The organism is Rhizobium sp. R339 (genome assembly GCF_002211395.1).
GTDB lineage: Bacteria > Pseudomonadota > Alphaproteobacteria > Rhizobiales > Rhizobiaceae > Rhizobium.
On sequence record NZ_LOKV01000027.1, the window covers coordinates 227,681 to 342,742 of the forward strand.

General features: G+C 60.2%; 105 protein-coding genes and 8 pseudogenes (1 of these 113 running past the window's edge). 73 read left to right on the forward strand and 40 right to left on the reverse strand.

All coding sequences use genetic code 11. From position 1 onward, the window contains the following. The 5 genes from ATY76_RS29850 to ATY76_RS29875 all read left to right on the forward strand — a co-directional run. Positions 1–1,045 carry the 3' portion of an FAD-binding oxidoreductase gene (locus ATY76_RS29850; protein WP_088678235.1) on the forward strand. Its footprint begins 278 nt before the window's first position, so 1,045 of the gene's 1,323 nt are visible here — the last part of the coding sequence; its start codon lies beyond the left edge, outside the window; the stop codon is at positions 1,043–1,045. Continuing rightward, on the forward strand, positions 1,042–1,788 hold the full coding sequence (locus ATY76_RS29855) for an SDR family oxidoreductase (RefSeq protein ID WP_088678236.1): 747 nt from the start codon (positions 1,042–1,044) through the stop codon (positions 1,786–1,788). The genes ATY76_RS29850 and ATY76_RS29855 overlap by 4 nt, the downstream gene beginning before the upstream one ends. A gap of 134 nt (positions 1,789–1,922) precedes the next feature. Further along, a complete protein-coding gene (locus ATY76_RS29860; RefSeq protein WP_245310157.1) occupies positions 1,923–3,416 on the forward strand; it encodes a hypothetical protein in 1,494 nt (497 codons plus the stop codon). Then, entirely contained in the window at positions 3,413–5,080 is a 1,668-nt protein-coding gene (locus tag ATY76_RS29865; protein ID WP_245310159.1) for a hypothetical protein, read from the forward strand. The genes ATY76_RS29860 and ATY76_RS29865 overlap by 4 nt, the downstream gene beginning before the upstream one ends. 330 nt (positions 5,081–5,410) lie before the next feature. Further along, positions 5,411–5,965, forward strand: a complete 555-nt coding sequence (locus tag ATY76_RS29875) for a DUF1003 domain-containing protein (RefSeq protein ID WP_088678239.1) — start codon at positions 5,411–5,413, stop codon at positions 5,963–5,965. A 12-nt stretch (positions 5,966–5,977) separates the two neighbouring features. Here ATY76_RS29875 and ATY76_RS29880 read toward each other — a convergent pair whose 3' ends face one another. Beyond that, complete coding sequence (locus ATY76_RS29880) at positions 5,978–7,006, reverse strand: Gfo/Idh/MocA family oxidoreductase (RefSeq protein ID WP_088678240.1); 1,029 nt, start codon at positions 7,004–7,006, stop codon at positions 5,978–5,980. Then, positions 7,003–7,989 carry a zinc-binding dehydrogenase gene (locus ATY76_RS29885; RefSeq protein WP_088678241.1) on the reverse strand — a complete coding sequence of 329 codons (987 nt, stop codon included), beginning with the start codon at positions 7,987–7,989 and terminating at the stop codon, positions 7,003–7,005. Before ATY76_RS29885 ends, ATY76_RS29880 begins: the two co-directional genes overlap by 4 nt. 3 nt (positions 7,990–7,992) lie before the next feature. Between ATY76_RS29885 and ATY76_RS33430 the strand changes: the two genes are divergently transcribed. Genes ATY76_RS33430 through ATY76_RS29930 form a run of 10 tightly spaced genes read left to right on the forward strand, consistent with a single transcriptional unit; the run spans position 7,993 to position 18,491 of the window. Further along, a complete protein-coding gene (locus ATY76_RS33430; RefSeq protein ID WP_141105060.1) occupies positions 7,993–8,172 on the forward strand; it encodes a hypothetical protein in 180 nt (59 codons plus the stop codon). Next, positions 8,169–9,272, forward strand: a complete 1,104-nt coding sequence (locus tag ATY76_RS29890) for an NAD-dependent epimerase/dehydratase family protein (protein ID WP_088678242.1) — start codon at positions 8,169–8,171, stop codon at positions 9,270–9,272. The genes ATY76_RS33430 and ATY76_RS29890 overlap by 4 nt, the downstream gene beginning before the upstream one ends. Beyond that, positions 9,269–11,311 carry an NAD-dependent epimerase/dehydratase family protein gene (locus tag ATY76_RS29895; protein WP_088678243.1) on the forward strand — a complete coding sequence of 681 codons (2,043 nt, stop codon included), beginning with the start codon at positions 9,269–9,271 and terminating at the stop codon, positions 11,309–11,311. Before ATY76_RS29890 ends, ATY76_RS29895 begins: the two co-directional genes overlap by 4 nt. Then, positions 11,308–12,420, forward strand: a complete 1,113-nt coding sequence (locus ATY76_RS29900; RefSeq protein ID WP_088678244.1) for a glycosyltransferase family 4 protein — start codon at positions 11,308–11,310, stop codon at positions 12,418–12,420. The genes ATY76_RS29895 and ATY76_RS29900 overlap by 4 nt, the downstream gene beginning before the upstream one ends. 2 nt (positions 12,421–12,422) lie before the next feature. Next, the gene (locus ATY76_RS29905) at positions 12,423–13,553 is read left to right on the forward strand and encodes a glycosyltransferase (protein ID WP_088678245.1); all 1,131 of its coding nucleotides are present in this window, start codon (positions 12,423–12,425) and stop codon (positions 13,551–13,553) included. After that, positions 13,550–14,641 (forward strand): glycosyltransferase, encoded by a 1,092-nt coding sequence (locus ATY76_RS29910; protein ID WP_088678246.1) that lies wholly within the window; start codon positions 13,550–13,552, stop codon positions 14,639–14,641. Before ATY76_RS29905 ends, ATY76_RS29910 begins: the two co-directional genes overlap by 4 nt. Beyond that, positions 14,638–15,738, forward strand: coding sequence for a glycosyltransferase (locus tag ATY76_RS29915; protein WP_088678247.1), 1,101 nt, complete (start codon positions 14,638–14,640; stop codon positions 15,736–15,738). Before ATY76_RS29910 ends, ATY76_RS29915 begins: the two co-directional genes overlap by 4 nt. A 12-nt stretch (positions 15,739–15,750) precedes the next feature. Continuing rightward, a complete protein-coding gene (locus ATY76_RS29920; RefSeq protein ID WP_088678248.1) occupies positions 15,751–16,797 on the forward strand; it encodes a UDP-glucuronic acid decarboxylase family protein in 1,047 nt (348 codons plus the stop codon). A 19-nt stretch (positions 16,798–16,816) separates the two neighbouring features. Beyond that, positions 16,817–17,551 (forward strand): TIGR04290 family methyltransferase, encoded by a 735-nt coding sequence (locus ATY76_RS29925; protein WP_088678249.1) that lies wholly within the window; start codon positions 16,817–16,819, stop codon positions 17,549–17,551. A gap of 25 nt (positions 17,552–17,576) precedes the next feature. Beyond that, entirely contained in the window at positions 17,577–18,491 is a 915-nt protein-coding gene (locus ATY76_RS29930) for a cytochrome c (protein ID WP_088678250.1), read from the forward strand. On the opposite strand, the gene ATY76_RS29935 is transcribed toward ATY76_RS29930, so the two are convergent. Genes ATY76_RS29935 through ATY76_RS29965 form a run of 7 tightly spaced genes read right to left on the reverse strand, consistent with a single transcriptional unit; the run spans position 18,492 to position 26,419 of the window. After that, the gene (locus ATY76_RS29935) at positions 18,492–18,914 is read right to left on the reverse strand and encodes a c-type cytochrome (protein WP_088678251.1); all 423 of its coding nucleotides are present in this window, start codon (positions 18,912–18,914) and stop codon (positions 18,492–18,494) included. Continuing rightward, positions 18,889–19,749 (reverse strand): cytochrome c oxidase assembly protein, encoded by an 861-nt coding sequence (locus ATY76_RS29940; protein ID WP_088678252.1) that lies wholly within the window; start codon positions 19,747–19,749, stop codon positions 18,889–18,891. The genes ATY76_RS29935 and ATY76_RS29940 overlap by 26 nt, the downstream gene beginning before the upstream one ends. A gap of 32 nt (positions 19,750–19,781) precedes the next feature. Next, entirely contained in the window at positions 19,782–20,384 is a 603-nt protein-coding gene (locus ATY76_RS29945) for a cytochrome c oxidase subunit 3 (protein WP_088678253.1), read from the reverse strand. Beyond that, positions 20,381–22,294, reverse strand: a complete 1,914-nt coding sequence (gene ctaD / locus ATY76_RS29950; RefSeq protein WP_088678254.1) for a cytochrome c oxidase subunit I — start codon at positions 22,292–22,294, stop codon at positions 20,381–20,383. The genes ATY76_RS29945 and ctaD overlap by 4 nt, the downstream gene beginning before the upstream one ends. Further along, complete coding sequence (coxB, locus tag ATY76_RS29955) at positions 22,291–23,289, reverse strand: cytochrome c oxidase subunit II (protein WP_088678255.1); 999 nt, start codon at positions 23,287–23,289, stop codon at positions 22,291–22,293. Before coxB ends, ctaD begins: the two co-directional genes overlap by 4 nt. After that, positions 23,286–24,002: a c-type cytochrome gene (locus ATY76_RS34345; RefSeq protein WP_245310161.1), complete on the reverse strand. Its 717-nt coding sequence runs from the start codon at positions 24,000–24,002 to the stop codon at positions 23,286–23,288. The genes coxB and ATY76_RS34345 overlap by 4 nt, the downstream gene beginning before the upstream one ends. 14 nt (positions 24,003–24,016) lie before the next feature. After that, the gene (locus ATY76_RS29965) at positions 24,017–26,419 is read right to left on the reverse strand and encodes an FdhF/YdeP family oxidoreductase (protein WP_088678256.1); all 2,403 of its coding nucleotides are present in this window, start codon (positions 26,417–26,419) and stop codon (positions 24,017–24,019) included. A gap of 460 nt (positions 26,420–26,879) precedes the next feature. Here ATY76_RS29965 and ATY76_RS29970 point away from each other — a divergent pair, with 460 nt between their 5' ends. From ATY76_RS29970 to istB, 6 genes and pseudogenes are all read left to right on the forward strand, one after another. Then, complete coding sequence (locus ATY76_RS29970) at positions 26,880–27,974, forward strand: GSU2403 family nucleotidyltransferase fold protein (protein WP_088678353.1); 1,095 nt, start codon at positions 26,880–26,882, stop codon at positions 27,972–27,974. A 325-nt stretch (positions 27,975–28,299) separates the two neighbouring features. Then, positions 28,300–28,680, forward strand: coding sequence for a Rid family hydrolase (locus tag ATY76_RS29975; RefSeq protein ID WP_088678257.1), 381 nt, complete (start codon positions 28,300–28,302; stop codon positions 28,678–28,680). Between the two features lie 232 nt (positions 28,681–28,912). Then, on the forward strand, positions 28,913–29,446 hold the full coding sequence (locus ATY76_RS29980) for a plasmid pRiA4b ORF-3 family protein (protein ID WP_088678258.1): 534 nt from the start codon (positions 28,913–28,915) through the stop codon (positions 29,444–29,446). A gap of 264 nt (positions 29,447–29,710) precedes the next feature. Continuing rightward, the gene (locus ATY76_RS29985) at positions 29,711–30,037 is read left to right on the forward strand and encodes a hypothetical protein (protein ID WP_088678259.1); all 327 of its coding nucleotides are present in this window, start codon (positions 29,711–29,713) and stop codon (positions 30,035–30,037) included. Between the two features lie 222 nt (positions 30,038–30,259). After that, a pseudogene (gene istA, locus ATY76_RS29990) lies at positions 30,260–31,721 on the forward strand (IS21 family transposase); the annotation flags it as partial. 5 nt (positions 31,722–31,726) lie between these two features. Beyond that, positions 31,727–32,461: an IS21-like element helper ATPase IstB gene (istB, locus tag ATY76_RS29995; protein WP_088678260.1), complete on the forward strand. Its 735-nt coding sequence runs from the start codon at positions 31,727–31,729 to the stop codon at positions 32,459–32,461. A 617-nt stretch (positions 32,462–33,078) separates the two neighbouring features. Here istB and ATY76_RS30005 read toward each other — a convergent pair. The 4 genes from ATY76_RS30005 to ATY76_RS30020 all read right to left on the reverse strand — a co-directional run bounded on the left by ATY76_RS30005 (position 33,079) and on the right by ATY76_RS30020 (position 35,535). Further along, entirely contained in the window at positions 33,079–33,462 is a 384-nt protein-coding gene (locus ATY76_RS30005) for a VOC family protein (protein WP_088678261.1), read from the reverse strand. A 310-nt stretch (positions 33,463–33,772) separates the two neighbouring features. Further along, positions 33,773–34,081: a YciI family protein gene (locus tag ATY76_RS30010; protein ID WP_088678262.1), complete on the reverse strand. Its 309-nt coding sequence runs from the start codon at positions 34,079–34,081 to the stop codon at positions 33,773–33,775. A gap of 29 nt (positions 34,082–34,110) precedes the next feature. After that, positions 34,111–34,710 carry an NAD(P)H-dependent oxidoreductase gene (locus tag ATY76_RS30015; protein ID WP_088678354.1) on the reverse strand — a complete coding sequence of 200 codons (600 nt, stop codon included), beginning with the start codon at positions 34,708–34,710 and terminating at the stop codon, positions 34,111–34,113. 135 nt (positions 34,711–34,845) lie between these two features. Next, a complete protein-coding gene (locus tag ATY76_RS30020) occupies positions 34,846–35,535 on the reverse strand; it encodes an alpha/beta hydrolase (RefSeq protein WP_245310163.1) in 690 nt (229 codons plus the stop codon). Between the two features lie 238 nt (positions 35,536–35,773). Between ATY76_RS30020 and ATY76_RS30025 the strand changes: the two genes are divergently transcribed. After that, positions 35,774–36,748, forward strand: coding sequence for a LysR substrate-binding domain-containing protein (locus ATY76_RS30025; RefSeq protein ID WP_245310184.1), 975 nt, complete (start codon positions 35,774–35,776; stop codon positions 36,746–36,748). 145 nt (positions 36,749–36,893) lie between these two features. Here ATY76_RS30025 and ATY76_RS30030 read toward each other — a convergent pair whose 3' ends face one another. Further along, positions 36,894–37,763, reverse strand: coding sequence for a LysR substrate-binding domain-containing protein (locus ATY76_RS30030; protein ID WP_088678264.1), 870 nt, complete (start codon positions 37,761–37,763; stop codon positions 36,894–36,896). A 139-nt stretch (positions 37,764–37,902) separates the two neighbouring features. Between ATY76_RS30030 and ATY76_RS30035 the strand changes: the two genes are divergently transcribed. The 13 genes from ATY76_RS30035 to ATY76_RS30095 all read left to right on the forward strand — a co-directional run bounded on the left by ATY76_RS30035 (position 37,903) and on the right by ATY76_RS30095 (position 50,665). Continuing rightward, on the forward strand, positions 37,903–38,664 hold the full coding sequence (locus ATY76_RS30035) for a glucose 1-dehydrogenase (protein ID WP_088678265.1): 762 nt from the start codon (positions 37,903–37,905) through the stop codon (positions 38,662–38,664). Between the two features lie 24 nt (positions 38,665–38,688). Then, the gene (locus tag ATY76_RS30040; protein ID WP_077989609.1) at positions 38,689–39,528 is read left to right on the forward strand and encodes a transketolase; all 840 of its coding nucleotides are present in this window, start codon (positions 38,689–38,691) and stop codon (positions 39,526–39,528) included. Continuing rightward, positions 39,525–40,562 (forward strand): transketolase family protein, encoded by a 1,038-nt coding sequence (locus tag ATY76_RS30045; RefSeq protein WP_088678266.1) that lies wholly within the window; start codon positions 39,525–39,527, stop codon positions 40,560–40,562. Before ATY76_RS30040 ends, ATY76_RS30045 begins: the two co-directional genes overlap by 4 nt. 59 nt (positions 40,563–40,621) lie before the next feature. Further along, positions 40,622–41,629, forward strand: a complete 1,008-nt coding sequence (locus ATY76_RS30050) for a TRAP transporter substrate-binding protein (protein ID WP_088678356.1) — start codon at positions 40,622–40,624, stop codon at positions 41,627–41,629. A 27-nt stretch (positions 41,630–41,656) separates the two neighbouring features. Next, positions 41,657–42,187, forward strand: a complete 531-nt coding sequence (locus ATY76_RS30055; protein ID WP_088678267.1) for a TRAP transporter small permease subunit — start codon at positions 41,657–41,659, stop codon at positions 42,185–42,187. Next, the gene (locus ATY76_RS30060) at positions 42,184–43,443 is read left to right on the forward strand and encodes a TRAP transporter large permease subunit (protein ID WP_088678268.1); all 1,260 of its coding nucleotides are present in this window, start codon (positions 42,184–42,186) and stop codon (positions 43,441–43,443) included. Before ATY76_RS30055 ends, ATY76_RS30060 begins: the two co-directional genes overlap by 4 nt. A 10-nt stretch (positions 43,444–43,453) precedes the next feature. Next, entirely contained in the window at positions 43,454–44,956 is a 1,503-nt protein-coding gene (locus tag ATY76_RS30065) for a sugar ABC transporter ATP-binding protein (protein ID WP_088678269.1), read from the forward strand. Continuing rightward, positions 44,953–45,963 carry an ABC transporter permease gene (locus ATY76_RS30070; RefSeq protein ID WP_088678270.1) on the forward strand — a complete coding sequence of 337 codons (1,011 nt, stop codon included), beginning with the start codon at positions 44,953–44,955 and terminating at the stop codon, positions 45,961–45,963. Before ATY76_RS30065 ends, ATY76_RS30070 begins: the two co-directional genes overlap by 4 nt. 40 nt (positions 45,964–46,003) lie before the next feature. Further along, entirely contained in the window at positions 46,004–46,981 is a 978-nt protein-coding gene (locus ATY76_RS30075) for a substrate-binding domain-containing protein (protein ID WP_088678271.1), read from the forward strand. A 63-nt stretch (positions 46,982–47,044) separates the two neighbouring features. Further along, positions 47,045–47,938, forward strand: coding sequence for an amidohydrolase (locus ATY76_RS30080; protein ID WP_088678272.1), 894 nt, complete (start codon positions 47,045–47,047; stop codon positions 47,936–47,938). Positions 47,939–48,428: 490 nt separating this feature from the next. After that, positions 48,429–49,265 (forward strand): alpha/beta hydrolase, encoded by an 837-nt coding sequence (locus ATY76_RS30085; RefSeq protein WP_348627533.1) that lies wholly within the window; start codon positions 48,429–48,431, stop codon positions 49,263–49,265. Between the two features lie 99 nt (positions 49,266–49,364). Further along, positions 49,365–49,823: a Rid family hydrolase gene (locus ATY76_RS30090; protein WP_088678274.1), complete on the forward strand. Its 459-nt coding sequence runs from the start codon at positions 49,365–49,367 to the stop codon at positions 49,821–49,823. Between the two features lie 62 nt (positions 49,824–49,885). Then, the gene (locus ATY76_RS30095; RefSeq protein WP_088678275.1) at positions 49,886–50,665 is read left to right on the forward strand and encodes a gamma-glutamylcyclotransferase; all 780 of its coding nucleotides are present in this window, start codon (positions 49,886–49,888) and stop codon (positions 50,663–50,665) included. Here the strand turns inward: ATY76_RS30095 and ATY76_RS30100 are convergent. Next, a complete protein-coding gene (locus ATY76_RS30100) occupies positions 50,652–51,551 on the reverse strand; it encodes a LysR family transcriptional regulator (protein ID WP_088678276.1) in 900 nt (299 codons plus the stop codon). The two genes, ATY76_RS30095 and ATY76_RS30100, sit on opposite strands and share 14 nt — an antisense overlap. A 117-nt stretch (positions 51,552–51,668) precedes the next feature. On the opposite strand from ATY76_RS30100, the gene ATY76_RS30105 reads away from it, so the two are divergent. The 7 genes and pseudogenes from ATY76_RS30105 to ATY76_RS34350 all read left to right on the forward strand — a co-directional run. Next, on the forward strand, positions 51,669–52,604 hold the full coding sequence (locus ATY76_RS30105) for a VOC family protein (RefSeq protein ID WP_088678277.1): 936 nt from the start codon (positions 51,669–51,671) through the stop codon (positions 52,602–52,604). A 273-nt stretch (positions 52,605–52,877) separates the two neighbouring features. Next, positions 52,878–53,567, forward strand: coding sequence for a hydrolase (locus tag ATY76_RS30110; protein ID WP_088678278.1), 690 nt, complete (start codon positions 52,878–52,880; stop codon positions 53,565–53,567). Between the two features lie 58 nt (positions 53,568–53,625). Further along, positions 53,626–53,913 (forward strand): XapX domain-containing protein, encoded by a 288-nt coding sequence (locus ATY76_RS30115; protein WP_088678279.1) that lies wholly within the window; start codon positions 53,626–53,628, stop codon positions 53,911–53,913. Then, a complete protein-coding gene (locus ATY76_RS30120; RefSeq protein ID WP_088678280.1) occupies positions 53,913–55,895 on the forward strand; it encodes an amidohydrolase in 1,983 nt (660 codons plus the stop codon). Before ATY76_RS30115 ends, ATY76_RS30120 begins: the two co-directional genes overlap by 1 nt. Positions 55,896–56,099: 204 nt before the next feature. Further along, positions 56,100–56,537 carry a DoxX family protein gene (locus ATY76_RS30125; RefSeq protein WP_088678281.1) on the forward strand — a complete coding sequence of 146 codons (438 nt, stop codon included), beginning with the start codon at positions 56,100–56,102 and terminating at the stop codon, positions 56,535–56,537. Further along, the gene (locus tag ATY76_RS30130) at positions 56,534–58,132 is read left to right on the forward strand and encodes an MFS transporter (RefSeq protein WP_088678282.1); all 1,599 of its coding nucleotides are present in this window, start codon (positions 56,534–56,536) and stop codon (positions 58,130–58,132) included. Before ATY76_RS30125 ends, ATY76_RS30130 begins: the two co-directional genes overlap by 4 nt. A 522-nt stretch (positions 58,133–58,654) precedes the next feature. Then, positions 58,655–58,852: pseudogene (locus tag ATY76_RS34350) on the forward strand (Fic family protein); the annotation flags it as partial. 174 nt (positions 58,853–59,026) lie between these two features. Here the strand turns inward: ATY76_RS34350 and ATY76_RS34355 are convergent. The 5 genes and pseudogenes from ATY76_RS34355 to ATY76_RS30160 form a co-directional block, all read right to left on the reverse strand. Further along, positions 59,027–59,230: a hypothetical protein gene (locus ATY76_RS34355; RefSeq protein ID WP_088678357.1), complete on the reverse strand. Its 204-nt coding sequence runs from the start codon at positions 59,228–59,230 to the stop codon at positions 59,027–59,029. Between the two features lie 526 nt (positions 59,231–59,756). Beyond that, positions 59,757–61,411 (reverse strand): annotated as a pseudogene (locus ATY76_RS30145) (IS66 family transposase). A gap of 45 nt (positions 61,412–61,456) precedes the next feature. Then, complete coding sequence (gene tnpB / locus ATY76_RS30150; RefSeq protein ID WP_044459718.1) at positions 61,457–61,804, reverse strand: IS66 family insertion sequence element accessory protein TnpB; 348 nt, start codon at positions 61,802–61,804, stop codon at positions 61,457–61,459. Continuing rightward, positions 61,801–62,208: a transposase gene (locus ATY76_RS30155; RefSeq protein ID WP_088678283.1), complete on the reverse strand. Its 408-nt coding sequence runs from the start codon at positions 62,206–62,208 to the stop codon at positions 61,801–61,803. The genes tnpB (ATY76_RS30150) and ATY76_RS30155 overlap by 4 nt, the downstream gene beginning before the upstream one ends. 134 nt (positions 62,209–62,342) lie before the next feature. After that, entirely contained in the window at positions 62,343–62,699 is a 357-nt protein-coding gene (locus ATY76_RS30160) for a response regulator (protein ID WP_088678284.1), read from the reverse strand. 145 nt (positions 62,700–62,844) lie between these two features. Between ATY76_RS30160 and ATY76_RS30165 the strand changes: the two genes are divergently transcribed. After that, complete coding sequence (locus ATY76_RS30165; RefSeq protein WP_088678285.1) at positions 62,845–63,111, forward strand: hypothetical protein; 267 nt, start codon at positions 62,845–62,847, stop codon at positions 63,109–63,111. Positions 63,112–63,505: 394 nt separating this feature from the next. Here the strand turns inward: ATY76_RS30165 and ATY76_RS30170 are convergent, their stop codons facing one another. The 5 genes from ATY76_RS30170 to ATY76_RS30200 all read right to left on the reverse strand — a co-directional run bounded on the left by ATY76_RS30170 (position 63,506) and on the right by ATY76_RS30200 (position 67,182). Further along, positions 63,506–63,949, reverse strand: a complete 444-nt coding sequence (locus ATY76_RS30170; RefSeq protein WP_245310165.1) for a hypothetical protein — start codon at positions 63,947–63,949, stop codon at positions 63,506–63,508. A 234-nt stretch (positions 63,950–64,183) separates the two neighbouring features. Next, entirely contained in the window at positions 64,184–64,426 is a 243-nt protein-coding gene (locus ATY76_RS30180; RefSeq protein ID WP_088678288.1) for a DUF982 domain-containing protein, read from the reverse strand. 180 nt (positions 64,427–64,606) lie between these two features. Next, the gene (locus tag ATY76_RS30185) at positions 64,607–64,885 is read right to left on the reverse strand and encodes a hypothetical protein (protein ID WP_088678289.1); all 279 of its coding nucleotides are present in this window, start codon (positions 64,883–64,885) and stop codon (positions 64,607–64,609) included. Between the two features lie 791 nt (positions 64,886–65,676). Beyond that, positions 65,677–66,264, reverse strand: a complete 588-nt coding sequence (locus tag ATY76_RS30195) for a dihydrofolate reductase family protein (RefSeq protein WP_088678291.1) — start codon at positions 66,262–66,264, stop codon at positions 65,677–65,679. A 36-nt stretch (positions 66,265–66,300) separates the two neighbouring features. After that, entirely contained in the window at positions 66,301–67,182 is an 882-nt protein-coding gene (locus tag ATY76_RS30200) for an NmrA family NAD(P)-binding protein (RefSeq protein WP_088678292.1), read from the reverse strand. A 123-nt stretch (positions 67,183–67,305) separates the two neighbouring features. Here ATY76_RS30200 and ATY76_RS30205 point away from each other — a divergent pair, with 123 nt between their 5' ends. Next, positions 67,306–67,728: a helix-turn-helix domain-containing protein gene (locus ATY76_RS30205; RefSeq protein WP_088678358.1), complete on the forward strand. Its 423-nt coding sequence runs from the start codon at positions 67,306–67,308 to the stop codon at positions 67,726–67,728. Further along, a complete protein-coding gene (locus tag ATY76_RS33885) occupies positions 67,725–67,898 on the forward strand; it encodes a hypothetical protein (RefSeq protein WP_190233764.1) in 174 nt (57 codons plus the stop codon). Before ATY76_RS30205 ends, ATY76_RS33885 begins: the two co-directional genes overlap by 4 nt. Before the next feature lie 565 nt (positions 67,899–68,463). Here the strand turns inward: ATY76_RS33885 and ATY76_RS30215 are convergent. Further along, positions 68,464–69,414: a LysR family transcriptional regulator gene (locus tag ATY76_RS30215; RefSeq protein WP_088678293.1), complete on the reverse strand. Its 951-nt coding sequence runs from the start codon at positions 69,412–69,414 to the stop codon at positions 68,464–68,466. Between the two features lie 95 nt (positions 69,415–69,509). Here ATY76_RS30215 and ATY76_RS30220 point away from each other — a divergent pair, with 95 nt between their 5' ends. The 16 genes and pseudogenes from ATY76_RS30220 (at position 69,510) to ATY76_RS30300 (ending at position 86,269) form a co-directional block, all read left to right on the forward strand. After that, complete coding sequence (locus tag ATY76_RS30220; protein WP_088678294.1) at positions 69,510–70,382, forward strand: dioxygenase; 873 nt, start codon at positions 69,510–69,512, stop codon at positions 70,380–70,382. Then, positions 70,379–71,437, forward strand: coding sequence for a maleylacetate reductase (locus tag ATY76_RS30225; protein WP_088678295.1), 1,059 nt, complete (start codon positions 70,379–70,381; stop codon positions 71,435–71,437). Before ATY76_RS30220 ends, ATY76_RS30225 begins: the two co-directional genes overlap by 4 nt. Before the next feature lie 54 nt (positions 71,438–71,491). Then, on the forward strand, positions 71,492–72,772 hold the full coding sequence (locus ATY76_RS30230) for an ABC transporter substrate-binding protein (RefSeq protein WP_088678296.1): 1,281 nt from the start codon (positions 71,492–71,494) through the stop codon (positions 72,770–72,772). Between the two features lie 64 nt (positions 72,773–72,836). Then, positions 72,837–73,556: an ABC transporter ATP-binding protein gene (locus ATY76_RS30235; protein ID WP_088678359.1), complete on the forward strand. Its 720-nt coding sequence runs from the start codon at positions 72,837–72,839 to the stop codon at positions 73,554–73,556. After that, complete coding sequence (locus tag ATY76_RS30240; protein ID WP_088678297.1) at positions 73,556–74,275, forward strand: ABC transporter ATP-binding protein; 720 nt, start codon at positions 73,556–73,558, stop codon at positions 74,273–74,275. Before ATY76_RS30235 ends, ATY76_RS30240 begins: the two co-directional genes overlap by 1 nt. Beyond that, positions 74,262–75,125, forward strand: coding sequence for a branched-chain amino acid ABC transporter permease (locus ATY76_RS30245; protein WP_088678298.1), 864 nt, complete (start codon positions 74,262–74,264; stop codon positions 75,123–75,125). The genes ATY76_RS30240 and ATY76_RS30245 overlap by 14 nt, the downstream gene beginning before the upstream one ends. 9 nt (positions 75,126–75,134) lie before the next feature. After that, complete coding sequence (locus ATY76_RS30250) at positions 75,135–76,220, forward strand: branched-chain amino acid ABC transporter permease (protein WP_088678299.1); 1,086 nt, start codon at positions 75,135–75,137, stop codon at positions 76,218–76,220. Continuing rightward, positions 76,213–77,967: an FAD-dependent monooxygenase gene (locus ATY76_RS30255; protein ID WP_088678300.1), complete on the forward strand. Its 1,755-nt coding sequence runs from the start codon at positions 76,213–76,215 to the stop codon at positions 77,965–77,967. The genes ATY76_RS30250 and ATY76_RS30255 overlap by 8 nt, the downstream gene beginning before the upstream one ends. 7 nt (positions 77,968–77,974) lie before the next feature. Continuing rightward, on the forward strand, positions 77,975–78,868 hold the full coding sequence (locus ATY76_RS30260; protein WP_088678301.1) for an intradiol ring-cleavage dioxygenase: 894 nt from the start codon (positions 77,975–77,977) through the stop codon (positions 78,866–78,868). Between the two features lie 968 nt (positions 78,869–79,836). Then, positions 79,837–80,112 carry a DUF982 domain-containing protein gene (locus ATY76_RS30265; RefSeq protein ID WP_088678302.1) on the forward strand — a complete coding sequence of 92 codons (276 nt, stop codon included), beginning with the start codon at positions 79,837–79,839 and terminating at the stop codon, positions 80,110–80,112. 372 nt (positions 80,113–80,484) lie between these two features. Beyond that, positions 80,485–82,377, forward strand: a complete 1,893-nt coding sequence (gene htpG / locus ATY76_RS30270) for a molecular chaperone HtpG (protein WP_088678303.1) — start codon at positions 80,485–80,487, stop codon at positions 82,375–82,377. A 396-nt stretch (positions 82,378–82,773) separates the two neighbouring features. After that, a pseudogene (gene tnpB / locus ATY76_RS34360) lies at positions 82,774–82,929 on the forward strand (IS66 family insertion sequence element accessory protein TnpB); the annotation flags it as partial. A 308-nt stretch (positions 82,930–83,237) separates the two neighbouring features. Then, positions 83,238–83,712 (forward strand): annotated as a pseudogene (locus ATY76_RS30280) (fatty acid desaturase); the annotation flags it as partial. Between the two features lie 61 nt (positions 83,713–83,773). Continuing rightward, on the forward strand, positions 83,774–84,061 hold the full coding sequence (locus ATY76_RS30285; RefSeq protein ID WP_190233773.1) for a hypothetical protein: 288 nt from the start codon (positions 83,774–83,776) through the stop codon (positions 84,059–84,061). 570 nt (positions 84,062–84,631) lie between these two features. After that, the gene (locus ATY76_RS30290) at positions 84,632–84,892 is read left to right on the forward strand and encodes a DUF982 domain-containing protein (RefSeq protein ID WP_088678360.1); all 261 of its coding nucleotides are present in this window, start codon (positions 84,632–84,634) and stop codon (positions 84,890–84,892) included. 471 nt (positions 84,893–85,363) lie between these two features. Next, positions 85,364–86,269: an NAD(P)/FAD-dependent oxidoreductase gene (locus tag ATY76_RS30300; RefSeq protein WP_088678306.1), complete on the forward strand. Its 906-nt coding sequence runs from the start codon at positions 85,364–85,366 to the stop codon at positions 86,267–86,269. A 693-nt stretch (positions 86,270–86,962) separates the two neighbouring features. On the opposite strand, the gene ATY76_RS30310 is transcribed toward ATY76_RS30300, so the two are convergent. Then, on the reverse strand, positions 86,963–87,721 hold the full coding sequence (locus ATY76_RS30310; protein ID WP_088678308.1) for a Crp/Fnr family transcriptional regulator: 759 nt from the start codon (positions 87,719–87,721) through the stop codon (positions 86,963–86,965). 1,209 nt (positions 87,722–88,930) lie between these two features. On the opposite strand from ATY76_RS30310, the gene ATY76_RS30320 reads away from it, so the two are divergent. Both ATY76_RS30320 and arr read left to right on the forward strand, forming a co-directional pair. After that, positions 88,931–89,140, forward strand: a complete 210-nt coding sequence (locus ATY76_RS30320; RefSeq protein WP_088678361.1) for a cold-shock protein — start codon at positions 88,931–88,933, stop codon at positions 89,138–89,140. A 548-nt stretch (positions 89,141–89,688) separates the two neighbouring features. Further along, positions 89,689–90,108: an NAD(+)--rifampin ADP-ribosyltransferase gene (arr, locus tag ATY76_RS30325; protein WP_088678310.1), complete on the forward strand. Its 420-nt coding sequence runs from the start codon at positions 89,689–89,691 to the stop codon at positions 90,106–90,108. Between the two features lie 113 nt (positions 90,109–90,221). On the opposite strand, the gene ATY76_RS30330 is transcribed toward arr, so the two are convergent. From ATY76_RS30330 to ATY76_RS33450, 4 genes are all read right to left on the reverse strand, one after another. Next, a complete protein-coding gene (locus tag ATY76_RS30330; protein ID WP_088678362.1) occupies positions 90,222–91,448 on the reverse strand; it encodes a PAS domain-containing sensor histidine kinase in 1,227 nt (408 codons plus the stop codon). Position 91,449: 1 nt separating this feature from the next. Then, on the reverse strand, positions 91,450–92,238 hold the full coding sequence (locus ATY76_RS30335; protein ID WP_088678311.1) for an alpha/beta hydrolase: 789 nt from the start codon (positions 92,236–92,238) through the stop codon (positions 91,450–91,452). Between the two features lie 110 nt (positions 92,239–92,348). Further along, the gene (locus ATY76_RS30340; RefSeq protein ID WP_348627534.1) at positions 92,349–93,551 is read right to left on the reverse strand and encodes a PAS domain-containing protein; all 1,203 of its coding nucleotides are present in this window, start codon (positions 93,549–93,551) and stop codon (positions 92,349–92,351) included. Next, positions 93,443–93,841 carry a DMT family transporter gene (locus ATY76_RS33450; protein ID WP_348627535.1) on the reverse strand — a complete coding sequence of 133 codons (399 nt, stop codon included), beginning with the start codon at positions 93,839–93,841 and terminating at the stop codon, positions 93,443–93,445. Before ATY76_RS33450 ends, ATY76_RS30340 begins: the two co-directional genes overlap by 109 nt. On the opposite strand from ATY76_RS33450, the pseudogene ATY76_RS34520 reads away from it, so the two are divergent. Beyond that, positions 93,794–93,897 (forward strand): annotated as a pseudogene (locus ATY76_RS34520) (ABC transporter permease); the annotation flags it as partial. The gene ATY76_RS33450 and the pseudogene ATY76_RS34520 overlap by 48 nt on opposite strands. 218 nt (positions 93,898–94,115) lie before the next feature. Here ATY76_RS34520 and ATY76_RS30345 read toward each other — a convergent pair. From ATY76_RS30345 to cphA, 4 genes are all read right to left on the reverse strand, one after another. Further along, positions 94,116–95,384: a DUF892 family protein gene (locus ATY76_RS30345; protein WP_088678312.1), complete on the reverse strand. Its 1,269-nt coding sequence runs from the start codon at positions 95,382–95,384 to the stop codon at positions 94,116–94,118. Between the two features lie 465 nt (positions 95,385–95,849). Beyond that, complete coding sequence (locus tag ATY76_RS30350) at positions 95,850–96,680, reverse strand: cyanophycinase (RefSeq protein ID WP_088678313.1); 831 nt, start codon at positions 96,678–96,680, stop codon at positions 95,850–95,852. Continuing rightward, positions 96,673–97,542: an isoaspartyl peptidase/L-asparaginase family protein gene (locus ATY76_RS30355; protein WP_088678314.1), complete on the reverse strand. Its 870-nt coding sequence runs from the start codon at positions 97,540–97,542 to the stop codon at positions 96,673–96,675. Before ATY76_RS30355 ends, ATY76_RS30350 begins: the two co-directional genes overlap by 8 nt. Then, positions 97,542–100,325, reverse strand: coding sequence for a cyanophycin synthetase (gene cphA, locus ATY76_RS30360; RefSeq protein WP_245310168.1), 2,784 nt, complete (start codon positions 100,323–100,325; stop codon positions 97,542–97,544). The genes ATY76_RS30355 and cphA overlap by 1 nt, the downstream gene beginning before the upstream one ends. A gap of 453 nt (positions 100,326–100,778) precedes the next feature. Here cphA and ATY76_RS30365 point away from each other — a divergent pair, with 453 nt between their 5' ends. From ATY76_RS30365 to ATY76_RS30370, 3 genes are read left to right on the forward strand one after another with little or no spacing between them, the layout of a single operon-like run. Then, entirely contained in the window at positions 100,779–102,122 is a 1,344-nt protein-coding gene (locus ATY76_RS30365) for an NAD(P)/FAD-dependent oxidoreductase (RefSeq protein ID WP_088678315.1), read from the forward strand. A 28-nt stretch (positions 102,123–102,150) separates the two neighbouring features. Further along, entirely contained in the window at positions 102,151–102,306 is a 156-nt protein-coding gene (locus tag ATY76_RS33890; protein WP_190233765.1) for a hypothetical protein, read from the forward strand. Then, on the forward strand, positions 102,303–102,644 hold the full coding sequence (locus ATY76_RS30370) for a hypothetical protein (protein WP_088678316.1): 342 nt from the start codon (positions 102,303–102,305) through the stop codon (positions 102,642–102,644). The genes ATY76_RS33890 and ATY76_RS30370 overlap by 4 nt, the downstream gene beginning before the upstream one ends. A gap of 160 nt (positions 102,645–102,804) precedes the next feature. Here the strand turns inward: ATY76_RS30370 and ATY76_RS30375 are convergent, their stop codons facing one another. From ATY76_RS30375 to ATY76_RS34370, 3 genes and pseudogenes are all read right to left on the reverse strand, one after another. Beyond that, on the reverse strand, positions 102,805–103,047 hold the full coding sequence (locus ATY76_RS30375; protein ID WP_088678317.1) for a hypothetical protein: 243 nt from the start codon (positions 103,045–103,047) through the stop codon (positions 102,805–102,807). 244 nt (positions 103,048–103,291) lie between these two features. Continuing rightward, positions 103,292–103,486, reverse strand: a complete 195-nt coding sequence (locus tag ATY76_RS30380) for a hypothetical protein (protein ID WP_088678318.1) — start codon at positions 103,484–103,486, stop codon at positions 103,292–103,294. A 357-nt stretch (positions 103,487–103,843) separates the two neighbouring features. Beyond that, positions 103,844–104,321 (reverse strand): annotated as a pseudogene (locus tag ATY76_RS34370) (LysR substrate-binding domain-containing protein); the annotation flags it as partial. A 1,041-nt stretch (positions 104,322–105,362) separates the two neighbouring features. On the opposite strand from ATY76_RS34370, the gene ATY76_RS34375 reads away from it, so the two are divergent. The 3 genes from ATY76_RS34375 (at position 105,363) to ATY76_RS30405 (ending at position 109,007) form a co-directional block, all read left to right on the forward strand. Further along, complete coding sequence (locus ATY76_RS34375) at positions 105,363–105,563, forward strand: hypothetical protein (protein ID WP_088678319.1); 201 nt, start codon at positions 105,363–105,365, stop codon at positions 105,561–105,563. Between the two features lie 128 nt (positions 105,564–105,691). Beyond that, on the forward strand, positions 105,692–106,438 hold the full coding sequence (locus ATY76_RS30395; RefSeq protein WP_245310170.1) for a Crp/Fnr family transcriptional regulator: 747 nt from the start codon (positions 105,692–105,694) through the stop codon (positions 106,436–106,438). Between the two features lie 679 nt (positions 106,439–107,117). Continuing rightward, entirely contained in the window at positions 107,118–109,007 is a 1,890-nt protein-coding gene (locus ATY76_RS30405) for an APC family permease (RefSeq protein ID WP_245310172.1), read from the forward strand. A gap of 353 nt (positions 109,008–109,360) precedes the next feature. Here the strand turns inward: ATY76_RS30405 and ATY76_RS30410 are convergent, their stop codons facing one another. Further along, the gene (locus ATY76_RS30410; protein WP_088678321.1) at positions 109,361–109,951 is read right to left on the reverse strand and encodes an SOS response-associated peptidase; all 591 of its coding nucleotides are present in this window, start codon (positions 109,949–109,951) and stop codon (positions 109,361–109,363) included. Between the two features lie 265 nt (positions 109,952–110,216). Between ATY76_RS30410 and ATY76_RS30415 the strand changes: the two are divergent. Further along, positions 110,217–110,689, forward strand: a pseudogene (locus ATY76_RS30415) (SOS response-associated peptidase family protein). Here ATY76_RS30415 and dinB read toward each other — a convergent pair. Continuing rightward, complete coding sequence (gene dinB, locus ATY76_RS30420; RefSeq protein ID WP_088678322.1) at positions 110,686–111,774, reverse strand: DNA polymerase IV; 1,089 nt, start codon at positions 111,772–111,774, stop codon at positions 110,686–110,688. The pseudogene ATY76_RS30415 and the gene dinB overlap by 4 nt on opposite strands. A gap of 172 nt (positions 111,775–111,946) precedes the next feature. Between dinB and ATY76_RS30425 the strand changes: the two genes are divergently transcribed. Both ATY76_RS30425 and ligD read left to right on the forward strand, forming a co-directional pair. After that, positions 111,947–112,255 (forward strand): hypothetical protein, encoded by a 309-nt coding sequence (locus ATY76_RS30425; protein WP_088678323.1) that lies wholly within the window; start codon positions 111,947–111,949, stop codon positions 112,253–112,255. A 49-nt stretch (positions 112,256–112,304) separates the two neighbouring features. After that, positions 112,305–114,938 (forward strand): DNA ligase D, encoded by a 2,634-nt coding sequence (ligD, locus tag ATY76_RS30430; protein WP_088678324.1) that lies wholly within the window; start codon positions 112,305–112,307, stop codon positions 114,936–114,938. Positions 114,939–115,062 lie beyond the last annotated feature (124 nt).

A 115,062-nucleotide genomic window follows, 5' to 3' on the forward strand; every position in this document is an offset into this window, starting at 1 on the left:
GCCGGTGGTCCCCGGCACGAAGTTCGTCACGATCGGCGGCATGGTCGCATCGGACGTTCACGGCAAGAACCATCATCGCGACGGCGGTTTCGGCGATCACGTCAGCGAACTCAAATTGGTGGGCGCCGGCGGCGAGATCCTCACCTGCAGCCGCACGCAGAATGCGGAGCTTTTTGAAGCGACGGTCGGCGGGATGGGTCTCACAGGAATCATCGCCGAGGTCAGCTTTCCTATGCGGCCGATCGAAACGGGCTGGATCGCGCAGAAGACGACAGTCGCGGAGAATCTCGGCAAAGCATTGGAGGCGCTGCGGCAATCGGAGGACGCCACCTATTCGGTCGCCTGGATCGATTGCCTGTCGAAAGGCGCTTCCCTCGGACGTTCATTGATTTTTGCCGGCGAGCACGCGACGCCGGATCAGGTCGCCGCGATGCCAAAGGCAGATCTCTTCCCTTCGCCGAACAACGCGTCGCTTTCCCTGCCGTTCGACATGCCGGCTTGGCTATTGAACAAGGCGAGCGTGACCGCCTTCAACGAGCTCTATTTCCGGTCAGGTATCCGCAAGGCGGCCAAGCCCTCGTTGGTCCATTGGGATGAATACTTCTTTCCTCTCGACCGCATCCTTCAATGGAACAGACTTTACGGCAAACGAGGCTTTCTCCAGCATCAATGCATGGTACCGGACGCCGAGGCGCTGCCGGTTCTCACCAGCATCCTCGACCGTTTCGCGCATTCGGGCAAAGGTTCATTTCTTGCCGTTCTTAAAAAGCTGCGAGGCAGTGCAGGCCTGCTCTCCTTTGCCGCTCCGGGCTATACACTCGCACTCGACCTCCCGGCCACGCAAGAGGTGTTGCGGCTGCTCGGCGAAATCGACGAGCTGGTTGTCAAGGTAGGGGGACGCCTCTATCTGGCCAAGGATGCGCGCCAGTCCCGCCATACATTCGAAGCCGGGTACCCCAGGCTTGATGCGTTCAAAGAGCTGCGGAGAGCAACTGAAGCCGATCGTCGTTTCAATTCCCGCTTGGCAAAAAGGCTCGGCATATGAAGGGCTTCGGCAAGACACTGCTCATGGTCGGCGCGACCTCGGATATTGGCCGGGCGACGGCAATTGCCTATGCCGAGGCAGGTTGGGCCATACATTTGGCGGGGCGGACGCTGGCAGCCGTTCAACGTGAAGCCGACGACATCGCTGCACGGACTGGAGCAGCTGTCACGGTTCACGAACTCGATATCCTCCAAACAGCTCGCTTCAACGCCTTCCTCAACGCTGTGTCGCCCTTGCCCGACACGGTGGTCTGCGTCGTCGGCGAACTCGGTGAGCAGTCTCGGGCTGAACAGGAGCTCGAATATGCCGCCATGGTCATGCGCACGAATTTCGAGGGTCCGGCTTTGCTTCTTGGTCTTCTGGCTGAGCGCTTCGCGGCGCGCGGATCGGGCACGATCGTGGGAACGAGCTCTGTCGCCGGCGATCGCGGACGCGCGTCGAACTATGTCTATGGCGCCGCCAAAGCCGGCCTGACCGCCTTTCTGTCCGGGCTGAGGAACAGGATGTCCCGGTCCGGCGTGCGCGTCGTGACCGTGAAGCCCGGCTTTGTTCGCACGCGGATGACCGACGGGATGAAGCTCCCTCCGTTTCTCACCGCGGAACCTCAGGAAGTGGCGCGAAAGATCTTTGCTGTTGCCGAGGGCAGCAGCAGTGACGTCGTCTACGTCAGAGGGATCTGGCGTCCGCTCATGACGGTCATCCGGTCAATCCCAGAGTCCATCTTCAAGAGGTTGCGGCTGTGACGGAACACTCAAATCGGGCGGCCTACGCAGCCACCGGAACTGGAGCTGGTGCCCATAGGCCACCTAGAACCTGGGCACGGCGACTGCTCTCTGCAGACGTCGCAATCATCGTCATCGCCTTGCTCTGTGCAGCTATGCTCGCACTGCCGGGAAGAACCATCAACGCCGCCTTCATCAATGACGTGCTGATCTTCATCGATGGTGCGCATCGCATCGACTTTGGTCAGGTGCCGAACCACGATTTCCACACGGCGCTCGGGCCCCTCGTCTTTTACATTCCAGCTGCGGGATACTTTCTGTCAGGGAATTTCGGGGCTGCCATCCCACTGGGGATGGCTATCGTGCTCGTCGCTTTCACCCCTGTGATGGTCCGTATCCTGGGGTCGCGCTTGAGCCCTCCATTGGCTGCAGCACTCGGCATATTCCTGGTTCTCATTCTCGCGGCTCCGATCAATCTCGGCAGTTCCATCTGGTATCCTTCCTTTGCGATGTTCTATAACCGCATCGGTTGGGTCGCTCTGGGACTGTTGCTGGTGATGTACCTGGCGCCGCAGTCCCCGAACAGGCGCAACGATATCGCCGATGCTCTCGCAACCGCCTTCCTTCTGCTTGTCTCGTTTTACACCAAGGCGACCTACGGGCTTGCCGGGACCGGCCTGCTCTTGATCATTCTCCCGGATCGGCAGCAACGCCGCTGGGTCGTGACAGCCCTGCTGCTGACAGGGCTGGCAATGGTCGCTATCGAATTCTTCTGGCGCGGAACTGTCCAGCACATTGAGGATCTGCGGGCGGCGGCGCGCGTCAGCGGCGGTCATGATATGGGCAGCATCCTGAAGAATCTGCGCGAGAACCTGTCCGATCTCACCGTATTCGCAGCCGTCGCTTCGCTCGCCATCTGGCAAAGCCGCAGCCCGCGAGATCTCATCTTTTGTGGGTTTTGCTTAGGCGCCGGTGTGGCGCTCATCAATCAGAACGCCCACAGCTGGGGCATCATCACGCTCTATTGCGGGGCAACGGTGCTGGCGCAGAAGGCGGCCTGGTTTCGACCGGGCGGCACGGCGCCGGCGGGACGTTTGGCTCGTCCTGCGGGCGCCCTGCCGCTGCTCGTCGTCTTGTTCCTGTTGCCCCCGATCGTGCACCACAGCGCGGCCCTGGCCCTTCATACGACGCTCGCGGCCGAGAAAGCGGGGCAGTCTCTCGGGCTGCCGCAATTCGACGATGTCCGGGAGGTCGATCCGCCGGGCGGCGAGCCCGATTTCATCAGGCGCTACCTCGACAACATTGTCAGCGGCGGCGCGCTTCTTCAGTCTTTGCCGATTCCAGCCGAACGGATTTTCGTCCTCGATTTCGCAAACCCGTTCTCTGCCGGACTCGGCGTTCCCCCGCCCACCGGCGACACAGCGTGGCTCCACTGGAACCGCAATATCAATGAAAAGGCCTACATCCCGCCGGAGGTGCTCTTTGCCGACGTCAAGATCGTCATGGTGCCCAAAACCGGCATCAACAGCCTGCCGCTGCAGGAACTGTATGGCCCGTTCCTTTCGGCCAATTTCGATGTGATGCGGAAGACACCCGAATGGACGATCTATCAATGGCGCAAGGCCAAGGCGCAAAGTGAGGCACGGTGACGCAAGCATCGACGTCGATGCCGGAGAAAGATACATTGCGACCGGCCGTTCAGTTGAACTGGTGGCGTGCCACTGTCTGCAGCATTGGATTGCTCCTTGCCGGCCTGCTCTCTCTGCCCGGCGGGACGGCCACGACAAAATACGTCAACGACCTTTTCGTTTTCCTGGATGGCGCACATCGCATCGCGGCCGGGCAGTTGCCGAATGTCGACTTCCACACATCTCTCGGGCCACTCACCTTCTATATCCCGGCTCTCGGCTACGCCCTGTCCGGTAGCATGGGCGCCGCAATGCCAGTGGGGATGTCGCTGCTCATCCTCTTCCTTTCGCTCGTTGCAGCAGAAGTGGTCGGCAGCCGGATGCATTGGGCGTTCGGGCTGCCGCTGGCAACCTTTCTGCTTCTGGTGGTCGCGGCGCCTGCCAACCCAGGGGAGCGGATCGGAGAGCTCAGCTTTGCCATGTTCTACAACCGGATCGGGTGGGCATCTCTCGGCCTGCTTTTGGTTATGTACCTGCGCCGCTTGCCGGGCGCCTCCAGCGGCAAATCGGCCGACGCCGCATGCGCCAGCTTCCTCGTTCTGGTGATGCTTTATACGAAGGTCACCTATGGTGTGGTGGGCCTTGCTTTCCTGGTGTTCATGCTTTTCGACCGTCGCCAGATCGGCTGGGTCACGCTCGCGTTTGGGCTCGTCGCTGCCAGCATCCTGGTGATCGAATTGGTCTGGGGTGGCGGGGTCAAGTACCTCCTCGACATTAGTCTTGCGGGGAAGAATAGCGGCGGCCTCCCGACGATGACGGCTCTCGGTCACGTGGTGCGAACTAATCTCGCCGACCTTCTTGCTTACCTGGCTGTCGCCATCATCCTTTTCATCCTGACGCCAAGCTATCGGCATCTGCTCTTCGTTGGCTTCAGCATCGCCACCGGAATCCTCCTGATCGAGCAGAACTTCCAATTCTTTGGGATCCTGACGCTCGGCGCAAGCGCCGCCGTGTTGTCGGAGAGTCTCTTTCGGACAGAGCTTCGCTGCCGGTATGCAAGAGCCCGCATCGCCCTGCCGCTGCTGTCAGCGTTCCTGCTAATACCGGCCGCGGTCACCAATGCAGTGTCGCTCGCCATTCATGCCTATTATACGGCCGGCGAACGAGGCGAAGCCATTCGGCTGCCCGCCTTTTCCGAGATTCGGCTGGTGCAGATGTGGAGCGCCGGCCAATACGAATATTTTCGGGACTACAACCGCACACTTGCCGACGCATCCGCAGCCCTTTCCCAATTGAATGCCGGGTCTGAGCGCGTCGCCGTCCTAGACTTCGTAAATCCGTTTTCCGCCGGCCTGGATCGCACGCCGCCGGCCGGCGACAGCGTCTGGTACCATTGGGGAAGGACGCTCGGGCCTGACTATCATCCAGCCGCAGAAGAGATGTTCGCCGACGTGGACCTGATTCTCGACCCGAAGTGGCCGATCGAGATCTGGACGGGAAACGGCATGCGGGACATTTATGCGCATTATATCGCCCGCCACTATGACCTGGTGCGGGAGACGGCCGATTGGCGCATCTACCGCAAGAACGCTTCTCGAACTGAAGCAGATCGTCTTCCACGTTCGGAGATGACGAGCGACCGACCAAAACCTGAATTTCGGCTTCATCGAGTGAGCGGCGGTTAAGGCTTCAATTGAAAAGGCACTACAGAGCGCGTCGGTTCGCCCATGATCCCTCGACGTTCATCTGCGCAAAGCACCGGACGGCTGCCACGGGTCAGAGATGCAAAGGCTCTAAAGGCGAAAAGCTCGTCGGCAGCCAGGTGCCGCCAACCGATCTTTGGCCGCAACTCCGTCGCGCGGAACCCGTTAAGGCGGCCAAAGTTCGGTGACGGTTCAAGCCAATCGCACCAGGGTTTTCCGAATTTAAACCGGAACTGACCTCCGCGCTTGATCAAGACATAACGCTCACCCGCTTCAAGCATCAGGGCGGCTGGGAAGTTGCTCTGATGATGCATGGTCTCGGAGATGCGAAACGAACGCGGTACCAGCCCGACCACCCAGGCCGCCGAAGGCCTCACGCCAGCGTTAGCGAAGAACATCGACGCGATCATGCAGCGCCGCCGCGAGAACAAGCGAGCAGCGTCCCGGCAAGAGCGTGCTGCTGAATTGATCAGCCGCTTCGCGGGATCGATGCTTTTCGTTTACATTCACCTTGTTTTCTACAGCGTCTGGATTGCCATAAATCTCGCCTGGATCCCAGCGATCGTGCCTTGGGATCCGTCATTGGTTATCCTGGCGATGGAGGCATCAGTCGAAGCTATTTTCCTTTCGACGTTTGTCCTGATCAACCAAAACCGAATGGCAGCCGAGAACGACATCCGTGCAGATCTCGATCTCCAGGTGAGCTTGTTGAATGAACATGAAACAACCCGTCTGATCTCTATGGTCGAGGCAATCGCAAGAAAGCTCGAGGTTGCGACCGAAGCGGATGCCGAAGTTGATGAGTTGAAAAGGGACGTCGCGCCAGTTGCAGTGCTTGATCGAATTAAGGCGACCAGCAAGGAATAGGCTGCTGCCGCACTAACGTTTACCCACACAATAGATGCCGTCGATCGCCGCCGCGACTGCGACGAATTCTTCGCAGGCGGCATCGAAGCGCTGGCCTTGCGCGAGCTTTCTTGCCCAGTCCACAGCGGCCCGCCCACCCCATTCATCCGGCGGCAGGGCCAGGGCCTGACGGGATGTACCAGACAGCCTTGTGGCAGTGAAATCGTAGAAAGACCCGTCGACATTTCTGAACGAGGCACCTCCCTCGGTTCCGTAGAAATCGGCGCCGATCACGGCGTCGCAGCCGGCCTGAAGCCGCCAGGAACATGTCAAGCGAATGACTTCACCACCGGAAAGCGTGAGCGTCGCGGCGGCGAAATCCTCGACCTGAGTGCCACTTGCAAGTCTGTCGCCACCCGCCCTTAGCTCGCTGGTGACGGCGACGACGGACGGAAAGCCGAGAGACCATAGAGCCAAATCGATAAGATGGACTCCGAGATCGATGAGGCAGCCACCGCCGGACTGGTTCTTGTCGTAGAACCAGGGTTTGTCGGGGCCGTAGGCATTATGGAAGGTCAGATCCGCCGCGAATACCTTGCCAAGAGCATTGGAGTGGATGAGGTCTCGGATCTGCTGCATGCCGCGCGTATGGCGATAAGAAAGGTCGACGCCAAGCAATCTGTCAGCCGCTCTTGCAGCGTCGACAACGGCCTGCACTTCGGATTCCGACCGGCCAAGCGGCTTTTGGCAGAAGACCGCGAGACCGGCCTGGAGCGCGCGGATCGACTGCTCGGCGTGGCTTGCGCTTGGCGTCGCGATGACGATGCCGTCAAGCCCGTCGCCGAGCAGATCGTCCAGATCGGTTGCAATCCTCGCGTCAGGAGCAAGCGCCTTGGCCTCCGCCGCCATCTCCGGCGAGGGATCGGCGACGGCGGCGGCTTGCGCCAGGCCGCTGTCGAGGATTGCCTTCATCCGGTGCCGGCCGATCCATCCGACGCCGAGAAAGCCCAGCCTCAACGGTTTGACGGCATTGGCCGCCGGCATCGAAATCAACTCGTTCATGAATACTGGACCAGCGCTTTGAGAAAGCCATCGGGGCGGTCGCGCGTCGCATCGAGCGCTTCGTCCAGTCTTTCCAGAGGATAGCGATGCGTGTAGAGGGGCCCGGGATCGATCCGTCCCTGACGCACCGCTTCGATGGCGTCGCGAATGCCCTTGATATAGATGGCAGGATCGCGCTCATGGGCGTTGATGACATCGAGGCCGCGCCAGTTCCAAAGCTGCATGTTGACTTGCCGCGGGCCGTCCTGGTGATAACCTGCAATAATCAGCCTTCCCCGTTCCTTCACGAGCTCGCCTGCCAGGTCCAGCGGCCATTGTTTACCCACCGCTTCGATGACGCAGTCGCAGAATTTGCTGTCAGTCAGTTCTTTGACGCTTTCGATGACGCGCCAGTGATCGTCCATGGCAATGGTCTCGGCCGCACCCATCTGCCTCGCCACGTCAAGCGAATAGGGTCGCCGCGAGACAGCGATAACCCGTGCTCCCTGAGCGGTAGCGAGCTGTGTCAGGAGCGCGCCGAGAAAGCCGATGCCGATGATGGCAACCGTCTGCCCGCTTTCGATATTGCTGCGGCGAAAAATGTTCATCGCGCATCCGAGCGGCTCACCGGGAAACGGTTTGTCGTCCAATTCCCGAGGCAGCACTGCGACCATCGAGGCATCGGCGATGTCGTGCGTGGCATAGGCATGATAGGAGAGAACCGCGACCCGCTCTCCCACCTGTAGGTCCGTGACCTCGCTGCCCAAGGCATCGATGACGCCCCACCCTTCATGCCCCAGCCCGCCTGGTTCGGTGGGAAACGTCATCCATTCCGGCCCGGCCCATGGTGTGAGGTTGGAGGCGCAGACGCCGCAGCCCTGCAGTCTTACTCTGACCTGGCCAGGACCCGGTTTCGGCGTCGGCCGCATTTCGACTGACAGACGCCCGGGGCCGGTCACGACTGCGGCCCGCATGAGTTGAGCCGTGGGTATCGCAAAGTCCATGGGATGTCCTCCAATGTGGAGCCCCTCGAACTGCGCGCTTCCCAAAGAGTTCCGGTAGAAGTCAAAGAAGTCATTGATGATGAAGTCATAAAAGATGTCATTGATGAAGGAACTTTTCCATCGACGCTCGGTTCGGCCGCTGTCTCCGAAACAAATTCTTCAATGGAATGGGCCCAAGAATGATGATTTTGATTACCGGCGGATGCGGCTTCATCGGCCGCCATGTTGCTGAAGAACTTCTGCAAAATGGCTATGACGTACGCATCCTCGACGCCTTGATCGATCAGGTGCATGCGGATGCGGAAGTCAGCGTCCCCGAGGGCGCGGAGATCGTCCGCGGCGACGTGAGAGACAAGGATGCGGTGCGGGCGGCGCTCGTCGGTGTGGATGGCGTCATCCATCTTGCCGCCGAGGTTGGCGTCGGGCAATCGATGTACGAGATTGCCCGTTATGTCGGCAGCAACGACCTGGGAACGGCTGTTCTGCTCGAAGCCATGATCGATCTGCCGGTCCGGAAAATCGTCGTCGCCTCTTCCATGAGCGTTTATGGAGAAGGGCTTTACCTCACACCCGATGGCAGGCGGCTCGGCTATATCAGGCGTCGAATGCATCAGGTTAAAGGCGGCCAATGGGATCCGCTTGGCCCTGATGGCGAGCTGTTGACGCCGGTTGCGACCGATGAGGAAAAGCCCGTCGATCTTGCTTCCATCTATGCCCTGACGAAATACGCCCAGGAGAAGCAGGTCCTTATTTTCGGCGAGGCCTATGAGCGGGATGCCGTCGCCCTGCGTCTCTTCAACGTCTTCGGCGCGGGCCAGGCGCTTTCCAATCCCTACACCGGCGTGCTTGCAAATTTCGCCTCGCGCCTCGCCAACGGGCAGCCGCCGATGATTTTCGAGGATGGAAAGCAGCGGCGCGATTTCGTCCATGTGCGCGACGTAGCAACGGCCTTCCGCCTGGCACTGGAAAAACCGGCGGCTTCCGGTCATGTGATCAATGTCGGCAGCGGCCAGGCTTATACGATCGCCGATGTGGCAACACTTCTGGCCGACGCCATGGGAACGCCGGAGATCGGTCCCGATATCATGAACCAGGCGCGCTCCGGAGATATCCGCAATTGTTTTGCCGATATCTCGAAGGCGCGCGAACTGCTCGGTTTCAAACCCAAATATCGTCTTGAGAATTCACTCGGCCCATTCGCCGAGTGGGTGCGGCAGACGGGTGCGGTCGATCGCGGCGCAGAGATGAAGCGGCAGCTCGAAGAGCGGGGATTGGTTTCATGAGCAAAACCGGTCCGCGATCATTGAAAAAGCAGGAAACGCGCCGCTTCGGCTTCGTCGAATGGTTCCGGCCGGGGGAGCACGAGCGAACAGAGGCCGTGCTGCCGGACATTATCGCGAGCGGTGCCAGCTATCTGCGCACGCACCTGTCCTGGGCCGAATATCTCGCGCCCGGCGGTGAGGAATGGTTCGACTGGCTGATCCCGCGCGTCGGCGGTGAGATCGATCTTCTGCCCTGCATCCACTACACGCCGCCCTCTCTCTCCCGGACGGGCAGGTCGTCGGGGCCGCCGGTCGATCTGAAATCCTACGCCGATTTCGTCGATCACATCCTGACGCGCTACGGCCGCTATTTCCGTCATATCGAGCTGTGGAACGAACCGAACAACCTGCTCGACTGGGATTGGCGGCAGGACAGCGATTTTCTGCTGTTCTGCGAAATGATCGGCGGCGCTGCCTATTGGGCCAAGCAGAGAGGTTACAAGCCGGTGCTTGGCGGCCCTTGCCCATTCGATCCCTACTGGCTCAATCTGATGGGCGAACGTGGTGTGCTCGGCGTTATCGATGCCGTCGGCTTTCATGGTTTTCCCGGCACGTGGGACAGCGAGCAGGCGACCTGGGGCGGCTGGGACATGCATCTTGGCGAGATGCGCGAGATTATCGACCGCTACAGTGCCGACGCGCAGATCTGGATTACCGAAGCAGGCTATTCCACCTGGCGCAACGATGAGATCGAGCAGGCGCGGCGCTTCATCAAGGCGCTGAACGTGCCGGCCGACCGGATGTATTGGTATTCATGGCGAGATGTGCCGCCGGATGTGCCGGTTCAGGAGGGCCTATGGTTCGATCCGCGGCACTATCATCTCGGCGCGGTCAGCCATGACAACAAGCCAAAGCTGCTTGGCCGCCTTCTCATGGAGGGCGGACTCGGGCGACTGGAAGAGGTCACGGCGCTCGCCACCCCGCAAATCGCTGCCGGTGCCGCACCCGTCGTCGTCACCGGAGGAAGCGGGTTCGTCGGCTCCAACCTCGCAGATAGCCTGTTGAACGACGGGGAAGACGTCATCATTCTGGACAATCTGGGACGATCGGGTGTGGACCAGAACCTATCATGGCTGATCGAGCGGCATGGGGCGCGGGTGCATCCCGTCCTTGCCGATGTTCGCGACCTGATGGGAATAGAAGCGGCTTTCAAGGATGCCAAAGCCGTCTTTCACTATGCCGCCCAGACGGCGGTGACCACCAGCCTCATCGATCCGCTCGATGATTTCGAAACGAATGCTCGTGGCACCATCAATGTGCTGGAATCGGTCCGCAAGGCTGGAAAGCGGGCGCCGGTCATCTTCGCGAGCACCAATAAGGTCTATGGCGCTCTGGACGATCTTATGATGATCGAGCTCGACGACCGTTATCTTCCGGAAGACGAACTCGTCCGCATGCAGGGAATTGCTGAGGATCGGCCTCTCGATTTCTGCACGCCCTACGGCTGCTCGAAAGGTGTCGCCGACCAATATATTCTCGACTATGCCAAGTCCTTCGGGATACCGGCTGCGGTCCTGCGCATGAGCTGCATCTATGGGCCTCGCCAGTTCGGCACGGAGGACCAGGGCTGGGTGGCGCATTTCCTGATCCGAGCTCTCGCCGGAGAGGCCATTTCCATCTACGGCGACGGGAAGCAGGTGCGTGATATCCTCCACGTGGACGATGCCGTCGCCGCCTATCGATCCCTGCTCGCGAATATCGATCGCGCGGCCGGCAATGCCTTCAATCTCGGCGGAGGTCCCCGCAACGCCGTCAGCGTGCTGTCGGTGCTGCGCGAGATCGGGGAACTGACGGGGCGGCCCGTCGAAACGAGCTTCGGCCCGTGGCGCGCCGGCGATCAATTCTACTTCGTTGCCAATACGCAAAAACTCGAACGCGAAACCGGCTGGGAGGCCCGTATCGGATGGCGCGAGGGCCTGCGGCATCTCGCCGAATGGCTGATCGCCAATCGTTTCGGCGGCCGGCAGATCCGCAGGGAAAAGCGGAAGGTATCGGCATGATCCGACAAGGACGACACAAAGGGCGTTGCCGCGTGGTGATGACCCTCGATGCCGTGGGCGGTGTCTGGCGCTACGCCATGGATCTGGCTGCGGCGCTGAAGCCGCACAACGTCGATATGATCTTCGCGGGACTCGGGCCTGCTCCCAGCGCGGAAAAAGCGGCCGAGGCAGAGCGGATCGGCAAACTCGTCTGGCTGGACGCGCCACTCGACTGGATGGTTGAGGACGAGACGGCAATTGCGGGCGTCCCGCGGCGGATTGCCGATCTTGCGCGCAGCGAAGAGGCCGATCTCCTGCATCTCAATCTGCCCTCGCAGGCAGCGAACATTGAAACGGACCTGCCGCTCGTCGTGGCTTGCCATTCCTGTGTGGTCACATGGTTTGCCGCCGTTCGCGGCAGCCAGGTGCCGCGGGACTGGCAATGGCAATATCGGCTGAACCGGGCTGGCTTCGCGCGCGCGGACGCGGTGATTGCGCCGAGCCGCAGCCATGCCGAGGCGATGCAAGCGGCCTACGGGCGGATTGCCAATCTCCAGGTCGTTCTCAATGCAAGCGCTCTCGAGACGTCCGATGAACCGAAGCGAAACGTCGTTCTTGCCGCCGGCCGATGGTGGGATGAGGGGAAAAACGCCGCCGTGCTTGATGGCGCGGCACGCATGGCGCGCTGGCCGGTGGTAGCGGCCGGCGCGAGCAACGGCCCCAACGGGCAGTCCATGCAGTTTCGCCACGCCACCCATCGCGGCGAGCTTGCGCATCCGCAGATGGCAGCTGCCATCCGGAAGGCTGCCATCGTGGCTTCGCCTTCGATTTATGAGCCCTTCGGCCTTGCCGCGCTCGAAGGAGCGAGAGCGGGCGCAGCGCTGGTGCTGGCGGATATCCCAACCTATCGCGAGCTATGGGAGGGCGCCGCCCTGTTTGCCGACCCGCATCATCCCCAGGCCTTCGCCGACGCGTTCAACACGCTTGCAGATGATCCGCAGCGGCGTGCCGCGCTCGGGCTCAAGGCGCGCGAGCAATCTGCGCGCTTCAGTCCCGATGCTCAAGCGGAGGCGATGTGTCGGATTTACTCCGACATGTTTGACCGCCCCTTTTCAGCAGCAGCGGAGTGATCATGAAGTTCATCTTTTACACCCATTCGCTCGTTTCGGATTGGAACCATGGCAATGCGCATTTCCTTCGCGGCGTCATGCGGGACCTCCAGCGGCGCGGTCACGAAACGCTGGCACTGGAGCCGGCAGGCGCGTGGAGCCGCACCAATCTCGTCAAGGATCAGGGACCCGGCGCGATCGAGCGGTTTCACGAGGCCTTTCCGCAGCACCGCTCGGAGAGCTACGACCAGGCCTTCGATCACGAATCAGCTCTTGCCGACGCCGACGTCGTCATCGTGCATGAGTGGACGGAACCAGGCCTGGTGGAACGCATCGGCCGCATCCGGCGCAATGGCGCTGCCTTCACATTGCTGTTCCACGACACGCATCATCGGGCGGTCTCGGCAGAAGGCGACATCGCATCGCTCATGCTGAACGACTACGATGGCGTGCTGGCCTTCGGCGAAACATTGCGTGAGCGCTATCTTCGCGCAGGCTGGGGAAAGTCGGTGTTCACCTGGCACGAGGCAGCGGACGATGCGCTGTTCCGGCCGTTGCCGGATATAGAGAAAGCAGGAGACCTCATCTGGATCGGCAACTGGGGCGATGACGAACGATCAGCCGAGATCAGCGAGTTCTTGGTTCGTCCTGCCGGAAATCTCGGCCTGAGGACGACGGTGCGCGGCGTTCGTTATCCCGGTCATGCGCTGGATGAACTTCGCAATGGTGGCATAGCCTATGGTGGCTGGATCGCCAATGCGGATGCTCCTTCTGCCTTCGCTCGCAATAAGGTCACCGTGCATATTCCGCGGCGGCCCTATGTCGAACATCTGCCGGGTATTCCGACCATCCGGGTTTTCGAGGCGCTCGCCTGCGGCATTCCCTTGATTTCGGCGCCCTGGGAGGATGCCGAACATCTCTTCGCGCCCGGCCGCGACTACCTGCTCGCTGGCAATGGCGAGGCGATGGAGAAGAGCCTGCGTGACGTTCTCTTCGATGCCGATCTCGCGGCGAGCCTGGCTGCATCCGGCCTCGCAACCATAAAGGCGCGGCACACTTGCCGGCACCGTGTCGATGAACTTCTGACGATCCTGGCGAGCTGCGGCACGAGCAAAGTCGCCGCGAGCCTACAGCCACGGGAGGCCGCGGAATGAAGATCGCGTTTTACGGCTCGAGTCTCGTCTCCGCCTATTGGAATGGTGCTGCCACCTATTATCGCGGCCTGCTGCGGGCGCTGGCGGAGAAAGGCTACGATATCACCTTCTACGAGCCCGATGTCTATGACCGGCAGAAGAACCGCGACATGGACCCTCCCGACTGGTGCAAGGTCGTCGTCTATGAAGGAACGGTCGAAGCATTGAGGGCCGTCACCGCGGAAGCAGCCAAGGCCGACATCGTCGTCAAGGCGAGCGGCGTCGGTTTCGAGGACGATCTTTTACTGAAGGAAGTGCTTCGCAACGCGCAGAAGGGAGCTCTGAAAATCTTTTGGGACGTCGATGCGCCGGCAACCCTTGCCGAGCTCAAGGCAGATCCAGATCATCCTTTGCGCCGGGCTCTCCCCGAAATCGATCTTGTGCTGACTTATGGCGGCGGCGACCCTGTGGTCAGCGCCTACCGCGCTGTCGGGGCGGTCGAATGCATTCCTGTCTACAATGCGCTCGATCCGCAAACACACCATCCCGTTCCGGAAGAAGGGCGCTTTACCGCCGATCTCGGCTTCCTCGGCAATCGCTTGCCGGACAGGGAAGCGCGGGTCGAGCACTTTTTCCTGGAGCCAGCCTCTCGTCTGCCGAACCGGAGATTTCTGCTGGGCGGTTCCGGCTGGCATGACAAGCCTATGTCGTCCAATGTCACCTACATCGGCCACGTGTCGACGCGCGACCACAACGCCTTCAACGTCACTCCCATGGCAGTTCTCAACATATCGCGCGCCAGCATGGCCGAGAACGGCTTCTCGCCTGCGACGCGCGTATTCGAGGCGGCCGGCGCCGGCGCTTGCCTCATCACCGACTACTGGCAAGGCATCGACTTCTTCCTTAAGCCCAACGAGGAAATCCTCGTCGCGAGAGACGGAGAGGACGTGGCAGCCTTGATCGCAGGACTGTCGCGCCACGCGGCGCGCGAAATCGGAGAGCAGGCGCGTCGGCGCGTGCTGGCCGATCACACCTACGCCAATCGTGCCGAGAAAGTGGACGCTGTCTTTCGTGCCCGCCTCGGCGCGCGGATGGAGGCCGCCGAATGACCAGACAGCTCGACATCGTCTTCCTCGGTCTTTCGCTTTCGTCATCCTGGGGAAATGGCCACGCTACGACCTATCGTGCCCTCGTCAAAGGCCTGCATCAGGACGGTCACCGGGTTCTTTTCTTGGAGCGGGACGTGCCCTGGTATGCCGCTCACAGAGACCTCGCTTCGCCGGATTTTTGCGAGCTCGCCTATTATTCCGAACTTGATGAGATGATCGCGTTGTACGGGGAAAGGCTGCGCAAGGCCGATGCCGTTATCGCAGGCTCCTATGTGCCGGAGGGTGTGGCGCTGGTCGACAGGCTCGAGGCGCTGGAACTGAACCGTCTCTGCTTCTACGACATCGACACGCCGGTGACGCTCGCAAAACTCGACCGCGGTGATGAGGAATATCTGGCGCGACGCCAGATACCCGTGTTTGACGCCTATTTCTCCTTCTCGGGAGGAGAGGTGCTGACGCGCCTGGAGCAGAACTATGGCGCTCGAAGGGCCGTTGCACTCTACTGCTCCGTCGATCGGGAACGCTACGCCAATACCGGGGAACCCGCGACCTGGGATCTCGGCTATCTCGGCACTTACAGCCCCGACCGCCAGCCGACGCTGGAGCGTCTCCTCCTTGAGCCGGCGCGCCGCCTGCCGGAAATGCGTTTCGTCGTCGCCGGGCCGCAATATCCCGCCGAGATCGACTGGCCATCTAATGTGGAGCGCATCGAGCACTTGCCGCCGGCCGATCATGCAAGTTTCTACAGCCGTCAGCGCTTCACCCTGAATGTCACCCGAAGCGATATGATCTCGGCCGGCTGGTCGCCAAGCGTGCGCCTGTTTGAGGCGGCCGCCTGCGGGACGCCTGTTATCAGCGACTGCTGGCGGGGGCTCCACGAGTTGCTGCCGGATGGCGAAGCTCTCATCATTGCAGGTGGAGCAGACGATGTCGTGGCGGCGCTGACGGCGCTTTCCGGACGCGAGCGTATAGCAATCGCCGCAGCCGCCAAAGGCCGGGTGCTGGCCGGCCATACGGGTGCTGCCCGCGCCGGTGAACTCGTTCGAGCCCTTTCCAACCTGCCTGCAAGTCCAGCTTATGAGCGTATCTCAGCCTGAAGGAGAGTATCGATGCTTCAAGTCAATCGTCGCAGAAAAGGCAAGACTGTTCTGGTAGCAGGGGGAGCCGGCTTTGTCGGTTCGCACCTCTGTGATGCGCTCCTCGGCAGGGGCGATACCGTCATTTGCGTGGACAGCTATATCACCGGATCGCGAGACAATGTGCGGCCGTTGATGAACCATCCAGGCTTCCGCCTTATCGAACAGGATGTCTGCGACTTCCTCGAAATCGACGAGCCGCTGGACCAGATCTACAATCTTGCCTGTGCCGCATCTCCACCGCAATATCAGGCCGACCCCGTCCATACGATGATGACCTGCGTCGCCGGCACCGGAAACCTGCTTGCGCTCGCCGAACGGCATGGAGCCTCCTTCCTCCAGGCTTCGACGAGCGAGGTCTATGGCGATCCGGCCGAACATCCCCAGCGCGAGGACTACCGCGGCAATGTCAGCTGCACGGGGCCGCGCGCCTGTTATGATGAGGGAAAGCGCGCCGCGGAGGCCCTGTGCTTCGATATGTTGCGCGGCGGTCGCGTCGATGCCCGGGTTGCCCGCATTTTCAACACTTATGGGCCGCGCATGCAGGCCAATGACGGCCGGATCGTCTCGAACCTTGTCGTCCAGGCGCTGTCGGGAAAGCCTCTCACCATTTATGGAAGCGGGATGCAGACGCGTTCCTTCTGCTATGTGAGCGACCTGGTCGGGGGTCTGATGGCGCTGATGGATGTTCAGCCCAATCCCGGCGTGCCGGTCAACCTCGGCAATCCCGGAGAATTCACCATCAATGAACTCGCTCAGATGATCCGTTCGATGGTTCCGGCTCGTACCGCGCTCGTCTACAGGCCTCTGCCAAAAGACGATCCGCAGCGTCGCCGGCCTGATATTTCGCGTGCGACCGAGCTTCTCGACTGGCAACCGACGGTACCGCTTGCCGAAGGGCTGGCACAGACGATCGGCTGGTTCGCCGCCAACCTCGCCGAGCGTCCGCGCAAGCGCACGGCAGCGTCCCGTCGCCCTCGGAGCGCGGCTGCTGCTCAAGCTGTACCCGCTGGAAGCTGAGCGAAAATAAGTGGAGGCGATGATGACCCTGGCTTTGAAACGCCGCGTTGCCGAACTGGCTCCGTGGTTCCAGAATATCCGGCTCGGCGAAGTGGAAACCGCCCCCGATCACTTTCTCGGCGACTATCCGGCCTTCAAATGGGAAGGTTTCAAGCATGTGGTGCCGGAAGATCTCGATCGGCGCAGCGTTCTCGACATCGGCTGCAATGCCGGCTTCTATTCGCTTGAGATGAAGCGCCGCAATGCCGGGCGGGTGCTCGGCATCGATTGCGACACGCGCTATCTCGAGCAGGCCCGGTTGGCCGCCGGCCACTTCGGTCTCGACGTCGAATTCAGGCAGATGTCGGTTTATGAAGTGCCGAAGCTGGGGGAAACATTCGATCTGGTGCTCTTCATGGGCGTGCTTTACCACTTGCGCCACCCTTTGCTGGCGCTCGATCTCCTCTACGAGCATGTGGTCGGCGATCTCATGCTGTTCCAGTGCCTCCAGCGCGGCGACGAGCGGATTGCCGCGCTGGAGGAGAATTACGATTTTTCCGAATGGAGCGTCTTCGATCAGCCGGATTTTCCGAAATTGTTCTTCGTCGAACAGCGCTACGCCGCCGATCCGACAAACTGGTTCATTCCGAACAAGGGCGCTATGGAGGCGATGCTGCGTAGCGCTGGGTTCGCGATAGAGGCCAATCCAGAACGCGAAGTCTATCTATGTCGCCGAAGCCGGCGGCCTTATATGGTTGAACCACCGCCCGTTTGAGCGGCAATAACATTGCGGGTCCAGAATGCTGAAAGGTGCCCGGCTGTTTTCGATCGCGATCGCTGCGATCCTCTTCGTCCTTTTGTTGACCTGGCTGTTGACCAGGCCGCATTCGCCTTTCTCTGCCGACGATGTCACGCTGACCCCCGGCGACGCCGGACGCGGCAGATTGGTGTTCGCTGCAGCCGGGTGCGCCTCGTGTCATGCTTCTCCCGGTCAGGAAGACCGTCTCAGGCTGGGAGGCGATCTTGCGCTGGCCTCGCCCTATGGAACCTTCAGAGTCCCCAACATCTCGCCCGATCCGAAAGCGGGCATAGGATCGTGGTCGGTCGCCGATCTCGCCAATGCCTTGATCGCCGGCGTCTCCCCGTCGGGAAAGCATTACTATCCGGTATTTCCATATGCCAGCTATACCGGTATGACGCTCGACGACGTCAGGGATCTCTACGCTTTCCTGCATACGCTTTCGCCCGTGCCGGACCGTCCCCAACCACATGATATTTCCGTCCTGTTCCGAATCCGGCGGTTTGTCGGTTTCTGGAAGCTGTTGTTTTTTCACGAAGGGCGATCCGGGGGGGTGTTGAATGGCGATCCGGTGCACGATCGGGGCGCTTATCTCGTGGAAACACTCGGGCATTGCGCCGAGTGTCACTCCTCCCGCAACGTCTTGGGCGCGATCAAGCCGAAGACTAGATTTGCGGGCGGCGTGAGCACGGAAGGCGTCGGCTTTATTCCGAACATCACGCCGGTAGAAATCGGTTCATGGTCGCAGCAGGATATCGTAGAAATGCTCCGGAGCGGCAAGACGCCCGACCACGGCTATGTCGGCTGGTCGATGGCCGATGTCGTCGAGAATACGGCCGAACTCCCTGCCGCCGACCAGATGGCCATCGCCCAATATCTGAAGTCGCTGCCACCGCGCGCGACCCCTCATCCTTAGCTAACGGGCATAGAGGTAAGCGGCGAGATCACGGGCTTCCTGTTCAGATATTCCGGTGGCAGGCATCGCAGTTTTGGGTGAATAGGACTGCGGGGTGACGATCCAATCAACCAGATTATCGGCGGAATTGTTGAGCACGCCCGCGACATAGACCCGCTGCCGCAGACCGGAGAGATCACCGCCGACCTTGCCGTCGGCCCCCGCGATGCCGGGAATGGTGTGACAGCCAGCGCAGCCATAGCGACGGAAGATCATCGGGGCCCTGGCGGGATCGCCTTTGGTCAGAGCGATAGCTGCAGCGCGCCTTTCGGATTGCTGACGATAGATATCGGTCAGGCCAAAGGCCGCGGTCACGCCTACCATGCAGGCCGCAATCACCAGGGCAGAGCGAAGAGAATTACGGGGCGACGATACGCGTTCCATCCGTGCCTCCTTTTCCTGAAGCCCTGATCCACAGTGCCGTCAGCGTGAGTGCCGCTGCGGCGTAGATGATTCCTGCAGGAATCCACATGACCAGGCCTGCCATCTGCTGGTCTTCGAGCGGCGACAACCCCCAGGTCCCGGAGGCCTGCGTCTGCACGCCATAGAGCACTTTTGGCGCAAGCGCGATGAGGGCGCCAAGGATGCTCATGTGCAGCATGGTCAAAAAAACATGCCAGGCGGCCACCCCCCGGTTGCTCCTCCAGATGACGGACCACCAGAACAGGATGGCGCTCGCGAAAAAGGAAAGATGCTGCAGGCGGTGGAGGGGCGCGCTGTCAATCGTGGCATCGAAGAGAATCGGCGCGTGCCATGCCCAGATCGCCGCGCCATGCAGCAAGGTCGCAACGGTGCCGTTGCTGAGACATTTCCACGTGCTGCGCACGGCGCGCGAGGCAAGCGCCCGTCCCGCCTGGCGCCTGATCATCCTCGGAAGCCCCCAGAGCAGCATCGCCGAGGGCCTCGCCAACACGATGAGCGGCGCCGACACCGCCATGACCAATTCATGTTCGATCATGTGGAAGGTGAAAAGCTGCTCGCCCAGCCAGTGCAGGGGGGAGACGAGCGCCCCGGCGAGAACGAGCCAGCCGGACCAGAAGGTCGCGAGCCGCTGCACGAAGGCACGGCGGCTTTGGGATGATCGTGGCCGGAAGCGAAGGCTGCCGCATGCATATAAGGCCGCGCTGAGGCCGAGCGGCACAATGATCCACGGGTCGATGGTCCATGGCAACGCGACGTTATGGACATGGCCTTCATGCGCCGACGCCGGTGCCGTCATGGTTACCCAAAAGGCGATCGTGGGTCCTGTTCTCATAGCCGCGGCACCCAATAGATGCATCCGTAGAGAGGAAGCCAGGTGAGGACGACAAAGTTCCAGTAGAGCGCATTGTCTTCGACGTCGCCGTAGCGGCGCGCATTGTCTGCGTGCTTGGAAAACATGAGGCATGCAAGGACGATCGTATCGATGAGATCAGTAATGATGTGGGTAGTGTGCAGACCAAGGATCGTCCAGACGATCGATCCGTAGGCGTCGTCGTCCCAGCTTATATGGAGGGCAGGAAATTCGAAGACGCGGGGGATGAGCGGTATCGCGCCCATGAAGACCATGGCGATCAACCCCAGGCGCACCTTGCGGAGCTCCTTACGCTGCGCCCATCGCGACACCAGCATATTCGGCACGAGGCTGACGAGAAGCGACAGGGTCAGGATCGTACCGGGGAGAAGGTCCGGAGGGGGGGCTTCAATCGGCCAGCGCGGCGCCAGGCTCATCAGGTAGAAATAGACGGCGATCGTCAGGGCAAATCCCATGCCTTCGATCAGCATGAAGGCGCCGGTGCCCCAGAAGGTCAGGCTCGCGCTGCCCATGCCATGCAGGGGAAGCTTCGACAGGTCGAGCGCAATACGTTCTTTCATGACTCGTCCTCCGGTGTTTGCTTCGGCCAGAACCATCCCGTCAGGGTAATGGCTACCGGGATCGCGCCCCAGATCACCGCCCAAGGGCTGAAGATCGAGCCGATCAACATGATGCTGGTGGCGATGGCGGCCAAGAACGGCCAAATGGAATTGGCCGGCATGGATTCCCGCGCCTCGGGCTCGGCTGCCGCGACGCTGCTGACGATCACTTCGCGACGGTCGAGCCGAAGTCCTGTGGCCACCGGCAACATTCCCCCATCCGCCCACAGTGGCTCGGCTGACTGGACGACGGGGATGTGGCGGAAGTTGTAGGGGGGAGGGGGCGAAGACGTGGCCCATTCCAGCGTCGATGCGTTCCAGGGGTTCGGCCCTGCAGGCGATCCGAATTTGAAGCTGCGCACGGCGTCGATGAAAAAGATGAGGAAGCCGGCGGCCAGTATGACGGCGCTGAGGCTGACGAAAAGGTTCAAACCTGCCCAGGGCAATTCCGGCGGATAGGTATAGATGCGTCGCGGCATGCCCTGGAGGCCGAGGATGTGCATCGGGAAGAAGGTCAGGTGAAAGCCGGTGAAGATGAGGCCGAAGGCCCATCGGCCGAGCCTTTCGCTCATCATGCGGCCGGTCATCTTCGGGAACCAGTAGTAGATCGCGCCGATGAGCGGGAAGACGGAACCGCCGATCAGCACGTAGTGGAAATGGGCGACGACGAAATAGGTGTCGTGAACCTGCGTGTCGAGCGGCACGGAGGCCACCATCACGCCGGTCATTCCGCCGATGACGAAGGTGATCATGAAGCCGATGATGAAAAGCAGCGGCGTCTTGAAGACGGGACGCCCGTCCCACAGCGTCGCCAGCCAGCAGAAGATCTGTGTTCCGGCGGGAATTGCGATCGCCATGCTGGAGGCGGTGAAGAAGCTGCTTCCCAGACGCGGCAGACCGGCGACGAACATGTGATGCACCCAAAGGCCGAAAGCCAGGACGCCGGTTGCGATCATCGCCAGGACCAGCGGCAGGTATCCGAAGACGGGACGCCGCGTGAAGGTGGAGATCATGGCGGACACCAAGCCCACTGCCGGCAGGAAGATGATGTAGACCTCGGGATGGCCGAAAAACCAGAACAGGTGCTGCCAGAGAAGGGCGTCGCCACCCTCCGAAGGGTTGTAGAACTGCGTGCCGACCAGCCGGTCGAGAATGAGCGAGGAGCTTGCGAGCATGATCGCCGGCATGGCCAGGATGACCAGGAAGGCCGTTACCAGCATCGACCAGACGAAGAGCGGGATACGATTGAGCGACATGCCCGGCGCCCTGAGCTTGAAGACGGTCACGACGATCTCGACGGCGACGGCGAGGGCCGACACTTCGGTGAAAGTGATCATCTGCGCCCAGATGTCGGCCCGCTTTCCCGCGCCATATTGCGGGCCGGCCAGGGGTACGTAAGCGAACCAGCCGACATCAGGGGCGGTGTCGAGAGCGAGAGAGATCCAGAGGAGCAGGCCTCCGGCAAGAAAGATCCAATAGGAAAAGGCATTCAGCCTCGGAAAGGCGATGTTGCGGGTTCCGACCATCAGCGGCACGAGATAGACCGCCATCGCCTCCATGACCGGCACGGCAAAAAGGAACATCATGTTGCTCCCATGCACGGTGAAGATCTGGTTGTAACGATCGGCGCTGATGAAGCGCGCCTCCGGAAATGCGAGCTGCAGGCGCATTGCCAGGGCAAGCACGCCGCCGAGGAGCAGGAAGATGAAGGCCGTCACGATATATCGCCGGCCGATGATCTTGTGATCGACGGTGGACAATGCCGCCAGCAGCCCTGATGGCGTTGCCCAAGTGCGCCTGAGAAAGGCTTCGGCGCCTTCATCGCCGGCTGCCAGATCAGCGGGGGACGGGATCTTATCCTGGCTTCTCATCGGAGCTCACTCATATAGGCGCTCAGTTGCCGCAGCTCCTCACCGGTGAGGGGGACCAGTGGCATGTTGTTTCCCGGCTTCAGCGTCTGCGGATCGGCGATCCAGGCGGCGACCGATCCCCGCGTATTCTCCAGCAGCCCCGCCCCAATCATGCTGCGGCTGCCAACATGGGTGAGATCGGGTCCCGAGGTGCCCGCCGCGCCGGTGCCCCGGATGGCGTGGCAGGCGGCGCAGGGCTTGTTCATGAAGACCAGCTTGCCCGCCACGGCATCGCTATCGGTCGGTTCGTAAGCCGCGCTTCTCTGCGCTTCCAGCCAGCGGTCATAATCCTCGGGCTCTTCGGCGATCACCAACAACGCCATGTGGCTGTGCTGCAGGCCGCAGAATTCAGCGCATTGACCGCGATAGATGCCGGGTTTGCTGGCATGAAGCGTCAGTTCGTTCTCGCGGCCGGGAACCAGGTCCTGCTTTCCCGTCAGGTTCGGCACCCAGAATGAGTGGATGACGTCCGTCGCTTCCAGACGCAGCCGGATGTCGGTTCCCACGGGAATATGCAGTTCGTTGGCGGTCAGAAAAGTCTTGGCCGGGTCGGCATCGAGGTAGGTGAATTGCCACCACCATTGCTGGCCACGGACGACGATCGTCGCAGTATCGGCTTCGCGCCAATCGATGCTGCGCGTGGTGTAAAAGCTCGCGATAGTCAGAAGAGTTATGACGATGAAGGTCGCCACGATTGCAGCGCCCACAGCCCTGCCCATCGAGCGCTCGGTCTGAGGCCTGCGGGGCGCCTGGTTCTTCCTTCGAACCAGTGCCCACACCATGACGGCCATTACCAGGATGAAGACGACACCGCAGACGGCGACAAACAGAAAGATCAACCCTCTGAGCTCCATGGCAGAAGGTCCCTCGGCATTCAGTGCCGATTGCGGATCGCCGGTGCAGCCCGAAAGCAACAGAAGATGTGCAACGAGGAGGGAGGCGCGAGCGATCTTCAAGGCCGGACACCTCGATCGGAACGGACGCCAGCCGGTCCTTCCTCGAAAAGGCCAGCGGCCGGCGCCCGGTTCTCCGCCGGCCTCGTATGCTTGTCGTCGTTTCGGCTCGGCGCGGTATAAGGCGGCGAATAAGCGCCTATCGTCCTGACATAGCCGGCGAGCTGCCAGATCTGGTCGCTCGTCATCTTGTTCGCGAAGGATGGCATCCCATGAGGCCGCCCGTCGCGGATGGATGCCACGACCGAAACCATTTCAGAACCATAGAGCCACCAGCCGTCGAGAAACGAGGGGCCGGTTGCGCCCCGCCCATCTCCATGGCAGCTGGCGCAGCCGAACCAGGAATAAAGCCGTTTGCCTTGGCTGAGATCATAGGCGGTGGTCTCATAGGGTTTTCCGATCGCGAAATAAACGTCAGGAGGTGTGCCGCTAATCTTGCTGGGCATCAGCCGGAACTGGTCGAGCGCCGACGTTACAGGAGGATCGGCACGATATTGCCTGGGGTGCCTTGCCCAGCCAATGATGGTGCCGATAGCGAGCATGCAGACAAGCGCCGCCGAGAAAAACGGCGGCGGTAGCTGCACGAAGCCTCTTGTCACCGCGGTATCGGCTCGATCCGGACGTCGCCGGTTTGCCCAACCCACGGCTGCCGCGGCCGCAGCCACGCCGAAAAGCGTTGCCGCCACAACCCAGGTGCCGTGTTTGCTTTCGCTCATCGCCGCGGCCCGATTCAGGACTGCGGCGATTGAGCGGAGAGGCTGAGACGAACCGGCAGCAGCTTATAGGACGGGGTCTTGGCCTTCGCATCATGATGCGCCAGCGGAAACAGCGGGTTGGACTCCGGATAATAGGCAGCGCAGCAGCCAGCCGGGATATCGTGCCGGACGATCTTGAAACCCATGACGCGGCGCATCTTTGCGGCATCGATGGCCGTTGTGAGATCAACGAAGTTGCCTTCCTTGAAGCCCAGCCTGAGAATGTCCTCCTCGTTCATGAAGACCACCTTTCTGGTCCCCTTCACGCCGCGGTAGCGGTCGCCGTAGGCATAGATCGTCGTATTGAACTGATCGTTCGAGCGCAGGGTGGTAAGGTTGAGAACTTCCCCGGCGCCGGGGCCGATATCGAGTTCGGGAAAGAGCCGCGGCGGGGTGATGAAGTTGGCTTTTTGGTTCGCAGTCGTCCATTTTCGCTCCCGCGCCGGTACCGGTCGCGGGATGCCGCCCGGCTGGAACATGCGTTTGTTGAAATCCCTGAATGTCTCGGGATAGGTCGCTTCGATCGCGTCGCGGATTTTCGAATAGTCGCCCACCCATTCGTCCCAAGGCACCCGGCCTTTCGTCAACGTCGCCTTGGCGATGCCGGCGATGATTGCGGGTTCCGACAGCAGCTCGTCGCTCGCCGGTTTGGCCCTTCCGCGCGAGCCGTGAAAATGCGCCACTGAGCTTTCGATGGAGACGGCTTGCGGGCCGCTTGCCTGATCATCGATCTCAAGCCGGCCGAGGCAGGGCAGGAGGTAGGCGATCTCGCCGTGGACGACATGGCTGCGATTGAGCTTGGTTGCAATCTGGACGCTGAGGCGCAGTTTGCGCCAGGCCTCCTCCATCGCCTCCGTTTCCGGAACGGCACGCAAGAAGTTGCCGCCGAGTGCGACAAATGCCGTTGCCTCGCCTTGCATGATGGCTTTGCAGGTATCGACCGTGGAGCGCCCCTCCCATTTCGGAGGCTCGAATTGATAAAGTTCAGCCAGTTTATCCAGTGGCACGAGGCCGGGTTTCTCGGTTATCCCGACCGTGCGCTGTCCCTGAACATTCGAATGTCCTCGCACCGCGCAGATGTTTGCGCCCGGCTTACCGACATTGCCGCGCAGCAGCGCGAGATTGGCGACCATTTGGACGTTCTGAACGCCCATCACATGCTGTGTAAGGCCCATGCCGTAAATCATCAGCACGGCTTCTGAGTGAGCGTATACGCGAGCAGCCTGGCTCATCTGTTCACGAGCCAGGCCGGAAACACGTTCCAGCTCGGCCCAATCGTGCCGCCGGGCAGCCTCGGCAAACTCTTGGAAGCCCGAGGTGTGCGTGTTGATAAAATCATGGTCGAGCACGTGCTTCTTATCGGCTGCGGCAATGGAAGCAGCAAACGCGACCGCCGCGGCATTCTCCGGTTTGTCAGGGATTGCGTCGGAGCCTGAGACCTTGCTGGCGCCCATGGCCTTCAAAGCATCGTCGGCTTCGATCAAAGCCTTGCAGACCCCAAATAGCGCTGCGATATCGCCGCCGTTCCTCACCTGGAAATATTCCGAGGAAATCGGTGTCGATCGGCCGGTCAGCATCTGGCTTGGCATTTGCGGGTTGATGAAACGCTCAAGGCCGGGTTCGCGCAACGGATTGAAAGTCACGATTTTTACGCCTCTGTCGGCCGCATCCTGCAGATCATGAAGCATTCTCGGCGAAGAGGTGGCGACGTTTTGCGCGAGGTAGAAGATGCAGTCGCAATTCTGGAAGTCCGAAAGGATCGCGGTACCCACCGTCGCACCGATGCTTTCCGGGAGCCCGACCGACGTGCTTTCGTGGCACATGTTCGAGGAGTCGGGCAGGTTGTTGCTGCCATAGATGCGCGCGAAAAGCTGATACATATAGGACGTCTCCAGGGAGGCGCGACCTGAGGTATAGAAATCCACCTGCTGCGGAGGAACGCCACGAAGCGCTCTGCCGATTTCGTCAAAGGCCTCATCCCAGCTCACCGGCTCGTATTTGTCCGTCTCGCTGTTCCAGCGCATAGGATGCGTAAGCCGGCCCTGCTCCTCGAGATCGTGATCGCTCCATTGCTCCAGCTCCTGCAATGTGTGCGCGGCGAAGAAAGCGCGGTCCGCTCGGCGCGTGGTGATCTCCCAAGCGGTCGCCTTGGCGCCTTCCTCGCAGAATTCCATCGCATGCGGTTTGGCAGGCTTTGCCCATGCGCAGCTGACGCACATGTAGCCGTCCGGCTTGTTGTGATGGGCAAGCAGCGACGAGCCTGACCTCGGTACGTGCTCGCGCAGAAGGATCTGTCCGACAGCTCTCGCCGCTCCCCACCCGCCCGCAACACCTTTGCCTTTGTCGCGGCTTGCATGGCCTCTCGATCTCGCTGACATCCTTACCTCCCAAATCTCGGCAGATTTTCCCGAGCCCGAACTCTGGCAGGAGCCAATCTGTTCCAGCGTCACCACGGTACCGCCTCTTATGCATACGCCTACCCGACGCCGGGCGAGTTCGAGGCGCGACAGGTCTTCCAAGGGGCGCTACTGGATCACAGTTGACGACGTTGAGGCCGAGATGACTTGCAGTTGCGTCGAGAAGGAGTCGGGGGCTCCCGGATGTCATTTTTCGGTACTGCAATGGAAGCGTTGTCGAAGGGGTTGCGGCTCCGTTTGGCAGGAGGTGATGGACTGCTTCTTTCTGATGTTCCACAAATCAACGATATACCGCAGAGGAAATCGTGTGGTCTCCCGTTCACATCCCTTCAAGGCGATGGAGCTCGCATCCTATCTTGCGACCGATCCTCGCGATAGTTATACTGTTTTTGAAAAACAGTATAACACCGGAGTCGAGCTTATGAAGTCCATCGACCTCATGTATCAGACGATGCTCGCCGAGCTAGGACAGCGCTCGCTCGACGCCGCCTGGACGGCCGATTTCCCTCCGGAGGGTCGGTTCACCCCGGCGAACATCAAAGGGCGCAAGTACTGGTACTTCGACATTCCAGATGGGCATGGTGGTACGAAACGTCGTTACGTTGGTTCTGCTGATGATCCGAATATCGCGCAGCGCGTAGCCGATCACAAGCGGGACAAGGACGATCTACGCGCTCGCCGGCGCTTGGTAAATACCCTGACCCGCGAAGGCGGGATGATCGCCCCCGACGCCATGTCGGGCGACATCGTCGAAGCTCTTGCCCATGGCGGTCTTTTTCGGCTCCGGGGGGTTCTCATCGGCACAGTGGCCTTTCAATGTTATTCAGGACTGCTGGGCGTGCGCCTTCCCATGGCTGCGATCCTTACCGGCGATGCGGATATCGCCCAGGACTATGCCATCAGTCGGGAGGTTGAAGACAGTCTGCCTCCGATCGTTGAGCTGTTGCAGGGCGTCGACGCCAGCTTCCGGCCAGTTCCGCATCGATCAGGGTCCGCGGCCTCGTCCGCGTTTCAGAATGCCGACGGCTACCGGGTTGAATTCCTGACGTCGAACCGCGGTTCAGATGACTACACCGACCAGCCGGCAAAGATGCCCGCCCTTGGCGGCGCCAGCGCGGATCCACTGCGCTTTCTCGACTTCCTCATAAGGGAACCCGTCAGGACAATGCTGCTCCACCGAAGCGGTGTCCCGGTCGTTGTCCCCGATCCGTCCCGTTATGCGGTCCACAAGCTCATCGTCGCCAGCCGCCGGCACACTGACGGGCAGGGGCCAGCGAAGCGGGAAAAGGACGTCCGCCAGGCAGCGCTGCTTTTTGAAGCCCTGCAGCAGACAAGACGATCTGCCGAATTAGCGCTCGTCTACAACGAAGCATGGGAACGCGGGCCTGCGTGGCAAGAAGGTATTCGAACCGGCGCGGGAATGCTGCCAGCAAAAGATGCCGAGCGGCTCAATACGGTCCTGATCGAGGGCGCAAAGAAAAACCGCGAAGAAATCGAACTTCCGACTGGAGAATAGTGTCTTCCGCTTCGAAAGAAGTTGCGAAGACAAATGTGGTGCCGAGAGTTCGAGTCACTCAAGGCGAGTATGGCTGGCTCACTTTCGCAAGCGCACTCAATCGGGAAATGAAGGTTGGCTGGCTGAACGTCGGCTCCGCGATCCGATCCCAGTCGGCAACTGACCGCAGCTGCGCGCCACAAGCGGATACCCGGTTGATTAATGGCGGCGGTCTAGTGCGACTGAAAACGGGCGATTCCGTCCAGCTTTGGATCCTGATGCTTGACTTTAGCCCTGTTTGGTCGAGCTTAGTCGGCCTGGACCAAAGTCTCACTGGATTTGCTTCATGTCGCGCACGATAATTACCACACCGGACGCACCAGCGGCCCCAGCGTCCTACAGCCAAGCCGTCAAGGCCGCAGGATTGGTTTTTGTGTCAGGGACTGCGCCGATTGACCCGTCAACAGGGCAGCTTGTGAGGGGGCCGGTGCAGGCCCAGGTCGCACAATGTCTTCGCAACATCTCCGCTATTCTGGAAGCCGCCGGGAGCAGTTTGGAGAAGGCGGTCAGTGCGACACTGATTATGGCCGACGAGGAGGACTTCGCAGGTGCCAATGAGGAATGGCTTAAGTGGTTTCCACGCAATCCACCTGCCCGACAGGGCGCCAAGATGCCTGTGCGCATTCAGGGCATGAAAGTCTCGATAGCGATGATCGCCGAGGCATGAACACAGCTTGCAGTAGCGACGGCGTTGAACGCCGGGGCTTGGCTACGAGGCTTGCGAGCCGGTCTGCGGTGTCAGCTTTCTCCACAGAAGTCGCGCTATGTTCGTGCTCGTGTCGGCTCGGCCTTCAAGACGTTCCGCTTCGAGCCCTCAGCCAACTCGCTTCTTCGGGCCTCTCGACTTCGGTTGATACAGACGCCGTTTGACGTTAGAGCGCAGAGCGTTTCGCACATCCTTGTTTTCCATCGACGAGATCGAGCCGGACGTCTGGCGCTGTTTGGTCCTGCCGGTCCATTGGAACCTGGAGCACCTGCATCTCGGAATTCAGGCCGCATTCAACTGGTGGAACTATCATCTCTATGAATTCCGCATCGGTGGTCTGCGGTATGGGGACGTCGAGACCCTGACGGAGGATGCGGCCGATGACGATCCTCGGGTCTTCGATCAGAGAGAGGTTCGCTTGCTGGACTTCGAGCAAGGTGCTGTCTTTAGCTACCACTATGATTTCGGGGATGGCTGGCGGCACACCGTCACAGTCGAGGAGTTCCTGAGGCTCGCTTCTGCGCCCAAACAAGGAAGCTGCATCGCCGGGGAAAGGGCGCGACCGCCCGAAGATGTTGGTGGCGTGTCCGGTTATGAGCGGTTCCTGGAGATCATCGCCCACCCGGAAGATCCAGAATATGCTGAAACCATCCGCTGGTGCGGCGGCTACTTTGAACATTGCACGAATGAACAAGGTCGGGCAAAGATCGTCAAGAAGGCCGCCTGATCGTCTCACTTTATTGATATTGGATCCTTCTGACAGCGATCTGACGGCTTGTGCAGCCTTCGAGGCGCACCATCTCTGTATAAACCAGAACTGGAGCATCGCCATGGATCGAAGCGCGGCCGATAGGCTGGCGAAAGTCTGCATCGAAATTCTTCCGCCGGACCGCGAAGAGACGTGCGCGTCGGACGCAGCGACATGTCCGTGTTGTCGAAAGCTACGTCCGGCATCGAGCATGGATGACGATGGCTGCGGGATCTGCGACGAATGCCTGGCACCATGACGGCGGACGGCAAGATACCTCCACCTGTTCCGGTGACGTTCGAGGACGCGCTTGCGAAATTGCCGCATGGCTATCTTGAGGGATATTTTGATGGTCAATCATGGGGGGTGACCGTCAAGCGGTCGCAGGATGGCAAACGGACCTGGCTCTATGGCGAGGAGCTTAGTGGAACAGATATCGTCAGCTTCAACCTCTATCGGTTAGCTGGATCGCAGTCGATACTGAAACCGTGCGAAATGTGCTCTGCCAAGGTGATCGAATTCGTTCTCGGGTTCGAGCCGAGTGCGGAGAAAGCTGCGTCTCGACCATAACGACCACAGAATAAGCAGAGGATTCATGTTGCATTGCAGCATGCGCATGGCTGCACTGCGATCTGAGCGCTGGCGGTCGGGGCAGCCTCTGGTATCTTCAGATCATCAAAGTGTGTTTAGGCATGCAAATTTGACCCCCTTGGCGGGGTAATCGGCGTCCAATTTTGACCCCCCTCAGATTTCATCTGACCATCCGGCTTTTAGCGGCGGATGGAGCGGGAGTTGAAGCGAGTGGATACGATTGCGCGTGTTCGACGGGCCTTCCATGTGCAGGGCTGGTCGGTGAAGAAGATTGTCCGGGAACTCCACGTGTCGCGCAATACGGTTCGCAAGATTCTGCGTTCCGACGAGACCGATTTTGCCTATGAACGCGAGCGACAGCCGCTGCCAAGGATCGGAGCCTGGAAGGCCGAGATCGAGCGGTTTCTGGTTGCCAATGAGGGCAAGCCGTGAGGAGGTTCGGGCACTCGGCTACGATGGCAGTTATGACGCGATCCGGCGATATGCCAAGACCTGGGCGAAGAACCGGGGAGCCGTGACAGCGGAAGCCTATGTGCCCCTCTATTACGCGCCAGGCGAAGCCTACCAGTTCGACTGGAGCCACGAGATCATTCTGGTCAACGGGGTGACGACGACCGTGAAGGTCGCGCACGTCCGGCTCTGCCACAGCCGGATGATGTTCGCCCGAGCCTATATGCGCGAGAGCCAGGAGATGGTGTTCGATGCCCATGACAAGGCCTTCGCCTTCTTCCGTGGCACCTGCACGCGCGGCATCTACGATAACATGAAGACTGCGGTCGAGGCGGTGTTCGTCGGCAAGGAGCGACAATACAATCGCCGCTTCCTGCAGATGTGCAGCCACTATCTGGTCCATCCCGTTGCCTGCACGCCCGCATCCGGATGGGAGAAGGGACAGGTCGAGAACCAGGTTGGCCTCGTGCGCGAACGCTTCTTCACACCACGTCTTCGCGTCAAAAGCCTGGAAGAGCTGAACGTCTGGCTGCTCGATAAGTGCATCGCCTACGCCAAGGCACACCGCCATCCCGAGCAAACCGAGCGGATGATCTGGCAGATGTTCGAGGATGAGCGCGGCAGCCTTGTGCATTACGTCGGCCCGTTCGATGGTTTCCACTGTGTCCCGGCCTCGGTGTCGAAGACCTGCACGGTCCGCTTCGACAACAACAAATACTCTGTCCTCTCAACGGCTGTCGGCCGCCCTGTTGAGGTTCATGCCTATGCCGAGAAGATCGTGATCCGGCAGGATGGCGTGAATGTCGGTGAGCATTCTCGTTGCTTTGGCCGTGGCGAGACGGTCTATGATCCCTGGCATTATGTCCCTGTTCTGGCTCGCAAACCTGGCGCTTTGCGCAATGGTGCGCCGTTCCGCGAGTGGGTTCTGCCAGCGGCAATGGAGAAGGTGCGCCGTCGGCTGAAGAGCGTCCATGATGGTGATCGGCAAATGGTCACCATCCTCGGCTGTGTTCCCACCGACGGTCTGGCGGCTGTCGATGCTGCCTGCCAGGAGGCTTTGGATCACGGCGTCTGCTCGGCCTCGGTGATTATCAACATTCTGGCCCGCAGCCGTGATCCGGCTCCGGCCGCAACCCTACAAACCCCGGATGCGCTGCGGCTGACCCATGAACCGGTCGCCGACTGCGCACGCTATGACAGCCTCAGGAGGGCAAGCTGATGGAACGCACACAGGTTCTCGAACTGATGAGCACGCTGAAGCTCTATGGAATGCGCAGCGCTTACGACGAGGTCATGGGCAACGGCATCAAACGGCAGCACGAACCGCCGCGCATCGTCGGTGATCTCTTGCAGTCGGAGATCGCCGAGAAGCAGGCCCGCTCCATTCGCTACCAACTCAGCATCGCCAAGCTGCCCCTCGCCAAGGACATCGACGATTTCGACTTCACCGATACGCCGGTCAATGAATCCCTGGTGCGGGAGCTGGCTACCGGCACCTTCGTCGCCGATCAGCGTAACGTCGTCCTCGTCGGCGGCACGGGAACCGGAAAGAGCCATCTCGCCATCGCGATTGCCCGTGCACTGATCCGCAACGGAACACGCGGGCGCTTCTTCAACGTCGTCGATCTGGTCAATCGGTTGGAAACGGAAACGCGCAGCGGCAAGCAGGGGCGGACGGCCGACTACCTCAACCGTCTCGACTTCATCATACTGGATGAACTCGGCTATCTGCCATTTGCCCAGGCCGGCGGCCAACTCCTGTTCCATCTGATCAGCAGGCTCTACGAGCGCACGTCGATCATCGTCACCACGAACCTGGCGTTCGGCGAATGGCCATCAGTGTTCGGGGACGCCAAAATGACGACAGCACTTCTGGACCGTCTGACCCATCATTGCGAGATTGTCGAAACCGGAAACGAGTCCTGGCGCTTCAAGAACCGCTCTCAAAGCTAAAGCCGAAGACGATCATCACCCGCACTTGGCCTACCCTCTGCAACCCCGGCCAGCGCCGGGCAGGCCAAGCGCTGATCTACACCACCAGGGGGGTCAAAATTGGATGCCGATAAGGGGTGAATTTTGGACGCCGATTGACACTTATCTCTTCCTTGGACAGCGTTTGTTTTGTCATGGGTCTCTTTCCTGTTTCACTGAGTGAAAGTAACTCTCGTACAGTGAAATAATCCAGAAGCAGACCTGGCATGTCAACTCGCCTTTAAGGCAGGCGCGTCACATTGCGTCACTTATCGTCACAGTGCGAACGCCCATGGGACGAGGTGTTTGACGTTGAAGCCGGTCGAATCGATACGGAAGTTGCGTCTGTTTGTACGAGAAAGGAGACGATGAAAGGGTTGCAGGGAGCTCGCGATCTCCGTTGCGCTGCCGCAGAACCCAGCCGCGGTCTGGCTGTTGCCGCTTCGAACAAGCCTGACGCATGCACGGAATACGACAATATTGCCAGCGGCGATGCCCTTTCACGGCTCCGTCGTTGCAACTGATCAGGGACGGCATATCCACCGCCATGTCTCACGGATTGATGATGAAGTCCGGCACTCGTTGTCCGGACTTTGCGATTAGGAGGTTATCTCGACGCGCGAGCCGTCAGGCGTCGCGATGACGGCCTCGTAATAGCCGTCGCCCGTCATTCGTGGACCCGAAACTAGGATCCCGTCGATCTTGCATCTGGCCGCCATTTCGTCGACCGCCTTCTGACTCCCGAGAGAAATGGCAATATGATCCCATCCGCTTGCTTCCCGATCTTCACTGGGATCAATCCACGGTCCGGTCATGAGCTCGATTTCGGCACCTGTGTCGGCAAGCTTGATGAAGCGCGAAACGAAACCTTCTCGGCGCTTGCTATGATAGGGCTCCCCAATCTCGGCATCGAAATACGTCTGCCAGAATGCAACCTGTCGGTCGAGGTCGGGAGTCCAAATAGCAACGTGCGCAATATGCAAGTTATTTCCTTTCCGATTCAAAACGACAAGGGTTTCCGCAGCAACATGGCGTAGGCGCAGCGTTGCACAAGCTTCAGGAGCGCGGGTTCCCCAACCGATCCTTCCGCGTGCCGGCCTCTCTTTCGCCTACCACCGAGCCAAATGTAAAATAGCAAAATGTGTTTGCCTGTTGCGAGGCGTCATTGCGGACCGCCTCGGTCACCTCTCGATGTGGAGAGCTGACGAAGCGGATGCAGAAGGTATTCTGTCTGCACTGCGTTTGATAAAGTCTCCGGTGTCAGCAGCGTTATCAGAGTAGCATCGTGGTCGCTCAGATCAGGTTTGGTTTCAGAGTCAAAGCTTCCGCAAAGGCTTCCGCGCCGAGGGCGGGTTTGAAGCAGCGTATGTCATATTCGACCAGGTTCTGCCTATGGAAGGAGTCGGTTTTCAGCATCGCGTCGAGTTCTTCCCGGCTGGCGCAATGGGCAAGGACGATTCCGCCAACGGCCGGTTCCATAGGGCCAGCGGCGATGATTGTTCCCGCCTTTAGATGTTCGGCGAGCCATTCGCGATGGGTGTCGAGATGGGCTTTTATATCATCCATGGGGCGGATGTAGGTGAGAGTAACGACATAAAGCATCGGTGGATTTCCTTAAAGGAGTGGAAGAATTATGCCACGAGGTTCAGGATCTGCTCGTCGGCGTCGCGGAATGCTTTGGCCGTCATTTCCGGGCCGCGCGCCATCCCTTCAGCATAGATGAACTGGACGTCCGCGATGCCGAGAAAGCCCAGCATGTACCTTAGATACTGCGCCGGCGTGTCGGCGGGCGTTTCCCTGTAGAAGCCGCCCCGCGTCAGGGCGATGATCGCCCTCTTGCCCTTCACCAGGCCGATCGGTCCAGTCTCCGTATAACGGAATGTCGCACCCGGCTTGGCGACGGCATCGATCCAGTTCTTCAACTGGGATGGAATGTTGAAGTTGTACATCGGCGCACCGATGACGATAATGTCCGCCGCCAGGAGTTCAACGACGTGACGTTCGTCTTCGAGCGCTCGGGCGGTCTGATCTGGCGTTCGCGCGTCGGGAGGGAGCATCCGTGCCGCGACCGCCAGTTCATCGAGCGGCTGGATCGGATCGCGGGCCAGGTTCTTAATCTGGACGACAGCGTCCGGATCAATCCTTCTCAGATGGCGGACGATGGCGTCGGCAAGAGCGGAGGAGGCGGAGCCGTCAATTCGCGCGCTGGAATTGATTTGCAGTATCTTCATGAGAATTCCTTTCATGCGCCTCTCACGGCGCGTTCAGTCGATGGACAACGGACGCGGATGATCGCCGGCATGGCGAGCATGGCCGCGGTCACTCGGGGATAAGGAGGCGGGTCGCCTTGTCGATGCGCCCGCAGCTCAGGCTTGTGCGGCGTCTTCGATCAGTCCAGTGACGACATCTGCATGGGATATCAGGGACATGTGGCTCGAGAAGACCTCCGTTATGGCAGCCTTGCTGCGGTGAGCCATCCAGCTTTGGAGTTCGGGCGCAAGCACTCGGTCGTTCGTGGACAGGAGATACCAAGACGGCTTTTTCTTCCAAGCGGTGCCGACTACTTTTTCACCGAACGAGGTTGCGGCGATAGGCTTCTGTGTGGCGGCAAGAAGCTGGATCCTCTCGGGCGGTAGATCGCCTGCAAGCGCGGGCCCATAGTAAGCCGGGTCGAACCAGAGTGAATTGCGGTCGTCGGGACGCGCTCCTTCCATGCCGGAAGAAGGCGAACCATGATTTTGAAGGTCAATGGCCGACTCATTCTCATCAGGCACCAGCGCCGACACATAGACGAGAGACGTGACGCTCGGCGAAAGCCCGGCCTCGGTGATCACCATGCCGCCCCAGCTATGCCCCACCAGTACGACAGGGCCGGACTGGCGGCTCAGGACATTTTTGATGTAGGCGATGTCATCGGCGAGCGATGTCAGGGGGATTTGTGCGGACGTGACGGTGTATCCCTTTGAGCCAAGCCGGAGGATGACTTCGCTCCAGCAATCGCCGTCTGTAAATGCGCCATGCACCAGCACCACGTTTTTTGTTTTCTGTTCAGCCATTTCGTTTGTTCCTGTGCACGCGGATGCCCGCTGCCGCATGATTCCCGCAAGAGCGCCGGTCGCTGACATCGCGATCAAGCTTCTTCTATTCAGGACGGACATGTCGTGCCTCCGGCGGATTTGCGGTCGGCGTCTTGCCGATGAGTTCGATTGCAAGATAGCGGGTTGCCAAATGTCGCAGTAGGACTATGAATCGGGACTGATTGTTCTATTGAAGCAACAATGCGATAATACGGGGGTGACAGCGTTGGAAGACTTGAATGACCTGATGCTGTTTGCCGCTGTCGTGCACCATGGAAGCTTCTCCGCTGCAGCATTGGCACACGGACTGCCCAAATCCAAGGTAAGTCGCCGTATCGCCGGCCTGGAGCGACGACTGGGCGTGCGTCTTCTGCAGCGCTCGACGCGGGCTCTCCACGTGACGGAAGTCGGGCAAGCACTCCTGCCGCACTGCGAGTCCATGGCGGAAAGCGCCCAGGCGGCACTCGAAGTCGCAGCCTCAGCAGGAGAACATCCCTCAGGTCGGCTGAAGGTCAGTTGTCCGATTGGTGTCGCGCACATCTACCTCGCACCGGTGTTGGGCAAATTCCTGAAGGCACATGCCGCAGTCCAGCTTGAACTCGATCTGACGAATCGGCGCGTGGATGTGATCGCAGAGGGCTATGACGTCGCCCTCAGGATCAGATCGAGTCTTGACGATTCCAATCTTGTCGTTCGCAATTTGGGAACTAGCGAGCAGATGCTTGTGGCAAGCCCGGAATTCATAGCCACCCACGGTCCCTTCGACAGCGTGGATTCGTTGCAGCGTAAGCCCGGCGTCGGCCCGGCCGGGGTGAGAGGGGAAAAGAACTTCTGGAGCCTGCTGAAGCCGGATGGCGGTTCGATCGATATTGAATATCTGCCGACGCTCATCACCGACGATGTCTATGTGCTCGGTCACGCCGCGCTGGCCGGAATTGGCGTCGCGCGTCTGCCGGTCAATATCTGCGGAGACGCAATCCGCGAAGGGCGCCTGATGAAGGTCTTACCGGACTACCGATTGCAAGCGCATCGTCTTCATGCCGTATTTCCCTCGCGCAGAGGCCTCGTACCGGCGGTCAGGGCCTTCCTCGACTTCCTGGCAGCAGAACTTCCGGACATGCTTGCGACGGGTACGGTGGTATATAACAATGGCTATCGCTTGGGCAGGCTTGATCCTGATCTGGCATCCTGACCGATTGGTGTACACGAGGCCCGTAGCTTCGGCGCGCACTGATCGGTCCTCCAGGATGACGCGACAAACAACTCCACTGTCATCTTCTACGCGTTGTTGATGAGTGGTACCAATACCGCCCTTTGCCGGGAGGACAAGCATATTGTCAAATAACTTGCGTCAGCCAATCGGCGAAGGTCTTAGATAGCCGCCGCTGGCTGCCGGCTTTTGGATAGGCGAGGTAGTGGCCGATGTAGCGGTTGTCGCGGCTGTCCCTGAACGGCCGAACCAGACGCCCGCTGTCCAATTCGCGCCGCGCCAGAGTGTTCGACTCTAACGCCACACCCAGCCCGTTCGCCGCGGCATCGACTGCCAGAAAGCTTCTATCGAAGCTCATGGCGGGCAGGGGCGGAGGACCGAGATTATTGAGTTCAAACCAGTCGATCCATTGAATTCTTTTCAGGTCGCTACGGATGAGGGGAAGACGCGCGAGATCGCGCGGAGTTTCCAGTCGTTCAGCCATCTTTGGAGAACACAGAGGAGAAATGATCTCTTCTCCAAGCGGCACGACGATCAGATCTTCTCTGTTCGATGGTTCGCCGTAAACGATGTCGACATCGAAGAGGCCGTCCACGAAACGCGCATAGTTTGTGCTTGCCGCCACCCGGACCTCTACCCCCTCGTTCTTGCGCAGGAAGTCGGGAAGACGTGCCGAGAGCACCTGCGCGGCGTAGCTCGGCGCGCAGTGAACCCGCAGCAGGTGGGTTTTGTTGGATGAAATCATCTCAACACCCCGGCGGAGCTCCTCGAAGGCATTCGAAGCGTGGGAGAGGAGCGTCTGGCCGGCCAGAGTCAAGGTGACCTTTCGCGTGCTTCGCTCGAAGAGCGAGATGCCAAGGTCGCGCTCGAGCTTTGCAATGGCATGACTTACGGCGCTTGGTGACAGGTGCAGCTCCTCGGCTGCAGCGCGAAAAGACGCCAGCCTGGCTGCGGCTTCAAAGATGCGGACCGCGGAGAGTGAGGCCATCTGCAACATCGGATTAGTGAACCAGATTCACCCACCGTTGTAAACTTCGCGTTTGTCGAATGGCGTCAACTCGATCAGTTTCGACCCCGCAAGCCAACTGACTTGCCGAAGATTTGCCAGATGCTGGGACGCATCGGGAGGAGATTACATGCTACTCAACGGGAAGACCGCGGTCATTTCGGGCGCGGCGAGCAGGCGCGGCATCGGCCGTGCGACGGCGCAGCTTTTCGCCGAGCATGGCGCTCGCGTCGCCATCCTCGATATCGACGCTGACGCTGCTGCGGAGGCGGCCGCGGCGCTGCCCAGCGTCAAGTCCGGTAACCACGTCGGCCTTCGCTGCGACGTCGCCGACAAGTCATCCTGCGTCGAGGCCGCATCCAAGGTGATCGCCTCCTTCGGTTCGGTAAACGCGCTCGTCAACAATGCCGGCATCACCCAGCCGGTCGGCACGCTCGATATCACCGAAGCTGACTGGCAGCGGATCGTGGCGGTCAACATGACCGGTGTGCTCTTCCTGAGTCAGGCCTTCATCCCCTACATGCGCGACGATGGCGGCGGATCGATTGCCTGCATGTCCTCGGTATCGGCACAGCGTGGCGGCGGCATCTTCGGCGGGCCTCATTACTCCGCAGCCAAGGCAGGCGTGCTCGGCCTCGCCAAAGCGATGGCCCGCGAATTCGGTCCAGCCGGCATTCGCGTCAACTCCGTCACGCCTGGCCTCATCCAGACAGACATCACCGGCGGCAAACTTACCGACCAGATGCGCGCCGACATCATCAAGGGCATCCCTCTGAGCAGGCTCGGAGAGGCCGCCGACGTCGCGAATATCTATCTGTTCCTTGCCTCCGATCTGTCGGCCTACGTCACCGGCGCGGTCATCGACGTCAACGGCGGCATGCTGATCCACTGAGGTTCAATCCGGAGAGAGACCGACATGAGCCAGATTGGCCACAATATCAGCCTGACAGAGCGCGCCCGGCGCATCCGCCGTCATGCGCTGCGCATGGGCGAAGTGCAGGGACAGGGTTACATCGCCCAAGCGCTCGGCGTCGCCGACGTCCTTGCCGTATCCTACTTCCACGCCACGAACTACCGGCCGGAAGATCCGGAATGGGAAGGCCGCGACAGGTTCCTGTTGTCGATCGGCCACTATGCGATCGCGCTTTACGCTGCTCTGATCGAAGCCAAGATCATTCCCGAGGACGAGTTGGAGACCTACGGCACGGACGACAGCCGGCTGCCGATGTCCGGCATGGCCGCCTACACGCCTGGCATGGAAATCACCGGCGGATCGCTCGGACACGGACTCGGCATCGCGGTCGGCATGGCCTTGGCGCTGAAGCGGAAGAAGTCCTCTTCCTTTGTTTATAATCTGTTTTCCGACGGCGAACTTGACGAGGGTTCCACCTGGGAGGCCGCGATGTCGGCCGGCTCCTACAAACTCGACAATCTGATCGGCATCGTCGACGTCAATCAGATGCAGGCCGACGGGCCCTCGATCGGCGTCCTCAATTTCGAACCGCTCGGCCCCAAATTCGAGGCCTTCGGCTGGTTCGTCCAGCGGGTGGACGGCAACGATCTCGATGCGCTCGTAAAGGCGTTCGACGCAGCTCGTCATCACGCCGAGGCGAAGCCTCGCATCATCATCTGCGACACGAAAATGGCCAAGGGAGTGCCCTTCCTCGAGGCACGCGATCGAAACCACTTCCTGCGCGTGGAACCCCACGAATGGGCCGAGGCCCTCAGAATCATCGATGCGGGAGCGGAAGCATGAGGCGTTCGAAGTACATCCGGCCTGCGCATCTTGAAAGCGGCATCGACAAGCCCCGGCTCACGACTTCGGCGATGATCGCATCGATTGCCGGTCCCGATCAGCCGACGAGACCGGCACCCTTCGGCAACGCGCTTGCCGCCCTGGCGCGGAAGGACGAGCGTGTTGTCGGCATGTCCGCCGACCTTGCGAAATACACCGACCTTCATGTGTTCCGCGCTGCCCATCCCGACCGCTTCTACCAAATGGGCATGGCGGAACAGCTGCTGATGATGTCGGCGGCGGGCATGGCGCGCGAAGGCTTTCAGCCTTGGGTGACGACTTATGCCGTCTTCGCGTCCCGGCGGGCCTACGACTTCATTTGCCTGGCGATTGCCGAGGAGATGCTTGATGTGAAGATCGTCTGCGCCCTTCCGGGCTTGACGACGGGATATGGGCCGAGCCACCAGGCGACGGAAGATCTCGCAATGTTCCGCGGCATGCCGAACCTGACGATCGTCGATCCGTGCGACGCCAGTGAGATCGAGCAGGCGGTTCCGGCGATCGCCGCCCATAGGGGGCCGGTCTACATGCGCCTGCTGCGCGGCAACGTTCCGCAGGTTCTGGAGGAATACGGCTACAAGTTCGAGCTCGGCAAGGCCAAGCTCCTTCGGGATGGCAAGGACACTCTGATCATCTCGTCGGGTCTGATGACGATGCGCGCGCTCGAGGCTGCCGCACAGCTTCGAAACGACGGCGTCGACGCTGCCGTCCTGCACGTCCCGACCATAAAGCCGCTCGATGAGGCGACGATCGTCGCCGAGTGCCGCAAGGGCGGAAGGCTGGTGGTCGTGGCGGAGAACCACACGGTCATTGGCGGCCTTGGAGAGGCCGTCGCCGGAACGCTGTTGCGTGCCGGCGTCGCACCGCCGGCCTTCCGCCAGATCGGCCTACCCGACCAGTTCCTGGAGGCGGGCGCCTTGCCGACGCTCCATGACCAATACGGGCTATCGACCCTGAAGGTGACGGAGGCGGTCAAGACCTGGCTCTCGACCTGACGACGTCGGCCGGTTGAGGAGACGCCGGCCGTTTAAACAAGCTTGTGATGGAGGACGAAATGAGCTTGCAGATGAACAGAAGATTTTTCCTGGCGACCGCCACTGCTGCGCTCGCGGCCCCGGCAATCGTGCTTTCAAGCCGATCCGCCAGCGCTGCCGCTACGACCCTGACCCTTGGCCATGGCGCCGCTCCCGGCAATCCCAGAGCCGTGGCCGCGGATAAGTTCGCGGAACTCGTCAAGCAGAAGACCGAAGGCCGCATCCAGATCAACGTCGCAGGCGCCGAGACGCTTGGCAGCGACTCCGCGATGCTCACCAGTCTCAGGACTGGCGCTTTGGACTTCACTGCCAACAGCCAGGGCGCAACCTCGGCGATCGTTCCGGAACTCAGCGCGCTCGGCCTGCCGTTCCTATTCGAAAACACCGACAAGGCCGTGGCCGTCCTGAACGGTCCGGTGGGCGCCGAGCTCAACCGGCGCTTCGAAGCGGTCGGAGTCGTGCCGCTCGACTGGTGGGACAACGGCATCCGGCACCTGACGAACTCGAAGCGGAAGGTGGCTTCGCCTGCTGACCTAGCGGGCATGAAGATCAGGACACCGGCTGATCCGATGACCATCGACATCTTTCAGGCTTTAGGAGCGGGTACCGAACAGATCGCCTTCGGCGAGCTTTACATCGCTTTGCAGCAGGGCGTTGTCGACGGGCAGGAGAATCCGCTCGCCAATATCGAAAGCTCGAAACTTCACGAGGTCAACAAATACATCAGCCTAACCGCCCACAAATGGGAATCCACGCCGTTCTTGATGTCGAAGATCGCTGAGGCCCGCCTGGGGCCCGATTTGGAGGCGGTCAAGGCCGCGGCAAAGGAGGCGGGTGCTCTGCAGCGGAAACTCTCGAGCGAGAAGGCAGCTGAGGTGCTCGAGAGCTTCAAGAAGAACGCCGCCGTCGAGGTCGTGGAGGTCGATCACGATGCTTTCGTCATGGCCACCGCGTCCGTCTCGGACAATTGGAAGAAGAAGCCGTTCGGCAATTTCGTCACCCAGGTGGAAGCGGCTGCGAGGGGCTGAGGCTCCTACCCAAGATCCGGAGACCTCATGAGCAGGTTTTATTCAGCCGTCGATCTGGTCGCCGGCATCATCGTCACCGTAGCGAGGTCGGTCATCATCGTCAGCGGCATCGCGCTGACGGTGGTCACCACGGCCAATGTCATCGCTCGATACCTTTCGGCGAGCGGGGGATTTTCGTTCGCCCAGGAATTGCCGATGCTGATGTTTCCGTGGTTCATCATCGCCGGGATCATCGTTGCAGCCCATGCCGGCGGGCATATGGCCGTCGAATGGCTCTACGAAAAGCTCGATGGCACTGCCCGGACGACGGCCCTCATCGTTGCGAATGCGATCAGCGTTGCCGCATTTCTGGTGCTGGCATATCAGGCGACCGTGGTGGCCGAGATCGCTGGGGCGGAACACAGCCCCGTCCTGCAGCTTCCGAACAGCATCGGCTATTACTCGCTGTCGATCGGTGCGGTGCTCGTGTCCATCGTCACCCTCGCCGCGACCGTCCGCGTCCTCCGCCTCGGCTGGGATCACCGCCTCGAGATCAAGCCAGAGGAGATCGCGCTATGACACTTGTCATGATCGTTTCCTTTTGCATCCTCATGGTCCTCGCCGTTCCCGTCGGCTATGCGCTGATCATCGCAGCGGGGCTTGGAGTCCTGTTCAACGGTTACGTTCCGCTCTCGGTGGTCGCCCAGCAGGTCTACGACCAGACCCAGTCCTTCCCAATGCTGGCGCTCCCGTTCTTCATGCTGGCGGGCACGCTGATGCTTGGCGGCGAACTGGGTCGTCAGCTCCTGGAGCTCGCCTCTCGCGCGATGCAGCGATGGCGGGGCGGACCGCTTTCGACGACGGTCGTATCCTCGGTCGTCTTTGGCGGCGTATCCGGCTCGGCGGTGGCGAATGCGAGTGCGCTCGGTTCCGTTCTCATCCCCTGGCAGAAGAAGCACGGGTTTCCGCCGGCACTCTGCGCCGCCAACAATGCGACCTCCGCTGTCATCGACGTCCTCATCCCGCCGTCGATTCCAATGATCCTCTACGCTCTGATCAGTGGCGTCAGCGTCGGTGATCTGTTCATCTCCGGCATCGTTCCGGGGCTGATCATGGCGGCGAGCTTCGTGTTCGTTTGCTGGTACGTGTCAGTAAGGCGAGGGTATGCCATTGAGGCCGGGAAGGTCCGCAAGCGCGAGCTGGCGCGGCTGGCACTACAAAGTTTCCCGGCAATCCTGCTGCCGATCCTGATCATCGTCTTTCTGCGTTCCGGTCTGGCGACGCCGACAGAGGTCTCGGTCCTGTCGGTCGTCTACTCGCTGCTGCTCAGCATCCTCTTCTACCGTGACCTGACCTGGAAACGCTTCTGCGAGAACATGGTGGAGGCGGGCGTCGCGACGGGTGTCGTCATGCTCGTGATCATGGGCAGCGCGGCGGTCGGCTGGGTTCTGACGTTCGATCAGGCTCCGCAGCACATGGCCGAATGGGTCTCGACGCACATCTCCAGCCCGATCGTGATCATTTTGATGATGAACCTGATCATGCTGGTGGTCGGCATGCCGCTCGATATGCCGCCGGCGATCCTCCTGCTCGGACCGATCTTCGTTCCTCTGGCCGATTCCATCGGTCTCGACCGGGTCCAGCTTGGCCTGATGATGGTGATCAACCTCGGGATCGGGCTCTACACGCCGCCGATCGGCACAACCCTGTTCATCTCGTCGTCGATCGCAAAGGCGCCGCTGGGAACGACGACCAGCGAGCTCTGGCCGTATTTCGGCATGGCCATGCTCCTCCTCCTGGCGGTCAGCTTCGTGCCGGCGCTGACGATCTACTGAGGAGCGTTCGATGAGTGAAACATCCAAGAACGTCATCACCGTCCGAGGACTTACAAAGTCCTACGGTGCAACCTCGGTCCTCAAAGGCGTCGACTTCTCCGTTGCTCGCGGGGAGGTTCACGCGCTGCTTGGCGGTAACGGCGCCGGCAAGTCGACGATGATCAAGATCATTACGGGCGCGGCCTCGCGCAACGACGGAGAGATACGCTTCTTCGACAGCGAGGGCAGCGAACGCAGCGAGGCCGAGGGCAGGGCGAAGGTCGCGGTCGTGCACCAGGAACTCGCGCTCCTGCCGCATCTGACCGTCGCCGAAAACATTGCCCTGCCGCATCACAGGAGAGGTGCGGGCTTGTTTCGGCATACGGCCGCAGCGGGACAGGCCCACGACGCGCTGCGGATGATCGATCAAGACTTTGCCGCCAGGTCTTTGCACAGGCTAGTTGGGAGCCTCAGCCTCCACGAAGGTCAGATGGTTGAAATTGCCAGGGCTCTTTCATCGGGTGCGGAATTGATCCTCCTCGACGAACCGACTGCCAATCTCACCGCTCTTGAGACGGAGAGACTGTTTGCAGTCCTGAGGCGGCTGACCCGGGATACCGGTCTGTCGGTTGTCTTCGTCTCGCACCGAATGAAGGAGATCAGGCAGATCGCCAATGTCTGCACGATCATCCGCGACGGCCGCACAGTGGTCGACCGCCAGCCGATGGAAGAGCTGACGGACGCCGGCATCATCGAAAAGATGGGGCAGGTGGCAGCCTCTCATGCACCGGAACGGGCGCTGCGGCCCGACTACCGGTCGGACGCCTCCGCTGCGACGGACACTATTGCCATCGAGGAGGCAGGTTTCAGGCTGGAACTGCAGCCGGGCACCGTGCTCGGCGTGGCCGGCGCACCGGCTGGACCGGCAGCACTGATCGAAGGGCTGACAGGCGCTGCCCGGAAGAAGCGATGGACCGTTGCGCGTGCGGGATGGCCAGATCAGCTCCGATCGCCGCGCAAAGCCGCCCGCCTGGGGGCGGGATATGTGACTGGCGATCGGGCACACAAGGGCGTCCTCCACAGTCTTCCGATCATCGATAACGTAATGGCGTCCCGCCGTGTGACCAGAGGCGCGCTCCTCGCCGGCGGCACTGAAGGGGGCGAATGCCTCGATCTGCTGAAGGCCTTGAAGGTGAAGGCCGCTTCTGTCTGGGATCTGCCGAGCACGCTGAGCGGTGGCACGCAGCAGAAGCTTCTGCTTGCCCGCTGGCTAGGCGTGCCCTCCCGGCTGCTCGTCCTCGAGGAGCCGACCAGAGGCGTCGATATCGGAACCAAGCGAGAGATCTACCAGCTCATCAGACAGATGGCCGCTTCAGGCACAGTGATCGTCTGGTGGTCCACTGAAAATGCCGAACTGCTGGAAGTCTGCGACCGCATCATCGCCTTCGACACCGAGGGGCGGTGTGCCGGCGTGATGGACCGCGACGACTTTAGTGAAGAGAATCTTGTTACCTTGACTGGAATGGCCGCATGAGTGGGACACGGGTACATATCGCGCCGACTGAGGCGCCGGCAATACAAATCAGACAGAGGGAAAGCCTCTTTAGCGTCTACAGGACAGAGATTGCGATCGCTCTCGCAATCGTGCTGCTGGCCCTTGCGGTCGGCTCGCAGGTTCCGCAGGCGCTCAGCTGGGGCAATTTTGCCAATATCACGCAGGCCGGTGCGCCTCTTATCATCATGTCGCTGGGCGTTCTGCTTGTCGTCATCACCGGCGGTATCGACCTCTCCGTCGGCTCGGTCTTCTCCTTGACCGGCATGGTGACCGCGCAGGCGATGGCAAATGGATTTGGCGGCATCTCGGCAAGTCTGATCGGTCTCGGCGTCGGACTTCTTTTCGGATCGATCAACGGCTTCCTCGTCACGATCGCCGGTCTGGCGCCGTTCGTCGTAACCCTGATCACCTTTGCCGTTGCCGGCTCGCTCGCTTTCATCGTCACGAACGGGCGCTCGATGCCGATCGGCGATCCTGACTTCTGGGTCCTCAACAGCGGCAGCCTGATACCCGGCGTTCCGAATTACATCCTCTTCTGCGTGATCCTTCTGATCGCAATCGAGCTCTTCCTGAAGAAGATGGTGGCTGGCCGCTGGTTCTATGCCGTCGGCAGCAGTTCGACGGCTGCCTATCTGCTTGGCATCCCGGTCAAGCGGACGAAATTCATGGCCTATGTCGCGTCGTCGCTGCTGGCATCGTTCTCCGGCCTCCTGACGATCTCCTACATTCTCAACGCCGAATCCACGGCGGGGTCGAGTCTGATGCTTCAGGCTATCGCGGCGGTCGTGATCGGCGGCGCGAGCCTGCTCGGTGGCACGGGCACCGCAGTCGGCGCTGTGCTGGGAGCTCTGATGATCACCGTCATCCAGAACGGCGTCAATCTCATCGGCATCAACAGCTTCTGGCAGGGGTCGGTCACCGGCGTCGCCATTCTTATCGCGGTCCTCATCGACCGCTTCAGCAAGTCGCGGCGGGGGGCCGTTTGACATCAACCCGGCAAAGCCGGTTTTTGGAGGAGGAATGACAATGACAAAATCGATACGCGCAGTTGGCCTGTTTGCCGGCGTCGCAATGGCGGTCCTTTCACTGGCGGCGGCCGCCCAGGCGGGGGAGAAGAAGACGGTGGCTTACCTCGCGCCATCGCTCGACATCTCCTACTGGCAATGGGTCGGCTACGGCGTGAAGGAGAAGGCCAAGGAACTCGGCATGGACTACGTCGAGTACACTTCGGAAAATTCGCCGGCCAAACAGATGGATAACGCCCGCACCGCCGTAACCAAGGGCGTCGACGCCATCGTCATCGGCCCCGTCAGCTCGACGAGCACGCCGCCGCTCCTCGCCTATTTGAAATCGCAGAACATCCCGATCGCCTTCGCCGGCATCGGCCCGCAGCCCGGCCAGACCGACTACACGTCGTCGGTTACGGCAAACAATTACGAGACCGGCAAGGCGCAGGGCGAATTCGTCTGCAAGCTTGCCAAGGACCGCGGCGGCAACCAGGTCGGCATGCTCTCATTGCCGCAGGACCGCGAGAACGCCCAGAAATATCTGAAGGGTGCAGAAGAGGCGTTCAAGGCGAGCGGCTGCGATCTGGCGCAGATGCTGGAGACCAGGGGCCTTACCGTCAACGAGGCGGTCACCCAGGCCAATGACATGCTCACCGCCCATCCAGACATCAAGGCCATTTACGGCATGTATGATGAGGCCGGCACAGGTGCCGCGAAAGTGCTGCAGACCCGTGGTCTTACCGGCAAAATCGGTATTGCGGTTGCAGACGGCAGCCCGACGACGATCTCGCTGCTGAAGTCGAACGCCATCCAGGGCATCTTCTTCCAGGAGGCGGTCGGACAAGGAATCGACGGGACGCAGCAGGTCTTCAACGCGATCTCCGGTGCGCCGGTCAAGAAAGACCTCGCTCTCGTCATGCCGCTGGTGACGGCCGACAAGGTCGACTCGCCGGAAGCAAAAGCCGTCATCGCACGTGTGTTCCCGCCGGCCAACTAAATGGTGCGGACGCCGGCTGTTCTGGTCGGCGTCCTTTTCGCGATCTCTTGAAGGGCAGCAGGCATGAAAGACCTCCCGATCATCGATCCGCATTTTCATCTGTGGGATCTCGACAACAACTACTATCCCTGGTTATCGGACGGCGTGAAACCGTCTGCCTTCGGCGACTACACCGCCATCAACAAGACGTATCTTATTGACGACTTCCTCGCGGATGCAAAGAACCAGAACCTGGTAAAGGCAGTGCATCTCGACGTCGGATACGACCCGAAGGATCCGGCCGGCGAGACGCGATGGCTGCAGGGCATTGCCGACAAGCACGGGTTCCCCCACGGCATCGTCGGATATGCCGACCTCCGCAAGCCCGACGTCGGCGACCTCCTTGACGAGCACATGTCGTACGCGAACTTCCGCGGCATTCGGCAGTCGATGAACTACCACCAGGATCCTGCCAAGACTTACCTGACTGAATCTGGCGTTAGCCGGACGCCGGAGTGGCGCAGCGGTTTCAAGCAGCTTGCCCGACGGGGTCTCAGCTTCGACCTTCAGCTCTACTACTGGCAGATGGAAGAATTTCTCGATTTTGCCCGCGATTTTCCCGACGTGCAGATCATCTTGAACCACACGGGCATGCAGGTAGACGGACCAAGCCATTTCGAGGGGTGGCGAAGTGGGATGCGCGTGCTTGCGCAGGCGCCCAATGTCGCCTGCAAAATCTCAGGTCTCGGAATGGGCGATTGGACCTGGACGGTCGAAAGCATCAGACCCTATGTCGAGGAGGCGATTGCAGCGTTCGGCGTCGAGAGGTGCATGTTCGCTTCGAACTTCCCGGTCGACAAATTATTCGGCAGCTACGATAAGATCATGGACGCGTTCAAGTCCATCACCGCCAGCTATTCTCCAGACGAGCGCCTCGCACTGTTTCACGACAACGCCGCATGTTTTTATCGGTTATAGCGACCTGTCGGCGTAATCGGCCAATACCTGCACCCGACGCCGGCTAAACGGCAAGCCGCTCTGGCCGATGAATGCGCGTGCTTTCGTGGAACACAAGTTCGAGTCCGTTCAAGGCGAAAACGCTCACTGAGCCGAACTCATCTTTAGTTATCTGCGGCGGGTTCCTGCTGCGAGTCCCCTGATGCGGAGCAAGACCGTCAGGTCTACGACGCCCAGTATTTCATAATTTGAAATAAAGTCGCAATTATTCTCGCAATTGTGAGTGGATGCATCTGGCTGCAATATCGCCCTGTCAGACGAACACAGCGTCGCCTGAAGTTTCATTCACGAAATCGCAGGAGGCGAAATGACCCCGAACCCTTCTTCCATGACACGCAGAGGTGCGCTGCTTTCCGCAGGCGCCGCCGCAGCGGTTGTCGCGATTTCACCAGCTTTCCGCTTCGCAGCCAATGCCGCTTCCGCCACCAACCCAACCGAAGGAAACAAGACCATGGCATATGTGACCACCCAGGATGGAGTAGAAATCTTTTATAAGGACTGGGGTCCGAAGGATGCCCAGCCGATCGTATTCCACCATGGCTGGCCGCTGTCGTCGGACGACTGGGATGCACAGATGTTGTTCTTCCTCTCCAAGGGTTATCGCGTCGTTGCCCATGACCGCCGTGGTCACGGTCGTTCCGCCCAGGTTGCCGATGGTCACGATATGGACCACTACGCCGCCGACGCCTTTGCCGTCGTCGAGGCGCTTGATCTGAAGAATGCCGTTCATATCGGCCACTCCACCGGCGGCGGTGAAGTTGCCCGTTATGTCGCGAAATTTGGCCAGAAGGCCGGACGTGTTGCCAAGGCCGTTCTCGTTTCCGCGGTTCCGCCGCTGATGCTCAAGACCGAGGCCAATCCGGAAGGCCTGCCGATTGAAGCCTTCGACGGTTTCCGTGCCGCCCTTGCCGCCAATCGTGCGCAGTTCTTCCGCGATGTGCCTGCCGGCCCGTTCTACGGCTTCAACCGCGATGGTGCGACAGTGCATGAAGGCGTTATCCAGAACTGGTGGCGGCAGGGCATGATGGGCGGCGCGAAGGCTCATTACGATGGAATCATGGCTTTCTCCGAAACGGATCAGACCGAAGACCTCAAGGCCATCAGCGTTCCGACGCTTGTTCTGCACGGTGAAGACGACCAGATCGTTCCGATCGCCGACTCGGCTCACAAGTCGGTCAAGCTCCTGAAGAACGGGACGCTGAAGACCTATACGGGCTTCTCGCACGGCATGCTGACCATCAATGCCGAAGTCCTCAACGCCGACATTTTGGCCTTCGTCCAGGCTTGATCGGCATTGGCGGCGGGTGTGGCCTCCCAAACGCCCGTCGCCTCGCCAATTGCAACAGTCCTCAGCGCTCATAGGGCGTCTCGAATTCAGGAAATCACCATGACCAACACCAACTCCAGCAAAAAGATTGCAAACTACGGCGTCGCCTGGGAAGGCGCATTCGGATACGTGCAGGCCTTGCAGGTGAAAGATACCATCTATATCTCGGGCCAGTTGAGCCATGATGAAGAAGGTAAGCTTATTGCTCCCGCAACACTCGACGGCAAAGGCCGGCCTGCCGACTTCACGCAGATGGAAGCACAGATCCGTCAGACATACGTCAACGCCAAGAAGCTTCTCGCCGAATTTGGGGCCACGCTTGACGATGTCGTAGAAGAGACACTCTTTGTTCTCGACGTTCCAAGCGCCTTTGCAGCGGGATCCAGGGTCCGCAAGGAAATGTACGGCACACACATGCCGCCGGTCGCCAGTAATCTTATCGGCGTCAACGCGTTGGCCTTTCCGGAGCAGATCGTCGAGATCACGTTCCGCGCCGTCATCGACCGCACCACTGCCTGATGCGGCAACAGCCATGCCAAGGGCCGTCGGACGCGGCAAGGCGCCGGCGCCCAAACTTCTGAATGGACCAGAAGATGCCAAGACGTTCAAAAATCAGGACGCGCCTTCCGGCTTCGTTGCAGCTGACCGCCGAACTCGTGACCAAATCCCTCAGGGTTGTCGAAGAGCAAGGGCCGGAACCGAACTGGACGCCAATCTCGACCACACAGCTTGATCAACTCGCCAGTCGTATGGAAGAAGAAGCGGGCGACGAGGAGATCTGGGTATTCGCCTACGGCTCCCTGATGTGGAATCCAGGGTTTGACTATGCGGCTAGTGAAGATGCTGTCGCCTACGGATGGCACCGTGCATTCTCACTTAGGATAGAGCGACTGAGGGCAACATCCGATGCGCCAGGGCTAATGCTTGCTCTTCAGCCTGGCGGCAGATGTTCCGGTCTGGTCCTGAAGCTTCCTTGCGCGACGAAGAAACAAGACCTGCGCACGCTTCTCGCCCGAGAAATCCGCTATGTCGAAGTTTGTGACATGGTCAGATGGGTTTCGGTCAAGACGCCATCAGGGTCACGCCGTGCCCTGACCTTTTGGGCAAGCCCGAAGCAATCTCCACTCACGGAGAAGGTGCCTCTGAATGAAGCCGCCCTGCTGATCGCGCAGGCGTGCGGTCCTGCGGGATCCTGTGCCGAATATCTGCATCGCACGGTCTCGGACCTGGCGGATCGAAACATTTACGATCGGAACCTGTGGCAGTTGCAAAAGCTTGTCGCCGCAAGGCTGCAAGCAATGACTGTAAACAGTCGATCAAGCGCCGACGTTGACCGTCCGCTGCCTGTCAATCAAGCATGACCATGTGCGCTGCCACCTGCTCCTCGAAGAACTTGGAGAACGAGGCGATCCGCGGCGGTAGCGCTTGGTATGGCGGGTAATAGAGCGTCAGCCATAGATCCGGCGGCGCCCATCCACGAAAGACGTGGACAAGGCGACCGCTGCGGATGTGCTCGGCAATATTGAACCCCGGCAACAAGGCGACGCCCGCTCCATCTGCGGCCATGTCGGCCAGCACCTCGCCACTGTTCGCACTGAACGCGCGTCCGGCAGAGATCGCGATGCTCGACCCGCCATCCGACAGGACCCAGTTCTCCCGCCGGCTTTCCCCGCTATAGGCAAGGCAGTCGTCCGGCGTCAGCTCGTGCGGATGCGACATGTCGACGAAGCGGCTGCCGGGCGCGGCCACGAGAATGCGCGGCACGACACGGATCTTTCTCCAGATCGTGAACTTGTCCGAAGGCTGGGAGGAGATGCGGATCGCCAGATCGTAGTCGTCGTCAACGATGTTCACCAGCCCATCAGAGAGCGAGATCTCGAAGCACATCTTCGGATACTTCTCCTTGAAGCCGGACAGGATCGGCGGAAGCACGACCTTGCCAAACCAGGTCGGCGCGCTGATCCTGAGGCGCCCCTCCTCGGCCTTATGTGCGTTCATCATCTCGCGCCGCGCGTCCTCGAGCGTCTTCACTGCGGGCTGGATCTGCGCCGCGAAGATCGCGCCGTCTGTGGTCAGGGACACCTGCCTCGTGGTGCGCACGAAGAGCTGGACGCCGAGCTCCGCCTCGAGGGCGGCGATGGCTCGCGTTACGGCCGCAGGCGTCATGTCGAGTTCGCGCGCGACTTGCGCGAAGTTCCGCTTCTCAGCGGCGAGGAGGAAGGTGCGGAGAGCTTTATAGTCGTTCATGCTATTATTTCACTTCTTGCAATTCTGTCGAAAGAAGTATTGCAATTCTGCCCGGTGAGCAACCGCCCTACATTCAGTTCACACAACAAACACCAGTGCTGACTGAAAGGCATCGATATGATCAAGGACATCAAGGGACTGCACCATGTGACGTCGATGGCGTCGGATGCGCGGCAAAACAACCGCTTCTTCACCGAGACGCTCGGTCTGCGCCGCGTCAAGCAGACGGTGAACTTCGACGATCCCAGCGTCTATCACCTCTACTACGGCGACGAGACGGGATCAGCGGGGACGGTGATGACCTACTTCCCCTTCCAGAATATGATGCTCGGACGTCCCGGTGTCGGCGAGGTCGGTGAGACGCAGTTTTCCGTGCCCAAGGGTTCGCTCAAGTTCTGGCAGGACCGCCTCTCGTCGCAAGGCGTCGACGGACTGGACGCAGACACCGTCTTCGGCGCCAGCCGGCTTCGGTTCATGGGGCCGGACGGCGACAGCCTCGCGCTGATCGAGGCGGCCGACGATCGCCGCTCGTCTCCCTGGCTCGCCGGCGGCATCCCGGACGACGCGGCGATCCGCGGTTTCGCAGGAGCCCGCTTCAGTCTGCACGATACGGCCGCGACCGAGGAGCTGCTCGGCTTCATGGGTTACCAGCGCGCCGAAAAGGAGGGCGACGTGACGCGCTTTGTCATTGCGAACGGAAACGGCGCCGACACGATCGACCTGCAACTCCTGCCGACGACGCCCTTCGCCCGGCAGGGCGCGGGCTCGGTCCACCATATTGCCTTCGCGGTCGAAAACCGCGAGACGCAGCTCGAAGTCCGTAAGGCGTTGATGGATACTGGCTACCAGGTCACGCCCGTGATCGACCGGGACTACTTCTGGGCCATCTACTTCCGCACGCCGGGCGGTGTGCTGTTCGAGATCGCCACCAACGAGCCGGGCTTTGATCGCGACGAGGACACCGCCCATCTCGGAGAAGCGCTCAAGCTGCCGAGCCGGTATGAGGAATTCCGCGCTGAGATCGAGTCCAACCTTGTCCCGTTGCCTGCTTAGCCGCGCCTCCAGACCTAGCCGCAGAAGAGGGGCCGCGATCCGAAAGGGTTGCGGCCCTTCTTGCATGCGGGCCTCGCCCGGCATCCCGGACTATTTCGTTTTGCGCAATTCATTCGACATATTTATTGCAATTCCTCGTCTGCGCATGTGGCGATAGGTTCGATTTCAGCAGCCAAGACGGCAAGCGAAACGGCCGAGCAGGCCCGGAAGCTCCCGACAGCCGCTAGCGATTTCTGGCACCGTTCGCGGGCCGCAACCAAGAGGAAGAGAACCATGTCCAAGCTCGAAGTCCTGACCCCTGCAAACAGCCAGCTTATCTTCATCGACCAGCAGCCGCAGATGGCGTTCGGCGTCCAGTCGATCGACCGGCAGACACTGAAGAACAACGTCGTCGGCCTCGCCAAGGCAGCAAAGATCTTCGATATCCCGACCACCATCACCACGGTCGAGACGTTGTCCTTCTCCGGCAACACATATCCCGAACTGCTCGCAGTCTTCCCTGAGAACGACATCCTCGAACGGACATCGATGAATTCCTGGGACGACCAGAACGTCCGCGACGCGCTGGCGAAGAATGCCGCCGCCGGCCGTAAGAAGATCGTCGTCTCCGGCCTCTGGACGGAAGTCTGCAACACCACGTTTGCTCTCTCCGCTCTCAACGACGTTTCAGACTACGAGATCTACATGGTGGCCGACGCCTCCGGCGGCACCTCGCTGGAGGCCCACAACCGCGCCATGGACCGCATGGTGCAGGCGGGCGTGATCCCGGTCACCTGGCAGCAGGTCCTGCTCGAATGGCAGCGCGACTGGGCACGCAAGGAGACCTACGACGCGGTCACCACGCTGGTGAAGGAGCATTCGGGCGCCTACGGCATGGGCATCGACTATGCCTACACAATGGTCCATGGCGCGGGAGAACGCGTCAAACATGGCAAGCGCATTGGCCCGAACCCGGCGAAGTAATGTTCTCCCCGCCGCTCCGGCAACCCGTCGGAGCGGCTTCAAAACGGAAAGGTGCCCCATGAAAATCTATCTCATGTCGCTCGGCGCAGGTCTGCTCGTCGGGATTGTCTACAGCCTTCTGAACGTCCGCTCGCCTGCCCCGCCCGTCATCGCGCTCGTCGGCCTGTTCGGCATTCTGGTCGGCGAGCAGATCGTCCCCTTCGCAAAGACGCTCCTGGCGCAAGAACCCGCGGCGGTCTCGTGGATCAACCAGATCAAGCCGCATATGTTCGGTCACCTCCCCAAGGGCGGCGAGCAAGGCGAGGTTGCCCATCGGGCAGCGACGGATATAGAGGGGCGGAGCTGATGGCAACGCGTCGATCCTTTCTGGGCGGGGCGTCTAGTCTGGCGTTCTCAAACCTCTTCTCCCCGGCGAAAGCCGCCGATCCCACGCAGACCGGAGTAGACACCATGTATCCCGACCTGATCCTCCACAACGGGCGCGTGACCACGCTCGACCGCACCAATCCGAACGCCACCGCGATCGCCATCAAGGACGGCCTGTTTCTGGAAATCGGCACCGATGCCGAGATCATGGCTCTCGCTGGATCGAATACGAAGATCGTCGACCTTAAGGGCAAGCGCGTTCTGCCGGGCTTGATCGACAACCACACCCACGTCGTGCGCGGCGGGCTGAACTACAACATGGAACTACGCTGGGATGGCGTCCGCTCGCTGGCCGACGCGATGGACATGCTGAAGCGCCAGGTGGCGATCACCCCGGCGCCGCAATGGGTGCGTGTCGTGGGCGGCTTCACCGAACACCAGTTCGCCGAGAAGCGTCTGCCGACCATCGAGGAGATCAATGCGGTTGCACCCGACACGCCCGTCTTCCTCCTGCACCTCTACGACCGCGCGCTCCTGAATGGGGCTGCGCTGCGGGCGGTCGGCTACACGCGCGATACGCCCAACCCGCCCGGCGGCGAGATCACACGTGACGCCAACGGCAAGCCAACCGGCCTCCTGCTCGCCAGGCCGAACGCGGGCATCTTGTACTCGACGCTCGCAAAGGGGCCAAAGCTTCCCCTCGACTATCAGGTCAACTCGACCCGTCACTTCATGCGCGAGCTTAACCGTCTCGGGGTGACTGGGGTAATCGACGCGGGCGGCGGCTACCAGAACTACCCGGACGATTACGAGGTCATCCAGAAGCTCTCCGACGAAAACCAGATGACGGTTCGTCTGGCTTATAACTTATTCACCCAGAAGCCGAAGGAAGAGAAGCAAGACTTTCTCAAGTGGACGTCCTCGGTCAAATACAAGCAAGGCAACGACTACTTCCGTCATAACGGCGCCGGCGAGATGCTGGTCTTCTCGGCCGCCGACTTCGAGGATTTCCGCCAGCCGCGTCCGGAGATGGCCCCGGAAATGGAAGGCGAACTGGAGGAGGTCGTGCGCGTTCTGGCCGAAAATCGCTGGCCATGGCGCATGCACGCCACCTATGACGAGACCATCTCGCGCTCGCTCGACGTCTTCGAGAAGGTCAACAAGGAGATTCCACTCCAAGGTCTTAACTGGTTCTTCGACCACGCCGAGACGATCTCCGACCGGTCCATCGACCGGATCGCAGCCCTTGGTGGCGGCATCGCCACGCAGCACCGCATGGCCTATCAGGGCGAATACTTCGTCGAGCGCTACGGCCATGGAGTGGCAGAGGCGACGCCACCGATCAGGAAGATGCTCGACAAGGGCGTCAACGTTTCGGCGGGCACCGACGCCACCCGCGTCGCCTCCTACAATCCGTGGATCTCGCTGTCATGGATGGTGACAGGCAAGACGGTCGGCGGCATGCAGCTCTATCCGCGTGCCAACTGCCTCGATCGCGAGACCGCGCTTCGCATGTGGACGGAAAAGGTCACATGGTTCTCCAACGAGGAAGGCAAGAAGGGTCGCATCGAGAAGGGACAGTTTGCCGACCTCGTCGTGCCGGACAAAGACTTCTTCGCCTGCCCTGAAGACGAGATCTCGTTCCTGACCTCGGAACTAACCATGGTCGGCGGCAAGATTGTTTATGGAGCGGGCGAGTTCAAGGCCCTCGACGAGACCGATATCCCGCCTGCGATGCCCGACTGGTCGCCAGTGCGCAAGTTCGGCGGATATGCCGCGTGGGGCGAGCCGGATGGTGCGGGCGCGCGATCCTTGCGGCGCACGGCGATCTCCACATGTGGCTGCGCCAGCGGTTGTGGCGTGCACGGTCACGACCATGCCGGCGCGTGGACTTCGAAGCTTCCGATATCGGACCTCAAAGGATTCTTCGGCGCTCTCGGATGCTCCTGCTGGGCAGTCTGAGGCGATCTCATCATAAATGAACAAACGGGCAGCGGTGGCAACCGCTGCGCGTTTCCGTTTCCTCCAGCGAAGACAATTGCGGCATCTGCAATTAAATCGAAACTATTGATGCAATTGTTAGAGCAAGTCGTTCCCGTGAATATCGCTCCATCCGACGAACACCAAAGCCGCTCGAAACCGACCGGCAAGACTTCAGGAGCAACAATGACCAGCAACTCACATCCGACAACTCGCGGGCTTCTCGCCGAGATCGCATCGGCACCTGCCCTGCGGACGGCCGCACTTCTTGCGCTCTGCGCCGCCTATATCCAGGGGCCTGTCACGAAGATCGCCGACTTCGATGGTGCGCTCGCCGAGATGGATCATTTTGGTCTGCACCCCGCAGCCTTCTTTGCGGTGGCCGTCATCGTCTTCGAACTGACGGCGTCCACGATGGTCGTGTCGGGCTTCCTGCGCTGGGCGGGGGCTCTTGCGCTTGCGGGCTTCACCGTTCTCGCCACATTCATCGCACTACGCTTCTGGGAGATGGCGCCTGGAATGGATCGCATGATGGTCACCAACGCCTTCTTCGAACACCTTGGCCTCGCCGGCGCTTTTGTCTTCGTCGCCGCAAACGACCTCACGAGAGGAGCAGGCAAATGAGCACCACCAAGTCGTCCGGAGGTACCTTCGCGCCTCTTGCACAGCCCGTCTTCGCCGTCCTTTGGGCGGCCACCGTCCTCGGCAACACCGGAAGTTTCATGCGCGACGTCGCAAGCTCCTGGCTGATGACGGATCTCTCGGCGTCGCCGGCCGCGGTTGCCATGGTTCAGGCGGCAGGGACGTTGCCGATCTTCCTGCTCGCGATTCCCGCGGGCGTCCTCACCGACATCCTCGACCGCCGCAAGTTCCTGATCGCCGTTCAGCTCCTGCTGGCCTCGGTGAGCATCTCGCTGATGGTCCTTTCGCAGACTGGCATGCTGTCGGTCAGCGCACTTGTCGGCTTGACCTTCCTGGGGGGCATCGGGGCCGCTCTGATGGGCCCGACGTGGCAGGCGATCGTTCCGGAACTGGTAAAGCGGGAAGACGTGAAGAGCGCGGTCGCACTGAACTCACTTGGCATCAACATCGCCCGATCCATAGGCCCGGCCGCAGGCGGCCTGCTTCTCGCGGCCTTTGGAGCAGGGGTCACCTACGGGGCGGACGTCGCCAGCTACATCGTAGTCATTGCCGCGCTGCTCTGGTGGCCGCGGGAAAGGAACGCCAGCGATGCCCTGCAGGAGAACTTCTTCGGCGCCTTCCGTGCAGGACTTCGATACACCCGCTCCAGTAGACCCCTCCACGTCGTGCTTCTGCGCGCCGCGATCTTCTTCGCCTTCGCCAGCGCAGTCTGGGCGCTCCTGCCTCTCGTGGCCCGGCAACTTCTCGGCGGCGACGCCAGCTTCTATGGCATCCTGCTTGGCGCAGTCGGCGCCGGCGCGATCGGCGGTGCCTTGGTTATGCCGAAGCTGCGCGAACGCCTGAGCTCCGACGGTCTGCTTCTCGGCGCGGCAATCGTCACCGCGGTCGTCATGGGAATCCTTGCGCTTGCGCCGCCAAAGATCGTCGCGATCATTGTGCTCCTGTTCCTCGGCGCGGCGTGGATCACCGCCCTCACTACTATGAACGGCACCGCCCAGTCCGTTCTGCCGAACTGGGTGCGGGGTCGCGGTCTCGCCGTCTACCTCACAGTCTTCAACGGCGCCATGACGGCCGGCAGCCTCGGCTGGGGCGCCGTCGGCGAGGCCGTCGGCATCCAGTACGCACTGCTCATCGGCGCGGCAGGTCTGCTTGTCGCGGGGTTCATCATGCACCGCGTGAAACTACCGGCAGGCGAAGCCGACCTCGTCCCTTCGAACCACTGGCCGGAGCCTCTTGTGGCCGAACCCGTCGCCCATGACCGCGGCCCGGTTCTGATCCTGATCGAATACAAGGTCGAGAAGCACCACCGCAGTGCCTTCCTCCACGCCCTCGACCAGCTTTCCCAGGAGCGTCGTCGTGACGGCGCCTATGGCTGGGGTGTCACCGAGGATTCGGCCGACCCGGAGAAGATCGTCGAGTGGTTCATGGTGGGATCGTGGGCCGAGCATCTTCGCCAGCACAAGCGGGTGTCGAAGGCCGACGCCGATCTCCAAGGCAAGGTTCTCGCCTATCATGCAGGAGCGGACAAGCCTGTCGTCCGTCACTTCCTGACGATCAATCGGCCAGGTGCGGCCTAACGTATTCAGAAAGGCGAGGGCGGCTGCGGCCGCCTGTTGCTTGGGCGACGGGCCGGAAACGATAATGCATTGCGAGATTTAAGGCTTATCTACCCTTCGCAGATGCGACATCGCGTTAGCAGCATCAACAAAGAGAATGATCAATTCCCATCGGTTCATCAGGCTCTTGCTAGTTACTAGCCGCCGCCCGTGGATGCCATCGGTTCGATGCGCAGCTCGCAAAGTCAGAGATCTTTCGCTGAAAATGACGTGACGAAATCTCTTGTTGGCATGCTCCTTCCGTTTTTGTCGGCACCAGTGCCGAGGGCGAGCGAGAATAAAAGTGCAGTTTTAAGAAAGGATGTATCGGATGCGGCATGTTGAGCGCCGCTGAGTCATTGCAATTAGTCGGTACAGTTTGCTGTGGAGCTGCGCTCGGGAGATCGATGATCGTACCGCTGATTAAGCGCGCTTACCTAAGTCAGACGCCTAGTTAACTGATGGGCCTCTCGTTTAAACAAGAGGCGAGACTGATACTGGGATTTGTTTGATTCCCAATCCAGTCCTCGCCTCGGTCGCTTCGTAGAGACGGTTGCTGCCAGTGAAACGGTACGAGCGTTCGTGCCTCCGCCACTGCCACCCGAGCCACCTATCGATGTGCTCTCCCTTCTAGAGCGTCCCAGCCTGGCAGAGCGCGCGCTCGGGCGCCTGGATGGGATCACGATGTTGCTGCCGCGGCAGAGCTGTCGAAACTTTTTTCGAGAGGGCGGCGACCAACATCTTCGAAAGAGTAGCTTCGGCCGTCGACAACGATCCTCCGACGGAAGATCGCTTCGATGCCGGGATCAGACTCGAATGTCTGTGCGCCTGCCGCTAGGACGGGTGGCATGGCGGCACCAAGCTGCCATGCCGGGTCTAGTGATGAGCCAGTTGTTTCGACAGCTCATCAAAAAGTCTATCGCGGGGTATATCCGTCTGAACGAGATCTACGGCGAGCGTGATGGCGCGGCGTCCTTCGACGCTGTCAATGTCGAGCTTCTTCTCGCAGCACCAGTGGCAAACGGCATCCGTGACGATGGCAATGTCCATGTCATCGAGTGAGATGAGCGGTAGATGCACCTTCACACCCTCCAGCGGCAAAAGCGTGCCATAGATGACGACACTGTACACTCGTTGCGAAGCGATACTATAGCCATTTGGACGCAGGTTGGTTCCGATAGTACCATCGACAACACAAAGAGCGATGCCATCCAAACTCGCGGATTAATTGGGGTGCTCATTGCGCACTGCTGTCAAGGGTGGTGTCCGAACACAGCCTGTTCAATCGCGCAGACGCCCGTTGTGCTGCTCGTAACGCTGCGTCGTAAGCATCCGGCGTAGGCCGCTCTTTTGGTCACTGATTTCTCCGTGACCAAACTTTTCATCGACGAATGGAGAAGACGGGCAAGATGCGGTATGCGTTAGTTGGGCGAACGGTTTTCTACTCGCGATAAGAGGTGCGCAATGACCTACAAGACTGGCTCCATTGCCACCATTTGCCCACGATGCGGCAAACCCGCCCTTCAATCCCCAAGCAAAGGGATTTGGTGCGTTCACTGCAGGAACGGATCAAAGAGGTAGAGCAGCGACACGTGATTGTTGGAGATCACGCCGCTTGTGCTTCTGCCGTTGGCGGTGTCCAATTCCAAGGAAGCAGTTGCTCCAGCCTGGTCATCGGCATGTCCGCGATGCGGGCAAGAACGTCGGCAAGCCACGCCTGCGGATCGATGCCGTTGAGTTTGGCGGTCATGAGGAGTGTCGCCATGAAAGCGGCACGATCGGCTCCACGATCTGATCCGGCGAAGAGCCACGATTTCCTGCCGAGTGCGAAGCCTCGCAGGGCTCGCTCGGCAGCATTGTTCGTCAGACAAATCCGGCCGTCCCTCAAGAATGACGTGAATCCATCCCAACGCTTGAGCATGTAGTCGATCGCCTCTGCGACCGGAGAACTGCGTGATAGCTTCGACCGCTCGGTTTGAAGCCAAGCCTGCAGATCGTCGACGAGCGGCAGACTGTCTCTGCGGCGACGCTCCAGGCGTTGATCGGCGGCGCGCCCGTTGATCTCCCGCTCGATATCGAACAGGGCATCGATGCGTTTGACGGCTTCGAGCGCCATAGGCGAGATCGGCGCAGCGTTCTTTCCACGCTTCGCGTTTGCAGCAATGTCCGCGAGCACAAAGAATTTGCGACGCGAGTGCGCCCAGCACAGTGCCTGCGTCAGGGGCTCGGGATCACGATCAACCTTGAACAGCGGATTGTAGCCGCCATAAGCGTCCGCCTGCAGAATGCCGGTGAAGGATTTGAGGTGGCGTTCTGGATGCTCCTGCCGTCGATCGCGCGAGGCATAGTAGAGGGCAGCCGGCGGTGATGTGCCTGCGAACGGCCGATCGTCCCGGACATAGGTCCAGATGCGGCCCGTATCGGTCTTTCCTCTGGCCAGAATCGGCACTGTCGTGTCGTCGCCGTGCAGACGTTCGGCTGCAAGGACATGTGCCTCGATCAGGGCGTGAATGGGCTTCAACGCCGCGGCGCATGCTCCGACCTGGTCGGCCAGCGTCGATAAGCTGAGGTCGACGCCCTCGCGGGCATAGCGCTCGCTCTGGCGGTTGAGCGGCTGGTGCTGGGCGAACTTCTCAAACAGGATCATCGCCAGCAGGTTCGGCCCACCAAAACCGCGGGGCGTCACATGGAAGGGTGCCGGCGGCTGCGTGATCTTCTCACACTCGCGGCAGGTAAACTTCTCTCGCACCGTCTGGATAACCTTCCACTGGCGCGGGACGACCTCCAGGGTCTCGGTAATGTCCTCGCCAAGCTTCGACAGTTTGGCCGATCCACAACAGGCGCAATTGGCGGGAGCGGCGATGACGACGCGCTCGCGTGGCAGATGCTCCGGAAACGGTTTGCGTGATGGGCGCTTGCGCTCGAAGGCTTTGACGGTTGAGGCTTTAGCCGCGATCTCCGCGACTAATTCATCTTCACCGGCGTCTGCCTCGAGTTCCTCGAGCTGCAGTTCCATCTGCTCCAGGAGCCGCGCCTTGCGCTCGGACCGGCTGCCGTAGAGTTCACGGCGAACCTTGTCGATCTCCAGCTTCAGCCGTGCGATCAGCGCCTCGGAGTGCGATACGAGTGCCTTCGCGCTGGCGGCTTCTGCCTTGGCGGTCGCGGCTTCTGCTTCGGCTGCGACACGTCGAGCGCGTCCTGGGCCAGCAGTGCAAGCGCACTGGCAAGGTCGTCCGGAAGCTCTTCGGTCGCATTGCTCATGACAGGATGGAATCATATTCGACCCCGTCATTCCAGTGTTTTTGCTCATCCGGCCGACGTCGGCCGCCAGGTCTTCTGGGGCATCCGCCAGTCGATACCCTCCAGCAGATAACCGAGTTGCGCGGGCGTGATCACCACTGTGCCATCGGCCGCTGATGGCCAGATGAAGCGGCCACGCTCCAGCTTCTTCGTGAACAGACAGGCTCCCTGGCCGTCATGCCAGATCACCTTGATCAGGCCACCGCCTCGGCCGCGGAATACGAACAAGTGCCCACACATGGGGTCACGCTTCAGCGCCTCCTGCACCATCAACGACAGACCGGGGAAGCCTTTGCGCATATCGGTATGGCCCGTCGCCAGCCAGACCTTCACGCCAACAGGAACCGGAATCATCGCAGCCCCAGCACGCAATCGAGAATCCGGCCAAGCGCGTCCGTGTCGATATCGCTGTCCACCCGGACACGCCGGCCCCGACCCAGCTCAATCGTTACGTCGCTGCGCTTCCGTCTGGCATGGGATGTAGTGGGCGGTTCCGGTGGAACAGAGGCTGCCGGCGCGGTCTCCGACACGATCACCGGCACCAACATGGTCCCCACCTCGGTCTTCGGCTCCTCGATCCGGCACAGCTCCTTGCGCCAACGGAACAACTGGCTGACATGGATACCGGCCGCGCGAGCAATCTCAGAGATAACCGCGTCCGGCTCAAAGCAGGCAGCGACGAGGCGCTCTTTGTCTTCGCGTGACCAGCGCCGACGGCGCTCCACAGACGTGATCACCTCAATTGGATGCTTCGTCATATGACTACTCCTAGTGTTACCACTAGGACTGACAGCCAGCAGGCTGTCACCGCAAGACGGCCTTCACCGTGGGGTTACGCTGCGTCTTGTGGGAGTCACGACGCAGCTTCCATCGGTCGTCCAATTCCCCCGACCTAAAGAGACCGGATGGTCTCGACGAGACGCTGCAAATCTGTTGGCTTCCCGAGGTTCAAAGCATCGACAAAGAGGAATGCCGATTCCAATCCGGCTTTGTCATACGCTGTGGCAAGGACATAAGGCACTTTCAGCGTCTTTAGATGCAGCGCTACCGGTACAACATTCTCGCGGCCCAGATTGAAATCTAATACCGCTGCATCGGGCCGTTTACTGTCGATCAAATCTATCGCCTCCGCAACCGTTGCCGCTGGCCCAAGCACCAGAAATCCTGCTGCCTCGAGCGCCTCTTGGAGTTGGTGTGCAATAAAAAATTCGTCCTCGACGACCAGCACGGAGTGGATGCGTTCTGCCATTCCCCCTCACATCGTTGCTTTGCCCACTGGACCGGCTCACAGTTTGCGCCCTATCTAACTTCCCAGATGGCCCATCAGTTCCTGGCTTGTTGGTTCAGAGCTCGTGACCTCTCGCTCCATCTGTTTTGATCTCGGCGCCTTCTCCATGCAGCGATCAGCAGGGATTGATCGTAAAGCATTGGGGTCCGCCATCGCCAAGCCATCAATCCCGGCGTATATTGACTATATGGGCAGCAACGAGACGCCGGCCGAGATGGCCGTAAGGCACGTACTGGAGGGCGAGAAGCACATCGCTGACCAGACCGCTTTGATTGAGCGGTTGCGCCTGATGGATTTAGGGTCGGTCGTCGAAGCATGGGGCGCCGAACTAAAAGTTCCACAGACAGTTTTTACGCCACTGACAGTGAAATAGCGGGGTCAACGGCTCTGGCCCCGGCGCAGTCGCCTTCTTCCAATCATCAGGGCCAGAACGACGTAAAAAGCCCTAGGGGACATGCCTGTCTTGTCTGTTCGTCGTCTTTTCCACTCGGTTGAGATGGCGGCGATATCGCTCCCGTGGATCAAAGAATGAAGCAACCTCCACATGGTAGGGGACTCCGAAGTCGGTACACCGGAAAACGCTCGATGTAGCAATGCTGCCCGACAACATGCGGGCAATCCCTCCTGCGATGACGTGATCGCTGCAGCTCTTTGCATGATCCACCGGCGGAATCTCAGCATCACCAAAGACTAAGATGGAATGCGCGTTCCAGCAGCGCGCCCTGATCGCAAATTCGCAATTCCTTGCTCAATTGCCACGTGGGTCATCAATTCTTCTTGTCCGCAGGCGCGTCCACAGTTCGCGTGGCGCCTCCTTCGTTTTCCCATGATGCCAAAGCCTCAGGATCGGCATGCAGCTTCCGCCGCCTCGAAGATGGGTAGGCAGGCGTCGGAATCGTCGCCGCCTTGATGCGCCTGATCACCATCACCTCTTCGTGATGGTCGCCATGTTCTGAAGCAACGAGATCTGTCGTCGCGTAATCCGCGCGCTTGAGGATCGACCGGAGCCGCCAATTTTCGTCGCGTTTCGTCGGAGTTCCGGTTTTAATGATTACTACCATAACCAGTCCCTCAGAATTAAACTGATGATGACGGCGAAGCTCGCCAGGATGGAAGCCCTGAATAAGAAGTCGCCATAAGCCACGATATGGGAAGAGCGCTTGATGGTGGAAGACATCTCGTCCTCCTTTGATTGGGGCGAAGGGAGCCACCCCTTGATCGGCAGCGCCCGTTTCATTGGCTGCCGATATACAAGCATGCGCCTCTATTGCGCCTTATCCAAGGCGAAAGCGGCGAACGCAGTGCCAGGCACCCATATAATTTTCGTTGCGGAGAAAATCCGATCGGTATGCTACCGCTAAGCAACCGACGCCGCCCAAGCCACGCAGCGGCGGGGGTTTGGGCTTAACATTGCGGTCTTCCGTGACCTGCCTCGGCAGTCCTTCCTAGGCCATTCGAACCACGACTCGCGCGTCAATAGCTGCTGCCAAGAATGCGGACTGGGCTTCGCCTTCGGTCACTATGCCCTCTACCGTACCCGCACAGGCCTCCATTGCGATGAAGAAGGCGCTACCGCTGGTCACCGGCCAATTTTTAAAAAGCATGTCAAGGGCTTCATCTGCGGACGCAATAGTATGCCGCACCTGATTGCGTTCAACCACTAAGAGCAGCCACGCCGATGTCGACACACAGTCTCCGATTCCACATTTAAGGAATAGTGGATCGCATAGTTAGCCAGGCGACGGCATGAGGGAAAAACGTTCCTCCACCCGTGCAATCCACACCCCCAACCACCGCCTTGCCGCGTTGTTCCATCCTATCGCCTTGCGACACTGGGAGGGCGGATAAGTATTACGGTTGTCAGAGGTCTATCGAACAGGCCGTCCCTGAATGGAGGCGCGTGTCCGCTCAAAGCTTGGCGGAGACTTCGACGAAATTGGCTCGCCAAAACACCTTTCCAGCTCCTTGGAAAGGTCGCCGGCAGAGGTCATCCCGTATTGGAAACGCTGGATAAGCAACTTCGCCGCCGCACTGTATCGCTCCGGGTGGGCGACGCTTCTGGCTGAATTGTATCCGGCCGCATCCAAGACGCCTTGCAGCATCGTGAGGTCTCCGGAATTCAAGATATGGACGTGTTCGGAAGACATTTCCGGTCCTCCTTCAATTTGGGGCGAGGGCTCTTAGCCCTGATGCAGCAGCGCCCGTATCATTGGCTGCTGACGAAGTGACCATGCCTGAGCGCGGCTCCGGATGCAATGTGAATCGCGCTATCTGAATTTTTATACGATAAAATTAATAAAACCGAAAATTGCGATTGCGTGCCATGCAGGGAGTGCCTGCACCCCTCGGCATTGCTGATGAGCGCTGTAAGCATCTGTCGCTCGCAAAGCCGCAATCGCTTCCTGCCTATGACCACGGATGTACTGGCATCGGTACGAGTAGCGATGTGATGAGGAAGGACGGTTCGGTCTCGCTCCGGCCCTCTTTTGTCAGCCCGCCAGCTGGCCGAGAACTTCGTTTGAACATAATGACGGCTCAGGCTGCCCCATCGAGTTTGCTAGTCGAGCTTCGTTTCGCGCCGACTGGCGTCAAGCAAACCTTTTCTCTCAAAATCGAACATCTTCCGGGCGCCGCCCGGCAGCGATCACTCACGCAACGAAAAGGAATTGGAAATGAGCAAAACCATGCGGCTGAGATCCGGCGCAGAACCGAACGCCAGGTCGCGAACACGAGCGGTGGCGGCCACTTGGGGGGAACAAACTTCGGGCAAGCTCCCGACGCCAAGACCGCAGGCGGAACAGGTGCCAAATCCCGTCCTAATGGTGGACGCAAATAGACGTCGATAGTAGTAACTCGGAAGGCTCGCTTTGGGCTGATTGCCAGGACGCGATGGCCGCAGAAGCATTTAGCCTCAAGTTCTTGGCGACGTACTCTAAATCTAGGCGCCCGAAGCGTATCGGTTCACCACAATACCGCATTCATAGGCCTTTGAGCCAAGCAGGCCGAGCTTGCGGAAACCCGCCTGGTCGAAGATGCGGGTTCCGCCGCCGAGGGCTGCCGGATTGACATAGAGTTGGTACTCGTCCACCAATCTGGCCGCGATCAATGCCGAGGCAAATCCCGCTCCTCCGAAGACAGAGATGTTGTCGCCTTCCTCGGCCTTCAACGCGCCTACCTCGTGCGGAAGGTCTCCGCTTCTGACCACCGTACGCTCCCACCGGGACTTTTCCAGCCTGTCGCTGGGTACCACCTTCTGCACATCGACGATACGTTGAGCGAAGGCATAGAACGGGTCCTGCGGGTATCTCTTCGCTGCATTGCCCCAATGGGTCAGATAACCTTCCTCCACCATCTTGCGGCTCAACAGTATGGTGTCTACGGACCGGAAATGGGCGTTGAAATCCAGCTTGAGCGCCTCGTCCCAGCGGTTGTCGTCACCCCAGTTCCAAACCTGCCAATCGTAATCGCCATCGGCGCCAACAAAACCATCGACCGACATCTGCATCTGAAGAATGAGCTTTCTCATTTCCGGGATCCTCCAGTTCTATGAATGGTTGCTCGTTCAGGCGGCGTGACGTGATACACCGAAGACACTTTCGGCCCACCGTTCCAGCCTGGTTGGCGTGGTGTTCCGTGGGCCCGACGCCTCGAGCGCCCAGCGCTCGCCAGCATTGAAGCTCGTCGCCGTCTCGATCAGCGCGTCCGCAAAACTCGCCGACATACCGCTTCCGATCATGCCCGCGCGGGCATCGGGGTACGGAACGGTCTGGTAACCAACTTTCCGGCCGATGGCACTGCCGAGGATCCCGGTCGCCTCGGCGAGCGTATAGTGCCCGCCGCCATGCAATTCGATGACGCGGCCCCGCGGCCAGTCCTCGGTGGTCAACAGATCGGCGACACGCTCGCCGATGTCGCGCGCCGCAATCAGCGGCATAGGCAGATCGCCGCGGAAAGGGGTTGCGAATACGCCGGACGCCGACTGTTCGATGAAGCCCATTCCTTTCACGAAATTCTCATTGAAGAACCCGGCACGCAGGTGCACCAGCTCATCGAGGCCAAGCGCTTCCAGCCGCTCTTCCATCTCGGCTGCGCCCAGAGACGTCCCCATCTTGAGGTGCGCGTTGAGACCGCTCAAAAGGACGACGCGACGCACGCCGGAGGCCGAGATCGCCTCGGCCAGCCGGTTGCCGATATCGCGCTCGAAGCGATGAAGGTCAGGCACCTGAACGTCGAACGGGATCATGAGATAGGCACTGTCAGCACCGGCAAAGGCGCGGTTCAAAGCATGCCTATCGGAGAGCGCAATACCCAAGCTGCGGGCCACGCCCCTCACTGCATGGCCTTTTCGCTGCAGCCTTGCCGACGCCGCTGCGCCGACTTCACTGGTGGCGCCGACCACCACGATGGTGCGCCTGCCTGCCTTCGATTGATCCACCCGGGTCATCACATTCTCCCTTTCCATGAACGAAACAAGCCGATCCGGCTTTCGGACATGCTTTACATTTGGAACCATTGACATGGGGCGGAAACGATGTCAATAGTAAAGCAGTTTAAAAATGGAACCAAAATGTCAGGCAAGGAAAAGTCGAACTGCCCCATCAACCTATCGCTGGAACTGGTCGGTGACCGATGGACGCTGCTGATCATTCGCGACATGATGTTCGCGGGCAAAAAGCGCTTTAGGGAATTCCTGCAGTCGGATGAGGGCATCTCGTCGCGCACGCTCGCCGACCGGCTGCAGGTTCTCCAGGAGGAGGGGATCGTGACGCGTCATGACGATCCCAGTCACAAGCTCAAAACCATCTACCGCTTGACGCCGGCCGGGATCGATTTCCTGCCGGTGCTGGTAAGCCTAGGTGTCTGGGGGAACCGCTATCGTGCCGCCGACCCGGAATTGGGAACCGTCGCCGAGGAGCTTACAGCGGGTGGGCCCGAGGCGATCCTGCGCATGAAAAGACAACTCGCGGCGGAGCAGATAGGCGCTGAATGAGTTCTATCGCAGCTCTTGTTGAACGCTTCACTCGGTTGTTCATCGCTGGACTTTTAATTTGCGACACGCTGTCCGAAGATCGAGCCCGGCTGCAGTTGGAGCAGCTCTGCGAAGAGGCGGGCGCCAAGCCCATTCTCATCGTTGAAACACCATTCTCTGTTGGCGCTTGAAGGCGTCGGAATCTGCGTCGTCAATCCTCTTGCAAATCGATGGGTTGCTCAACGAGGTTTGACCTTTCAGGCCCTTCGAGCCGGCGGTATACTTCAAGAGCTATCTGCTGTTCCGACCTGACATACAGAAGGCAAGGTTGGTTCGGTCCTTTGTCGCAGCTCTAATGAATGCACGCAACACGCGGCCTTCAGGTTCGAGGGAAACGCAGCGATAGTGGGCCAAGGATCCCAAGCGCATTTAGAAGGCCCACGTGTTCCAGCAATCGTCTGCCGCTACATTGAAGGTGTCGCAAAATCCGTAGTAGTCCAATCAACAACTGATGGGGTATTTCTATTGTGCGATTACACGACAGCGCGAAGGCCGTGCCATTGAGAGGCATAGGCGCGCCCGTTATCGGGGTGGAGCCCATCAAAGAGCGCCGTGAGGGTCTGAGGGCGCTACGGGGAAGTATAGGGGCGTCGAGGGAAGGTTCGGCCTTCCAATCCCATCGCACTGCCCGATCGCAGTGTCGATGGTTCAAAACCCGGGAGGTTCGAGACGCGAAGAATAATGCCTGCCGACTGTTCAGGAACCCCAAACCACTGACTGCTCATGCCGCTTGATCAGGTGCTTGAGGTTGTCGAAACTCGTGCGAACGTGGCGGGCGAAATGATCGACTGCCGGTGTGCGGGGGGCGTCAGAGCGTTTAAGGAGGCCGAGGGCACGTTCTGGATGCGGAACGGAAACGGGCAGGGCGGTGATCGACTTTTCGTTGCGCAGTGCAAAGACCACGCTGTGCGGCATAATGGTCAGCGCATCAGCCGCCTTCATATAGTGGATGACGCTCATGAGGGAACCGCCCGAATAGCGGATCTTGACTTCGGTTGCGCCGAAAGACAGGAGCATGCTGCGCAAGTCGGCGAGAAGCGGGCTACCCGGTGGCGGCGCGACCCAGGGAAAATCGAGCAGATGCGCAGGCTGTGGACGTCGCTTAATGAGCAGCGGATGGGTGACCCGACAGGCAACGACGTTGCGGCCAGGCAGGATGTGCTGGAATTCCAGGCCGGACCCTTCGTCGAGAATATCGATCGGACAGATGGCCAGATCGATCTGGTCGGCGTGAAGTGCAGCGCGCAGGTCCGGGAAATAGCCGTAGGTCTGATCGATACGCACATCGGAATGCTGGTTCTGGAACTCGGCGATCATGCCGGCGATTAGCGCATCCATGAAGAAGGGCGTGCCCCCGACGCGCACGACGCCGCTCTTGCCGACCCGGAAACTCTCGACGAAGTCGGACGCCTTGCGCGATGCCGACAGCATGGTCTGACCGTGGTCGGCTAAGGCTCGGCCGAGCAGCGTCGGCTGCAGCGGACGGCGGCCCTTGATGAAAAGCGGTTCGCCGATTCGCGCTTCCAGCATGGAAAGCGTGCGCGACACCGCCGGCTGGGAAAGGCCGAGCAGGGCCGCGCCCTCGGTGACGCCGCCGGTTTTGACGACCGCGGCGAGTTGGACAAGGTGCCGTTCATCTATCTTCATAACAATATGGTATATTAGACTGGAATAAAATCATCAACGGCATGCCGATCTTCGGGTAAATTTATCTCTACCAGCCAATGCCCTGGAGGAGACGCATGATGCCGGGTCCGACGGCGCTGAATTTCAGCGAGACCACCTCGCATGACATTTTCGCGCAACGACTTCCGCAATCGAAGGACGACAGCCTGCCGCAGATTTTGGCGGCTGCGGTGACGCATCTTCACGCCCTCATCCGGGAATTGCGGCCGACCCAGGCGGATTGGCGCAAGGTGATCGAATTCTTGACCGATGTCGGCCATGCGAGCGACGAGCGCCGCCAGGAGTGGGTGCTTCTTTCGGACCTGCTCGGCGCTTCGGCACTGGTCGAGGAAATCAATTCGCGCCGTCCGAAGACGGCTACCCCCAATACCGTGCGCGGACCCTTCTTCCGGGCCGACGTTCCGCAACTGGCGCTCGGCAGCAATATCTCCCTCGACGGTATCGGCGAGACGCTTGATGTTACCGGCCGCGTGCAGGATCTCGATGGCGATGCCATCGCCAATGCCGAGATCATCACCTGGCAGGCCAATGCCCAAGGGTTTTACGAAAACCAGCAGCCGGACCTGCAGCCGGAATTCAATCTGCGCGGCAGCTTCCGCACGGATGCGGATGGACGGTTCCACTACCGGACCGTCAAGCCCTGCGGCTACGGCGTGCCGGACGATGGTCCCGTCGGAAAGCTTCTGCGGCAGGCGGGCTATCCGCTGCGCCGGCCCGCGCATCTTCATTTCATGATCAAGGCGCCGGGCTTCGAGACGATCACCACGCATATCTATGACAGCAGCGATCCGCATCTGGCTGAAGACGCGATCTTCGGCGTCAAGCCGGAGCTGGTGCGGAGTTTCGAGCGGCAAGGGAAGGGCGCGCCGACATGGCTGCTGGACCTCACCTTCGTCATGGTCCGCGCCAGGCAGGGAGCCGACACATGAGCCGGGATTTCACCTATAGCGGCAACTCCGCCCATATCGTCTTCGGCGAAGGCAAGAGCGCTGGCGCCGGCGAGTGGGTGGAAAAGCTCGGATGCCGCAGCGCGCTCGTCCTCTCGACGCCGCAGCAGAAGGCGGACGCGGAAGCGCTGGCGGCGCGGCTGGGCTCGCTTGCCGCAGGCGTCTTTACCGGCGCTGTCATGCATACGCCTGTTGATGTCACCGAAAAGGCGGTGGAGGTGGTTCGCCAGACGAAGGCCGATTGCGTCGTCTCGCTCGGCGGCGGTTCGACCACCGGGCTCGGCAAGGCGATCGCCTATCGCACGGATCTGCCGCAGATCGTCATTCCCACAACCTATGCCGGATCTGAGGTAACGCCGATTCTCGGCCAGACGGAAGGCGGGCGCAAGACCACCGTGCGCCATGCGAGCATCCTGCCCGAGGTGGTGATCTACGATCCGGAGCTGACGCTCGGCCTGCCGGTCGCCATGAGCGTCACCTCTGCAATGAATGCCATGGCCCATGCGGTCGAGGCGCTTTACGCTCGGGATCGTAACCCGATTTCGACGCTGATGGCGGCCGAGGGGCTGCGGGCCTTCAAGACCAGCCTGCCCGACATCATCGCTGCGCCCCGGGCTCCCGGCGCTCGCGCCGATGCGCTCTACGGCGCCTGGCTCTGCGGCACCGTGCTCGGCACGGTCGGCATGGCGCTGCACCACAAGATCTGCCACACGCTGGGCGGCACTTTCGATACGCCGCATGCCGATACGCATGCGATCATGCTGCCGCACACCGCCGCCTACAATGCCGCAGCCGTGCAGGAGCTTCTGGCGCCCGTCGCCGATATTTTCGGTGGTTCGGTCGGCGGCGGGCTCTGGGATTTCGCCAGGCGGATCGGCTCGCCCCTGGCGCTGAAGGATCTGGGCCTGAGTGAATCCGATCTCGACCGCGCCGCTGAGATCGCCACCGAAAATCCCTACTTGAATCCAAGGCCGATCGACCGGCAATCCATTCGTGCCCTGCTGCAGGATGCCTGGGAAGGCAAGCGGCCGGCATGAGCTGACGACAGACATCACGCTCTCTGGGAGGAGAGGACAATGGGAGGAGGAAACATGTTTACGAGACGCGATTTTCTGAAGAGGACGGCTGCCACCGGGGCATTGGCGGCTACATCCGGGCTTACCGCCCCCGCAATCGCACAGGATGCTGCGATCAAGCTCGGCTATGTCAGCCCGCAGACCGGGCCGCTTGCCGCTTTCGGCGAGGCCGACAAATTCGTCATCGACAGCTTCTTGGCAACCACCAAGTCGATGGGTCTCAACTATGAGGTCGTCGTCAAGGACAGCCAGTCCAATCCGAACCGGGCAGCCGAAGTCGCCAAGGAACTGATCGTCACCGACGAGGTGAACCTGATCCTCGTCGCCTCGACGCCGGAGACCACCAATCCGGTGGCGACCACCTGCGAGGCCGAGGAAATGCCCTGCATTTCGACGGTCGCGCCCTGGCAGCCCTGGTTCATCGGCCAGCAGGGCAATCCCGGTGACCCCACGTCCTGGAAACCGTTTAACTATGCCTATCATTTCTTCTGGGGTCTCGAGGACGTCATCTCCGTCTTCACCAATATGTGGGCGCAGATCGAGACCAATAAAAAGGTTGGCGGCCTATTCCCCAATGACGGCGACGGCAATGCCTGGGGCGACAAGGTCGTCGGCTTCCCGCCGGTGTTGGAGAGAATGGGCTACGACCTGATTGACCCCGGCCGCTACCAGAACATGACGGATGATTTCTCGGCGCAGATCAACGCCTTCAAGTCAGGCCAGTGCGAAATCATCACCGGCGTGGTCATCCCCCCTGATTTCACCACCTTCTGGAACCAGGCCAAGCAGCAGGGTTTCGCCCCGAAGATCGCCTCGATCGGCAAGGCGCTGCTCTTCCCGCAGACCGTGGAAGCGCTGGGGAATGCCGGGCACAATCTGTCGTCGGAAGTCTGGTGGACGCCGAGCCATCCGTTCAAGTCGTCCCTGACCGGGGAAAGTGCGGCACAAGTGGCCGCCGCCTTCACCAAGGCGACCAACAGGCCCTGGACACAGCCGATCGGTTTTGCCCATGCGCTGTTCGAGCTGGCGGTGGATGCGATGAAGCGGGCTGGAGACCCCACGGACGGGGATGCGGTCGCAGAGGCGATTGCCGCCACCAGGCTCGATACGCTGGTCGGGCCGATCGCCTGGGACGGCAAGGGCCTGCCGCCTTTCGCGGCCAAGAACATCGCCAAGACGCCGCTCGTCGGCGGCCAGTGGCGGTTGAAGGACGGCGGCGGCTACGATCTCGTCATCACCGACAACAAGACGGCGCCGAACATTCCGACCGGCGGCAAGATGGAAGCAATCGCCTGATTCTGGCGCCTGATTTTTGGCGCGGGGTCTATCAAAGGCCCCGCCTGTTCTGGGAGGAATGGGTTTGGCAATTCTCGAACTCGATCAGGTCTCGAAGAAATTCGGCGCATTGACCGTCGCCGAGCGGATTTCTTTTGCCGTCGGCGAAGGCGAGGCGCTTGGCATCATCGGGCCGAACGGCGCCGGCAAGTCGACGCTGTTCAATCTGATCACCGGCAATATGCCTGCCGATAGCGGCACCATCCGTTTTCTCGGCAGCGACGTGACGCGCACGCCGCCGATGGCGCGCTGCCTGTCGGGCATGGGCCGCACCTTCCAGATCCCGCAGCCGTTCGAGAAGCTGACGGTCTTCGAAAACCTTTTGGTCGCCGGCGCCTTCGGGTCGCGGCGGCGCGAGGCCGAGGTGTCGGACCGCTGCGCCGAGATCCTGGTGGATACCGGGCTTATCGACAAGGCGAACGTGCTGGCCGGCAGCCTGTCGCTGCTGCAGCGCAAGCGGCTGGAGCTGGCCCGGGCGCTGGCAACGGAACCGAAGCTGCTGCTGCTCGATGAAATCGCCGGTGGACTGACCGAGGGCGAATGCCGGTCGCTGGTTGCCACCATCCGCGCCATTCATGCGCGCGGTGTTGCCGTCATCTGGATCGAGCATGTCCTGCATGCGCTGAATTCCGTCGTCGAGCGGCTGCTGGTGTTGCATTTCGGCAAGGTCATCGGCATCGGCAAGCCTGACGACATCATGGCCTCGCGCGATGTGCGGGAGATCTATCTGGGGATCGAAATCTGATGGCGCTGCTCGAAACCAGGGGCTTGACCGCTTCCTACGGCGATTTCCAGGCGCTGTTCGGCGTCGATATCGCGGTCGGCGCCGGCGAGACCATCGCCATCATCGGCGCAAACGGGGCCGGCAAGACGACACTGATGCGCTCCATCGCCGGCGTGCTCGCCAATGCGGCGGCGTCGATCCTCTACCGCGACGAGCCGATCGGCGCGCTGCCGGCGCCTGACATTCTGGCGCGCGGCATCGCCATGGTGCCGGAAGGACGAAAGCTCTTTCCGTCGCTGAGCGTCGAGGAAAACCTGCTGATCGGCAACTATGGCCGCAAGGTCGACGGCCCGTGGACGCTCGAAAGCATCTTTTCGCTGTTCCCGATCCTGAAGGAGCGGCGCAACAGTCCGGCCACGGCACTATCAGGCGGGCAGCAGCAGATGGTGGCGATCGGCCGCGGGCTGATGTCCAATCCGGCGGTGCTGCTCTGCGACGAGATCAGCCTTGGCCTCGCGCCCGTCGTGGTCCGCGATATCTACGCCGCTTTTCCCCGCATCCGCGAGACCGGCGCTTCAATCGTCATCGTCGAGCAGGACATCGCCCAGGCGCTGAAGGTGGCCGACCGCGTCTACTGCATGATGGAAGGGCGGGTGACGCTCTCCGGCCGCGCCGCTGATCTCAGCCGCGACCACATTCACAAGGCCTATTTCGGGACGGATCATCATGAACTGGCTTGATACCATTCTCCAGGGCGTGCTGCTCGGCGGTCTCTACGCGCTGTTTGCGGCGGGGCTCAGCCTCGTCTTCGGCATCATGCGGCTGGTCAATCTCGCCCATGGCGACCTGATCGTGCTTGCCGCCTTTCTGATCCTGGTGCTGGTGACGACGCTCGGGCTCGACCCGTTCGTTGCCGCTGTGATCGCGATGCCGTTGATGTTCGCCATCGGCTGGGGCCTGCAATATTTCCTGCTCAACCGCACGCTCGGCAAGGATATCCTGCCGCCGCTGCTCGTCACCTTCGGCCTGTCGATCGTTATCCAGAACGGCTTGCTCGAAGGCTTTTCCGCCGATAGCCGCCGTGTCTTTGTCGGTAGCCTCGAGAGTGCCTCCGTCAATCTCGGCCGCGTCACCGCCGGCATCATGCCGCTGATGACCTTCTTTTCGGCGGTCGCCGTCATCGTCTGTCTCAACCAGCTGATCTATCGCACCTCCGTCGGCCGCGCCTTCCGCGCAACCTCGGACGATCCGGTGACCGCGGGGTTGATGGGCATCCGGCCGCAGCGCATCTTCGCCATGGCGACGGGGCTTGCCATGGTCGTGGTGACGATCGCCGCCCTCTATCTCGGCACGCGCGCCAATTTCGATCCGACGTTGGGACCGGCGCGGCTGATCTATGCCTTCGAAGCGGTGATCATCGGCGGGCTCGGCTCGCTCTGGGGCACGCTCGCCGGCGGCATCATCCTCGGCGTTGCCCAGACGGTGGGTGCAGCAATCAATCCGGAATGGCAGATCCTTGCCGGCCATCTGGCGTTCCTCGCCGTTCTCCTGTTCAAGCCGCGCGGCCTTTTCCCGCGCGCGGTGGATTGAGGTGCATCGATGACCATGGCCATTCCCTCCTTTACCGTCGAGACACGCACCAGGGCATCGGCATTATCAGCTGTCGCGGTCGTTGCTCTCCTGCTGCTTGCCTTCGCCGCGCCCTTCCTCGTTTCGCGTGGTGTCATCCAGGACCTGTTCTTCATCCTCACCATGCTGGTGCTGGCGCAGAACTGGAACCTGCTTGCCGGTTATGCCGGGCTGATCTCGGTCGGCCAGCAGGTCTTCGTCGGCTTCGGCGCCTATACGATGTTTGCCTGCGTCATCCTGTTCGGCGTCGATCCGCTCGTTGCCATCCTAATTGCCGGGCTGTTTTCTGTTGCTCTCGCCATTCCGACAGCCTTCTTCACCTTCCGGCTCTACGGCCCCTATTTCGCCATCGGCACCTGGGTGGTGGCCGAGGTGGTGCGGCTGCTGCTCGCCCAGTGGAAGGCGCTCGGCGGCGGCACCGGCACCTCGCTGCCGCGCGAGGCGACCCGCGACATGATGGGTGTCGGCATGATGCGCGATCTCTTCGGCATGAAGGCCTCTGAGGCCGGCGACGCGCTGACCTACTGGCTGGCGCTGATCCTCGTCGTCGCCACAATCGGCTTCATCTATGGGCTGTTGCGCAGCAAGCAGGGCCTCGGCCTCGCCGCTGTCCGCGACAACGAACAGGCGGCGCGTGCCGTCGGCGTCGATGCGCGGCGGATGAAGACGCTGGTCTATCTCGCCACCGCCTTCATCACAGGCATCGTAGGCGCGCTGATCTATGTGCAGAAGGCCCGCATCTCGCCGGATGCTGCCTTTTCGGTCACCGACTGGACAGCCTATGTCATCTTCATCGTGGTGATCGGCGGCATCGGCACGATCGAGGGGCCGATCCTCGGCGTCATCATCTTCTTTCTCTTGCAGAACCTGCTCGCCGACTACGGCTCCTGGTATCTGCTGATGCTCGGTCTTCTCGGCATCGCCATCATGCTTTTCGCGCCGCGCGGCCTCTGGGGATTGTTCTCCGGCCGCACCGGCATCCAACTTTTCCCGGTTCGCCGCGTCCTGAAGGGCGGGCCGCTCAATCTCACGCACAGGGGAGGGCCTCATGGCTGACATTACAACCGACGTACTCATCATCGGCACTGGCCCGGCCGGCTCTGCCACCGCGGCGCTGCTCTCGTCCTACGGGGTCGAGAACCTGGTGATCAACCGCTACCGCTGGCTTGCCAGCACGCCGCGCGCCCACATCACCAACCAGCGCACCATGGAAGTGCTGCGCGATCTCGGCCGCGACGTGGAGGACGAGGCCTATATGTTCGCGGCCGAGCAGGACCTGATGGGCGAGAACGTCTTCTGTACCTCGCTCACCGGCGAGGAGATCGGCCGGATGAAAAGCTGGGGCAAACATCCGCTGTCGCGCGCCGAGCACCAGCTGTCGTCACCGACCGAGATGAACGACCTGCCGCAGACCTTCATGGAGCCGCTGCTCTACAAGACCGCCTGCTCGCGCGGCAGCCAGTCGCGCATGTCGACGGAATATCTGAGCCATACGCAGGATGAGGACGGAGTCACCACGACCTGCCTCGACCGGCTGACCGGCAAGGAATTTACCGTCCGCTCGAAATATCTGGTCGGCGCCGATGGCGGCAATTCCAAGGTTGCGGAACATGCCGGCCTCACCTTCGAAGGCAAGATGGGCGTTGCCGGCTCGATGAACATCCTCTTCAAGGCCGATCTGTCGCGACTGGTCGCTCATCGCCCCTCGGTGCTCTACTGGGTGCTGCAACCGGGTGCGGATGTCGGCGGTATCGGCATGGGGCTGGTGCGCATGGTCAGGCCCTGGAACGAATGGCTGATTGTCTGGGGCTACGACATCAACCAGCCGGCGCCTGAGGTGGATGAAGCGCATGCGAAGAAGGTTGTGCGCGACCTGGTCGGCGATCCCGATCTCGAAATGACCATCAAGTCGGTCTCGACCTGGACCGTCAACAATATGTACGCCACCACAATGTCGAATGGCCGCGTCTTCTGCATGGGCGACGCCACCCACCGCCATCCGCCGTCGAACGGCCTTGGCTCCAACACCTCGATCCAGGACGCTTTCAATCTCGCCTGGAAGCTTGCCTTTGTCCTGAAGGGGACAGCCGGCCCGAAGCTTCTCGACAGCTATCAGGCCGAACGCGCGCCCGTCGCCAAGCAGATCGTCACCCGCGCCAACAAGTCGATCGAGGAATTCGGGCCGATCTTCAAGGCGCTCGGGCTGCTCGATTCCATCGACCCGGTGAAGATGCAGCAGAACATGGATGCGCGCTGCAACAACACTGTCGCTGCCGAGGAGCAGCGCGCCGCCATCCGCAAGGCGATCGCCGACAAGGTCTATGAGTTCGATTGCCACGGTGTGGAGATGAACCAGCGCTACCGCTCAGGCGCGGCGATCACAGATGGACAGGCCGAGCCCGCCTTCACCAAGGACCCGGAACTGCATTGCCAGCAGACGAGCTGGCCCGGCGCTCGGCTGCCGCATGCCTGGCTCTTCTCCGCCACCGGCGAGAAGGTCTCGACACTCGATCTCACCGGCCACGGCAAACTCACCGTGCTGACGGGTATCGGCGGGCAGGGCTGGGTCGAAGCGGCCCGCAGTCTCGGCAAGGAATTCGGCATGGAGATCGTCACCCATGTCATCGGCCCCCGCCAGCCGTGGCAGGATTTTACCGGCGACTGGGCCGGTATTCGCGAAATCCGCGACAGCGGCATCCTGCTGGTTCGCCCGGACCACCATGTCGCCTGGCGGCGCGAGGCGATGGCCGGCGATCCCACGGGCGAACTGCGCCGCGTGCTGACAGCAATTCTCGGGAAGTGAGGCCGTGATGGACACGCATGAAAAAGGTTTCTTCACCGAAGAAAACTCCGTCGAGGTCGTCACCGGCCGTAACAAAAACGCCAAGGACGCGCGGCTGAAGCAGATCATGGAAGTGGTCACTCGCAAGCTGCACGAGGCGGTGAAGGAGATCGAGCCGAACCAGGACGAATGGATGCAGGCGATCCTGTTCCTGACCCGCACCGGTCAGATGTGCAACGAATGGCGGCAGGAATTCATCCTGCTGTCGGACGTTCTCGGCGTCTCGATGCTGGTCGATGCGATCAACAACCGCAAGCCGTCGGGTGCATCCGAAAGCACGGTGCTCGGCCCATTCCATGTCGAGGGCGCGCCGGAACTGGAGATGGGCGCCAATATCTGTCTTGATGCCAAGGGCGAGGACATGGTCATCGCAGGACGCGTCCTCGATACGGCGGGACAGCCGATCAGGGATGCGGTGATCGACGTCTGGCAGGCCAATGACGAGGGCTTCTACGACGTACAGCAGCAGGGGATCCAACCAGACTTCAACCTGCGCGGCGTCTTCCGCACCGGTCCCGACGGCCACTACTGGTTCCGCGCCGTCAAGCCGAAGTACTATCCGATCCCAGATGACGGCCCGGTCGGTCATCTTCTCGGACAGCTCTCCCGCCATCCGTACCGGCCGGCGCACCTGCATTACATCATAAAGGCCGACGGTTTCGAAACGCTGATCACCCACATCTTCGATCCAGACGATCCCTATATTACTTCAGACGCGGTCTTCGGCGTGAAGAAGAGCCTGCTGGCCGAATTCAGGAAAACCTTCGATCCGGACCGTGCCAAGGCCTACGAATTCGATAAGGATTTCTGGGAGGTCGAGTACAATTTCGTTCTGGCCCGTGTCGGAGAGAAGCGAGAATAGAGAAGGACATTCAGGCGCGGGGAGACAAGCGCAGATGGTCGCAGCGCCCGCTAAGGCGGCCCAATTCGGGAGCAGGATGCCTGGGCTTGATTGAGCGCGGCGTCTCGACTGCCAGTCTTGCACCGGAGCTACGAGAGAGTTCGTCCACGAGGGCATCTATCAGGAAGTTTCCGAGAAAATCGTTGTCACCCATGAGATGGGTTTTGCACGGGCCGTTGGCAACCAAATCGTCTTTCTGGAGGACGGTGAAATCATCGAGGTGGGCCTGTCTGCCACATCCCTCGACAATCCGAAAACCGACCGCGCAAAGCGGTTCTTATCGGAAATTGCCTGAAGCCAACACGGATGACAGAGCGAGGCAACAGACAAAAAGGAACGGCGGTCAGGAGTTCAGAAGGCGTTTGGAAACCCATAGCTCGCAAGGCATAAGTGCTGCGGACTCTAGAGACAACATCTTAAGGCTTTTCACCGTCGTCCGATAATCCGGGAGCGAGGCGGTAAACGGCCAAGACGAGGGTGCAGATGTCCAATGCTGGGCTGATGTACATCACCGCGCGTTGGACATTGATTAGGGGGCATCGTCCTCGTTGCTCCTTTAAACTTAGGCTCTTTTAACTGTACGATTTTGGACGAAAGCGTGGCCAACGCATAATAATCATAAATACACTTCTTATTCTTTGGTAATATGATCAGGCCAATCACCTGTTGCTGTCACCTAAAGAGCTTTTTACCCTGTATGTTGGGTGGCGGACAGTTGATTGGCTAGAAGGTTGGAGACCTGCGTTAGCCAGCCAAACCTGCAGAAAGCGCGTCGATGGCCGCTTGCGGGCAGAACCAGAATGAACGAGCTGCTGAGCATGATAAAGAGCAGGACTTCGCGCACATGAAACCATCAAAACCTCTCGGGTCATTATCTGTCAGATGCCTCGCATCGTTTTCCGAGTTCCGCGTAGGAGGGAGCACCGAGAATGACACCAAATGCTCAACTTAATCGCCCCATCTGCGTTCAACGCGGGTATCTCGTTGAGGAAGTCAAAACCCTCGACGAGGTGTTAGAATACCTAGAAAGTTGGCCGCAAGAGCTGCGAGGGGTGGCGTACGAGACGTTATACAGGGCGTGTCGCGAAGCTGCCGCTGGAAGATTTCCGGTGAGTGCCGTTGCGGAGAATTTTCGTCGGTTCGTCAAAAGGCATCATATGCTGGCGGAAACTCACCGAACTCGCGTTCACCAACCAGCTCATTGATCGCGACAAATGCGGTCACACCCGCCACCTGAGCTGGCAGGATTTAGATAGCACGTTGTGGTTCTGCTTTTTCCGGGCTCGCGCGTCTGCTCGCTATATTGGCACAATGGAACGGACCGCGAGCGCCGATGTGAGATCAATCCCAAGCGGGATAGGTTAAAATGTCTTCAGGTAGTCGATTGCATCGCGGATCCTGGTTGCACTCGTCGTATATTGCGAAAGTTTCCTTGGCGCTGATGTTCTCCCTCATCTCACCTGCTCCCATGCCGCGGTATATTGCGGCCGCGACTACCCGTTTCGGATCTTGAATTTTGAACCTGGTTTCGCCAATTGATCGGCGCAAATTGCATTTTCTTTGGAGAAACCGATCACATGACGACAACTGTCGAACAGACCGCTGAAAGCCACGTCTTTGAGGCCGATGTTGCCCGCCTTTTGCATATGATGGTCCACTCGGTTTACTCGGACAAGGACGTTTTCCTGCGCGAATTGATCTCGAATGGCGCCGATGCCTGCGAGAAGCTGCGCTATGAGGCGATCGAGACGCCTTCGCTGCTGGCGGCCGACACCGAGAGCCGCATTACGCTGCGGCTTGACGAAGAGAGCCGGCAGCTTGTCGTGGAGGACAACGGCATCGGGATGCGGCGTGATGAGATGATTGAGGCGCTCGGTACGATCGCGAGGTCGGGGACGCGGGCGTTCATGGAGCGGATTGGAGGAAACAAGGCTGCTGAAGGCGCACAATTGATCGGACAGTTCGGCGTCGGCTTCTATTCCTGCTTTATGGTCGCAGAGCATGTCGATGTGATTTCCCGTCGCGCCGGCTCCGAGGAGGCCTGGAAATGGTCCTCGGATGGGAAGGGAAGCTATAGTGTCGAGGCGGCAAACCTCGTCGAAGCGCCACCCCGCGGTACGCGCATCGTCCTGCATCTGATGGACGATGCCAGCACATACACCTCAAAGTGGACCGTCGAACGAATCGTCAAAGAACAATCCGGTCACGTCCCGGTCGCGATCCGCATTGTGGACAAACCCGGTGGCGAGCCGGTCCAGATAACGGACGGGACTGCGCTGTGGACCAAATCGAAGAGCGAAGTCAGCAAGGAAGACTACACCGATTTCTACCGCGGCCTATCTGGGCAATACGACGAACCGGCCCTGACTGTGCACTTTCGTGCCGAGGGGCGGCACGAATACACAGCCCTGGCGTTTGTACCGGGAACGCAGCCGTTCGACATATTTGATCCCGAGCGTAAGGGAAGGATGAAGCTTTACGTCAAGCGGGTCTTCATCACCGACGATGCGGAACTGATGCCCAGATATCTGCGCTTCGTCCGAGGCCTGATCGACACGGCTGACCTGCCGCTCAACGTGTCTCGCGAGATGATCCAGGAGAGCCCCATCCTGGCGGCAATCCGCAAGGGTGTCACCAATAGGGTTATCACAGCGCTCGAGAAACTGGCTGACGGCGAGCCGGAGACCTATCTCAAGCTCTGGGAGAATTTCGGACCCGTCTTGAAGGAGGGCATCTACGAGGATTACGAGCGGCGTGCACAATTGATGGCGCTTGCACGATTTCACACGTCGGCATCGCCGGAAGGGCACCGTTCACTTGCCGAATACGTCAAAGACGCCAAAGAAGGCCAGGACGCCATCTACTATCTTGCGGGTGGCAGCCTGGACCAGTTGAAGGCGTCGCCCCAGCTCGAAGGTTTTCGGGCGCGAGGCATCGAAGTGCTGCTGCTAACGGACTCAGTCGACAGCTTCTGGGTGGTGAACGCGCCGGAATTCGAAGGAAAGGCGTTCAAATCGATCACGCAGGGAACTGCGGATCTGGCGCAATTTCCAAGGCTCGACAATCAAACGCCACCGGAACAGGACAGCGCCGGTTTGGCAACATTTATTGGCTTCGCAAGAGAAAAACTGGCCGGTCAAGTCGCCGATGTTCGGGCATCCGACCGCTTGACCGAGAGCGCGGTCTGCCTGGTTGCGCCGGAGGACGGCTATGACAGACAGATGGAAAAGATCCTGCAAAACGCGGGTCGTCTCCAGGGAGCCACCAAACCGATCCTCGAGATCAATTTGGCCCATCCCGTGATTAAAGCCATAGCGACCGTTGAGGACGATGCGTCTTATCAAGAGGACGCAACGTTCCTGTTGCTCGACCAAGCGCGGATCCTCGACGGCGAACGGCCACAAGATCCCCAAAAATTCGCGCAACGGCTGGCGAGGGTTTTCGAGAGGTCAGTTCGGTCGGAGGGTTAGCCTGTTCACGCATTGCTTGCCGCTCGACCTGGCGATCTCACTGCTGAAACCCGCTAGACTCCATGTCAGGAGCCGAGCCTTCCCGGCCCCATGGCCAAAGGTAACATTATGCTTGCTGTCGCGGGCCTCGCTGCTCGAGACAATGCGCATCATCACCGGCTGGCTGGGGTTTCGACGGCTGCGAGGAGTTCTGTCAACGCTCCAAAGTGCTCCCGCGCCGTCCTCAGTAAATCAGCGCCGGCAATAGAAAGATCGATGACGGACTCAAGCGCACGAACGACACGGCGGGCAGCCCGGCGGATTTCACGAGAAGTCATATCTGATTTTGGGATCTCCAGCTGTCGCGCGTGCTTTCGCGGTTCCGGCGTGACCTCTCCATCGAGCCGAGGCCGAATCATGGTCGCGACGAAGCCGGTCGACTTCCGCAAAGGCCATGATGGATTGCCGGCGCTGGTAAAGAACTAGCTGCACAAGGACCCGTTTACAGGGACCGTCTTCGTATTCCGGTCAGGCAAGGCGGACCGGTTGAAGCTGATCTACTGGGATAGGAGCGATCTCACGTAGCCAGAGTACGACATGAGGTAGAAACGGTCCTCACCCGTGCAATCCACCCCCAACCACCGCCTTGCCGCGTTGTTCCACCCTATCGCCCTTACGACACCGGAGGGCCGATAAGTACTACGGTTGTCGGAGGTCTATCGAACAGGCCGTCCCTGAATGGAGGCGCGTGTCCGCTCAAAGCTTGGCGGAGACTTCGACGAAATTGGCTCGCCAAAACACGTTTCCAGCTCCTTGGTCGCCGGCCCGCCAGCTGGCCGAGAACTTCGTTTGAACATAAGGACGGCTCAGGTTGCCACATCACGAATGTAGCGATCGCGATCATAAGCGGCCTGGTAATATGGGCGATTGGACCTATCCCCTTCCTGCTGGTTCATCTGCCTGTCGTTCTGCTGGCGGGGGCAGCCGGCGTCTGGCTATTTTATGTCCAGCATCAGTTCGAGGAAACGCACTGGTGGAAGACCGGAGAATAGAAATTTCCGCAGGCCGCTCTTCACGGCGCGTCACATTATGATCTTCCGCTCGTGCTTCGATGGCTGACGGAATATCGGTATCCACCACATCCACCACCTTTCAAGCCGCATTCCGTCGTACCGGCTTCCGGAAGTCCTGCGTAATCACCCCGAGTTGGCGGCCATCAGTCGCGTCACCCTTCGGCAAAGCCTCGAATGTGTCCGGCTTGCTTTGTGGGATGAACAGAGCGGCAGGCTCATCTCCTTTCGAGACGCCGAGAGCCTCGGCCCATCGATATCTGACCGCGTTATGCGGATCGTTTGAATAGCTGTTAGGATCCAAGATGAGCACGACTGCCAAAACAAGTCCCAATACGGCCGCCTTGTTGGTCACTTTGACGCCTCCCCAGATCAGAGGCCTGAAACTTGCAAAGGATGGGGACCTGTCCCTTCAGGCGAGCAAGAAGTGGACCCATCGCAATGCGAGGCTTCCCTTCGCCAAGGCCGATTGCTTTCAGGAGCGGCCGATCAAAATTAAGTTCGTGACAACAGCGACGGTAGGCGAATTAAGAGCCAGCGGTCTTCTCAAGACCCTCGATCCCGTCGCCGACCCTGACATCGCGCCCCACGGCATCACGATGGCCGCAAAGATGTGGCTGCTGAAGCATAAATAGATCCTGTCAGTTGCAGCGCCGGCGACAGGAGAACCCGTCGGCGCAATGCTGCTCCAACGAAGCGGTGTCCCAGTCGTCGTCCCTGACCCCTCCCGGTAGCAGTCCACAAGCTCATAGTCGCCAGCCGCCGACACTGACGGGCATATTCAAGGTGCATCTCACCGCAATTGCCATAGTGAGCCTTCAACAAATGCGCACCCCGATTATCCAACCGGGTGCGTGATCATCAGCCAGAGAATTCCTAGCAATGAAGCGAGGCTCTTCGACCAACCTCCCGCCGCGGCCCGCCTGTCCTACCTCCGTTCCGCCTTCCGACCGCAAAATGTAGACCGGCCGCTTATTCGGCGCCGGCCAGCTACCGCCGGTGCACGAACTCGCCGTCATGGCCGTCGAAATATGCACACGCTCCAGCGAACCCTCTTCAGTATCGGACGGTCGTTTAAGATATTTACGACTACGATCTCTCCCTATGTTCTCTTCGAAGCTGTTCGATGGCGGACCAACCAGTACGGCTTGGGAACTCGGACACCTGAAGGCGGTTGGGCGGGAAACCCGGCAATGAGGTCTGCAATGGAAAAGGCAATCGATATCGGCTTCCATATGAATTGGAAGCCACCGGTATACGTCCGGATCGGCGACGGCATGCGTGAGCGCATTGAGGGTCCGGACGCGGCGCTTGCGGCGCTTCTCCATCGCTGGCCGTTGACCCATTCTCGTGAGTTCGGCGTCGCCAAGCGCAGATGCGTCGACGCCATCGCACGCCGTGGAAGTGTCGAGGGAGCTCGCAGGGCGTTCATGGAGGCGGCGCTCGCCGCGGGGGTCTTCGCATGACAGTGCTTTCAATCGACGCACCGCACTGGGCGATATTGTTGGGAACGTTGACGCTTTCATGCTGGATTGCTGCCGGCCTGGCGGCAGTTCTCGGGACCGCTGAGGAGATCAGGCACGGCCAAGCAGGGAGATTTACCGGCTATATGACAACGGGCCTCGCTGGGGCCGGCGTTGCCTCCGCATTAGCGATGATCACTATCTTGGCATCCGCATGACGGGCAACGGATGCCGGAAGCCCTAAGCTTCCTCGGAGCGGTCTTCCTCGTCGATGCGGGCGATGCCAGTTGTTCTAACATCGCCGAAGCGGCTGCGGACCAAACCTTAGTTCCGCGCAGCTTTTCTATGAAACCGTTCGAGGAAGCAACTCAAACGCCCGCGAGCAGCTGTCGGACGTGCCCAGGGAAATCAGAGAATCGCTCCTCTCTCATTGGCCCCTTACGATATCTTGTGTGGTGACGGTCTGGAGACATGATGCGCGACTGCATTATCATCGGAGGTGGACCTGCTGGCTTGACTGCGGCCATTTATCTTGCGCGCTACCACCTCTCAACAACAGTATTCGACGACTATAGCAGTCGTGCCGCCACCATTCCGGTCTCCCATAACCTCGCAGGGTTCCCGAAGGGCATCAGCGGAAGGGAGCTTCTCGCTAGGATGCGCACACAGCTTCAAGGGTACAAAGTTCAGATCCGCATTGAGAGCGCCAGACAGCTTCAGAAGGAGCGTGACGGCTATCGTGTCGTCTCCGACAGCGGCAGCATGCGGGCGCGAACGGTCCTTCTCGCCACCGGTGTCACAAACCGCAAGCCACCGATGTTGGCCGAACGTCATGACGAGGCTGTTGCACGCGGCCTTATCCGCTACTGCCCTGTCTGTGACGGGTTCGAGGTCACCGACAAGCGTGTGGCTGTTATCGGCTGCGGATCGATAGCGCTTGCGGAGGCACTGTTCCTGCGGAGTTATACGACACACGTGACCATCATCACACCGCAAGAGGAACACGAGCTCTCGGAGGTTGAGGTCAATCGGCTGCGGGACTTGCAGATCGGCCTCCAAAAAGGTCCGATAAAATCCATCGACCCCGAGCGCGATGCAATCAGAGTTGCGACAGCTTCCGGTATCGGGGAGTTTTACTCTATATACCCGGCGCTCGGATCGGACGCTCGGTCGAAACTGGCAGCGATGGCCGGTGCAGAATTGTCGGAGAACGGCTGCGTCGTCGTCGACAGTCACCAAAGGTCAACCCTACCTGGCCTATACGCAGCTGGAGATGTGGTCATTGGCTTGGATCAGATCGGGACCGCGATGGGGCAGGCGGGCATAGCGGCCACTGCGATCCGAAATGATTTGAACGAGGCTAGACCTCTAGCGCGCTGAGGAATGCCGTCGCTGGGCTCCACCCCGCATTTCCAGAAAAGCTTGTGGACGGACCGGGTGAGCCTGAGCCTTGCTCTACGTCGGCGCCCAGGATCTCGAAAATCAAAGTCGAGCCGCTGCCCGCTCCAAAGGGAGGCGTGCGATAGAGCCTTAGCCCAATTCCGTCCTAAAGCGGCACCCGCGGTCGGTGCCTCTGACGCCTCCGCGGGTACTACGATTACCAGCCACGTCAACGGACCCCGGCAGGCATTCTTGCCGCCGACGCAAGCGGTTGCGCAGCCGATCCAACCGATGGCTCGCGTTTTGTTCCTCGCCTGGCTACAATGTCAGCCTCGACAATATTCCAGGGCTCTTCTTCGTTCGACAGACAGCGAACATCAACCGCGCGGAGGTCGCCTTCGCCGATCGAGTCATCGAAGAATTGGTCGACAAATCCTGGTATGGGCGCGATCTGTCCGACACTTTGGGGGAGCCTAACCATGCTTTGGAGTGCCAGCTGGAATGGCCGCAAACCCAAACGGTGCTGAATGATGCCGAGGTAGCCCTCTGCCAGAGGGTATTCGGTCACGTCGCACGTGAAGAGGATCACCTCGGACGCCGAGCGCCAGGATCTGGCCTCTTGGATTATTCAGCCCTATCCCCGATGAGGATGGACGGTTGAGGCTGCGCATCGATGTTCGGTCTTGAACAGGACTAACTCCCCCACGTCCCTTTTCGTCTCGCCGGTCTTTGACAGTCTGGTGACGTGGACCCAAGAAGCCGTTCGTACTCGGCCTCCGGAGCGCCGTAACAACCATCGGCAATATCGAGGAGAATCTGGCGGCTCAGAATTTGGACGTTCCCGCGCGTTGACTTGATGGCGTGCATACCCTCGAGGATATGCAGATGGTCGGTAACACCGGACCGTCTGACGCCCAGCATCAACGCCAAAAACTCGTGAGTAAGGGCCATATAGTCCATGAGAAGACGATCATGGCACATAAGCAGCCATCTCGCGAGCCGCTGGTGCATGTTGTATCGGCCCGCCGCCAAAGCCGAATGAGCCAGTTGCAGCTCTCGCGTGTGAACGTAGCGGAGAAAGATCAGACGAACCTCCTCGTCGCGCAGAAGCGACAGGAAACGGCTGGTGGCCAGGTCTAGGCCGTCTCCTGAAACCTGCATGAAAGTGCGGTTTGGCGTCCGATCCACGCCGAGCACAACCGGATATCCGCTCATGCCTTCGTATCCAATCTGACCCACCTCGATGCCTATTCCCTTCGAAGCCACGGCCACCATTGAACCTAGGCCGCTCTCGATAAAACAGACGTGTTCAATGGGTTGATCAGGTTCAACAAGCGAGCGGCGGACCGGAAGATCAATGGGCTTCAGGTATGGTGCGATATGGTCAAACGCCTGCTCAGGAAGCCCTCGCAGCAACCTGTTCCTGGTATCCGTTTGCGCGATTTTTGTCACAGCGTCGCCTCCGTCAGTGTCCGCCTCGGCATACGTCGTTTGCCGCTTCAGACCCGTTCGCCCTCGTAAACGCACGAGCGAGGCCAACCGATACCGTTTTAATCCCAATTGCTGATGCGTTCTACCCCAGCGCAACCTGCACGTAAAAAAAAGGGTCTGGCGAAAAACTGCAGCGTATTGTCAGCTGCGCCGGTAAGCCTCCTTCTTTGTCGCAAACGTGCAGGTGGTTGCCCACCTATTATTTTCACATCAAACACGCTGACTACGACGTGCCAGACCCAGATGGTGAGCCGTTTCCAGACATGGATGCAGCAAGAGAAGAGGCCGACGAAGCCCTCAGAGAACCAGTTGCCAGGAGCATCTTATCCAATCAGCCGGAGCTCCCGGAGGCGATCGAGATTCGAGATGCCCAGGGTCGTCTGGTTGCCGAAGTTCATATAGATGCAGCGATACTCTGATCGCCCGTCGAGACTCAGATCGATAGCGCCGGTAACCAGTAGATCTTCAACGAGCTCCGTGGCCAGGGAACCGTGTTATCGCTTACATAGGCCAGATTCAGTCAATGAAGGCTATGAGGCGGGTACGCTGGTATCTCCCGCGAGCAGGCCCCGGACCCCGGCGGCGTCCTGTTCTCCTCCAAGGGTTTGTAGATCTCAAAATTATTACGTCCGCGTAGTCGCGATCCGAATCCCGGGAATGTCCCGCCGCCCCGCAAGGCGTCACAGGCGTCAATGGTCAATTAGCAACGCAGATCGATTGCTCCTCGAGTCGGAAAACGCAAATTGAGGCAAACGGTGCGAAGCGCCTGGTCCGTGGTTGGAATCCCCCCAACTGCCAAAAACAACACCACCTACATTCAGCGCAGGTTAGCAGGACTGCGCATCGCAGGGTGGAACAGGTTGGTCCAGCTGTCGCTTCTGGGCGACCGCGTCTCAAGCTCACGGCCGACGCTTCCGGTTAGGCAATGCGTCGAGTCACGAGCGGATTTCGTGGTGCCAGGAAGATGAGTCACGAAGCCGGTGTGAAAATCTTAGGTTGACAAACTGCCACCTGATCTCTATTTGGAGTTTATCGATATTTGCTTGCTTAGCTTTGGTTACCGCGCGTTTGGAACCGCGCCCTGAACGAACCTTCCTTTCAAAAATCGCTATCACCATCCGCAGCGCGCTTGTGCCGCGGTCTTTCAATATTGCTATGAAAGGGTTCATCATGACCACTGGCACAGTTAAATGGTTCAATTCCACCAAAGGCTTCGGCTTCATCCAACCTGACAATGGCGGCCCAGACGCGTTTGTCCATATTTCCGCCGTCGAACGCGCAGGGATGCGCGACATCGTGGAAGGCCAGAAGATTGGCTACGACCTCGAGCGGGACATGAAGTCCGGCAAGATGTCGGCCTGTAATCTTCAGGCTGCCTAAATGGCATCCGCTCTCCGTTGACCACGGATGTACTGGCACTGCGAGAGCAGATACCAATCGAGGTCAGGCGATGTCGCCTGGCCTTTTTTTGTTGCGGTCACGCCGACAGATGCGCCTGGGACTACTGCCATTTTGGCTTGCCCGGATCAGCTCGCCATCGAGACACTCTGAACACGGCACCCTATCTTTGCGATCTAACGACGCAGTTCAAAAGACACGCGAGCCGCGTCAGGGGAGCTCGACTACCGTTCTCACCCTGTCGCCGTCACCATGTGGCCCGACGACTGCGTTGTCTGTTGCGGTGCAGTGGGGCTATGGGAACAGGTGGCTCGGGCAGACTACAGAGGTCGCCAGAGGAGCGGCTACACGCGGAGTGCGGCAAGCGCCGGCGCGCAGGCTTATATTAAGGGGAATCTGGGGGATGACGGCAGCGCTGCCTATCAGGCGCGCCTGCCACTATGATCAGCTAACGCGTCCCGGGGCTTGCGGCACGGGCGGGTAAATGCGCCATTACCGACGCCGTCGATCGGACAGAAGAAGGAAAATTTATGTCACATGCGGACAGCAACACACCCGCCCAACCCTTCTTGCATGGCACGAAAGCCGATCTGAAGCCGGGCGATATGATCAAGGTGGGGTACAAATCCAACTTCACAACGGAAAAGCCGCTGTCCTGGGTTTATTTCACCCGCACCATGGACGCCGCGACCTGGGGTGCCGAACTGGCCACTGGTGACGGACAAGGGCGGATTTATGTTGTGGAACCGACCGGCCCCCTCGAAGACGATCCCAACCTCACTGACAAGAAGTTCCCCGGCAATCCCACGCAGTCACATCGTTCCCGCGAACCGCTTCGGGTCGTCGGCGAAGTCACGGACTGGCAGCCCCATACGGCCGAGCAGTTGCAGCAGATGAAGGATGGTCTTGCGCGCCTTAGAGCGGAAGGCAAGGACGTTATCATAGACTGAGCCACTCGGGGTCGTCCGTGATTCCGCCGACCCAGGCGTGGCCGCCTTTGATGCAGTCTGGCGGCCGAACCTCCCACTTGACGACACAACCAGAGTAGCGGATGTCGACGGCTTTACCGCTCCTTTGATAGGTCGGTGGAATGATTGGGAATCTGAAACTGAAACCGCGTCTCGATCTCGTTGCTCTTGACGGTAAGCCTGCCACCATGCGCCTTGGCGATTTCAGAGGCGATGTAAAGTCCGAGGCCCAGCCCCTGCTGGTCGGCCGGGTCGGCACCGCGGAAAAACGGCTGAAACAGTTTCTGCATAACGAGCGCTGGGATCGGCTTTCCGCCATTGGCGACCTCGATCTCGAGGAGATCTTCGTCGCTTTTTGCCTTCACCCGGACGGGTTGGTCGGCCGCGCCGTGCGTGAGGGCGTTCCCAATTAGATTTGACGCCATCTGACCAATGCGCGTGGGATCGCAGGTTACGGGTGTGAGTAAGTCGAAAGACGTCACAATCGCACGCTCCGGCCGGCTTGCCTGCAGTTCCTGGACGACCTGCCGCAAGACCGGCTCAAGCGCCTGGTTCTCCTGACGCATCAGGCCAATGCCGCCGCCGAGCCGGCCCCGTGCAAGATCCATGACATCGTTGATCAGGTTGGACATCCGGTCCGCGCTGCCCTCCATGAGTGCAAGCACAGCCTTTGCCTTTTCGCTTGCTGGTTCCCGTGAAAGCATGCGCAGTCCAGATTTGACTGAAGCCAGGGGGTTGCGCAGATCATGGCCGAGCACGGCGATGAAGTGTTCGCGGAGTTCGGCGGCCTGCTTTTCCTGCAGCAGCAGACCTTCCGTGCTTAATCTCTCGGCCACGACACTGGCAATACGTGACTCCAGCCGTGCGTTGAGGTTTTCAAGCTGCTTCATCACCTCGGTGGCCGCTGTGCGGGCATCGACGAGCTCGCGCTCATAACGGCGGCGCTCGGTCGCCTGAAACAGCGAGACGCGCGTAAAGAGAAGCTTTTCGTCCGCGCCGCGTCGCTCTACGGCATTCGCCAAGACGGCAAGCCGGGAGCCGTCCGCCTTGGCTATGTCCAATGCGACTTCATGGAAATAGCCCTGCATCCGCAAAAGCGGCGCAAAATGCGTTTCATAAAAGATCCGCGCCGCCACGCTTAGAAGGTCCCTCAAGAGCTTGCCGATAAGTTGCTCCCTGGTGTAGCCGGTCCAAACGAGGAAGGTGGCATTGACTTTGAATATGCGGCCGTCCGGAAGCAGTGAAAGATATCCGCAGGGCGCGTTCTCGTAGAGATCCTGGAGATCTTCCGTTGGCGCATTGCCGAGGGTTTCCGCTTCGATCTCAGACAAAGTCACGCACCGCGGCAATGACTTCGTCCGGCGCGCTCAGGTTCGGGCAATGGCCGACTGCCTTCAACTTGACCAGGCGGCTGCCCGGAATTTCATGGTGCACATAGTCCCCGACCACATCGGAGGCGATGATGTCGTCACTACATTGAAGAATGAGGCTCCTGGCTTTTACCTTCGGCAGGTCCGCGCGGTTGTCCGACAGAAAAGTGACCCTCGCAAAGGCCTTGGCGATATCGGGGTCGGTCCGGCAGAAGCTGTTTTCCAGTTCCTGGCTGAGTTCCGGTCGATCTGGATTTCCCATGATCACCGGCGCCATCGCGGCCGACCAGCCCATGTGATTGTCTGCGAGAAAGGTAAGCATCTCCTCGATGTCGGTGCGCTTGAAACCCCCTACATAGTCCTGGTCATCAATATATCGCGGAGAGGGGCCGACTAGCACGAGCTGCGAGAACATGTCTGGCGCCTGCAGGGAGGCAAGAATGCCGATCATGGCACTGACAGAATGCCCGACAAAGACAGCATCCTTCAAATCGAGGGAACGGCCAATTTCAACGGCGTCATCCGCATAGCCATCCAAAGAGTTGTATTTGTCCGGATCATAAGCACTGAGATCGGACCCACCGGCACCGACATGGTCGAAGAGGACGACCTGAAAATCTTTCTCGAAGGCTGGGGCCACGAAGCGCCACATGTTTTGATCGCATCCGAAGCCGTGGGCGAACATCATTGCCCGCGCGCCTTGACCCGAAACCTTCACATTGTTGCGCTCGCGCACGGACATAGATTTCAACCTAATAGGATAATGAGCAGGACGAGCTCGGCGGCGCATAAGCAAAAAATCGATACTACAAGCTAAACGGTTCACGTGGTGATGTATACGAGCTTGTCAATTCAGGCTGGTAATCTCGCGAGCTCAGGCAGAGCGATTGTGACGGTCAGGCCGGCATTATTCCGGTTTCGTTGGATGCGGCCGCTCAGCTGTCTCTCGACAGTTGCATCGATCATGACGGTGCCAAAACCGTCCTGGGTTCCACCTGCAGGTCCGACCAAACCCGATTCTTGCCAAAAGATTGTCAACCCGGCCGCGTCCGCTTCCCACGTGACGGCCACTGTTCCGCTCGGCACCGTCAGGGCACCATGCGCCGCCGCGTTGGATGCGAGTTCGTGGAAGATCAGACCGAGCGGCTGCAAGGTCACCGGTGACAGCCTGATCGGCGGCCCGTGGAACGATGCCCGAGCGCCACAGAGGGGCGTCACGAGAAGCCGGGCCACGTCACCAAGCGGGATATCCTCCCAGCCACGCTCCGAAAAAAGGCTGTGAACGCTCGACAGCGCCTGCACCCGTTTTCTGACGACGGCTGCGTAGGCTCGAGGATCGCGCGCATCGCTCACGCGCACAATGCTTTCGACAATCGCGAGGACATTCTTCGAGCGGTGCTCGACTTCCATGAGCAGCCGACGCTCGGAGGCTTCCAATGCCTGAACCTTCCGGAGCTCCGTGACATCGATCTGAGACGCGAAAAAATAGATAAGTTTGCCGTCTTCGTCGTGGATGGGACTGATATGAAGACGGTTCCAGAAAGTCGACCCGTCCTTGCGGTAATTGAGAATCTCGACATTCGTGATCCGCTCCTGGCCCAAGCCGGCTCGAATTTCGGCAATCGCGTGAGGTGACGTGTCCGGTCCCTGCAAAAAGCGGCAGTTCCTGCCGACCACTTCCTGGGCCGCATATCCCGTCAATTTGAGAAAGGCCTGGTTGGCAAGCACGATCGGGTTGTCGGGTGCTCGGGCATCCGTCAACACGATTGGCATACGGGTACGCTGGAACGCCGCTGCGGCAAGTTCTTTGGCGTCCGCCAAGCCCTGTTCGGTGGCCGCTGCCGGCCGATCACCATGCAAATTTTCGGTGGGATGAATTAAGCGCGACACGATGACCTCATTGGAGCCTTGATCGAACGCGCGAGTGCGCAAAATGATCCCCATTATCAGCGTTTTAGTTGAACTGAGCCGCGCGAACGACATGTCGTCGACCCCCGGCCCGCTGCCGACAGCGACCAGAGCGATGCCGAAAAGGCCGCCGCCAGCCCGCTCCATTGAGCGAGCGTCACAGGCTGCTTGAAGCGAATGGCGGCCAGGATGACGATGAAAATCGGGATGGTGGGCGGAAAGGATGGTCGCGACAGAGGCCGACATGCCTGCACCCCGAACGATTGGGCGACATTGCCGAGCGAAATTCCCATCACGCCAAGCCCAATGACACCAGGAAGGGCCCGTTTCGGAAGCCGTAGCCCTCGACGCGCCAGGACATGAAGCGCAGGGCAGGGAATGTCATCGGGGCAGGCGTCTGGCTCGGTCTCAGCCGGTCGGCCGCGCTTGTTCTGGATCCTTTCAATGGCGCGAACCCAACTCCCATGTCGTGCTTGCGCCAATCTTCGTCCTGTAGCTCGGCCCCGGGAACTCGGTCTACCGGGTCAGCAATTGCCGTTCGCTGCTCGTGCTAATGTTCAACGCCGCGTGGGACGGCCATTTGCTGCAGGATCGTCGCGCGCTGGAACCGCCATATGTCCCCGTGGTCGCTCCAGCTGCCAGTTGATTGCCACCGGTAACGCCTTGGCAGTGTCTCGGTTCATCACCTCGACGGTACCCAGCCTCCCTCTGTCATACGACGCTCCGTGGCATTCTTGCAGCGGACATCAAGGGCTGGGCAACCTGATCCAGCAACTGGCCCGCATTCTGTTCTTCACCCAGCGACAGTGTTAGCAATTGAGCGACCGCCGACTGCGCAAGCTGGAGCGCCAGGTTGCGAGCCGTTGTGTAGGCGGCAATTTCGTAGTGTTCGACCCGCAACGCCGCTCCGATCAAAGCCAGATCAGCGGGAGCATCGTCCTTCTTTTTGCCTTCCGCCATCACTTCCTCGCCTTCCTCTATCAGGCCGGCCATGCCCTTGCACGGTTTGGCGCGAGCGGTCGTGCCGAGAATGCGCAGACATTCGTTCAAGCGATCGACCTGTCCTTCCGTTTCGGCAAGATGGTTGCGCAACAAAGTCTGGAGCTGCTGGGTACGCGCGGCTTTCTGCATTTTTGGAAGCGCCTTCAATAGCTGCTTTTCCGCATGCAGCAGGTCACGGAGCTCATCAACGAGGATTTCCTGGATTGCTTCCGATCCTTCCGGAGGCGCGCTTTGGGCGCGGATTGCCGTGCCTGCATTCTCCGTTCCCTTAAGATCCTGGAACGCCGGCGCCTCCACGAATTCCCAAGGCTCGCCTTCATTCCAGGGACCGCGGGTGTCAACTTCACCGAGATCCCCTTCACCCGTCGAATCGTTGAAGAATTGATCGACGAGCCCTGCGGTCGGCGCAATCCTGCCGACGCTCAGCGGCGGCTTGCCCATGCTTTCGAGGGCCAGAGAGAAAGCGCGCATGTGGGTGATCTCCCTGGTCATGAGGAACTGCAGGGCATCCTTGGTGCCCGGATCGCGGCAGAAATCGATCAAGCGTTCGTAGACGATTTTGGCGCGTGCTTCCGCGGCGATGTTGCTTCGCAGATCCACATCCAACTCACCTGTAATTTTAAGATAATCGGCGGTCCAAGGGTTTCCCATCGAGTTGAAAAGGTTCACACCACCGCCGCCGGCAATCGCGATCAGTGGGTCGGCTTCCGCCTCCTCTCTGACCGACTTCAACGGCTTGAGGTGCATCCTCGCCAGAGTCCCAACGATCTCGAGATGACTGAGCTCTTCCGTGCCGATGTCCATCAGCAGGTCCTTGCGTCCGGGATCCTCGCAATTCAGGCCTTGAATGGAGTATTGCATTGCAGCCGCAAGTTCACCGTTTGCGCCACCGAACTGCTCAAGCAGCATATTACCAAATTTCGGATCTGGCTCATCAACCCGAACGGTATACATGAGCTTCTTGACGTGGTGATACATTGCGTGTCCTCCGGGTTGAGTAACATCTAACCGGCTCGTCCAAGGAATGTTCCGCGCCTGTGGCTTTAGGACTGGCGCTCGGCGGCGCAACTCCGAAGCGCCTTTCATTCAGGATCGGAAGTGTCTGATGCGAACGGTGGCTGCCGCAGCCGCGTCTGAACACCACATTCTTCGTTGCTCTTTGAATGCGCGGTAAGGCCAGCACTTGGGCAACCGAGTTCCGCTGATCCAACCAGGGACGGATGGAGCAGGTCATCGTCATCGGAATGTTGGGATGAGCAGCCGAGAATTCGTTAGGGACATCGGGCCGCGATGGTCGCCGAAGTCACGCAAGCACTAGCCGGCTGGTGCAGTGAGGATCTAGAGGCATCGACTACCTATCCATCCGATCGCGCAGCAGGTGCCCCTCTCGTCGACAGCCCACTGTCCTAACGGCATATCCCAAGAGGAGGCGGACTTGCGCGATCAGCTTTCCTTATGCGGCTCCCGGACAGGTCGCCGCGTTTCGAGGTTGAACAGGTCGTTGGCGCTCAACACGTGGAGCCTGAGGTCATAGATCGAAAGCGCTTCGTCCGGAGAAGCCTCGGCGATATTCGAATGGGTGACATCACCGCCGTCGACCAGATAGACGGCTCCACTGCCGACCACCCGGAACTGCTGGCCCTGAACGACGATCGCCGTATCCTCATCGATTCCTATGCCGAGCACGCGCGGATTCTGTGAAACCGCGCCGATCAGCCGGCCGATCCGGCCACGTTCGGCGAAATGTTGGTCGATGATCACGTTCGGGAGAAGCCCGAGACCAGTGGCCATGCTGATATCGCCGATGCGGAAGGATGAGGCGTTGCGCCCGCGCACCAGCATCGTCTCGCTCATGGCCGACGCACCTGCCGAGGTTCCTGCAATAACCCCGCCGCCGGAAAAAATCTCATGGATCTGTCGATAAATGGGCGTATCGCCGATCAGGCTCGTGATGCGCAGCTGATCGCCGCCTGAGAAAAAAACTGCTTTGACCTGCCTCAGGCTCTCAAGTTTCTCGTTCATCGCCGCCTGGTCGCGCTCATCGATGTAAAGCTCAGTCACTTCAGTCACGCCGAGGTCGGCAAAGGAAGATCGGTATTTCTCAAGATAACCGTCGGGTTCGTGCGAGGCGACCGTTGCCAGCACCAGCTTCCGGTCCTTGATGCGGCTGGCAACCTCCTTCAGAATCACCCGGTCGCCCTCGTGATCCTCGTGACCGCCAATGATGATCAGGGTGCCGCGGCCGGATTTGCCTGTCTTGCCTTCTTTAGCCATGGCTCGCTTCCCCCTTCCTCAGATAGACCTTCGGAACGGGACTGGCGCTGCTTGCGATAGCAACCGCGAAATCGTCGCTGTTATGGCCCCAGCCGAACTTTCCATCCGGCGTCAGCACGATGCCACCCGCTTGGCCGCCGGTGCGTTCCAGATGAGCCAGCGCCGCCTCGACCGCCTGGTCAGGCGACAGATCCTCCAGCGCCTGCATCACACGGGCTGCCAGGATCATTCGCGCGATCTGCTCACCGTCTCCGGAGAAGACCACGCCGCCGATGTCGTCGTCGCAGTAGAATCCGCAGCCTGGCTGCGGCGAGTCGCCGACCCTTCCGGCCGGCGCGCCTTCGAGGCCTCCGGTAGACACGGCTGCCGCAAGACACCCGGTTCCGTCGCGCGCGATACAGCCGACGGTGTCGTGTCCCCTTTCCTCGTGTGCCGATCGTTTGCCCATAGCGATCATCGCGTCGGGGTCACAAAGCCTCTCCCCCGCCTCGGCGGCGAACGCCCTTGCGCCGTCGCCGGCAATCAGGACAGGTTCTTCGTAGAGCATCGCTTTGGCGACGGAGATTGGATTGCGCACGCCCTTGGCAACGGCCACAGCTCCGACATTGAAACCCGCTCCCTCCATTAGCGCTGCGCACATTTCCACCTCGCCGTCGGCGTTGCGTGCGCTGCCATAGCCGGCATTGAAGGTCGGATCATCTTCCAAAACGCGAATAGCCGCTTCAACGGCATCCACGCTGTTTCCGCCGTGCTTCAGGATCTCAACCCCAGCCTCCAGCGCTCGCTGGCAGCCGGCGCGGTTCGCAGGCGCATCCTTTTCAGCAATGCTCTTGGCGCCGCCATGTAGAATGATCGACCACATCAAGACATCCTCGCCTCGGTCTTCGCGCCCACGTCGAGGCGAACGAAGGCCTCCTTTTTGCGTCTGTGGACTTGACGGGATGCCTGCCGCCAGACCTGACTTACATCGTCAGCAGTGATCACCACCAAATCATTTCCCAACGCCATGGTGAGAGCCCTGTTGACGGCTCGTCTTTCGCTCACGAGGATTTCGATATTCTCAAGCGGGAAACCCGCGCGTCGCGCTCCTTCCTTCAAAATGGTGGCCACTTCACCGACGGGCCGGCCCCGAGGATCGTTATCTTCCTTAATGACCAGACGGTCGAAGATGCCGCCGGAAAGCTTGCCCATCTCCAGTATATCTTCATCACGCCGATCACCCGCGATCCCGATCACGCCGATGCAGGTGCCGTGTTCGGGCTTGAGCTTTTCCACAAGGCCGCCCAGTGCGCGCAGTCCGTCGGGATTATGGGCGTAGTCGATGATGACCTTGAACCCATGCCGTTCGATGACGTTCAGGCGACCGGGAGACTGCTCGAACGAGGTTCCGAAGGTACTGAGTGCATTGCGGATGGCCGGCAGCGCGATACCGCCGCAATAGGCCATCGCTGCCGCCGCAAGCGCATTCTCGACATTGAAGCCGGCGAGGCCTCCAAGAGTGGCCGGAATTTCATCCGCTGTCGCCACCAGCATCATCTGACGGCCGTCGTAAAGCAGTATGTCCTGCGGCCTGGAGGCCAAGTCGCAAACGACGGCTCTGCCGCCTTCCCGAACATGATCCTTCAGGAAATCCGGCCAGCGATCCTGCGGCTGGGTCGAGAAGTAGCATAGATGACCGCCGGCTTCCTCGCGCATTGCCGCCGCGTGACTGTTGTCGGCGTTGAGAATGCTCCATCCTTCGCGCCTGACCGATTCGACGACGATGGACTTGACAGCAGCCAGATGCTCGACGGTCCCGATGCCCTTGAGACCGAGGTGATCGCTCGCCACGTTCGTCACGCAACCGATGTCGCAACGATCGAAGGCCAGGCCCTCGCGCAGGATGCCGCCCCTGGCAGTTTCCAGCACAGCCACGTCGATCGTCGGCTCGGCAAGGACCACGCGGGCGCTTTTCGGCCCGGTGCAATCCCCGCTCATGATCCGCCGGCCGTCTATATATACGCCCGTGCTTGTGGTCAGCCCCACTTTCTGGCCATCGGCAGAGAGAATATGGGCAAGCATTCTGGCGGTGGTTGTCTTGCCATTCGTGCCCGTGATCGCGAACACTGGTACGCGCGACGGCGTTCCGTCCGGATAAAGCAGGTCGAGAACCGGCTTCGCAACGTTACGGGCCCGTCCGTGGGAGGGATAGAGATGCATGCGGAAACCGGGGCCGGCATTGACCTCGATGATGCCGCCGCCTGTTGCGAGAATAGACCGGCCGATATCCGGCGCGATGAAGTCGATCCCCGCAATGTCGAGACCGACGATCTGCGCCGCCCGGCAGGCAATTAAGGCATTGTCGGGATGAACCTCATCCGTGCAGTCGATCGCAATACCGCCGGTCGAAAGATTGGCCGTCGGAAGCAGCATCACCCGCTCGTTGCTGGCCGGCACGCTCGCAAGGCTGAGGCCCGATTGGGCGATGAAATGCATGAGGCACTCGTCCACCACGATCTTCGTCAGCGCGGCCTCGTGTCCGTCGCCGCGGCGTGGGTCCTGGTTCAGTTGTTCGATCAGTTCGCGGATCGTTGATCGGCCGTCGCCGGTCACCTGTGCGGGAACTCGCTTGGACGCGGCCACGAGCTCTCCGCCCACGACCAGGATACGGTGATCCGCGCCGGCCAATTGCTGCTCGACGATGACCGATGGACTATGCGCCTTCGCCTGCTCGAAACCCCACCTCACCTCCTCGTCACTTGCCAAGTTCACATTGACGCCACGGCCATGGTTGCCATCGATCGGTTTGGTGACGACGGGAAAACCAAGGTGGCATGCCGCGCGCGCTGCTGCTGCGGCATCTTCGACGATAACACTGCGCGGAACGGGGAGCCCTGCCTCGTGCAACAGCTTGCATGTCAGATCCTTGTCGCTGGCGATCTCGGCGGCAATTTCCGAAGTAAGGGAGCTGCAGCCGGCCCTGATACGCCGGAGGTGCTTGCCGTAGCCGAGTTGCACCAGGCTGCTCGAGTCCAGCCGGCGCCAGGGAATACCGCGCACCTCCGCCTCCTTGATGAGGGACGCCGTGGTCGGGCCGAAGGCCTGGCCACGATGAAGCGCGCGCAGAGCGTCCAGCGCATCGGCAAGCTCGAAGGCGTCCAGTGCAGAAGCAGCGATTTTCGCGAGGTTGGAGACACCCTGCAGTTCCGCCGGGAGCAGATTGTCCACCAGTTCCAGTGCATAACGCCCTGCCAGCAGGCCCACCTCCTCTTCCTGATAGGCAAACATGACATTGTAGATGCCTTGTTCGCCTGCCACCGAACGAGTTTTCCCCCTGGCGACGTCCGCCCCGACCATGTTCTGCAATTCCAGGGCGACATGCTCGGCGACGTGCCCGAGCCAGGTTCCCTCTGCCACGCGGCGGAGAAAACCGCCGGCTTCGCCGTAGCAGCAGCCATGCCGGTGAAGCCCCGGAAGCAACTGCTTGAGCTTTTCCGCGAAGCCCGGAAGGCGGTCCGTCGGAAACTGCTCAAGCGTTCCCAGGTCCAGCTGGATCCGGATCATCGGCGTTTGGCTGTAAAGATGCGGTCCGCGATAGATGGCTGTCTCGCGCACATCCATGGCTCTCACCGCCCGCTCGCTCGTGACGGCGTTGAGGGGCTTCATGCTGCTTCTCCAGGGTTAAATGCAGTCTAAGCTCGATTTGGTCCACGACAACCGCACTCCGCCCCGGTGGTTCCGGCACTGTACGGGACCGGACTCTCTCGCAGCGTCCTGGCTGTCGCCGTCTGCCGACCCGTCACTGCAAGAGGTAATCCGGCCCGCGGTCTGCGAGGTGAGGGTCAGGCGCCCGTTCGGCTGGCGACATAGGCCTTCCATCTCGACGAAGTCTGAGTGAGTGAATGTATGAGGGGAGGGCTCGCAGCATCAGTCCGAGCCGAACAAGGGTTGCGGCTGCGCTGGAACCTTCGAAGCCCTCGGTTGTTAGCGGCGTCTATCGTGAAAACGGGTGAGTGAGCAGTGTCGAAGCTGACGAAATCCGAAGCAGCTTGAGTGCTTTGAAGTTGCTTGGGCTGTGTAGCGTTAGGCGTTGGCGAAACATGGTTTTGGGAAGATTTCATGCCGCATGATCGAAAGACGACAGCAGATGCAGAAGGTTCGGCGAGAGGACGCCGCCGGGTTGTTGTCATAGGCGGCGGTTTCGCAGGCCTTGCCTGTGCCGGCGAGCTCGGGAATGCTGAGGTGGAATGCGTCGTCATTGACCGCCGCAACCACAATCTCTTCCAACCGCTTCTCTACCAGGTCGCCACCGCCGCCTTGTCGCCGGCAGACATAGCAGAGCCCATCAGAAAGACGCTTGCAAGCTACAAGAACATCGAAATGATCATGGCGGAAGTGGTCGGCATCGACACCGCAAAGCGGCGCGTCCTGCTCGCGGACGGTGCCGATGTACGCTACGACCAGCTCGTGATTGCGACAGGCTCCGAATACGATTACTTCGGACATGACGAGTGGCAGGCTCTGGCGCCGGGTCTCAAGACGATCCACGAGGCGCGGGAAATCAGGCATCGCCTTCTTCTGGCGTTTGAGAAAGCCGAACGAGCGGGCAGCCCGGCCGAGAAGCAGGCCCTGTTGACGAGCATCATTATTGGCGGCGGCCCTACGGGCGTCGAAATGGCCGGCGCCATTTCGGAGCTCGGACGCTTCATGATCAGCAGGGACTTTCGCAACCTTCAGCCCGACCATCTCCGCGTTCTGCTGGTGGAAGCCGGGCCCCGCATTCTAGCGGCCTTTCCTGAGCATCTCTCTGCCTATGCGGCGAGGTACCTTGAAAAGATCGGCGTGGAAGTGCGCACGGGAAGCCGGGTCGTCGACATTACAAAGGACGGCGCGAACATCGGTGGCGCCTTCATCTCGGCCGGATCGATCGTCTGGGGGGCCGGCGTGAAAGCGTCGCCCGCGCATCGCTGGCTCGGCCTCTCGGGTACTGCCGGCAACCGCATTCCAGTCGATGATCATCTTCGCGTCCAAGGCTTCGAGGATATCTATGCGCTCGGAGACACAGCCGCGTTGATCGGGACGGACGGAAAGCCACTCCCGGCGCTTGCGCAGGTTGCCAAACAGCAAGGCATCTACCTTGGACGACATCTTCGCAAGGAAACTGTGATTAGCGGGCCGGGCTTCGTCTTCCGCAACAGAGGCAATACAGCCGTCATTGGGCGCAACGCCGCCGTTTTCGACTTCGGCCGGTGGACCCTGAAAGGAAGGCTGGCATGGCTGCTGTGGGCAATCGTACACGTCTATCTGCTTATCAACTTCGAAAAGCGGCTTCTCGTCAGCATCCAATGGATCTGGCGCTACCTCACTCGCCAACGCGGCGCCCGGATCATCGACGAGAGCGCCGGCCAGACCGCTACGCGTGCTCCGGAGGTCAGCCCCGCAATGCAAGCGGGGAAGATTTGAAGGCGTACAGGGAGCAGGAGGAGGATCAATGGATCAGCAATCACCGCGCGGACTTGCGTGGCTCTACGCAGCCATTGTCATCATCATCGGGTTCATCATCACCATCGGTTCGATTTCCTTGTGGCAGTTGGACGGCCTTGACGTGAACCTTGCATCCGCGATCGAACGAGGAGAGCCCGAATGACCAAGAAAGGGGAGAAAGCTGCCGCGCAGATTAGGGGCGGGATCCAGTCGGGAGAGACCGGGGACATCAGGCCCGGCTTTGACCCGGCGGCTGCGCCGCTCGAAACGGATGCAGAGGCCGCCGGCCATCCGATAACTCCCGATCAGGTCGAGATGGCACTGCATGCGCAGAACATCGGAGCCGCCGATCGTCTGCGGAATTACGACGTCGCGATGCGTGAGCCAGGAAGCGGGGCGACGATTCCACAGACCACTCGCTCGCCTGCGTTGCGCATCTTCATTGGCACTACGGTTGTTGTTGCGATCGCGGTGGCGGTCGCGAGCTGGATTTATAGCTGACTAAAACAGGTGAAGGGATTTTGTCAGTCGCGGTTCCATGACTAAGAAGGATTCCTTCTAACGCGGGGCAGACCGGTTGTGTGGTGACGTCTGCCGGGCCTCGGGAAGCGTTAGCGGATGCGTACCATGGGCCGTGCCGAAGGGTGTGATTGTGTCATGATCAGGGCTCCCGCATCAGCTTCGCTATATTGTCACGGTCGAACGGTATGTCGCGACCGTGAGCGCGGATATGGAGAACTATCGCAACCGGGACAGGGTCAAATGCCTTCAGATAGTCGATTGCATCGCGCATCGTCGGGAATGTCTTTTCCTCGGTGGAGTAGGCATCTCGAACGTAAGTGATCGTGGTTGCCCTCTCGCCGTATATCGCGAACGTTTCTTTGGCGCTGAAATTCTCGCTCATGGAACCTGCTCCATGCGGCAGCAAAGCCACTGGCTCCGGTGCCAGGGCAATTTGCTGAAGTACCGCTGTCGATTAGGGCAGTCAGCTCACGCTTGTCCGGGAGTGAAGAAGGCCAAGTACGCCACCGCTACAATTATTGCGACAACGAGAGCGGTCAGCACGTAATTGATCATGCCTCTCGCGGCTTTGTGCTCTGTACTGCGCATACCAACTACAACATCGGTTAAGTATAGAAGTTCCTGGTCTAGGCAGTCAGTTTCTTAACGACCTCATCGACCGTCTCCCTGACGGGATAGTAACTTGGTGCGCCATCCTTCTGCGGTGCAGCAACATGGATGTGGGTGCTGTTGGCGAATTCTCGCACAGCAACAACCTGTTCCGGATTGATGTAGACCATGGCAGGGTTATGCCCCGCATATTGGAATGGCACCAGCTTCATCTCGGTCTCCTCTCGAGTGCATCTCGGGCCGAACCAGATGCGGCGCCGTTAGTTGCAGGGCTGTCGAGGAATTCCTGGTGCGGTCGGTGGCCGCAAACGCGACAAGCACAATAGGACCAATCGACCTTAAGGATCCCCAAATCAGTTGATGACGGATTCGTACTTGATGGCGGTGAAGCGACACGAGTTGAACGAGGCGCATTGGTCGAGAATTGCGCCTTTGCTGCCTGGCAAGGCGGGCGATCGAAGCAGGGAGCAGACAACCGGTTTGTTTGTGAACGGCTGTCTGTGCAACTTATCTCGTTCGATGCGGCTGCTACTGGCAATAGTGCGGAACGAAGAAAATGATCGGCACCAGGCGGGCTCCTGAGTCTGCTCGTGAAGCCATTCGCAGAGCTGTCTGGGCGCGAGACGCGGATCGTCCGCGGGCATGATCGCAAAGTGCCAGGCGGGCCCGCTCAGCACGTATGAGAACGGCGCGATCAGCAGTCCCTTCTCCAGGAGCGGTCGAAACAACACTGACGATAGCAACGCAACGCCGACGCCGACGCCGGCCAGTGCCGCATTGGCGTCCAATTCATGCGTAGGGTAATGGACCCCGCAAATCGCAGAGCCCGCGATAGCTCGCACCGGGCGCCCCTGAACCATGCATAGCAATCCGGATGCGGCAAGAGCTCGAAATCTGCAAGTGCATCCGGCATGATGACGGTCCGGGTTGCCAACAGAGAAGGCGCCAGCATTGGCGTCACCTCAACGGGAGTAAGCGGATATTCGGCAGTCCTTGCCATCCGCCGCGACCGGTCCTTATGGCAACGTCGAACGCGCTGCGATCGCGGGGCGACTTGAAGCAAAAGAAGAAACTTCAAGCGCCCGTTAAGCCCGCTCCACACCGTCAGGAAACCGCATGTTTCCCGGTTGACAGCTCCTCGTCTCCTCAACATCAAGAGGACCGTTTTCAGCCGCTTCAGTGACTCGCCGCTCCTTTGAAACAAGCCGTCTTGTTGACGCCAACAACTGTTTCGTTCGTTCAATCAGAGCTCGGGAAGAATTCAACTGCGCCTCAAGTATAGGGTCGCCCATGAGTGCACACCGCTGATTTGCAGGCGGGAGCACTTGGTAACCCTCAGCCGTCAGCGCCTACATATTCGGTTGCCAACGATAGCAGGGATGTAGGGTCTGATCATGAAAGGTCAACTTCACCGGTCTCACAGGTAAGCAAGATCCAGCTATCGCGACTGGTGCGGCGCTCCCGCCTTGAGAAGCAATCGGACATCATGGCGCCAACATTGTCAGCGGTACGTTTGACGACGAAGGCAATAAAGGAGTGATCGCGCGATTGATTATATGCTGGCGCTGATCGCCAAGGGCAGATTGAAAGAGCTTCTCGCTGAAAGGGCTTGAACGTGTTGGCGCGGTTGGCAAAACACCTGCGTCAGCATCTCTCGAACGAATGGAAGAACTGGGAAGACTCTGCTACGGGAGAGGTTCCGGCCTGGTGTGATCGACGCGGGGGTCGCCCAGTTCACAGGAGACACATGCTTGGGGTAAATGATCGCCATAAAGGTGAAACATCGCCCCAGCCTGCCCCGGGAGTGACCATTTCGTCCGGCATCGTACGGGAACCGTAAACTGACGATTCAGGTTAGCTCACTGGATCGCGGGAGAAAGCAAGTATCTTGTTGTTCGCGAAGGCTTACTCCTAGCGATCCACCACCCCGGATGTTGGGTCGTGCGGAGGTAGTTCCTGGTCTGCTCCCAAAGCGACGCTCCGCGCGGCCCGACGCCCTTTTGTGTAGGCCAAACACAAGTCGTGATCTCCAATCACGTTGAAGCGTCGCCTCCGCGCCCTACGGTTATCATCGGGGAGTGACGGCGTATGATCCTGTCTAGCGTATTCCAAACCCAGAGCGTGCTGAATGATGGCGAAGTTGCCCTTTGCCAAAGGGTCTTTGATCACGTCAGCTCGGCGCGGCAGATCGTGACCGCAGCCGACCGGGAAGAACTGGCAATGCGAATAATCCAGTCGTTCCAGCATGGAGTGAAAGACGAGGATTCTCTAGTTCGGCTCCTGACCTGATCGGCCTGCTTGTTATAGCCCGTTGTGTTTGTACGGTTCCGCACCAATATTAGCAAAGATTAATGCGTATCGGTCTACCGGTGGGTATCATCAGAGCTTGTTTCCCGTCGCAACGGAGAGGCTCGATATTGCATAAAGTCCCGTCGATGTTCCGCAATGAACTGTTGAACTCATTCTCTGAAGAACTGCAATGGCTGGAGGCCGATCTTCAACCGGTTAAGCTCGACGTTGGAGATATCCTTGTTGAGCCTGACGCTCCCATTCAGCATGTCCACTTCATCGAGAGCGGGATCGTTGCCGCGGTTACGACAACACCGGGTGGCCGAAGCCTCGAAGTATTCAGCGTGGGCCGGGAAGGCATGACCGGTGTCTCTGTTCTCCTCGGGGCTGATAGAACGTCATGGCGGAGCTTCGTTCAAGGAGCCGGTTCCGCCTTCCGCATTCCTACATCGGCTATTCGGGAGGCGGCCGAGCGTAGCCCTTCACTCCGCGAAACGCTTCTCCGATACGCGCACTCCGTCATGGTACAAATGGCGGAGACGGCCCTGGCTCTGGGCCACTACTCTTTGAACCAGCGCTTGGCCCGCCTCATCCTGATGAGCCACGACCGTGCCGGGGACGACGAACTTCTTATGACGCACGAGTTCCTGGCTATGATGCTTGGAGTTCGGCGGGCCGGCGTTTCCGAAGCCTTGGCGTTGCTCGAAGGCGAAGGCATGATCAGGTCCGCGCGCGGCAAAGTCATCGTCCGTGATCGTACCAAACTGATCAGCATGGCAGGCGGGAGTTACAATCGCCTCGCGGCGGCTCGTCCGGCCATTATGAGAGAGCCAACAGAAAACGCGTTTTCGGCGGGAACAAATCGGCAGCACTAAGCGTATTTCGTCAGCCGCGCGGAGCTTGGATGGCAGCCAACTCTTCATGATGCCTCCGCCCGGTCCATCGCAAGTCCCCAACTTGAGCCCCGCCCGCGCGGGGCTCTTTTTTAATTCTACGCTGGTACGCTCGCTGACAGAGGCTTGCGACGGGTTTTGCGAATGCTAATCCTTCGAAAAGAGGTGACCGTGGCGACGTATTATTTTCACATCCGGCACGCGGATCATGTCGTAGTCGACTTCGAGGGTTCGGCCTTCCCTGATCTGACCGCGGCAAGACAAGAAGCTATCGAGACCCTCCGCGAACTGGTCCGGCATGCCCTTATGAAGAGAGGGCAAGAGATTCCGATGGGTATAGTTATCCACGATGAGCGCGGGGCATGGGCGGCAGAAGTTGATATCGCCACCGCGATACCTGAGATAGTCCCTCGGCTGCGATGATCGATGGTCAATGCTATCCATCAGCCCCTTGGTATGACTGATGCGAAGGAAATTGCAGCCAATAGGCAGCCACCTCCGACGCGACCAAAACCATCACCGTCCGCTGACTGGCCGGCTAAGATGGCTTCGCTGTCGTTCCCATCCAACCAACGTTGGTCGCTCAAGTTCCTCCCCCGGAGGGCGGAACTAACATCCTCGCTGGCAGGTTCGGTGCGTTCAACGTCGGAGAACCAGCAGCTTGAACCTCAGCACACTCCTGTTTGGCCGCAAACTCGCTAACCGCGAGCACGAAGACAAGAAACTTGGCTGGATGGAGGCTGTACCCGCCATGGGGCTGGACGGGCTTGGATCATCCTCCTACGGGCCGGAAGCTGCTCTAACGATCCTGATTCCGCTCGGGGCGCTAGGTCTCACCTATCTCGGACCGGTTATGGGCTGCATCATCGCTCTCCTCGCGATCTTGTATTTTTCATATCGTCAGACCCTCGCCGCCTATCCGACAAGCGGCGGAGCCTATGCGGTCGCCAAGGAGAATCTGGGGGAATACCCCAGCCTGCTGGCGGCCTCAGCCTTGATGATCGACTACGTATTGAATGTCGCGGTTGGCGTCTCTGCCGGCGTCGGTGCACTCGTATCCGCCGTCCCAAGCCTCCATCCGTATATCCTGCCCCTCTGCCTGCTCATCGTAGCGTTTGTCACCCTGGCCAATCTTAGAGGGACTGGCGAGGCTGGCTGGCTGTTTGCGCTTCCAACCTATCTTTTTATGGTCTGCTTCCTAGGTGTGATCGCTTACGGCCTCTTCAGGATTGTGACTGAAAGCGATCCTGCCCCTGTTGTCGCGCCACCTGCGCTTGCGGCAACAACAGGGGCGGCAGGCATTTGGCTGCTGATGCATGCCTTCGCCAGCGGCTGCACCGCGATGACGGGAGTTGAAGCCGTCTCTAACGGTGTGGGTTCATTCAAGGCGCCCGTCATCAGGAACGCCTACATTACGCTCACGATCATTGTCGTGGTTCTGGCGCTCCTGCTGGGCGGTATCGCGACGATAGCGGCTACCTTCGAAATCGGCGCGATGAGCCAAACTGGTAACGGGTACCAGAGTGTGCTTTCGCAGTTGATCGGTGCAGTGGCAGGTTTCAACGCCTTCTACTACGTCGCCATGTGCAGCCTGCTCTGCATCCTGTGCCTGTCGGCCAATACGAGCTTCGTCGGCTTTCCTCGTATCTGCCGCATGGTAGCCGCTGATGGATACTTGCCAAAGGCTTTTGCTCAGCCGGGACGCCGCCTGGTCTTCACGGTAGGCATCCTTTTTCTGTCAGGCTTCGCCTCGCTTCTTTTGATCGCCTTCGGCGGCATTACAGAAAGGTTAATACCTCTCTTCGCCATTGGTGCCTTCTTGACCTTCACCGTCTCTCAAACAGGAATGGTCGTTCACTGGAGGCGTCAGAAAGTAAAGAAGCCAGCGAAGCTTGCGATGAATGCCGTCGGGGCGGTGGCAACCGGCACTGCCCTGGTTGTGATCATGCTAGCAAAGTTCTTGGACGGCGCTTGGATCACATTGATCGCCGTTCCTCTCACCATCATCCTGCTACGTGCGATCAAAAGCTATTACGAGGGATTGGATCGGGAATTGCGTCAACCCGGTCCGATTGCTGTGGAAGATGTCGACCCGCCAACGGTGCTCGTTGTGACGGAAAGCTGGAATCGCCTGAGTGAAAGGGCCATCAAGTTTGCACTGACGTTGTCCCCTGATGTCGTCGCTGTCCACCTTGTGAAGCTCGGCGGCCCGGAGAATGAGGATGGAGAGAGAGTTTTGCGTCAGCAATGGCATGCCGATGTCGAAGAACCGGTCGCTGCGAAGGGTCTCCAGCCTCCGCGCCTGATGCTTATTCCGGCACCTTATCGAGAACTGCATGAACCACTTCTTCGATTGATCGAGAAGCTTGATGCGGATGCGCCTGAGCGTCAGGTCGCGGTTCTCATTCCCGAGACGGTCAAGGAGCGATGGTGGCAAAAGATACTTCACATGAACCGTGCCGGTCATCTCAGAAAGCAGCTTTTGAAGTTCGGCGGCCCCAGGCTAACGGTCGTGACGGTGCCATGGCGCTTGTCGCGGCAAGAGGGATGAGGACATGTCACGTGACGCTGACCGCAATAAGCGACGCACACTTTTACCGATCTATATCGTGCTCGCAGTCAATCTTCTGATCGTCGGACTTTACATGCTCGGTGTGTTCGCTTGACATCGAAGATTGGGCGCCAGTTAAATCACCGGCTGCTGGGAAGAAGCCGTCAAGGCCGCGCTCGGCGGCGCGACCACGACGTTGTTCGCCCCGATCATCGAGCAGCTTGTCAATGTACGCTCAAGGGCACCGAATAAGAAGGAACAGCAGAAGAGGCAGCTCTCGCGAAGCTGATTTGCGCAAGAGTTCGACAACTCGCGGGCAGCTATTTTTGAACGTGGCGCGGGGCTATTCCGGTTCAGCCGACCTGCTGCACAGAAAGGGTGCCCACCGCGAGCGGCTTGATCAAGGACTTCGCGGAAACCGCCGGGTCAAGCCAATCTGCCCAGGAGCCGCGTTCGAGGATGACGATCTGCCGGTCGTGATACGGCGCAATGTCCGGCCCCGGCTCCATCGTCAGCATAGTGAAGGCTTGGCCGACCTCCGGCGTTTCGCGCCAGATGCCGGCGATGCAGAAGATCGGCTCGTCCGTCTTCGTGAACAGCCACTTGTCCTTGCGCTTCTTTTTCGGGTCCTTCGGATCGGTGAACTCGTAAAAGCCATCGGCAACGATCAGGCAGCGATTGGAAGTGAACTCCCGACCTTCCGACCGGAAATTATAAACCGGCCGTTTGTTCGGTCCGGGCCAGCTCCAACGCCGCTGCACGAGCTCGGCTTCATCGCGGGCTCCGCCGATCGTCCTGACGATCGGGCCGATATCTGTGATCTTGATGTCCTCGCGCGCTTCGAGGTTCGGCGCGCCTTCACCGAAACGGATCTTGATCTTCAGATCGGCGAAATCCTCGACAACCGAGGCGATATCCACCATCAACCGATAATCATTGCACATAGCTCTTCCCTTCGAGGGTGGCCTCATCAACTCGCGACCGAGCCGCTGCAGGTGCAATATATGCTCAGTTTGTATGCGCTCCAGCAGGACGAGCAGTTCCTCGGCATCCCTTGTTGGCAGGCGGAGCGTGACGAGTTTTTTGAGAAAGCCCAGTTTGCCGCGCGACGATGGCGGCACCATCTCGAACGTGTCGCATGACCATTTGAAGTTCGGTCTCACCGGCGCGCATTCGGGGAGATTAGCAGTTTTCGGCTAACCGCACACGATTATCCCTCAGCCGTTCAACGAGCGCCGCGTTATCGTCAAGCGCCATGACGGCGATGTAGAGATAGTGGAACTGCCTTGGGGATTGGCGCCCACGCGGCGGCGGTCCGCGCGCGGTGAACCTCATCCGTTCGGAAGGACGTTTCCCACCCACCTGCCTGGTGCCGTCTCGGAGTTTCGCCACAAGAGCTTCAGCTTCTCGCTCGCCAATGGCGACCGGTTCTATTTTGCGGGGATCTGGCGCCCGGCGGCTGTGAATTGGGCGGAGGACTGCGCCATCCTGACCATCGTGGCGAATGCCGATATCGCGCCTATTCACACCGGCAGATGGTGGTCCTGACACGCGACCAGCGCGTGGGCTGGATCGACGGCCTTGTTCGCGAAGAGGAAATCCTGCGGTCATTGCCGGCAGGCACGTTCCGGGTTAAGCACGATGCCCGCGCGCGCCTGCCGAGCCCGACGCTGGCGATCTAAAGCGCCAATCTCAGCTGCGGCTCCGTTCCGGCGGCGCGCCTTTCGAGCGACGACAGCGAGACGCCGAGCAGGCGAATGCCCTTGCGCGGCGGAAAAATCGGCGCCAGCAGCAGGCCGACGATCTCCTCCAGATCGGTGATCGCGGCCAGAGGACTGGGAACAGTCTTGCTGCGGGTAATCTGATTGAAGTCGGCATACTTGACCTTGAGCGTCACCGTCTTGACGCCGATCCCATTCGTCTCGCAATAGCCCCACACCTTTTCGATCAACGGCTGCAGCCCTTCACGGGCCGGCTCAAAGGCATGGAGGTCCTGCGAAAACGTGTCTTCGGCGCCGACGGATTTGCGCACCCGGTTCGGCTTGACCTGGCGCTCGTCGGTACCGCGGGCAATGCCATAAAAATAGGGTCCCGACTTCCCGAAATGCTCCACCAGGAACTCGAGCGTCTTCCCTTTGAGATCGGCGCCGTTGTCGATTCCGAGCCGGTGCATCTTTTCCGCCGTGGCAGGGCCGACGCCGTGAAATTTCTTGATGGGGAGAGTCTCGATGAAGGCCGGTCCGTTCCTCGGGGTGATAACGGCTTGGCCATTCGGCTTGTTCAGATCGCTCGCCATCTTGGCGAGGAACTTGTTGTAGGATATCCCGGCCGACGCATTGAGGCCGGTGACTTGCTTGATCCTCGCGCGGATCTCCGACGCGATCTCCGTGGCAATCGCGATGCCTTTGAGATTTTCGGTGACATCGAGATAGGCCTCGTCGAGCGACAGCGGCTCGATTATCGGCGTATATTCGGCGAAGATCTCGCGGATCTGCTGCGACACCGCCTTATAAACCTCGAAGCGCGGCGGCACGAAGATCAGGTCTGGGCACTTTCGCTTCGCCGTCACCGACGGCATCGCCGAGTGGACACCGAATTTGCGGGCCTCGTAGCTTGCTGCGGCCACCACGCCGCGGGCGGCCGATCCGCCCACCGCAACCGGTCTACCGCGCAATTCCGGATTATCGCGCTGCTCCACCGACGCATAGAACGCGTCCATGTCGACGTGGATGATTTTTCGGACGGGGGTCGAACTCATGTCGTTCATGGCGGCTTCAGCGATCGCGATGGCGTCGGCAGGTGATGTGCGCCGAAACAAAAACAGAACATAGCAGGCTTTGGCGCGATATCAACATTTGAGGGGGCGTCCGGGCCTGCTGTCGAAACTAGCAGCCGCCGGCCGCGTTCTCATTTGAGGAAAGCAACATCAGGAGACCTTAATGGCCGATGACAGCACCACGACGATCACAGCCACGTTCGAAACCCGAGAAGCGGCTGATCTCGCCGTCGAACATCTGGTTCAGCAGCACGGCATATCCAGACCAGACATATTCATCCAGTCGGCGAGCAACCGGAATAGTGCCGGCGCGGCGCCCTCGGGCGGCGATGCCTCGCATGGCGGAGGCGCGCGTCAGGACGCACCGCTGGAAGGCGAGATCGTCGTTTCGGCGGATATCGCTTCCAGCCAAGTCGCCGCCGTCCGGCGCAGTCTCGGGGATGCTGGCGCGCTGAGGGTCTCACAGCGATAAGCGGTGAAGGAAGCTAGCGCCGGTGCGCGTTGATAGGAGTTCGAGTTTCATGGCCGACAATCTTTCGAAATACCGGGCCAAGCGCGATTTCAAGAAAACCAGCGAACCCAGCGGTGAGACGCGAGTCAAACCGTCGAACCGGCGCCGATTCGTGATCCAGAAGCACGATGCCACACGGCTGCACTATGATCTCAGGCTCGAGCTCGACGGTGTGTTCAGATCCTGGGCGGTGACCAAGGGGCCATCGCTCGATCCGCATGACAAGCGGCTGGCTGTCGAGGTCGAGGATCATCCGCTCGATTACGGCGACTTCGAAGGCACGATCCCGAAAGGCCAGTATGGCGGCGGCACGGTGATGTTGTGGGACCGCGGCTATTGGGAGCCGGAGGGCAGCAAGTCTCCGGAAGAAACCTTGAGGAAGGGCGATTTCAAGTTCACGCTCGAGGGCAAGCGGCTGCATGGCAGCTTCGTGCTGGTGCGCATGCGCAATGACCGCGATGGCGGCAAGCGGACGAACTGGCTGCTGATCAAACATCATGACGATCATTCGGTCGACGAAAACGGTGCGGCTGTCCTGGAGGAGAACGCGACCTCGGTCGCTTCCGGCCGCAGCATGGATGAAATCGCCGAAGGCAAGGGGCGCAAGCCGCGACCGTTCATGATGGCGAACGCGGATGTGGAGGCGGATGCCGTCTGGGACAGCAAGCATGGCCTGGCCGCCGCCGAACGCAAGAAGAGGTCCAGCAAGGATCTCGCGACATCCACCGTGGTCGACCTGCCGGATTTCATCGAGCCGCAGCTTTGCGACAGGCTCGATCGTCCGCCGGCCGGCGACGACTGGCTGCACGAAATCAAGTTCGACGGTTATCGCATCCAGATGCGGGTCGCCGATGGAACGGCGACGCTGAAGACACGCAAAGGTCTCGACTGGACTAGGAAGTATCCAGCGATCGCCGATGCCGCATCCGCACTGCCCGACTGCATCATCGATGGCGAGATCTGCGCGCTTGATGAGAATGGCGCACCGGATTTTGCCGCACTTCAGGCGGCCCTGTCGGAAGGCAAGACAGGAGACCTTGTCTACTTCGCGTTCGACCTGTTGTTCGATGGCGGAGAGGACCTGCGGTCGATGCGCCTGGTCGAGCGGAAGGAGCGGCTGCAAAAGCTTCTGACCGCTACCGGCGACGATCCCCACATCCGTTATGTTGAACATTTCGAGTCCGGCGGCGACGCCGTGCTCCGCTCCGCCTGCAAGCTGCACCTCGAGGGCGTCATCTCCAAGCAGATGGATGCACCCTATCAATCCGGGCGCACCGATACCTGGGCGAAGTCGAAATGTCGGGCCGGGCACGAGGTGGTGATCGGAGGTTATGCCAAGACCAACGGCAGATTCCGATCCCTGCTGGCCGGGGTGCACCGCGGCGATCACTTCGTTTATGTCGGGCGTGTCGGAACCGGCTACGGCGCCAAAAAAGTCGAGACGCTGCTGCCGAAACTGCAGGCTCTCGAAACGGCGAGGTCGCCATTCACCGGTGTCGGCGCTCCGAAGCGGACAGCCGAAGTTGTCTGGGTGAAGCCCGAGCTTGTCGCGGAGATCGAATTTGAAGGGTGGACCGCGGACGGCCTCGTCCGACAGGCTGCCTTCAAGGGCCTGCGCGAGGACAAGCCGGCAAGAGAAGTCGAGGCCGAAAATCCGGCGCCGGCCAGGACCGAAATCGCTGAACCTGCCGCGGCCGCCAGACACAAACCCGCTCGCCGCAAAGGCGCGAAGGCCGAGGTCATGGGTGTCCTCATCTCCAACCCCGACAAGCCGCTCTGGCCGGATGCTGGTGATGGAGAGCCCGTCACAAAGGAAGAGCTTGCGCGCTACCATGAGGCCGTAGGCGCCTGGTTGATCGATCACATCAAGGGCCGGCCCTGTTCGATCATCCGAGCGCCCGACGGCATTGGCGGCGAGCAGTTCTTTCAGCGCCATGCCATGCCCGGCACCTCTAACCTGCTCGAACTGGTGAAGGTCTTCGGCGACAAGAAGCCTTACCTGCAGATCGATCGGATCGAGGGGCTGGCGGCGATCGCCCAGATCGGCGGTGTCGAGCTGCATCCGTGGAATTGTGAGCCGGGCAAACCGGAGGTGCCCGGCCGTTTGGTGTTCGACCTTGATCCTGGTCCGGACGTGCCGTTTGCGACCGTGGTCGCGGCCGCCCGCGAGATGCGCGACCGGCTCGACGAGCTCGGCCTCGTCAGCTTCTGCAAGACGACGGGCGGCAAGGGCCTGCATGTCGTCACCCCGCTTGCCGTGAACAAACGCAAGCCTCTCTTATGGGCGGAGGCCAAGGGTTTCGCGCATGATGTTTGCCAGCAGATGGCGCGTGACAATCCCGACCTCTATCTGATCAAGATGACCAAAAGCCTTCGCGGCGGCAGGATTTTCCTCGACTATCTCCGCAACGACCGGATGGCGACGGCCGTCGCACCGCTTTCACCGCGCGCCCGTGCCGGCGCTACCGTGTCGATGCCACTCACCTGGGCGCAGGTGAAGTCCGATCTTGACCCGAAGCGGTTTACGCTTCGCACGGTGCCGGCGCTGCTTGCCAAAAGCTCCGCCTGGCAGGACTATTGCGACGGCGAGCGGCCGCTTGAGCAAGCAATCAAGCGCCTCGGAAGATCGCGACGGGCAGCGTAGACTGATAGGGTCACGTCGTGTCCGATAAATATGAAATTGTCGGACCGCGCGGAGCATTGCTCGATGGGAGCGCACCAAAGCTCCGCACGAACCACTTCGGGATCAGATCAAAGCTGCGAGGGCA

Coding starts and splice junctions, on each gene's coding strand:
- ATY76_RS30090 (WP_088678274.1), top strand. CDS start 49,365: ATGACCAACACCAACTCCAGCAAAAAGATTGCAAACTACGGCGTCGCC.
- ATY76_RS30080 (WP_088678272.1), top strand. CDS start 47,045: ATGAAAGACCTCCCGATCATCGATCCGCATTTTCATCTGTGGGATCTC.
- arr (WP_088678310.1), top strand. CDS start 89,689: ATGTCACATGCGGACAGCAACACACCCGCCCAACCCTTCTTGCATGGC.
- ATY76_RS30345 (WP_088678312.1), bottom strand. CDS start 95,384: ATGTATCACCACGTCAAGAAGCTCATGTATACCGTTCGGGTTGATGAG.
- ATY76_RS30165 (WP_088678285.1), top strand. CDS start 62,845: ATGCAGCGATCAGCAGGGATTGATCGTAAAGCATTGGGGTCCGCCATC.
- ATY76_RS30355 (WP_088678314.1), bottom strand. CDS start 97,542: ATGTGGTCGATCATTCTACATGGCGGCGCCAAGAGCATTGCTGAAAAG.
- ATY76_RS30050 (WP_088678356.1), top strand. CDS start 40,622: ATGAGCTTGCAGATGAACAGAAGATTTTTCCTGGCGACCGCCACTGCT.
- ATY76_RS30220 (WP_088678294.1), top strand. CDS start 69,510: ATGATGCCGGGTCCGACGGCGCTGAATTTCAGCGAGACCACCTCGCAT.
- ATY76_RS30230 (WP_088678296.1), top strand. CDS start 71,492: ATGTTTACGAGACGCGATTTTCTGAAGAGGACGGCTGCCACCGGGGCA.
- ATY76_RS30065 (WP_088678269.1), top strand. CDS start 43,454: ATGAGTGAAACATCCAAGAACGTCATCACCGTCCGAGGACTTACAAAG.
- ATY76_RS29965 (WP_088678256.1), bottom strand. CDS start 26,419: ATGTCAGCGAGATCGAGAGGCCATGCAAGCCGCGACAAAGGCAAAGGT.
- ATY76_RS29895 (WP_088678243.1), top strand. CDS start 9,269: ATGAGCAAAACCGGTCCGCGATCATTGAAAAAGCAGGAAACGCGCCGC.
- ATY76_RS30045 (WP_088678266.1), top strand. CDS start 39,525: ATGAGGCGTTCGAAGTACATCCGGCCTGCGCATCTTGAAAGCGGCATC.
- ATY76_RS30155 (WP_088678283.1), bottom strand. CDS start 62,208: ATGACGAAGCATCCAATTGAGGTGATCACGTCTGTGGAGCGCCGTCGG.
- ATY76_RS29940 (WP_088678252.1), bottom strand. CDS start 19,749: ATGACGGCACCGGCGTCGGCGCATGAAGGCCATGTCCATAACGTCGCG.
- ATY76_RS29875 (WP_088678239.1), top strand. CDS start 5,411: ATGGTCTCGGAGATGCGAAACGAACGCGGTACCAGCCCGACCACCCAG.
- ATY76_RS30020 (WP_245310163.1), bottom strand. CDS start 35,535: ATGGCTGAACAGAAAACAAAAAACGTGGTGCTGGTGCATGGCGCATTT.
- ATY76_RS33430 (WP_141105060.1), top strand. CDS start 7,993: ATGTCCTCCAATGTGGAGCCCCTCGAACTGCGCGCTTCCCAAAGAGTT.
- ATY76_RS30340 (WP_348627534.1), bottom strand. CDS start 93,551: ATGGAGCGGGCTGGCGGCGGCCTTTTCGGCATCGCTCTGGTCGCTGTC.
- ATY76_RS30225 (WP_088678295.1), top strand. CDS start 70,379: ATGAGCCGGGATTTCACCTATAGCGGCAACTCCGCCCATATCGTCTTC.
- ATY76_RS30015 (WP_088678354.1), bottom strand. CDS start 34,710: ATGAAGATACTGCAAATCAATTCCAGCGCGCGAATTGACGGCTCCGCC.
- ATY76_RS29970 (WP_088678353.1), top strand. CDS start 26,880: ATGAAGTCCATCGACCTCATGTATCAGACGATGCTCGCCGAGCTAGGA.
- ATY76_RS30380 (WP_088678318.1), bottom strand. CDS start 103,486: ATGAAGCTGGTGCCATTCCAATATGCGGGGCATAACCCTGCCATGGTC.
- ATY76_RS30010 (WP_088678262.1), bottom strand. CDS start 34,081: ATGCTTTATGTCGTTACTCTCACCTACATCCGCCCCATGGATGATATA.
- ATY76_RS29945 (WP_088678253.1), bottom strand. CDS start 20,384: ATGAAAGAACGTATTGCGCTCGACCTGTCGAAGCTTCCCCTGCATGGC.
- ATY76_RS29885 (WP_088678241.1), bottom strand. CDS start 7,989: ATGGACTTTGCGATACCCACGGCTCAACTCATGCGGGCCGCAGTCGTG.
- ATY76_RS29985 (WP_088678259.1), top strand. CDS start 29,711: ATGCCTGGCACCATGACGGCGGACGGCAAGATACCTCCACCTGTTCCG.
- ATY76_RS30300 (WP_088678306.1), top strand. CDS start 85,364: ATGCGCGACTGCATTATCATCGGAGGTGGACCTGCTGGCTTGACTGCG.
- ATY76_RS30265 (WP_088678302.1), top strand. CDS start 79,837: ATGACACCAAATGCTCAACTTAATCGCCCCATCTGCGTTCAACGCGGG.
- ATY76_RS30260 (WP_088678301.1), top strand. CDS start 77,975: ATGGACACGCATGAAAAAGGTTTCTTCACCGAAGAAAACTCCGTCGAG.
- istB (WP_088678260.1), top strand. CDS start 31,727: ATGGAACGCACACAGGTTCTCGAACTGATGAGCACGCTGAAGCTCTAT.
- ATY76_RS30290 (WP_088678360.1), top strand. CDS start 84,632: ATGGAAAAGGCAATCGATATCGGCTTCCATATGAATTGGAAGCCACCG.
- ligD (WP_088678324.1), top strand. CDS start 112,305: ATGGCCGACAATCTTTCGAAATACCGGGCCAAGCGCGATTTCAAGAAA.
- ATY76_RS29915 (WP_088678247.1), top strand. CDS start 14,638: ATGACCAGACAGCTCGACATCGTCTTCCTCGGTCTTTCGCTTTCGTCA.
- ATY76_RS29855 (WP_088678236.1), top strand. CDS start 1,042: ATGAAGGGCTTCGGCAAGACACTGCTCATGGTCGGCGCGACCTCGGAT.
- ATY76_RS30255 (WP_088678300.1), top strand. CDS start 76,213: ATGGCTGACATTACAACCGACGTACTCATCATCGGCACTGGCCCGGCC.
- ATY76_RS30060 (WP_088678268.1), top strand. CDS start 42,184: ATGACACTTGTCATGATCGTTTCCTTTTGCATCCTCATGGTCCTCGCC.
- ATY76_RS30195 (WP_088678291.1), bottom strand. CDS start 66,264: ATGAGAAAGCTCATTCTTCAGATGCAGATGTCGGTCGATGGTTTTGTT.
- ATY76_RS29910 (WP_088678246.1), top strand. CDS start 13,550: ATGAAGATCGCGTTTTACGGCTCGAGTCTCGTCTCCGCCTATTGGAAT.
- ATY76_RS30030 (WP_088678264.1), bottom strand. CDS start 37,763: ATGTTGCAGATGGCCTCACTCTCCGCGGTCCGCATCTTTGAAGCCGCA.
- ATY76_RS30335 (WP_088678311.1), bottom strand. CDS start 92,238: ATGTCCGTGCGCGAGCGCAACAATGTGAAGGTTTCGGGTCAAGGCGCG.
- ATY76_RS29900 (WP_088678244.1), top strand. CDS start 11,308: ATGATCCGACAAGGACGACACAAAGGGCGTTGCCGCGTGGTGATGACC.
- ATY76_RS30075 (WP_088678271.1), top strand. CDS start 46,004: ATGACAAAATCGATACGCGCAGTTGGCCTGTTTGCCGGCGTCGCAATG.
- ATY76_RS29975 (WP_088678257.1), top strand. CDS start 28,300: ATGTCGCGCACGATAATTACCACACCGGACGCACCAGCGGCCCCAGCG.
- ATY76_RS34375 (WP_088678319.1), top strand. CDS start 105,363: ATGATCCTGTCTAGCGTATTCCAAACCCAGAGCGTGCTGAATGATGGC.
- ATY76_RS29905 (WP_088678245.1), top strand. CDS start 12,423: ATGAAGTTCATCTTTTACACCCATTCGCTCGTTTCGGATTGGAACCAT.
- ATY76_RS30110 (WP_088678278.1), top strand. CDS start 52,878: ATGTCCAAGCTCGAAGTCCTGACCCCTGCAAACAGCCAGCTTATCTTC.
- ATY76_RS30205 (WP_088678358.1), top strand. CDS start 67,306: ATGTCAGGCAAGGAAAAGTCGAACTGCCCCATCAACCTATCGCTGGAA.
- dinB (WP_088678322.1), bottom strand. CDS start 111,774: ATGAACGACATGAGTTCGACCCCCGTCCGAAAAATCATCCACGTCGAC.
- ATY76_RS30245 (WP_088678298.1), top strand. CDS start 74,262: ATGAACTGGCTTGATACCATTCTCCAGGGCGTGCTGCTCGGCGGTCTC.
- ATY76_RS34345 (WP_245310161.1), bottom strand. CDS start 24,002: ATGAGCGAAAGCAAACACGGCACCTGGGTTGTGGCGGCAACGCTTTTC.
- ATY76_RS30365 (WP_088678315.1), top strand. CDS start 100,779: ATGCCGCATGATCGAAAGACGACAGCAGATGCAGAAGGTTCGGCGAGA.
- ATY76_RS29935 (WP_088678251.1), bottom strand. CDS start 18,914: ATGGAACGCGTATCGTCGCCCCGTAATTCTCTTCGCTCTGCCCTGGTG.
- ATY76_RS30240 (WP_088678297.1), top strand. CDS start 73,556: ATGGCGCTGCTCGAAACCAGGGGCTTGACCGCTTCCTACGGCGATTTC.
- tnpB (WP_044459718.1), bottom strand. CDS start 61,804: ATGATTCCGGTTCCTGTTGGCGTGAAGGTCTGGCTGGCGACGGGCCAT.
- ATY76_RS30200 (WP_088678292.1), bottom strand. CDS start 67,182: ATGACCCGGGTGGATCAATCGAAGGCAGGCAGGCGCACCATCGTGGTG.
- ATY76_RS30035 (WP_088678265.1), top strand. CDS start 37,903: ATGCTACTCAACGGGAAGACCGCGGTCATTTCGGGCGCGGCGAGCAGG.
- htpG (WP_088678303.1), top strand. CDS start 80,485: ATGACGACAACTGTCGAACAGACCGCTGAAAGCCACGTCTTTGAGGCC.
- ATY76_RS30160 (WP_088678284.1), bottom strand. CDS start 62,699: ATGGCAGAACGCATCCACTCCGTGCTGGTCGTCGAGGACGAATTTTTT.
- ATY76_RS29860 (WP_245310157.1), top strand. CDS start 1,923: ATGCTCGCACTGCCGGGAAGAACCATCAACGCCGCCTTCATCAATGAC.
- ATY76_RS29930 (WP_088678250.1), top strand. CDS start 17,577: ATGCTGAAAGGTGCCCGGCTGTTTTCGATCGCGATCGCTGCGATCCTC.
- ATY76_RS30070 (WP_088678270.1), top strand. CDS start 44,953: ATGAGTGGGACACGGGTACATATCGCGCCGACTGAGGCGCCGGCAATA.
- ATY76_RS30040 (WP_077989609.1), top strand. CDS start 38,689: ATGAGCCAGATTGGCCACAATATCAGCCTGACAGAGCGCGCCCGGCGC.
- ATY76_RS30115 (WP_088678279.1), top strand. CDS start 53,626: ATGAAAATCTATCTCATGTCGCTCGGCGCAGGTCTGCTCGTCGGGATT.
- ATY76_RS30350 (WP_088678313.1), bottom strand. CDS start 96,680: ATGGCTAAAGAAGGCAAGACAGGCAAATCCGGCCGCGGCACCCTGATC.
- ATY76_RS30120 (WP_088678280.1), top strand. CDS start 53,913: ATGGCAACGCGTCGATCCTTTCTGGGCGGGGCGTCTAGTCTGGCGTTC.
- ATY76_RS30250 (WP_088678299.1), top strand. CDS start 75,135: ATGACCATGGCCATTCCCTCCTTTACCGTCGAGACACGCACCAGGGCA.
- ATY76_RS30425 (WP_088678323.1), top strand. CDS start 111,947: ATGGCCGATGACAGCACCACGACGATCACAGCCACGTTCGAAACCCGA.
- ATY76_RS30085 (WP_348627533.1), top strand. CDS start 48,429: ATGGCATATGTGACCACCCAGGATGGAGTAGAAATCTTTTATAAGGAC.
- ATY76_RS29890 (WP_088678242.1), top strand. CDS start 8,169: ATGATGATTTTGATTACCGGCGGATGCGGCTTCATCGGCCGCCATGTT.
- ATY76_RS30370 (WP_088678316.1), top strand. CDS start 102,303: ATGACCAAGAAAGGGGAGAAAGCTGCCGCGCAGATTAGGGGCGGGATC.
- ATY76_RS30095 (WP_088678275.1), top strand. CDS start 49,886: ATGGACCAGAAGATGCCAAGACGTTCAAAAATCAGGACGCGCCTTCCG.
- ATY76_RS30410 (WP_088678321.1), bottom strand. CDS start 109,951: ATGTGCAATGATTATCGGTTGATGGTGGATATCGCCTCGGTTGTCGAG.
- ATY76_RS33890 (WP_190233765.1), top strand. CDS start 102,151: ATGGATCAGCAATCACCGCGCGGACTTGCGTGGCTCTACGCAGCCATT.
- cphA (WP_245310168.1), bottom strand. CDS start 100,325: ATGAAGCCCCTCAACGCCGTCACGAGCGAGCGGGCGGTGAGAGCCATG.
- ATY76_RS29925 (WP_088678249.1), top strand. CDS start 16,817: ATGATGACCCTGGCTTTGAAACGCCGCGTTGCCGAACTGGCTCCGTGG.
- ATY76_RS30125 (WP_088678281.1), top strand. CDS start 56,100: ATGACCAGCAACTCACATCCGACAACTCGCGGGCTTCTCGCCGAGATC.
- ATY76_RS30185 (WP_088678289.1), bottom strand. CDS start 64,885: ATGTCTTCCGAACACGTCCATATCTTGAATTCCGGAGACCTCACGATG.
- ATY76_RS33885 (WP_190233764.1), top strand. CDS start 67,725: ATGAGTTCTATCGCAGCTCTTGTTGAACGCTTCACTCGGTTGTTCATC.
- ctaD (WP_088678254.1), bottom strand. CDS start 22,294: ATGAGAAGCCAGGATAAGATCCCGTCCCCCGCTGATCTGGCAGCCGGC.
- ATY76_RS29920 (WP_088678248.1), top strand. CDS start 15,751: ATGCTTCAAGTCAATCGTCGCAGAAAAGGCAAGACTGTTCTGGTAGCA.
- ATY76_RS29880 (WP_088678240.1), bottom strand. CDS start 7,006: ATGAACGAGTTGATTTCGATGCCGGCGGCCAATGCCGTCAAACCGTTG.
- ATY76_RS30215 (WP_088678293.1), bottom strand. CDS start 69,414: ATGAAGATAGATGAACGGCACCTTGTCCAACTCGCCGCGGTCGTCAAA.
- ATY76_RS30320 (WP_088678361.1), top strand. CDS start 88,931: ATGACCACTGGCACAGTTAAATGGTTCAATTCCACCAAAGGCTTCGGC.
- ATY76_RS30130 (WP_088678282.1), top strand. CDS start 56,534: ATGAGCACCACCAAGTCGTCCGGAGGTACCTTCGCGCCTCTTGCACAG.
- ATY76_RS30105 (WP_088678277.1), top strand. CDS start 51,669: ATGATCAAGGACATCAAGGGACTGCACCATGTGACGTCGATGGCGTCG.
- ATY76_RS30055 (WP_088678267.1), top strand. CDS start 41,657: ATGAGCAGGTTTTATTCAGCCGTCGATCTGGTCGCCGGCATCATCGTC.
- ATY76_RS30100 (WP_088678276.1), bottom strand. CDS start 51,551: ATGAACGACTATAAAGCTCTCCGCACCTTCCTCCTCGCCGCTGAGAAG.
- ATY76_RS30375 (WP_088678317.1), bottom strand. CDS start 103,047: ATGAGCGAGAATTTCAGCGCCAAAGAAACGTTCGCGATATACGGCGAG.